We start from the raw sequence: 103,214 nt of genomic DNA on the forward strand, positions 1-103,214 counted from the left end.
CAAGTTATTAATAATTTTGCAAATAACTTATTAAAATCAATAATAATAGGTTTTTTTATAACATTGATTATTCAAAGCAGCAGCATGGTCACTGTAATCGCAGTAACAATGGCAGGAGCAGAGCTTTTAACTCTTAAAAGCGCAGCAGGTATAATTATAGGTTCCAACATTGGAACTACTATTGCTGTGCAGCTTTATGCCTTTAATCTGTTTAAAATAGCCCCTTATTTAGTTTTTATTGGTTCTGTATTACATTTTCAAAATTACAATATTAAACTAAAATTTATAGGAAATGTACTCTTAGGATTTGGGTTAGTATTCTTTGGTCTTAAGATAATGGAGCTGGCTACAACACCTCTTAAAAAAAATTCTAACTTTGAGTTTATCAGTGCTAATCTCTCAAATCCTTTCTGGGGAATTCTTGCTGGAATAATCACTGCGTTAATTCTCCAATCAAGCAATGTAGGTATAGCAACATTACAAGTTTTAGTTTCCTCTCAATTAATGACCTTACCTCAAGCATTACCAATAATATATGGTTTAAATATTGGAACTTGCTCAGAGGCTATCATATTGAGCTTTGCCACTAACAAAGAAGGGAAAAAAATAGCTCTCTTTAACATTTTTTTAAATATAGTGAGCACTATACTCTTTTTACCTTTTACAAATTTCTTCGCAGAGTTTTTAAAACTCGTCTCCCCCTACAATCCTTCAAGGCAGGTGGCAAACGCCCACACATTTTTTAATCTTTTTTCTGCACTTTTGATAATTCCTTTTCTTAAGCAACTTTTTATTTTGATAGATAAACTAGTAGATAAATAAAAAATTCAATTAATAGGAATCCTAATATTAAAGTTATTTCCAAGGTGGTAACAATGAACAAAAGATTAGAAGTTAGCGATTTATTGTTTTTAATGATAATTTTTGAGATTGGAACATCAGTACTATTTTGTTTGGGAATTGAAGCAAAACAAGATTGTTGGCTTTCTATTTTAATCGCAATGCTTATTTCTCTGCCAATTATATTTATGTACGTCTCCTCCTTTGAAAAATCACAAAAAAATCTTTCACAGTTACTTGAGTTTGTTTATGGGAAATATATAGGTAAAACTTTATCTCTAATTTATGCTCTGTACTTTTTATATATTGCTTCGAGAAACGTAAGAGATTATGTAGAACTCAGTGTAAATACAATATATTCTCGAACACCTACGTATATTTTTTCTTCTTTTATGCTTATATTGGTAATGTATTACATCTTGTTTGATATATGTGTACTTGCCCGCGTTGCTAAAATTTTGCTCCCTCTTATTTTAGCTATTATGGCTTTTCAAACAACTATGATAATGATGGGAGATAATTTTAGTTTTTTAAGGCTTTTACCAATTTTAGAAAATGGAATTGTTCCCGCAATCAAAGCAGCAATTCCTCTGATTGTGACTTTTCCCTTTGGTGAACTTATTGTTTTTACTACAGTTTTTAATAAAGTAAAACAAAAGGAAAAATTAAAAAAGATAATACTGATAACCACTGTTTTTACTGGTCTCCTATTGTCCTTTAACAATATCATTATAATTTCCTCTTTAGGAGCAGATGAAGCTTCAAGAGAAAAATTCCCATTGTATCAAGTTATAAGATTAATAAATTTGGGAAATTTAAAAAACCTAGACACTTTGTATGTATTTATAATGATTATAGGGGTATTTTTTAAGATTAGTGTATTTACTTATGGGGGACTTACCATGATAAAAAATGCGTTGGAATTAAAAAGTTATAAATACCTGCTTTTCCCTGTTTTGTCGATGATTTTTGCTGCTTCTTCTATAATTGCCGACAGTTATCAAACCCACATACTTATAGGTCTTAAATTTACTCCTTTTTACATACATATACCTCTACAAATAATTTTACCTATGATTACATTTCTATTTTTAAACATAAAAGAAAAGAAAAAGCTTTAAAAGCCTTCTCTCAGTTTGTTGACAAAATTAAAAAATTTTCAAAGGAGATATTTTGCATCGTCGTTCCGGTGTTCCAAAGCGACAAAACTAAACTCGACCTTCGGGTTCCGGCAGGTTACCGGGCACATTCGACATCCTTGTCTTAGTGCCCGCCTCCGCCATCCTTGGCTTCGGCCCTGCCTCCGCCCTCGGTCTTGCTAAGTTTTGTTATCGCTTTGTAACAAGTCGCATCGATTGCAAAATATCTCCTTTATGAAAGTTTGTCTACAGTCTGAGAAAAAGCTTTAAAAGCCTTCTCTTTTATTCACTTATTTTATACATATTCCAAGGTATTTTATCTATAAGACGATTTCTATAAATAGAATCTGCTCCCATAAATATATATCTTAAATTGTGCACCTGTGGTATTTTTACTTCAACCCACATTTTATTTCCATTGATTATAGGTTTTGCTGCTATGACATCTGTCAAAGAATTTTCTGCCCTTTTATACTGATATAATTTTCCATTTACAATTCCTAAATCAATACGTTTTATATCATTTTGATCTTTATAAAATAGCCTCATTTCAACATGGTAAATTACTTTTTTAGATATTGGCCTTGCCGATTCTAAGCCGATGTACAATTTATTGTCGTAATAAAAAGCTCCTAGTTGCGCTAAAGCTGCACTTCTGTATATTTCTTCATTTAACATGCCCCCCGTATACACTTTTAAAAGTGCATGCTGTAAAGTTCTGCTTTGTAAATCTGGCTTTGAATCAACTACTGGAATAGTGATGACAGGTTTTGTAGCAAATAATTCGGTTTTTCTTACAAAAGCCATTAAAAATGGTTCCATAACATCTATTTGGGTTCTATATTGCTTTATAGCCACTTGTTTCAAATCTATTTCTTTTGGAGTTAAGTCAAAAGATTGCCATTCTGTGTTGCTATCCTTCATATCTACAGGAGGTAACATAGGTCTATTTTTCTCCGCCATCCATGGCACTGGCCATTGTGGATGATGGACTAAAAACATATGCTCACGCACATTTATATTCATAGCGGTAATAGTGTATCTCACAAAATTGCTTACTGCCCAATGGTCAGGATGTATATCATCTGCTAAAGGATAATATATATCAGTAGGTTTAAAATCTTTAATTATTTCCGTAAGTTCATTAACTAAATTTTGCCCTGTATATGGAATACCCGGCTTATAAACTGTGTCATAGGGAGCGTAGGCTACATTAGTTCCTCCACTAACTCTTGGATGGTTATTATCCCAATACTGACTCCACAAAAACCTGGTACTCCCATCAGCAAACCCTAAAAAAATTAAATCTTGTCGCGGTAGTCCCAAAACTCTCATAGCTGCAATACTTTCTTGTTGTCTCGCAAGTCCAAAACGATAAAAATCTTTAGGAGTAGGATTTGTTTTACCAGAAAATGACATTGCGGCTTTTTTGTAACTCTCTCCACTTGTGACAATTACTACTTTGATTGGTCTTTTAAGTTCTATAGCTCTTTGAATAATTCCTGCCATTCCTAAAGTCTCATCATCAGGATGAGGAACTATAATGAGGATTCTTTGCCCAGGGTCATCAAAAGTTGGCAGGGTTCCTTTTTCTGTGAAGTTTGCAATAGCCATTTCCCAATTCATTATATAGGATATTCCTACTAATAAAGCAATAAACAAAGAAAAGTAAACAGTTCGTTTATTTATCATGCTACTCTGCCTCCATTCCTGCTACTATTGTACTATACATTTATGAACAAATTATTACATGATAATTAATTTTTAATTAATAATATCAAATTTTGAAAAATATTTTGTTGTGATACAATCATACTATGAAGAAAAAATAAAAAAGGGGAAGGATGAATATGCTTGTTGATTTTCACTGTGATACTCTTTATCGTTTAATGGACAAGAAAATAGATTTCGCTGAAAGGTCAAAAGAAGGTCATGTGGATTTGCAAAGGATGAAAGAAGGCAAAGTTCACTTACAGGTTTTTGCTGTATTTGTAGATCCAAAACAGATGAGAAAAAATGCTTCCACAATGGCTTTAAAGATGATTGATAAAATGCATGAAGTAATCGAAAAAACAAAGGAATTTAGATTAATATTAAAAGGAGAAGATATAGACAAAGCAAAAGAAGAAGGAAAAATTGGAGCATTACTTTCTATAGAAGGCGGCGAAGCTTTAGAAGGTGAAACTTCTCTTCTTAGGATGTTTTACAAATTAGGGGTAAGAGCTCTCACTTTAACTTGGAGTTTGAGAAACGATCTAGGAGACGGAGTAGACGGTGTTAAAGAAGCGGGGCTTACCTCTTTTGGCAGAGAAGTTGTAAAAGAAATGAATCGCCTAGGAATGATTGTAGATGTATCTCATCTTAATGAAAAAGGATTTTGGGATGTACTAGAACTTAGTGAGAAACCAATTATAGCTTCTCATTCTAATGCTAAAACCCTATGCTCTCACAGAAGAAATTTGACAGATGAGCAAATAAAAGCGATAGCTCAAAAAGGCGGTGTAATTGGAATAAATTTTGCTCCACAATTTTTAAGAGATGAAGGTCAAGCTACATTAGAAGATGTTTTAAATCATATAGATTATATATGCGAATTAGTAGGAGAAGATTATGTAGGTTTTGGTTCTGACTTTGATGGGATTAGCAGTACACCAGAAGGTTTAGAAGATATATCACACTTTCCTAAAATTGTAGAAGGCTTAATAAAAAGAGGATATACTGAAGAACAAATTGCTAAAATTACTCACAAAAATTTTGAAAATCTCATAAAGAAAATTTTGATATAAAAACAAAAAGAGCCCTGGAATATTCCAAGGGCTTGCATATGTTAAAGGGGGAGTCATTGTTTTGACCAAGTATACATTATACAGTCCTTTTTCAAAAAAATCAAGACCTCAATAAAAATTTTTTGAGGGATAGGGGGTATTTTTAAGGGAGTTCATCTTAATATTATAATCAAATTTGTAAATTTTAAAATTAAAATCTCGTTAATTTTGTTAAATTTTTATTAAATTTTTGTTAATTATGACACTGCGATGAGAGATTTGTTATTGAATATAGTATACAAAAAATTTATAATAAAAGTAGAAATGAAACATAGGGGGTAAAGTCATGGATATTGAAATAATAAGAAAAACTGATCCAGAAATTGCAGACGCAATTGAAAAGGAGCTTATAAGGCAGAGAAATAAAATAGAGCTCATAGCTTCTGAAAATTTTGTAAGTAGAGCCGTAATGGAAGCAATGGGGTCCCCTCTTACTAATAAATACGCAGAAGGGTATCCAAATAAAAGGTATTACGGCGGTTGCGAATATGTGGATATAGCTGAAGAGTTAGCAAGAGAAAGGCTCAAAAAACTTTTTGGTGCTGAACACGCAAATGTACAACCTCATTCAGGAGCACAGGCAAACATGGCAGCTTACTTTGCTCTTATAAATCCAGGAGATACTGTGCTAGGAATGGATTTAGCCCATGGAGGGCACCTCACTCATGGAAGCAAAGTCAATTTTTCAGGCCAACTCTATAATTTCGTATCTTACAGAGTAAGAGAAGATACAGGATATATAGATTATGATGAAGTAGAAAAACTTGCGAAAAAGCATAAACCCAAATTGATTGTTGCAGGTGCTAGCGCTTACCCAAGGATAATTGATTTTAAGAAATTTAGAGAAATTGCAGACAAGATTGGAGCTTACCTCATGGTAGACATGGCTCATATAGCTGGTCTTGTAGCAGCAGGTCTTCATCCTAATCCTGTTCCTTATGCAGATGTCGTTACGACTACCACCCATAAGACTTTAAGAGGCCCAAGAGGAGGAGCTATTCTTTGCAAAGAAAAATACGCTAAAGCAATAGACAAAGCACTTTTCCCGGGAACGCAAGGTGGCCCTTTAATGCATATAATAGCAGCAAAAGCCGTTTGTTTTAAAGAAGCTCTTACCGATGAATTCAAAGAATATCAAAAAAGAATTATCGAAAATGCAAAAGCTTTAGCAAATGCATTAATGGAAAGAGGAATAAATTTAGTGTCAGGTGGAACTGATAACCACTTGATGTTGTTGGATTTAAGAAATACAGGAATAACAGGCAAAGAGTTAGAAACAAGATTAGATGAAGTAAACATAACTTGCAACAAAAATGCTATACCTTTTGACCCATTAGGGCCAAATATAACTTCTGGTGTGAGACTGGGAACTCCAGCTGTTACTACAAGAGGTATGAAACCTGAAGACATGGTGGAAATAGCGGACATTATAGTCAATGTAATAAGGGATGAAAACTATAAAGAAAAAGCGAAAGAAAGAGTAGCAAATCTGCTCAAAAAATACCCTCTTTATGAGGACCTCATATAAAGAAGATAGGGAAAGTCTTTTACTGGCTTTCCCTATCTTCTTCTCTCTTTATGTTCTTCTTTAAACTCCTTTGGCTTATAATACCTTCTGCCAAGCTCACTGTATACATCCTCAAGTTTTATCCCTTTGTTAACTAACAAAACTATTAAATGATAAAGTAAATCTGAAACCTCATACACTATCTCTTCTTTGGAGTCATTTTTGGAAGCTATCACTACCTCCGTAGTTTCTTCGCCAATTTTCTTTAAAATCTTATCTAGGCCTTTTTCAAATAAATAGTTTGTATAAGACCCTTCTACCGGGTTTGTCTTTCTATCTTTTACCCGTTCATATAGCTTTTTAAGTATTTCCATGTCATAATTTTCAATTTCACCTAAAAAGCTTCTATAAAAACAGCTTACATTTCCTGTATGGCATGCCGGCCCTTTTGGATCCACCTCAATTAGCAAAGCGTCTTCATCGCAGTCATAAAATATGTTTTTTATCTTTTGGGTATTACCTGAAGTTTCCCCTTTATGCCAAATTTCCTTTCTACTTCTGCTAAAAAAATAAGTTTCTCCCTTTTCCAAGCTTAATTTTAAACTTTCCTCATTCATATAAGCCAACATTAATACTTGTTTTGTGTTGTAGTCTTGCACAATCGCAGGAATAAGTCCTTTTTCATCAAACTTTAATTTCTCTATATCAATCATTCTCTACATCCTTTCGATAAATTTAAATTCTCACTGGTATGCCCTCTTCTTTTAAATATTTTTTAACTTCTTTTATTTCCAACTCCCTGTAATGAAACACAGAAGCCGCTAACGCAGCATCAGCTTTGCCTTCAGTAAAAACCTCTTTAAAATGCTCTTTCTTTCCTGCACCTCCAGAAGCTATAACAGGAATATTTACAGCCTCGCTTATCCTCCTTGTAAGTTCTATATCATACCCATCTTTAGTACCGTCTTTGTCCATGCTTGTAAGAAGTATTTCTCCTGCTCCTAAAGACTCTACTTTTTTAGCCCACTCAACAGCATCAAGTCCTGTGTTTACCCTTCCGCCATTTATATACACATCAAAGCCCGAGCCATCACTTCGCCTCTTGGCATCAATTGCTACAACCACACATTGGCTTCCAAAACGCACAGCGGCCTGACGAATAAGGGCTGGTTGTTTCACAGCTTGAGTATTTATTGAAACCTTATCAGCCCCTGCTCTTAGAATATCTTTTATATCGTCAAGGTCTGAAATCCCACCACCAACAGTTAAAGGAATAAATACTTTTTCAGAAGTCCTTTTTACAACTTCTATCATTATTTTTCGTTTTTCATAAGAAGCAGTAATGTCCAAAAATACAAGCTCATCTGCTCCTAATTCATTGTACTCTGATGCTATCTGGACAGGGTCTCCCGCATCTTTTAAATTTAAAAAGTTAACTCCTTTTACTACCCTTCCGTCTTTCACATCTAAACAAGGAATTATTCTTTTTGCAAGCATTTATATTACCTCCAAAGCACTTTTAAAGTTTATTTTTCCACTATATAAGGCTTTTCCAATTATCGCACCATATGCTCCCATCTCTTTAAGCTTTTTTAAATCCTCCATCGAGGATATTCCCCCTGATGCTATCACTTGAACAGATGTTTTTAAAATATTTTCTAAAGCTTTAAAATTTGGTCCGTTAAGAGTTCCATCTTTAGAAATATCAGTGAAAATTATCGTCTTTACTCCTATTTCTTTCATTTTTTTTGCTAACTCAATATCTTTTATTTTAGTCTTTTCAAGCCATCCACTTACGGCAACTTCTCCATTCTTTGAATCTATACCTACTATCGTTCTTCCTCCATAATTGGAAAGGGAATAAAGAAGAAGGTCTTCGTCATATATTGCCGCCGAACCTAAAATTACATACTTAACACCTGCAGAAAAAAGATAATCGATAGTTTCTCTATTTCTTATTCCTCCACCTACTTCTATCTCGGCTTTACAGTTTTTTATAATCTGTTCAATGACATTACCATTTACCAAATGACCTTGTTTTGCACCATCTAAATCTACCACATGAATTCTCTTTGCTCCTAATTCCTGCCACATTTTAGCTACGTCAACGGGATTTTCATAATAAACCTCTTTGGTATTAAAATCTCCTTTTGTAAGCCTTACACATTTTCCTTCCATAATATCAATTGCAGGTATTAAAATCATTTTGCCATCTCTCCAAAATTCTTTAAGATTTTAAGTCCCACTTTTCCGCTCTTCTCAGGATGGAATTGACAAGAAAAAACATTGTCTTTAATTATAACTGCAGGAATCTGAACACCATAATCAGTCACTGCATACACATATTTCTCCTCATTGTTGGCTATATAATAAGAATGGACAAAATACGCATAATCTCCATTCTCCACTCCTTTAAGAAGTGGAGTTTCTCTTTTTATTTCAAGACTATTCCATCCCATGTGAGGAATTTTATTATGCTTTGGAAGTTCTATTACTTGCCCTTTAAAAATCTTAAAGCCCTCAGTTTCTTCTATCTCAAAACCCTTTTCAAATAAAAGCTGCATCCCCAAACATATCCCAAGAAACAACTTACCTTTGTCGATTTGTCTTTTTATCTCTTCAAACATGCCTGTTTTAATGAGAGTATCCATCGCATCAGGAAAAGCTCCCACTCCAGGAAGAACTAATGCATGAGCCTCTTTTACCGAAGCTACATCTTTTATAATTTTTGCCTCATAGCCTACGTATTTAAATGCTTTTTCTACACTTCTTAAATTTCCCATTCCATAGTCAATAATCCCTATCAATTTTTCACCGCCTCACTTAAATTACGTGTAAAGTATATGCAATATCCCTTAAACTGTATCTTTATAAAATCCCTTTAGTAGAAGGTATCCCTTCTACCCTTTCATCTATCTTTAGCGCTTTTTCAAGAGCCCTCCCTAGTGCTTTAAAAGTTGCCTCTATAATGTGATGACTATTACTGCCATGCAAAAGCTCCACATGCAGTGTAATGCCAAAGTTGTAAGCAAAGGCTCTCAAAAATTCCTCCACATTTTCCGTTTCAAAATTTCCAACTCTTTCAGCTTTTAAAGGCAAATCACAGTATAAAAAAGGCCTTCCACTTATATCTACAGAAACTCTCACTAAGGCTTCGTCCATGGGTACATAAAAAGTACTAAACCTCTTAATAGATTTTTTATCGCCGGCAGCCTTTAAAAAAGCATTGCCCAATACAATACCTACGTCTTCAACAGTGTGATGAGTGTCTACCTCTAAATCTCCTTTTGCCACCACTTTTAAATCAAAAAGTCCATGCCTGGCAAATAAAGAAAGCATGTGGTCAAAAAAACCTATTCCTGTAGCTATGTCATAATTTCCTTTTCCGTCAATATTAAGTTCAACGTATATATCCGTCTCTCTAGTTTTTCTTTTAACTTCCGCCTTCCTCATAGCAATAACTCCTTTAACCTATTTATTAAATAATCATTAGCTTCTCGGCTACTTACTGTTATCCTTAAAGCTCCTTCAAGCCCTTCTACCTTTGAAAAATCCCTCACCAAAATTCCTCTTTCTAAAAGTCCCTTGTACACATAATCTGCATCTTTAAATTTTACCAATATAAAATTCGTTTTTGAGGGATAAACTTTAACGCAAGGAATTTTGCCTAGCTCTTTTATAAGACGCTCTCTTTCTTCTAAAATGTAGTTAATTCTTTCTTTTAAAACATCTGTCCTTAAAACCTTCAAAGCTATTACTTGAGATAAAGAATTAATATTATAAGGTGATTTCACAAGGTTTAAATACTTTAAAATATTCTCGTTAGCTACAGCATATCCCACTCTCAAACCGGCAAGTCCAAAAGCCTTAGATAAGGTTCTTAAAACAATCAAGTTTTCAAATTTATTTATAGAATCTACAATTGTATTACCATAAAACTCAAAATAAGCTTCGTCAACAACTACAATTCCATTGCTCTTTTGTATTATTTTAATTATATCTTCTCTTTCTATAACACTTCCTGTTGGATTATTAGGGTTACACAAAAACATTAATTTAGGCCGATATTTTTCTATAACTTCCGTGAAACTCCCCATATCATAAGTATAATCTTCTTCTAATTTTACAGGTATTTCAACGGCTCCTGCAATTTTGCTGTATACACTGTACATAGCAAAAGAAGGATAAGGATATGCTACCACATCACCTTTGTTTATGAAAGCCAGCATAATAAGGTGGATTATCTCATCCGAGCCATTTCCCACAAATATGTTTGTAGGCACTACTTTTAAATATCGTGCCAATTCTTCTTTTAACTTTTCTGCAGTAGGGTCTGGATATACATTTACTTGAGAAGATTTTACAATCTCTTGAATATTTTTTATCACTTCTTCAGGAAGTTCAAAAGGCACTTCATTTGCATCCATCTTATATCTGTAGGGAATACTGTGCACTTCATAATTTTTAAATCCTTTAATTTCTTCTCTCACCAAATTCTCAATCATTTTAAAACCTCACTTTTATAGAATTAGCATGAGCGGTAAGCCCTTCTGAATTTGCTAAAGTGATTACATCCTCTTTTGCCTCTCTCAAAGAATCTTTAGAATAATAGAGAATATTCATCTTTTTGATAAAGTCCGTCACAGAAAGAGGCGAGAAAAACCTTGCTGTTCCACTAGTAGGAAGCACATGGTTAGGGCCAGCAAGGTAATCCCCTAAGGGTTCTGGAGAATATTCTCCCACAAAGACTGCTCCTGCATTCTTGATTTCACCAATTATTTCAAAGGCATTGGAAATGTTAAGTTCTAAATGCTCTGGAGCTATGTCGTTTGCAATACCAATTGCTTCTTGTAAATCATTTACAACAATTATCGCACCAAAATTTTTTAAAGACTTTTCAATTATTTCTTTCCTTCCAAGATATTCCATTTGCCTTTCAATTTCTGTTTTTACTTGTTGCGCAACCTTCAAAGATGTGGTTACAAGTATTGAAGATGCCATTATGTCGTGTTCTGCCTGTGACAACAGGTCCGCCGCCACATATTTAGGATTAGCAGCTTCGTCAGCTATTACCAAAACTTCACTGGGGCCTGCCACCATATCAATATCCACATGTCCGTAAAGGGCTCTTTTAGCCATTGCGACAAAAATATTTCCCGGGCCAACTATTTTATCCACCTTAGGTATTGACTCTGTACTAAAGGCCAAGGCTGCAACAGCCTGTGCGCCTCCAACTCTATATATTTCATTTATACCTATCCTGTCTGCAGCCACCAATACGTAAGGGTTTATACCCTTTTTGCTAGCTGGTGAAACCATCACTATCCTTTCAACCCCTGCAACTTTAGCAGGTATTCCATTCATCAAAACTGAAGAAGGATATGCAGCAGTTCCCCCTGGAACATAAATGCCAACTTGAGAAAGGGGCCTTATTATTTGTCCATAAATTATTCCCTCTTTAAAATCCATCCATGTAGACTGTTTTTGCTTTTCATGAAATTCTGTTATGTTTTTGATAGCTTTGTCAATCGCTTTTAAAAATTCCTCTCCTACTTCTTTATAAGCATTTTTTATTTCCTCTTTCGTAACTTTTACAGTACTTTTGTCAAGATTTATTCCGTCAAACATGTAAGTATACTCAAACAAAGCTTTATCTTTTCTCTCTCTTACGTTTGAAATTATTTCTTCCACTTTTTTTGCTATTTCTCTATTCTCTAATTTACTTCTGTTGTGAAGCTTTTGTAAAATACCATCGTCAATTCCCTTTCGAAAATCAAATATCTCAATCATTTTAAACCTCCTTAAAAGTTTCCACAACCTCTTTTAATTTTATAATTATCTCTTTTATTCTCTGGCTTTTAGTTTTAAGACTGGCTTTATTCACTATCAATCTCGCACTGGAAGGAAAAATTTCTTCAATGACTATAAGACCATTTTCTCTTAAAGTATTACCTGTCTCTACAATGTCTACAATTACCTCTGACAGCCCCACAATAGGAGCAAGCTCCACAGAACCATTCAGCTTAATTATTTCTACATTTTCCCCCTTTTGCCTGAAAAATTCTTCTGCAATGTTGGGAAACTTTGTTGCAACTCTTTTATTAGTAAGAAAACTGCCATTTGCCTCTTTAGGCCCCGCAACCACCATTTTACAAAAACCAAATTTTAAATCTAAAACTTCATAGCAATCTTTTTTTTGTTCTAAGAGAATGTCTTTTCCACAAATCCCTAAATCAGCTGCCCCGTGCTCTACATATGTGGGCACATCTATTGGCTTTACCAACATAAACTTCATTAAATTTTTATAGTCATTAACCACAAGCTTTCGAGAAATATCTTTTAAAATATTCTCAGCAATTCCTGCCTTTTCAAACAAAGTTATAGCACTATCTGCCATTCTGCCTTTTGGCAGTGCAATAGAAATATTTTCCATGTTATTCCCCCATATCTATAATTTCGTCAAAGCTATTTTCATCAACATGTTTCGCTTTTTCATAGCTATACATCTCTACAATTTTTCCCTCACCTCTTAACAAAGTGGCTTTCTTGTAAGCATTACTTCTTAAGTTTTCCTTGTATTTTATTAAAACTCTCCAGGATTTATCAATAATATCTTTTTTCTGTTTTTGAAGTGCTAACATTGACCTTTCCACACTTATAGCAAAACCTGTCGCTGGAATGTGCTCTCCAAAAATCCCTAAAAGACCATCATACCTTCCTCCGGTACATATAGCATAACCAATTCCTTTAACAAAACACCTGAATATGATACCAGTATAATAATTAAGATTTTGCACCATTCCTAAGTCAAAACTTATATACTCTTCCATACCAAAATCTTTTAATATTCTATATACTCTTTCAAGGTAATCTATCGTTTCACCCAGTTTAGGAGTATCGTAAAGCTCTTTTGCTCTTTTAAGCACTTCTTCGCCACCAAATAAAAGAGGAAGTTCACTTAAAAACTTTGCTTTTTTGCCCCTAATTCCTTTATCATTTATGAATTCTTCTATCGCAGATTGATTTTTCTGTTGCAAAAACTCTCTTAAAAGGTTTATTTCTTCATTTTGTAACTCTAAATCTTCTACTGCTCTTTTAAAAAATTCTACCTGTCCCACGTCCACTTTAAAGTCCTCTATTCCAATACTCTTTAAAGCCTCTATCGCAACTGTTATTATCTCTGCATCAGATTCTTCATGATTTGTACCTATAAGTTCAATCCCTGCCTGAGTAAACTCTCTCATTTTTCCTACCTGTGGGTCATCATAGCGATAGACATTAGCGACATAGCATAACTTAAGTGGGAAACTACCTTTTAACTTCGTAGAGACAATTCTCGCTATTTGAGTAGTTACATCTGGCCTTAAAGCTAATATATTTCCCTTTTTATCGAAAAACCTGTACAAATTGTTTTCATCAAACAAAACAGAAAAATTATCGCTATATTCAAAAGTAGGAGGCATTATCTCTTGATAGCCAAATTTTATAAAAACCTCTCTAAACTTTTCTTCTATTTTGCGCTTAACTCTATATTCTTCCGGCAAAAAATCTTGTACACCATCAGGCAAATATATCATTAAAACACCCCACAATTTACTCTGTCTTTGTAACGTGATAAAGTAATAAACTGTACTTCTTTTATTGTATCCTAATTTTCAATGTATGTCAAGCATAGACAAATAGGCAGAAACGTACTGAATATTATCCTGCTTGCATTGTAAATCCACGCGCAAAATCAAAAAGTGAAATTTTACATTATTTGAAGAAGACTTAAGGTGTTGTGGTATAATTAAATGTAAAAGGAGTTAAATGGTTAAATGTGAGTAATGTATTTGCTGTTAGATGAAAAAGGTGTGGATGTTTTGGCAATTTACATAAGAGAAATAAAAGCTTTTAATCTAATTTGAAAGAAGGTGTTAAATATGCCGTTGCCAAAAGAAAATAAAATATATACTTATGCAGATTATATAGCGTGGCCAGAAAATGAAAGAATAGAACTGATTGATAGCCAAATTTACTTGATGACTTCCCCTTCAAGAACTCATCAAAGGATCTTGGGACAGCTTTTTTACCAATTTTTTGATTATCTCAAAGATAAATCGTGTGAAGTATATATGGCACCTTTTGATGTAAAGTTTCCTGACGGAAATGAGAAGGACGAGAAAGATATAAAGACTATAGTTCAGCCTGATATAGTTGTTGTGTGTGATGAATCCAAGCTTGATGAGAAGGGATGTACAGGAGCTCCTGATTTGATAATCGAAATTATTTCGCCTTCAACAGCACAGAAAGATAAACTCCACAAGTTTAACTTGTATGAAAAGTATGGTGTGAAAGAATATTGGATAGTAGAACCCGAAAACAAAATCCTAAGTGTGTTTATTTTACAGGATAATGAAAGATATGGACGACCTGACATATATACACAAGATGATAAAGTTAAAGTTTCTATTTTTGAAGATCTTGTGATTGATTTAAAAACAGTACTAATATGAATAGAAACTGATTATAAACTTTTTTATTGGCAAAAAGAGGTGTTTTTTATGAGAGAAGCTACTGAATTATTAAGGTATTCCTTAGAAGATGAGCTAAAGAGGATAACAAATATTATTATTGAAAAGTGCAATTAAAGCTTAGTATAAATCTAAGGCAGAAACTGTAAGTTTCTGCCTTTCTATATTTTACTTAATAAGTTTATTAAGAGTATCTTGCAGATTTTTTATGTCTTTCAAAGTTACATATTGCCCTATGCAATGTCCATTAACAAGCACATATTTATTTTCTGCATTTCTTTTAGCAAAGCTTATTTTTTCTACTTTGTCCTTGCCATACACATCAAAAGCAAAAGATGTTTCTCCTTGTGAAATATTTTTTCCCTTATCTAATCCACTAATTTGAAGTAATACTATTCCGTCTAAGAGATTATCCACATCATCAGCTTTAATAGCTTTCCCATCAATTTGCCAGTTATCTTTTTCACCTTTTTGTATTTGATACTCTTTTCCATCTTGGTAGAAAACTAATTTAGTTATTTCATTCTTTGGAATAGACACTACAAATTTTTCCATATATTTATATAAATAATCATCTGTCAAAAAGAAATTCTCTAATGAAGAAGCATTGACTCTGTAAATTTTGCCTCCATCAGTTTTTACATAATAACCCTCTTGGTAATTTTCTTTTACAGGAGATTTATTTCCTATAAAAAGTGAATAGTTTTTTTCATTTTTCAAAGATACTTTTATCGCATAAGAAGGTTTGTCAAGACCATAAGTGGATAAATCACCTTCTAACGTTCTATCAAAAGTGAGAGATGTCAAGCTGTCTAATAATTCATCAACATAAATGCTGTCTGCTTTGTAGTCAATAGGTTCTTTTATAAACCATGTATCGCCTTCTTTTTTAAAATCAATTAAAGTTTTTCCTTCTTTTTCTATTTTTAAAGAATTTACATCGTTATTTCTGAAGGTAAAAATTTTGTTATCCTCTTTAACAGGTTTATTGGTTTTACTTTCATAAAAATAATAGCCAAAAAGAACAGCGAATACTACCAGCAAAACAATAGTGGTTTTAAAAATCTTCATAATGTTTTCCTCCTATACCACATGTATCCTCCAATTATCCACATCACCAGTGGAATAATTACAACTGTGGTATAAAAGAGTATAGCAGCTTGTTTTCCGGTTAGGAAAATCTGATTAAACTCAAGGGATTTGGGACGTATAGAAATCTGTGTTGTCTTATCCGCTAACCAGTTAGCACTATTCATTAAAAAGTCTCTATTAGCTTCCAATGTAATTATTTTATCAGTAAACATCATGCTACTTCCAATAGCTACAATCTTCATCCCTGTCTTTGAATCGGATATAGCTAAGCCTAAGCTTAAAGGACCTTTGATATCACCTTTTTGAAAATTAGCATCTTTTGAGTTAAAATCGGTTTTACCCCACGCTTTATCACTGGTTGAAAGCAATTGCTCTATAGTTATATTTTCTGCTGGTTTATCAGGATAAGAAATACTTCTTGACATTGGCATTACAACGTACAAGTTTGATAAATCCAATTTATTAGTTATAGTATGAAATTTGTACTGAGGAACTGGAGAAAGTGGATCCATAAAATAATTTCTTCCTGGATCTACTACAACGTCATTATCAAATTTTACACCCCAAGTAGACAAAAGCTCATTTACAGATTTTTGAGTCAAAGGTCCATATTCTGCCCCCATTGCAATGATTGCTTTTCCGCCTTTGTCAAAGTATTCTTTTAAAGCAGCCATTTCCTTGTCCGAAAAGTCTCTTCTTGGGTTAACAATAACTAATAAGTCTGTATTTTTTGGTATTCCTCCTGCCTGTCCTATATTTAAATCTTCTACATTATATCCTTCTCCTCTCAAAGCGTTTTTAAAAGTCACCAGATAGTCAATGCTGTTTAATTCATCATGTCCTTGAAGAATATACGCATTTAACTTTTTAGGCTGTGTAACATCAATTATAGCCTGTGTAAATTGTTCTTCTCCATTAAAAGTAGCAGTATTAGGCTGGCTACCCATGCCAAAAATATCATAAGAATTTACTATCTGTCTTTTTTCATTAGCACCACTTCCTGCAATAAAAAGCACTGTGTCATAATCCGTAATTCCATATCTTTGAGCAATTGCCGGCTCTTTATCTGGGTCTACAAAATGGACAATTATTCTCTTTGAAACATTTCTGTATTGATCTAACAAACTTTTTACCATGTCTCTTGAAGTAGTACCCTCTTTGAAAAATGCATAAACTGTAACATCTGTTTTGAGATTTTTTAATACTTGTTTTGTTTGGTCAGAAAGGGTATATTGCTTATTTTTTGTCAGATCCCACTTTATAGGTTTTTGAGCCACAATAACATTTGCTAATATCAGAATAGCCAACAAAAGTGCAGTCATTACAAAAGCATTAGTCCCATATTTTAGCCTTGTTCTATTCATTCTTTAATCCTCCTAACTCCAACGTCTTTTATCTACAACACGGATTGTTAAGAAAATAAAGAATATAACTACACTTATGAAAAAGACTACATCACTTAAATTCACTAATCCATTTAGAAAATTATTCAACCTATCAAAAAAAGACAGATTCTGAAAAATAGTTTTTGCTTTTCCACTAAACACGTCTCCTAGCCAACTAATCAACCAAAGCACAAGAATTAAAGCAAATCCAATTACTCCAGCTATCATTTGATTTTCTGTAAGTGAAGAAGCAAAAAGCCCTATTGATATAAAAGTTGCTCCTATTAGAAACACTCCAATATAACCTGCTATGATAGAACCCATATCTGGTGAAGAATACAATTTAAGATAAATGGGGTATAAAAAAGTTATTACAAGTGCTACTAAATACACAAACATTGCGGAAAAAAATTTGCCAATAATAATATCAGTAACTGTAACAGGTGACGTAAGTAAAAGTTGATCTGTACCTGTCTTCATGTCCTCTGAGATAAGCCTCATTGTCAAAATAGGACTTATAAACATAAAAACAGTGACCATACTGCTTAATATTGGACTCAATACAGCATAATGGGTAGATAACACAAATGTTGAAAAAAAGTATCCAGATATCAAAAGATAAAACCCTAACAGCACATAGGCAAGGGGCGAAAAGAAATAACCTTTAAGCTCCCTCTTTAATATTTCCCACATTTTCATCGTAGCTTTCCTCCTCTGTTGTAAGTTCTAAAAATACTTCTTCAAGACTGTAACTTAGCATTTTAAGTTCTAATATTGGAAAGGCTTTTTTAGCAAAAGCAAAAAACATATCTTTTCGAATATCTTTATCAGCAGAAGATTCCACTGTCAACTTTATCGTATTATCTGAATCAACTTCTGCTTCTACATTAGTTACTCCTTCAATCTCTTTTACACTGTTTACTACTTCTTCATAAGGCCCTTCCACTTTTATAAAATATCTCCTTGAATTTTGCAATGTAGTTGATAAATTCTCTGTCTTATCTATTGCAACAATTTTCCCTCTATTTATTATAATAACTCTGTCACATACCATACTAACTTCTGGCAATATATGAGTGCTTAAAATTATTGTATGCTTTTTCCCTAACTCTTTTATAATATCTCTTATTTCTTTAATTTGCTTAGGATCAAGACCTACTGTCGGCTCATCTAATACCAAAACATCAGGGTCTCCTATGATTGCTTGTGCAAGTCCAACCCTTTGTTTATAACCTTTGGACAAGTTTTTTATAAGCCTTTTTCTCACATCAGTCAAACCAACTTCATGTATAATTCGTTCAACATCTTCTCTTCTCTTTTTTGGAGGAACACCTTTTATACCTCCCACAAAATGGAGATATGCCTCTACAGTCATATCTAAATACAAAGGAGGTACCTCTGGTAAATAACCAATATGTTTCTTTGCCTCTATGGGCTGTTCAACAATATCATATCCTGCAATTTTTATAGTACCGCTGGTAGGGGGCATATATCCTGTTATCATTTTCATAGTGGTAGTTTTACCGGCACCATTGGGCCCTAAAAAACCAACTATTTCTCCCTTATCGACAGAAAAGCTTATGTTATCTACTGCTTTACGAGTACCATAAACTTTTGTGACGTTTTTTAGCTCTATCATCATGGTTGTCTCAACCCTCCATTTTACATAGTGTGGAAATTGTATCATAAAATTATTAAAAATTTGTGTACAAATTGTTAAGCATTAGTTAAGATTGTAACTTAAAGTAAAATGGTAATAAGAAACGAAGACAATAGTTGTCAGAGCTTTAGTTTGTTGACAAAGTCAAAAATTTTTTAAAGTAGATATTTTGCATCGTCGCTCCAGTGTTCCAAAGCGACAAAACTAAGCTTTACCTTCGGATTCCGGCAGGGTACCGGGCACAATCGACGTCCTGTCTCAGGTGCCCGCCTCCGCCATCCTTGGCTTCGGCCCTGCCTCCACCCTCGGTCTCGCTAAGTTTTGTTACCGCTTTGTAACAAGTCGCTCCTTATGCAAAATATCTACTTCACGAAAATTTGTCTACAAATTGAAACTATGACAAAGTCGTCATAGCTTCTTATTATCCCATTACCACTAAAACCTGATGACTATTTCCCTTCTTTGTTAAATCAATAGTATTATCTGTGACAAGCTTTCCATCTATATATACTTCTTTTACACCTTTGTTAACACCATTGGGATTTCTCACATCTATTAGATATTTCGTATTTTTATAGTTATATTCTATCACATATTTATCCCAATTTTTTGGTATACAAGGGTCTATTATAAGTTTTTCTCCGTATTTTTTCAGACCCAAGAGGTTCTCAATTGCTATTCTGTACATCCAACCTGCTGCGCCAGTATACCACGTCCAACCTCCTCTTCCTACATGAGGTTCTACTGCATACACATCTGCAGCCATGACATAGGGCTCTACTTTGTACTTCATACACTCAATAGGGGTCCTGGTGTGATTTATAGGATTTATCATGTTGTAAAGTTGCCATGCCCTATCTCCTTCTCCTAGCTCTAAAAATGCGAGTATTACCCATGCTGCCGCATGAGTGTATTGACCTCCATTTTCTCTAACTCCTGGAACATATCCTTTTATATAACCTGGATTTAATTCGCCACTATCAAAAGGAGGGGTCAAAAGCTTTATTATCCCTTCTTCTTCGTTGACCAAATAATTTGCAACGGCCTTCATTGCCTCTTTTACTCTTACTTCTTTTCCCGCTTTAGATATAACAGACCAAGATTGTGATATAGAGTCAATTTTGCATTCTGAATTGTCTACAGAGCCTAAAGGTGTCCCATCGTCAAAGTAAGCCCTTCTGTACCAACTTCCGTCCCATGCATTTTCTTCTATAGCTTTTATTAATTTGTCAGCTACTTCCTTATACTTTTTTGAATGTTCTTCATCCTTTTTAGTTTGACATATGTGCGAAAACTTCTGAAGAATAGTGTACAAAAACCATCCTAACCATACACTTTCTCCCTTTCCTTTGTTTCCTACCTTATTCATTCCGTCATTCCAGTCGCCAGACCCCATCAAAGGCAAACTATGTTCTCCAAATTTTAATGAATAGTCTATAGCTTTTATGCAATGTTCATATACTGTGCCTTTTGTTTCAGATATGCGAGGTGTTGAATATCTTTCTTCCTCTTCATCTTTTAAAGGTAGATCTTCTAAATAATTTACTTCTATGTCCAGTATAGACCAATCTCCTGTCTTTTCTATATAGTCAGCTGTAACATATGGAAGCCATAACAAGTCATCAGAAAACTTTGTCCTTATGCCTTTGTTTAGTACAGGATGCCACCAATGTTGCACATCTCCTTCAACAAACTGATGCTGGCAAGCGTTGACTATTTGATTTTTTGTAAATTCTGGCTCTAGATATACCATATTCATAGCATCCTGCAATTGGTCTCTAAAACCATAAGCTCCTCCCGATTGATAAAAAGCTGACCTTGCCCACAATCTACACGCAATTGTTTGATAAGGTAGCCATCCATTTACAAGTAAATCCATTGACCTGTCAGGAGTTTTAATCTGTATCCTTCTTAGAAGCTCTTGCCAAAATTCTTGGACTCTTCGCAATTCATTCTGACAATTTTCAACATTTGTATACTTTGAAATCAACCTTTTTACTTCTTCTTCGTTTTTACCATGTCCTAATAAGATTGTAAATTGCTTTTCTTCTTTAGCTTTTACTTCTACATGAAATTGTATTGCAGCACAGGGGTCTAATGATGTTCCTGTAGAATTTGAGAGAGTCTCATATTCCAATGCTTGGGGTGAAGTTAAACTTGAAGCAACTCCTATAAACTCTGCCCTGTCGCCTGTAAATGAATTTATCTTTTCTGAAGCTGACAAAAATGCTAATCTGTTAGCAAAATCTTCATTGTACACATTTTTAATCATTAATGCTCCTATTTTTTCATCGTACTTTGTAAATAGATACGGAAAAGTAATCTCATCAGTTACTCCTAAAACTGGCCTTATATAATAAGTTACTGTAAGTTTCCTGTTTTCATTTCCCAAATTTTTGATGGTAACTAAATTTATTTTCATCGAATCTTCCTTTGCTACAAATATCTTTAAGTGTTGGCTTAAACCACAGCATATTGTTTCAAATGAAGTATACCCAAAACCATGTTTTATATAATGAACTTTTGCTTTACCAGCAGGTAAAGGAATAATTGACCATTTGTCCCCTGTTTCTTCATCTATCAAATAAATTACCTCACCATGGGGGTCTAAAACAGGGTCATTGTACCATGGAGTCAATTTGTACTCACGGCTATTTTCTGCCCAAGTATACCCTGCTCCTGTTTCTGACACCTGAAAGCCAAAAGAAGGGTTGGAAATCACATTTATCCAAGGAGCAGGAGTACTTTTGCCTTCCCACTTTATAATATACTCTTTGCCATCATAGCTAAATCCTCCAAAACCATTGTAATAATCTAATGGTAATTCCTCTAATTTGATTTCTTCAAAATTTTGTACTTTTTTGACCCGATTTTTAAGTTTTGGAGCGTTTTTTGTCTCTTTAATCATTATCTGGTCGTAAATAGATTCATTTCCTCCTTCAAACTTAAGGGCAACAACAGTATTTAAAAGATATACATCTTCCTCTTTTAAATTATTTTGCTGTAACAAATATACGCCTCCATATTTGCCAAAAATGTCATAAGAAAAGGTAGAATTAATTAATTCTTTTATCTTATCATGTAAGGGTTGTAGATAACCGCTTTTATCTTTATTTAATATCACAAGGTCAATATTTATCCCTTTCATTTTCCAATATTCATAAGCTTTTAAAAACCACTTTATCATTTCTATTTCTTCCATCTTTTCTATCTCTACTAACACAATTGGTAAATCTCCTGAAATCCCATATGCCCACAGACCAGATTGACCTTTTACATTTTTCAAAATCATCTCTTCTCTAAGCTTACGCTGAGGACTCACAAATAAAATGTGAGCCAACATTCTTTGCAAAAGTCCTAATTCTCTGGGTTTTAAATTAAGATAATCTAATTCTACCCTACTTCTTGTCCACGACATTTCAAAAGCTCTTTCTACTACATTTTCCTCTTTGTATTTTGCAGCAATTTTTACGGCTTCTTCTTTAGTTTCAGTTATTGCAGAAATATATACTACTTTTGCTACTTCCCCTGGCATTACTTTTACTCTTTTCCTTAAACTTACAATAGGATCAAGAACTGCTCCTTCCGTATTGGAAAGTGGCTGATCAGCTTCTAAAGCAATTGGTTTTTTTAAATTTCTCCCTCTTCCTATAAATTTTGCTCTATCAGTTTCAAACTGAGTGCCTCCCACAATTTCTCCACTTAAAACTGCTACCTTGTGCACAGCCCATAGTTTATTTTCCCCTTGTTCTCTAGGCCTTCTGCAGACTAAAATTGCATCTTCTTCCTTTAAAAATTCTGTTTTTACAAAAAGTTTATTAAAAGCAGGATGTGCCACATCTGTTGGCAAATCTATTAAGCTTATTTCTCCAAAACTTGTAATTTCTAATATTCTCGGATGTTTACTATGATTTTTTAAAGTCAATCGCCTTATCTCCACATCGTCTTCTGGTGAAACGACTATCTCTAAGTGAGTATCTATATTCCCAACTCTTTTAAAGTATTCTGCTTTATCAGCAGAAAAAACAACCCTGTAATTCTGACCTTTTTCATAAAAAGGAGCGTAAGTGGCAGACCATACAGTATTAGAGTTTATATTTTGAACAAATATGAAAGTACCAAAATCTTGCGCCAAGTCTTTCCTCCATCTTGTCAAGAAAATACCTCTGTTATTTTTACTGTATCCTGTCCCTTTTTCTGTAAGCATTACAAAGTATCTTCCACTTGACAAAATATGGACTTCTGGCAACCAAGTTTTTGATTCTCCTAAAACCCTTACAAAGTCTCCATCTTCTTTGCGAACTTTTTGAATTTTTCTTGCTTCTTCTCTTTCTTCCCTCGTTATATCCAAATACATTGGCATTTTTTCTTGTAATAATATTTGAGCAGCTTTTATACTTGGGTCTTTATGAAATCTTTTTTGCATTATATTGTTATTTATGAAATTGTCTAAAGCCACAAAAGCCATACCTTGGTGATGAGCCATAAAGCTTTTGACTATCGCACTTTTTTTACCAAAAGGAACTCTTTCTGGTGTATAATCTATCGCTTCATAAAAACCGTATTTTCCTTCAGCTCCTTCTTTTTTTAGGAACCTTATGTTTTGTAGCACCCCTTCTACATCTACTCCAATAGCCAGCAAAGACCCATAAGGAGCTACTACTTTGTCGTGGGATAATCCCCTTTTAAGACCTAGACTTGGGACTCCAAAAGCTTTGTACTGATAATTCAAATTTATGTCAAAAGCGTAAAATCCGGACTCCGATATACCCCATGGAATTCCTAATTCTTTAGCATAATTTTTTTGTACTCTTACAGCAAAGGCATATGTTTCATCCAATAAAGTATTTTGGTAATTTTTCATTATTAAAAGTGGCATAAAGTACTCAAACATCGTTCCAGACCAAGATACCAAGCCTTTATAATGATTTTCAATGGCAAGCATCCGGCCCAATTTAAACCAATGTTTTTTATCAATTTCTCTTTTTGCAATAGCAATAAAACTTGCTTGCCTTGCTTCCGAAGCCAACAAATCATAATAAGACTTTGTAAGTTTTTCCTCTTCAACATTGTACCCTATTGAGAATAACTGTCTTTTTTCATCATACAAATGTCTGAATTCTGTTTTTTCTACCAAATTTTCAATTGTACTCTTTATATTTTCAATCTCTGCCTCCAAGTTTTTAATTTTCTCCAGAGCCTGGGCAACTTTATCTTTTTGACTTTTTAACAAAGCTTTCTCCTTTTCTGCAGCCTTTTTAAAAGCTTCTTCTATTTCTAATAAATAGTTTTTATAGACTTTTTCCAATTCTTTTGGAGATGAATGTTCTTCAAAAACCTCCTTATATCTTTTAAAAATCTCTTGCTCTTTTTGTTTTTCATCAAATTCTGTCCATACTAAGAATTCTTTCGTCTCCCTTTTTAAAGCCCCAATTATGTTCTTTAATCTTTCAATATTTTCTAACTCATCTTGTGTACTTGAAAGTTTCTCACTAATTTTATCCAAGAGTAGTTCACAATCAGAAGGCACTAAAGTTGTTTTATTTAAAATGTTTCTAAAAATATCTTCCGTAATTCCTTCTACATTCAACATTTTGATAGTATCTTTTAAGCCTTTTGCCAATTCAATATCTATAAGAGGTTTATTTAAAAATTCACCTATTGCTTCCTTTACCGTAATCAAATAACCTACTAAATTTCCGCTATCGACAGTAGACACATAATAGGGCCTTAAAGGCTCTAAAGTCCTTGTATTGTACCAATTGTACAAATGTCCATTCCATTTTTCCATTTTTTCAATTGTAGTAAGGGTTTTTTTGATTCTTTCTACCATCTCAGTTGTGGTTATATAACCTAAATCTCTTGCTCCAATTACTGAAACCAGGTAAAGTCCTATGTTTGTAGGTGATGTTCTCTCCGCAATCCCATTAGGCGGATCTTCTTGAAAATTATCCGGTGGCAGATAGTTCTGGCTTTCTGTCACAAAGTCTTCAAAAAATCTCCAGGTTTTTCTCGCAATTAGTCGCAATTCCTCTATTTCATCTTGTGACACAGTTTTTTCTTTTGAAATTATTGGCTGGCTTATATAAAAAGCAATGTAGGGAGAAATTGCCCAAAAGGAAAAAAGCACTATTGCCCCAATTAAATCTTGGGGTTTAAAATATATAACTAATGCAACTAATGCTAAGCCCTCTACTAAAACTATCCACATTCTTTTAAAAAAACTTGCAAAGTCATTTTTTAGTCGCTTCTCCATGTCAGCAGCCGTAACCCATTCCAATAAATTCTTTCGAGTTATATACAGTCTCGTCAGTGTTCTAACTATTGCATCTACCATCATATAAGCTTGATAGAGTAAAAATATAAAATTAAGTAATGATTGATAAAAAGCAGCTTCTATTCCTGTTATCACGGCTTTATGTCTTTTTCCCCAATAGTGTCTAAACTGGCCTTTAAAAATAGTGTCAACTAAAGCAGGTAGAATGGGGAAGAATACAGTTAAAATCGCAACCCCTAACCATAAAAAACTGCTTCCAGGTAAAATGCTAAATCCCAAAAATATCATCAACATTAATGCAAATGAAACAACACTTCTTCTCATGTTATCCATAATTTTCCATTTAGTAATTAAAGAAAGTGGGTTTTTTATAATTTCTCCTCTTCTATTTTTTATTTTGGATTTCAAGTAAGGCAATAACTGCCAATCCCCTCTTACCCATCTGTGTAGTCTCATGATATAAGAATTGTATTTAGCAGGATAGCCATCAATTAATTCTATATCGCTAACAAGGCCCGTTCGCACAAAGGACCCTTCTAAAAGGTCATGACTTAAAATAGAATTATCCGGTATAGTATCTCTTAAAAGTTCTCTAAATACATCTACATCGTATATTCCTTTACCTGTATATATGCCTTCTCCGAACAAATCCTGATAAACATCTGATACTGCTGTAGTATATGGATCTATACCTCCTTCTCCTCCAAAAATGCGAGAAAATAAAGTTGCATTTACACTTTCTATATCAATGCCTATTCTAGGTTGCAATAGTCCATATCCCTCTACTACTACACCATAATCTCTGTCAATCACTGCTTTGTTTAAGGGATGCAACATAGTACCTACAAGTTTTTTAGCAGTATCAATAGGCAAATTCGTATCTGCATCCAAAGTTATTACGTATTTTATATTTAGTTTGGAAACATCTCCACTAACTACATAGAAACTCGTATCCTCCTTCCCTCTTAAAAGTTCATTAAATTCAATAAGAGCACCTCTTTTTCTTTCCCAGCCCATCCAGCTTTTTTGCATTTCGTTGTATTTTCTTTTTCTATGAAAATAGTAAAATATCTTTTCGCCGTTTTTAGAATATTTGTCATTTAACTCTTCAATTTGTTCTAAAGCACACTTTACAATCTTTTCATCCTCCGGCATAACTTCAAAAGGAGCATCTTTAAAATCCCCTAATAAGCCAAAATACAAATTTTTTTCTCTATTGGCGTGATAATACACCTCAAGATTTTCAATCAGCTCTTTTGTCCTTTTTTCATCTGGCAAAAGAGAAGAAATCACTACCATTGTTTTGGCATCTTCAGGAATACCTTCTTTTAATTCAATCTTTGGCAATACCACTGGCTTAAAAATATGCAGTAAAATCCAATTTACTAATTGAACTGACATTTCACTAAAAGGTATTAGAAGAATTACACCAGAGATAAGTAATAATCCCCATTTATTGGAAAAATTTGCTATATATTTTAAAGCAAAAAACTCCCCCACCAATAGGAAGGTTGAAATTAAACCTATATACAAAGTCTCTGGAGATTTTTTAGCAATTTTTGCCCAGCTTATTGTCCTTTTTGATTTGTTACTCAGCTTGTTTTCAAGAATACTTCTTCCTTTGCCTACAAGGTAAAATCCTACATGGTTTATATACCCTAGTTTTCCATCTTGTTCTGTCACTTCTTTTGCACATTCAATTGCCTTTTTAGCAACATAAGTTTCTGAAGTATTATAATATTTAGCTATTTTTTCTATTTCATGTCTGTAATAATCTCTTGATTCAAAATCCATCTTAGGATATGTACCATCCGGGTCTTGCCTCAAAACTTGCTCTACGGAACTCAAACTTTCAAAAATTTGTGCCCAATCGAGAGAGGAAACAGTTTTTAAACTGGTAATAGCATTGCCTATAGAAATTTGCCTTTTTGCCTGTATTTGATGAGCCTTTTCAGCTACATCGTTAATGCTAGTGTCATATTCCATCAAAATCTTTTCTATAGATTGTATAATGTGAGCAGAATTACTCCCTTCTTTTCTAAGTCTACTTACTAAATGCTCAATAAATTGAAGAGGAAATCTATCCGCAACATTGATGTTTTCCCTTATAAGCTTTTTTACTTCTTCATACTTCATTTCTTTTTCCAAAAGCAATGTGAGTATCTTTTCTGCTTTTTCTCTTTGGTGACGAGTTTCTACAATTTTCTCGCAAATCTTTTTTATTTTCTCCACCAAAGCAATACGTATCATAAGGCTTAATGCCCACAGCTCAGAGCTGGAAAGCAAAGCCTTTGTCTGATAAGCCTTTATAAAATTAATTATGGCTTTTTCATCAATTTTCCCATCAGTGTGAAGAACTAGCTCAAAGGCTATAGCATATATTCTTGGGTAACCCTTGAATAAGCCATTTTTAATCCCTGGAAGTCCTGAATAATAACTTTTTGACAAACTTCTTCTTATTTCCTTAACTTGCTCTTCAATTATATAAAAGTTATCTAACAACCACTCCTCTTCTTGAGAAATATAGACATCCTCTTCTTTTAAAATGCTGTTCAAATTTCTGTAAACATTCTTTATGTAATTGTAGTTTTTATTCATCCGCGGAATTAGCAAATAGGATAATTTAGTTCTCTTCATTATGTTGTGATTCTGCGCTATTTCTGCTGCATGCTTTTCCATTTCTTCCGAATTTAAAATGATATCGTCAAAATCTCCTATAGAATCTTCCTTACCCCATGTAGGCTTTTTTGAAAAATGTACAACAAACGCAGCTATTAAAATCAAGATAGCTCCTATCAACACATACTCCATAGTATGTCAACTCCCTCACTGCAATTTAGTGCTAAAAATATTATTCCCTCAAGTTTGAAATTTTAAAGCATAAAAAAATAAAAGCCCGTAATATTTAGGCTTTTATTACCACCATAATAGTATTAGAGGTAATGCTTGAAATTTCTTGTTGCGAATATAATAAACACCTAATCAATTCATTCACCCCATGCCTCTATATCTCTAAGCCACTTAGGATAATAATTTTTAACTACCCCTTTTGCAATTCTGCCCCATCCCGCAGGAAACCCTTCTATAGTAAAAAAAATCCAGCCGTCTTCTAAGTCCAATTCAAAAGTTTCACCTTTTAAATATTTTTCCTTTTGTTCTCTTTCAAGTTCCAAAAGTCTTTTAGCTTGGAAAGTTTTAATCCCCATTGCCAACCAATGAGAAGGCTCAAACCTGTTTTTCTTAAGCACTCCTAACTGCCAACCGTATCTGTATACCTTTATATTATTCAAATCCGGTAAACCCTCTGGTACATGATAAACAGAATCATTATGCACTTCAATATTTAGATTATCTAAGTCTAAATTAAGATATTTATCAGCAAAATCGTAAAATAGTTGTAATTCTTTTTGCTTTCTTCTGCCTTTTGTTTTTTTAAATCTAGAGTCTGGCTCTTCTTCCTCTTTTTTTCTCAGTTTCGCAATAAAGTGACCTTCTCCTCTCACCTTATGTGGCCATAATCTCATGCATTTTTTTAAATCTTCAGGGCCTTCAACCCATTCGGGATGCCCTATGTCAAAGAATTTGCTAATCTCACTTTCTTCAATTTCAAATTCAGGATGTTCTTCTAAAAATTTTTTTATAACTCCTTCATCCTCTTCAGGAGCAAAAGTACAGGTAGAATAAACCAAAATGCCTCCCTTTTTTAATAAAGGAGCTACACTTCGCAAAATATTTCTCTGTGTAATAGAACAACTTATGACATTATTTAAAGACCAAATCTTCCTTGCTGTAGGGTCTTTTCTAAACATTCCCTCTCCCGAACAAGGAGCATCTACCAAAATTTTATCAAAATATCCTTCAAATGCGGTAGCCAACTTTTCAGGAGTTTCATTTGTTATGACAATATTTCTTATTCCCATTCTCTCTACATTTTCCACCAGTGCTTTTATTCTCTTTTTATCTATTTCATTAGCAACAATTATTCCTTCATCGCCAATTTTCGTAGCTATGTGGGTGGTTTTACCTCCTGGCGCTGCACTTACATCGAGAATCTTTTCCCCCGGTTTAGGGTCTAACACCTCCACAACTGCCATCGCTGTCGGTTCTTGAATATAGTAAAGTCCTAAAATATGGTACAAATGGTTGCCCGCCTTTTCTTCTTTATCATAATAAAACCCAGTTGGGCACCAAGGAATTGGGGTTATCTCAAAAGGAACAATTTTTTTAAACTCTTCTACACCGATTTTTAATGTATTCACTCTTAAGCCTTTTTGAGGCTTTTTGTCATATTCCTTTAAAAAATCTTCATACTCTTCTTTAAGTAATTGCTCCATTCTCTTCAAAAACTCTTTTTTTACTGTAATTTTCATCTTATTACTACCCCTATCTTATTGATTGAATAATATATTGACAACTAATCTTTTAGATTACTAATAACTTTCCCATTATTTTCAGCTGATAATAATATTTTATCCAAAATAACCTGGTCTTTGTAGGCTTCCTCAAAAGTGGGTGTCTCACTAAATACAATTTTATCCTTTACTATATTTGTAAAAAAATTTATAAGGCTTGCCATGTGTAAATCTACCATCCATCCAAGAGAATACTTTTCTGTAGGATATATTGACTCCACATACTCGCTAAATTTGCTTTTTTTATCGTAATCGCCAATTATTTGGACATTCTCTTGCTTTTTATATAATACAGCATAACGAGGATGTTTTGTAGATATTTTTATTGAGCCCTTTGTACCGTATATTTCAAATCGAGTCTCCTCCTCAAGGTCAGGAGATATCCTTGAGGCTTCGATGCTTCCCCATCCTCCATTTTCCATTTCCACTTCTACATTTGTCCAGTCATCTACATCTACTTCCTCATAAATTTCAGAATTTTGGGATACAGGCCTTTTTATAAAATATGTCTTAGAATTTACTCTTAAAGACTTTATTTCTCCCATCATAAATCTCACTGCATCCACAAGGTGTATCCCCATGTCAACTATTGCTCCACCACCAGAAGTAGCTTTTTTCATTTTCCATGACATAGGCCTTTTAGGGTCCATATAGCCCGAATGAAGCATCAACGCCTTAAAATTTAAAATTTCACCTATCTCTCCATTTTTTATCATGTCTTTTGCCTGGTTCACAGCAGGCATAAACCTATACATTAAAGCTGTTTGATGTATTATCCTTTTTTCTTTTGCCTTTTCCATTATTTCATAGGCTTCTTTGCCGTTAACTCCTATTGGCTTCTCAAGATATAATGGAATACCTTTTTCTATCACTTTCATCGCCTGTTCATAATGAAGGTAATTAGGGGTACATATGTCAACAGCATCAAGGTCGCCCTTTTCCAGCATTTCTTCAATACTTTTTACACCTTTTTCAAAAAAGTGTGGTATATCTTCTATGTTATTTTTGTACACAGGTCCAAGTCTCACTTCAAAAGGAAGATTTTTAAATATTAAAGGCATTGAAAAACAAGCTATAGAATGGATTGTCCCAATAAAGCCAAGCCCTACAAAACCAAGCTTTATTTCTTTTTTTGACATCAAAATCACCTCTTTTTAAAATTCCGATATATTAATTATAACATTAATAAAGCATAAAAAAGAACAACCCCCTTTTAAAAGGGACTGTTCTTTTACAATTATACACAAACCATTTCTTTATTGTATGTTTCTTCTATAAAATCCGAAATAATAGGTCCAATCTTATCTATATCCACCAAAAAAGAGTCATGACCTTGCATTGAAGATATTTCTTCAAATTTGCCACGTCCTCCTGAAGCATTAAGTTTTTTAATGAAATCCCTCATGTACTTAGAAGGAAAAATCATATCTGTATCTATCCCTATCATGAGTATTTCCGCTTTAATCCTTTTAAGTGCCATCTTCAAAGAACCATAAGGCTTCGTAATGTCATGTTCATTCATAGCCCATAAAATATATAAATATGAATTTGCATCAAACCTGTTTATAAAAGACAAACCATGATAGTTGAGGTAATTTTCCACTTCAAAATTGTTTTCATCTCTTAACCTATCAAATCTATAGTCAAATAAATCACCACTTTTGTAGGTTATCATTCCTAGCATTCTGGCAGTGCTCAATCCTTTATCAGGTTTATGGGGCTTATCGTAGTAATCACCACCGTAAAAATGTGGGTCATTTAGTATGCATTGTATTCCTACATGATTATACGCAATATTAAGAGGAGTAAGCTTATAATCAGCAGCTATGACAATAGATTTATCCACTAAATCCGGGTATGTCACTGCCCACTCTAAAGCCTGCATTCCTCCCATAGACCCTCCAATACCGACTTTTATTCGGTCTATGCCAAGATAATCTAGAAGAAGTTTCTGCACTCTCACCATGTCTCTTATATTAATTTTTGGAAACCTTAAACCGTAAGGTTTCCCTGTTTTAGGGTCTATAGAAGAAGGTCCTGTCGTTCCATAACAACTGCCAAGAAAGTTAGAGCATATGACAAAATACTTATCTGTATCAATATACTTGCCCGGACCAATTAAAGGGTCCCACCAGCCAATATTTTTTTTCCCAGGATGTACACCTGCTGCATGGGCACTGCCACTTAAAGCGTGTTCCACAAGTATCACATTATTTTTTTCTTTATTTAATTTCCCATAAGTTTCATAAACAATAGTAAGTTCATCAAAGCTATATCCACTTTCTGTAGTGAATATATTTTTCCCTTTTAGTGTAACCTTTTTTTCCTCAACTATCATTTACATCAACCTTTCCTTATCTATTTTTGCGATGCATAAAGGGCATTATCAAGGTCTTCTAATATATCTTCTATATCCTCAAGCCCTACAGAAAGTCTTATCATATCCTCCGTAACACCAGAAGCTAACTGTTCTTCTTTTGATAACTGCTGATGGGTCGTGCTGGCTGGATGTATAACCAAAGACTTTGCATCCCCTATATTAGCAAGATGAGTAAATAATTTTAAACTCTCTATAAATTTAATGCCTGCTTTTAATCCACCTTTTATGCCAAAAGTCAAAACTCCTCCTTGCCCTCTTGTCAAATACTTTTGTGCCAAAGCATAATAGGGACTTGATTTAAGTCCTGGATAATTTACCCACGAAACGTAGGGATGAGAAGCTAAAAACTCTGCAACTTTTAAAGCATTTTGACTGTGCCTTTCCATCCTAAGAGATAAAGTCTCTAATCCTTGTGCGAATAAAAATGCATTAAATGGACTCAAAGCAGTACCCAAATCCCTTAAAAGCTGCACCCTCGCTTTTACAATATAAGCTGCTTCACCTACATCTTTTACATACCTTATACCATGATAACTTGGATCTGGTTCTGTAAGTTCTGGAAACTTTCCATTGTCCCAATTAAATTTTCCAGAATCTACTATAACTCCACCTATAGAAGTCCCATGACCACCTATAAATTTAGTCGCCGAATGTACCACTATATCAGCCCCAAACTCGATAGGCCGTGCAAGGTAAGGAGTTGCAAAAGTATTATCTACAATGAGAGGAATTCCTGCAGTGTGGGCAATTTCTGCTATTTTTTCAATGTCAGCCACGTCAATTTTTGGATTGCCAATAGTCTCAACGTACAAAGCTTTTGTCTTATCTATTATTTGACTTTTAAAGTTTTCAGGATTGCTGGGGTCCACAAACTTAAAATTTATACCAAACTTTTTCAAAGTAGTCGCAAAAAGGTTATAAGTCCCTCCATAAAGATTGGTAGAAGATACAATCTCGTCTCCTACTCCTGCGATATTAGTAACTGCCAGCGTTATAGCTGCTTGACCTGAAGATACAGCAAGGGCACCTACCCCACCTTCTAATGCAGCTATTCTCTTTTCAAAAACGTCAACTGTGGGGTTCATCATTCGAGTATATATATACCCTTCTTCTTTTAAGGCAAAGAGGTCTGCAGCGTGCTTAGTACTTTTAAAAGCAAAGGAAGAAGTTTGATATATAGGAAGAGCTACAGCTCCCGTAGTTGGGTCAGACTCCCATCCTTCATGAATTGCCAAAGTTGAAAAACCATATTTTTTAGACATACTTATAACTCCTTTCACAAAATTTTTTAAATCACTTCTACAAAATCCTCAAATTTACTTACTTCTTCTGTTATATCCTCTTGCAAAACTTTAAAAATAGTTTTTATCTCGGTTATTTTTTCTAATTTTTCTGTAAATGTCTCAACACTTTTCTTCATTTTAACAATAGCTGTAAATGTGCCGTTTTCATAGGAAGATTCCACAATTGATACTTTTTGTTCTTTTAAAAACTTTAAAACTTTTTTCAAACTTAAAATATTTTCTTTATGAGTTTCAAGCCTTATATAAAAAGTATCTGTAAAACTTCCCTGACGAATTGGAAGAAAGTCTATCCTCTTATTATCTTTGATATCATAGTTTAACAATATATCAATTAAATCTGCCACTACAGCATCCCCTGTAGGAAGTTCTCCAGCACCTTTTCCTACAAAAACATATTCACCAAAACTATCCCCTCTAAGTATGATAGCATTATTTACGTCGTTTATCCTTGACAAAATATTATTTTCTTCGACTAAAACTGGTTCCACTCCTGCAAAGATGCCATCTTTGACTTTTTTGCCCCAGGCAAATAATTTTATTTTATATCCCCACTTATTGATGTAATTTAAATCTTGAGTCGTGATTTCGTCTATTCCTTTTCTGGTTATAGAATTTACTGGCACGTTTATATTGAACACTTTCCTCATTAATATAGCAAGTTTATAAAGGGCATCAAAGCCTTTTACGTCATAATCGGGATTTGCTTCTGCATATCCTAATTGCTGGGCTTCTTTAAGTGCTTCTTTATAACTTCTGCCTTCAGTAGTCATTTTAGTGAGAATATAATTAGTAGTGCCATTTATTATACCGCCTACAAAATCTATTTCATCTGTAATTTTTAATCTATCAATTTGATGCAGTATAGGTATAGCCCCACCTACACTTGCCTCACATTTTAGAAATACTCTATTCTTTTCTGCTATTTCATTTAATTCTTCTCCATGCTTAGCTATCAATTCTTTATTTGCAGTGATTACATGCTTCCCTGAAGCCAAAGCCTCCTTCACATATTCGTAAGCTGGAGAAATGCCTCCTATTGCTTCAATGATTATTTTTATCTCTTTATCTTTCAAAATTTCTTCAGCATTTTGGGTAAGTAGTCCCTCTACTTTCACTTTCCTTGGCTTATTGAGATTTTTCACCAGTATCTTCTTTATCTCAGGATAAACCCCTGTGCTCTCCCTTATATGACCTCCTCTTGAAGTTATCAATTTATATACTCCTGTTCCTACTGTACCAAGTCCTAATAATCCGATTTTTATTTTCATGTCACACCTCCAAATAAATTTTTAGGCCCTCTTCTCAATGAGAAGAGGGCCTAATAATCCGCCACTCCTCTCATCTCTCAGGTTAGACACCCTAACCTGCAGGATTTGGCACCAGACGCATATAAATGCCGGTTGCCGGGTTTCATCGGGCCAGTCCCTCCACCACTCTTGATAAGAGGTTTGTGTGTAATATTTATATTCAATTTTACATGTTGTAATCTATGTTATCACTTTGAAACTGTAAAGTCAAGAACTTTTTTTGTACTCTTTCTTAAATTTTTTCTAAATTTTAATATACGCCGATTTTTTTTAGTGGTATAATAATATTCTAGAATATTTATACCCTATCGATTATAAAAATTTAATATTTGCCACATGGGGTGCCGGCATAAGCGGCTGAGAAAAAGGTGTTGCCTTTTAACCCATTGAACCTGTTAGGTTAGTACCTGCGTAGGGATGTGGTCATCCACCATGGCTATAATCCCCATGGTTTATTTATTTTTTAAGGAGGTTTTTATTATGACACAATTGGAATACGCCCTTTCAGGCATTGTCACAAAAGAGATGAAAACAGTCGCAGAGTATGAAGGAGTAGACGAAGAATTTATTTTAGAAGGAGTTAAAAAAGGAGAAATAGTAATACCATCAAACATTAACCACAAAAACCTCATTCCCAAAGGGATAGGAAGGGGTTTATCGACAAAAATAAATGCCAATATAGGAACCTCTGATGCATACACTGAAATTGACAAAGAAATTGAAAAATTAAATGTTGCTGTAAAAGCTGGAGCAGATGCGGTAATGGATTTAAGCACAGGAGGTGACATTAACCAATCTCGTAGAAAAATACTTGAAAATTCCCCTGTCCCTGTAGGAACTGTCCCCATGTATCAAGCAGCTGTAGAATCTATATCCAAATACGGTAGCATTGTAGCTATGCCTGAAGAATTCATTTTTGAAGTTATAGAAGAACAAGCAAAAGACGGGGTTGATTTTATTACAGTCCACTGTGGTCTAACATTTGAATCATTGAAAAAGCTTAAAGACAACGGCCGAGTGATGGATATAGTAAGCCGCGGTGGCTCCTTTACAATTGCTTGGATGCTCCATAACAACAAAGAAAATCCTTTGTATAAACATTTTGATAGACTCCTTGATATTGCTAAAAAATATGACATAACTCTAAGCTTAGGAGATGGACTGCGTCCAGGTTGTCTTGAAGATGCTACAGACGCAGCACAAATTCAAGAACTTATAATCCTTGGCGAATTGGTAAAGAAATCTCGAGAGGCAGGAGTTCAAGTTATGGTAGAAGGACCTGGGCATGTGCCAATTGACCAAATTGAAGCAAATGTAAAACTTCAAAAACAACTTTGTCACAACGCTCCTTTTTATGTGCTTGGTCCTATTGTGACTGATATAGCTCCTGGTTATGACCACATAACTTCTGCAATCGGAGGAGCAATTGCAGCAGCTTCTGGTGCTGATTTCCTTTGCTATGTTACACCCGCTGAACATCTCGGACTTCCAGACAAAGAAGATGTCAAAGAAGGCGTTATTGCAGCAAAAATAGCTGCCCATGCCGCAGATATCGCAAAAGGCGTAAAAGGTGCTAAAGAAAAAGATTTAACTATGGCTAAAGCCAGAAAAGCCTTAAACTGGAATGAGCAAATAAAGCTTTCTATAGACCCTGATAAAGCTTTTAAATATCGCGTCAATAAAAACATATCTACAGCCAAAACTTGCAGTATGTGCGGAAAATTCTGCGCTATGAAAATTGTCAGTGAGTACCTTGGAACTTCAGCTACGACCTGTTAATATCCTTTTGCCTTCCCCTTGATTTTCTTTACTAATTTCTGCTATAATAAAGGAAAATATCAAGGGGGTATTTTTTATGGAAAAGTGGCAATGCACAGTATGTGGGTACATCTATGATCCAGAAGAAGGAGACCCATCACAAGGAATTGAACCAGGAACTCCTTTTGAAGAATTGCCTGACGATTGGGTTTGTCCTGACTGCGGGGTAGGAAAAGATATGTTTGAAAAAATATGAGAGAGCGATTGCTCTCTTTTTTTATTGATTTTTAATAAGATTCATATTATTATAGTTGTATGAAATCACTATACTCAAACAAAGATATAATTAAACTGTGGAGGGCGTGTAAATTTAATGAGTGAAGGTTTTAGGAGGTTAACTCCTGAAGAAGCTTTAGAAATTATAAAAAAACAACAGCGAGGAAAATTAAAAATATTCTTAGGATATGCTCCTGGTGTTGGAAAAACTTATGCAATGCTCAATGAAGGCAACAGGCGTCTTAAAAGAGGTCAAGATGTAGTAATAGGTTATGTGGAAACTCATGGAAGAAAAGAGACAGAAGCCCAAATAGGAAATTTAGAAATAATCCCTCGAAAAAAAATTGAATACCACGGCATGATATTAGAAGAAATGGATACCGACGCCATAATTGCTCGTAAACCAGAAGTAGTTTTGATAGATGAATTAGCGCATACAAATGCACCTGGCTCTAAACACAAAAAAAGATATGAAGATGTAGAAGAAATTTTAAGTCATGGAATAAATGTAATTACAACACTTAACATCCAACATTTAGAAAGTTTAAATGACGTTATTCAACAAATCACAGGTGTTGCTGTAAGAGAAACAATCCCTGACAGCATAGTCGATAACGCAGATGAAATTGTTGCTGTAGATTTGACTCCTGATGCTTTGCTTAATCGATTAAAAAGAGGAGATATTTATCCAGTAAGCAAGGTCAATGAGTGTCTATCTAACTTTTTTAGAAAAGGAAATTTAAATGCTTTAAGAGAGTTAATGCTAAGACTTACCGCCGAAGAAGTAGATATAGAATTAGAAGAATATATGAAAGAGCATGGAATAACTGATACATGGGAAACAAATGAAAAAATAATGGTGTGCATAACACCAAACCCACTATCTAAAAAGCTTATAAGAAGGGGTGCAAGGAGAGCAAGAAGATTCAAATGTGATTGGGTAGTAGTATATGTAAACTGTACACATTTTCTTGCACCTAAACTTACTGAAAAAGATAAAGAAGTTTTAGAAAGCCATTTTATGTTAGCAAAACAATTAGGGGCAGAAGTCTACACATTGACAGGAAAAAGCGTGTCTGATGAACTTTTAAAATTTGCAAAGCAAATGCACATTACACAAATAATAATAGGGCATTCTCAAAGGTCAAGACTACAAACCTTTTTTAGAGGTTCTACTGTTATAAAGTTAATTAAAAAAGCAAAAAATATAGAAATTCACGTAATACCTTATAAATAACTTCTTCATTACTAAAAGGAGCAGTGAAAAATGGAAAACAAATTTAGAATCTCACTCATAACTTTTTTGTTAATTTTAGCCATAACTATGACAATGGTATTAGTGTTTAACCAACCTCCCTATATACCGCTTTTTATAAGCTATATAATAACCTTTGCTATTGTTTTGATAAACGGTTTTTCGCCTCAAGAACTTATCAATATGTCAATTAAAGGAATTAAAAAAGGTATAAATGTGATGATTATACTCCTTTTGATAGGAGCCCTCGTTGCCTTGTGGAAACAAAATGGAACCCTTCCTGCTCTTATTTACTACGCCTCCCACTTTTTAAAACCACAAGCTTTTTTGTTGGTGTCTTTTATCACAACCTCTATTATCTCAATGATTTTAGGTACAGCCGTAGGAACCGCTAGTACTATTGGAATAGTAATAATGGGACTAGCCCATGGCTTTGGCTATTCTCTTCCAATAGTTGCTGGTGCAGTAATATCCGGTTCTTTTATAGGAGATAGGACTTCTCCCCTTGCAGGAAATGTTATTCTTCTGTCAGATATGGCAGAAATTGGACAATACAATGTACTTAAATCTCTTTTTAAAACTGCGATTCCTACTTTTGTATTAACTGGTTTATTATACTATCTTTTAAGTCTTCACATTAATATTTCTTCGCCTTACACTTTTGACAATCTTGCAGCTATAATTTTGAAAAATTATAAAATAAACTTTTTCTTGTTTTTAGCTCCTATAATGATTATAACTTTGGCTTTTTTCAGGATTTCTACAAAGATAAATCTTTCAATTGCTGTCCTTCTCTCCTACTTTGTCTCTTTACTAAATGGTTATAACCCTACAGATTCTTTAAAAGTCATTATGTTGGGAAATATCTCTAATATTCCAGAATTTAAATCTATCTTTTCAGGAGGAGGTATGATTTCCATCTTCCCAATGATAGGAGTAGTAACCTTTGCTACCGCTCTTTCTGGAATATTAGAAGGAACAGGAATTATAAAAGCAGTTTTTAGAAAAGCCCAAAAAATTAAAAACCCTAAAATTGCCTATTTGGTCACAATGTTATTAAGCACTTTAATGGCAGTAATAACTTGTAATCAAGCTCTTTCTGTAATTTTACCTTCCCGCATAATGCTGGAGGTCTTTAAAAGTCTTAACGTAAAAAATGATATGATGGTAAGAGCAATAGCAGATTCAGGCATGATACTTGCCGGAATAATACCTTGGAACTTAGCAGCAATGCTTCCTTCTGCAGTTTTAGGAGTAAAAGTAATTGATTACCTTCCCTATGCTTATTTAAATCTATTATTCCCTATATTATCAATACTTACCGTGTTTATAGAAAGTAATAAGCAATATAGCAATGCTACAACAGAAGAATTTTGAAGAGTGTTAAAGCTAAGACTTTTTCATTCCGATTCTATTTGTAAAAAAAAGAATAAAATCCTGCTTTTTATGTTAAAAGAAGCAATATGACAAAACTTTATCAATTCTTATTGCAAAAAGTAAAAAAATATATCAATATTATAATAGATAGCGCATTCATCTTAAAAACTCGGAGGGAGACATTATGGATGTAATTGAATTAGCTGCTCATTTGATGGCATTATCAGCGAGAACAGCACCTAAAGCAACTGGAAAAGACTTTATAGAAACAAAAGTAATTACAGGTGAAGACCTCATAAGGTTAAAAGAGGATATGATAAAATATGGTGAAGAATCCGGAAAGAAAAATTTTGACAGGGATGCTAAAAACGTCGCTAACTCCAGTGCAGTACTTTTAATTTCATTAAGTAAACCAGAAAAAGTTGGACTAAATTGTGGCGCCTGCGGTTATAATCTTTGCACTAGTCTAAGGGATTTTAGAGAAGGTACAGAATTCGCAGGTCCTATATGTGCATGGAGACTCATCGATTTAGGAATAGCAGTGGGATCTGCAGTTAAAACCGCCAGTCTTTTGAATGTGGATAACCGAGTTATGTATAGAATAGGTGTAAGTGCAAGAAGGCTAAAATTAATTGAAGGAGAAATTGTTATAGGCATTCCTCTTTCTGCGACAGGTAAAAACATATATTTTGACAGATAAAAATGCCAGGACTAACCTGGCGTTTCAGTTTGTCGACAAAGAACCAAAAATTATTTAAAGTATATATTTTACATCGTTGCTCCGAAGTTCCAAAGCGACAAAGCTAAAGCACGACTTTCGGATTACGGCGTGGTACCGGGCACATTCGACGTCCTGTCTCAAGTGCCCGCCTCCGCCCTCCTTGGCTTCGGCCCCTCCTCCATCCTCAGTCTTGCTAAGCTTTGTTAGCACTTTGTCACAAGTCGCAACTTATGTAAAATATCTACTTTGCGAAAGTTTGTCATCAGTCTGAAACGTCAGAACTAACCTGGCGTTTTTTAAAATGACTTAGCCGTTTTTACAATGTCCTCCGCTGTCAAACCATAATGTCTTAAAAGCTCTTTAGGTGAACCGGATTGTCCAAATTCATCTCTTATCCCAATTCTCTTTATTTTCACTGGATATTCCTCTGAAAGAACCTCTGCTACTGCCGAACCAAGCCCGCCTATTATGCTGTGCTCTTCTGCTGTTATAACTTTGCCCGTCTTTTTAGCTACTTCTACTATTAAATCTTTGTCTATCGGCTTTATGGTGTGGATGTTCACCACTGTCGCATCTATTCCCTCTTCCTTTAGTTTATCTGCTGCTTCAATCGCTATGGCTACCATTATCCCTGTCGCTATTATCGCTACGTCTTTTCCTTCTCTTATTACTTCACCTTTCCCTAATTCAAATTTGTAGTTTTGATCGTGTATATCTGGTACTGCCATCCTCCCTAGCCTTATGTATACTGGCCCATAGTGATCTGCCGCCGCAAATATGGCCTGTCTCGTCTCTTCTGCATCCGCCGGGTTTATTACCACCATCCCAGGTATTCCTCTCATAAGGGATATATCCTCTATTGATTGGTGGGTCGCTCCGTCTTCTCCTACTGTTATGCCAGCATGGGTAGCTGCTATTTTTACGTTTAAGTGCGGATAACCTATGGAGTTTCTTACTTGTTCGTATGCTCTTCCTGTTGCAAATATGGCAAAGGTACTGGCAAAAGGAATTTTCCCACAGGTAGCAAGTCCTGCTGCTGTTACCATCATGTCTTGCTCTGATATTCCCATGTTAAAGAATCTATCTGGATATACTTTTTGAAAATCTGCTGTTTTTGTAGATTTTGATAAGTCTGCGTCTAATACTACTATATTTTTGTTTTTTGCGCCTAATTCTACTAAGGCTTTCCCATAGGCTTCTCTTGTCGCTGTAGCCATTTATACTTCACTCCCTTCAAGTTCTTGTATAGCTTTTTGTCTTTGTTCTTCGTTAGGCGCACTGCCATGCCATCCTACTTGATTTTCCATGAAGGATACGCCTTTCCCTTTTATTGTATGAGCTATTATCAATGTAGGTCTTCCTTTTGTAGCTTTTGCTTCTTCTATGGCCCTGTCTATTTGGTCAAAGTCGTGGCCGTCTATTTCTATTACGTGCCATCCAAAAGCTTTAAATTTTTCATTTACTGGTTCTATGTTTTTTACTTCTCTGTTTGGACCATCTATTTGTAAGCCGTTAAAGTCAAGTATTGCTGTTAAGTTGTCCAATTTGTAATGGGCTGCTGTCATAGCTGCTTCCCATATTTGCCCTTCCTGCAATTCTCCATCTCCTAATATTACATAAACTCTATAATCCTTTTTATCTAGCTTCCCTGCTAATGCCATACCATTCGCAGCAGAGAGCCCTTGCCCTAATGACCCTGTGGTCATATCAAGTCCCGGTGTGGATTTCATATCGGGATGCCCTTGAAGTATTGAGCCAAGCTTTCTTAAAGTTTTTAACTCTTCTTTTGGGAAAAACCCTTTTTCAGCTAATACAGCATACAAGGCAGGAGCTGCATGACCTTTTGATAAAACGAGTCTATCCCTATCTTCCCATTTGGGATTGTCAGGCTTTACATTCATTTTGTCAAAATAGAGTAGCGTTAAAATATCTGTACAGGATAATGACCCCCCAGGATGGCCAGATCCTGCTTCTGCTAACATGTTTATGATGTCTATTCTCACTTCTTTTGCCTTTTGTTTTAAAAATTCTTTGTTCATACTAATACCTCCATTTTACATGTTTTTAAATCCTTCTCCTAAAACTTCATGGGCTGTTGATAATATCACGAAAGCGTTGGGGTCTATTCTTTTCACAAGGCTTCTTAAAGTTGTAACTTCTCTACGAGTTACAACACACAATAAAACATTTTTGTCCTTTTTTGAATAACCCCCTCTTCCTTTTAGTTCTGTTACCCCCCTTTCCATCTCCTCCAATATTGACTTACTAATTTCCTCATACTTATCAGAAATAATTATAGCAATTCTCTCATCGCCACTACCTTCTTGCATGAGGTCAATAACTTTGATGGAAATAAATTCAGTAGCTAATGCGTAAAGGGCAAGTTCCGGACTAAAAACTATGCCTGCTAAAGTTATTATTACAAAGTCTATTATAAGCAATATTCTACCCACACTTAAAAAGTGTATGTATTTATGCAAGGTCATAGCAGCCATGTCTGTTCCACCAGTTGTTGCTCCATATTTTATCACAATGCCTAACCCTACACCCATTATTATACCACCATATACTGCTGCTAACATAGTATCATGGGTAAGTGGTTTTAAAAAAGCCAATGCATCAATAGAAACACCTAATAAAATAGTTGAATAAAGTGTTTTAGCTCCAAAACCTGTTCCTAAAGCTTTAGTCGAAATGATAAAAAGCGGAATATTTATTGCCAATGTAACTGCTCCAATTGGCCATCCAAACAAATGTTGTAGAACAACTGCAAGTCCACTTACTCCACCAGGAGCAATTTTGTTAGGTGCCAAGAATAGGTCAAGGGACAAACTAACAAGTAATGTGCCTATCGTAACCCAGAAAAAGTCTATTATTATTTTCTTAAGTGAAACTTTCATAATACATCCCCTTATCGCATGTCAACTTTCCCTTTGTGTAACAAAACTTTCAGAGCAAATTTAGGAAGTGCCATCATCCTTTTATATCTCCAAGGTTCTTTAATTAACCTGTATAGCCACTCTAAGCCTAATTTTCTATATAAATAAGGAGCCCTTTTAGCCTTTCCAGCTATTACATCAAAACTTCCTCCTACCCCCATTGCTATCTTTACTTTTAATTTGTTTCTGTTTTTATATATCCATTTCTCTTGTTTAGGAGCACCTAAAGCCACAAAAAGAACTTCTGCACCCTTATTATTTATCTCTTCTATGATTTTATTTTCTTCCTCATCAGTAAAATAGCCATGATGAGTTCCTACTATTTTCACACTCGGATATAATTTTTCTAAATTGACACGAGCTTGTTCTGCAATTTGAGGAGCTGATCCTAATAGATAAATTTTTATATTTCTAGAAGATATATCCTTTATAAATTCCATCATAAGGTCAAAACCTGCTACTCTCTCAGACAGCGGATTTTTAAAAACTTTTGAAGCAAAAACAATACCACTTCCATCTGGGACATTTAAATCAGTATTATTTAATATTTCCATATATTCTTTATCTTTCTGTGCCATCATTACAATTTCCGCATTAGGTGTTGCAACAATGTGCAGTCTGTCTTCTTGCAAAAAATTTTTTAAAATCTCTACAGCTTGTTTCATCGTCACTCGATCTATTGGTACCCCAAATATATCCAATCTTTCCATCTTCACACCTCAAATTTATTATGTTCGAATAATATGTCAAAATTCTTTTTTGCTCTTTCTTTTAGTTCATCTAAACGCTTAGACATATTATTTATATACTCTTCTTTTTGCTGTAAAATTGAATTTACTTTTTTTAGAATATTTTCGGCAGTAAAAGAATTAATATCTCCTGCACTGCTTTCACCAACAGATTTTAGAAAACCCTCCACCTTAGGGTCATAAGATATACCAACAAATGGAACTAAGGATATAAACGCAAAGATTAAAGAATGCAGTCTTACACCTATCAATAAGCTACTACCTTTAATAATATTCAAAATCTCTTCTATCTCGTATTCCCCAGTTAAAATTTCATAAGGCGTTTTCATATAAGTAGCAACCCTATCGCTCTCTTCTATATCTTCGTGATAAAAAGGAAGAAAAACAATCTTATATCCATAATCCTGGGCAATTAAATCTGCAGCCCTTGCCAACTCAACCCTTGATAATTCAGAATTTTCCCATTCTCTTGTACAAATCAAAACATATTCTGAGGAATTTAAATCAATTCCTTCTTTTTCGCGGACTTTATCAAAAACTTTTTTGTCATCACTACAAGGAAAGTTTAGCACAAGATCTGCTGCTACCACTATATGTTTTCTGACATTTAGCTGTTTCAAATATTCTTTTGATAATTCATCTCTTACAGCTATCCCATCAATTTTATTTAAAATTTTTGCAGTAAGCCATCTGTTAAATTTTTTATCAACTGGACCAATGCCTTGTCCTATAACATATACTTTTTTTCTAAGAAATTTCCCTATAAGCATTATTCCGAGATAATACCACAAACTCTTACTACTGGTCTTATCTTGTATAAGACTACCACCGCCACTTAACAATGCATCTGCCTGCTTTAGCGCTTTGTATATTTTTTTAAAAGAGTTTCTATTTACTGCTTTTACCTGGTACTTTTTGTTAGTTTCATCAGGTTTATTAGAAAGAACTGTTATATCAGTTAATCCTCTTTCTTTTAAACCTTCTACCAGACATTTTAGAACAGCTTCATCCCCAATATTATCAAATCCGTAATAGCCGGATATGACTGTTTTCATATCAATACTCCCTTTTTATATTTTTTAAGACCTTGTCCACTATAAATACAACAACCATACCAATTAAAGCTCCCAATATCCATGCAATAACTGTACGCTCTATCGCAATCGTAAGCACACTTTCAATATGACTAAATGTATTGACAATCGACAATATGCCTATCGAAGCAAATATCCCCATAATAAATGTCCACGCTTTTGAGCGTTTAAAAGCAGCATAAATTCCCAATATAATAGCAGGGTCTCCTATTAAAAACTCCTTCGTCCGAGGTCTTGCTACAAGAGTATGCTCAAGAAAATCTCTAAATTTAAGCTCTAATTCTGTCGGCTTAACAATAGGTTCATTTCCCGTCCTTGAAATGTATATAATTCCAATAATCCCTGCTATAACAATAGCCACCAAATGCCATACTTTTATGTCTATGTTTAAAAATTCCTTTACTCTCCCTATAAACGTCTTCCAGTCATTAGCATTGTATATCTTTATAATATAGTACAAAACATAAAACACTAAAGGTAGTACAAAAGAAAATTTTACACCCCTAAAGTAGTCAATTTTTAACATATATTTACTATCAGCCATTATAGCTGCTATACTAAGAGCTCCCACAAAAGCAATCAATAATGAATTGATAAATATTTTTAAAGAGGTATATGTAAAACTGAGATTTTCCCTTTTGTGCAATATTTCTCTCGTTTTGTCTATAAAATATCCTATGCCAAGAGAAGGAAAAATTATAGAAGAAGCTAATGCTACTACTTTGACCCCTAAATCGTTAAATCTACTTGCCAACACTAAAAAAGTCAGTATAGCGCCTAATAATCCTAATAAAATTAACACATATTCTCCAATTCCTAACATCTGTAAAAGCAACAAGCCACCAGCAATAACTCCTAAACTTATGAGTATTTCCGTAAGCGTTGACTGATGAAGCTCCAAAAGAGGCTTAGCAACACCAACATTTAATCCAGCTTTTTTTATGTATTTTGTCATATCTTCAATCATAGATTGATTTTGTTGTATGTTGTAAGCAGCACTTTTGGAATTATCTATTTTTGCTCTCATATAAATAATTCTCACATTTCGCTCTATTATTCCTCTGTACCATTTATTTACTATTTCAGAAGTATCGTATTTTTGAGTTTCTGCTTCTGAAACTCCAAAGACTTTTATCCCCCTATAATCATCGAACTTAGCAAATTTATTCATTCCATCTTGAAGTTTTTTCCCCATAGGCACATCTATAATTCCTACGTTTATGCCATTTTTCTTAAATAAAGAAGCAGCATAAGATATTTTTTCTGGATTTCCTAAGACATCAGTACCATTAAAAATTACAGTTTTTACATCAAATTTCTTCAATATATCAACATAGTCTTTTATATCTTTATCCTTTATCCCAGTAAAATTCTCAATTCGCGGTATCACATCAAAGCCTAAAGACTTTACCATTTCTAAATCGCTTTCATCAAATCCCAACCCCTTTGTTATAAAAACATCTTTGGGTTTATTGATAACAAAGGCATAGCTACCTCTCTTTTCAAGCACTTTTAATTCGTCTTCAGGTATTCTTCTCGTTAAAGCCTCTTTAAGAAAATTGAATATCTTTACATCTTTTGTTGTAACAACTATGTAGTTTCCATACTGCTCCCTTTCCTTATCTGTAAGACTCTTTAAGTAGTCTTCCAATGCTACATTCCCTAAGTTTGAAGACAACAAATAAAGATTTCCTACGTCTTTTAAAAGGCTCAAAGAAATTTTACCAGACTGTTGAAGGCTTTCAAGAGTAACCTCATTTACAGCAACACCTATAAGACCAGCTGATTTCATATCAGAAAGCACAGAAGTCAAGTCTCTGCCTGTTGCAGAAGCAAGGTATTTGAAGCTTTTTAAATCTCCTACAATTTCTACTGTATCATAGTTGTTTTCTACTCTTATTCTGTTTATGTCTACGAAAATAGATACTACTAAAGAAATAGCAATAAATATTACAAGTATTTTCTTTAGCTTCAAATTAATCTCTCCTTTATATTTGCTTTTGTAACATATCGATATTTAAAAGGGTAACTACTCATATTATATCACAAAAATTTCTTTAGAGCATGAAAAAACAGCGCAAAGCGCTGTTAATTTTTTGTATATTTACCCATCACAGCTATGTATGTGTGTTTTGTCGCTTTTATACCTCTGCCATCACAGCGTGGGAAAAGCAAAAGGTGATTAGCAGGTATAATATCATTATTTTTTAAATTTGTACCTGCAGTAAGGTCCGCTACTCCATCAGTTTTTGTAACAATTACTGCTGAATTTGCAATTCTGACTATCGCTTGTGTGCCACCCTCCATAGTTAAAACTTCGCCAGCATTTAATTCAATTACTTCATAGCTTGCTCCTGCATTTACCTCTTTTAGCTTATCATCAACATAAGCTTTTACCTGATTATACTGCGAATCAACATAGCTTTTACTGACAAGAGGGTCTTGCTGACTTCCTGGTTCAGGATTTTGATCAGCATACCCTACACTCAAAGCCACTAAAATCACAACAAACGCCAATATAAGCGCATAAACTTTTTTCATTTGTTCTTCCTCCTATAATTCCCTCTTCCATTTCTATTTTATAAAAAAACAAATGCTGTTTCAACAAAAAAATAAGAACTTATCCTAAAAGATAAGTCCTTAAAAATCAATCAGCCCTAAACTTATTTGCAAAGCTTCATTGACTTTCTCCATCATTTCCTGATCAAAATGGCCAATTTTTTCTCTTAAACGTTTTTTGTCAATAGTCCTGATTTGTTCTAACAATACTACAGAATCTTTGTTAAGGCCATATTCTGCCCCATTTATTTCAACATGAGTGGGCAATTTGGCTTTGTTGATCTGAGATGTAATTGCCGCTACTATTACTGTTGGACTATATTTATTACCAATATCATTTTGAACTATAAGTACAGGCCGAATTCCGCCCTGTTCAGAGCCTATTACAGGGCTTAAATCGGCATAAAAAATGTCTCCCCTCTTTATCACCATAGTCAATCACACTTTTTCAATTTCATTTCATATCCTGTAAAACATTCGTTTTCTGCGGTTAGGCCCATTTCCGCAAGTTCACTGTTAATTGCTGCCATCTCAAGATATCCCTTTTTCATGCTCTCACGTATTTGAATTTTTTTCTTCTCGCGTATATATAATTTCATCGCTTCTCTTATAAATTCACTGCGATTCCTGTTTTCCATAGCGGCAAGGACATCAACTTCTTCTAATAAACTTTGCGGCAAGCTTACAAGTATTCGCTTTGTTTCGCCCACTTTTAGGACCTCCTTACGCACTTATATAATTTATTATATATTACTATATATAATGATGTCAATGATTTGTAAATTTTATACTATAAAAGTCAAATTTTTAAATAATTTTTTACCTCAATTACCTCTCCTTTGTAAATATATATTCGAGGTACCCTTCTAGATATTCCACAATATACTTCATAAGGTATAGTATTTAATTTTTTAGCAATCTCCTCTGCTGCTATTTTTTCTCCATCTTGGTTTCCAAAAATAGTTACATCATCCCCTACTTCTACTCCTTCTATATCGGTGATATCTATCATCGTTTGGTCCATACAAATTCTCCCAATTACAGGAGCATATTTTCCTTTTACTAAGACATGATGATTATTAGAGAGTAATCTATTAAAGCCATCAGCGTACCCTACAGGCAATGTAGCAATTTTGCTTTTTCTTTTAGTAATAAAAGTCCTTCCATAACTAATGGAAGTACCTTCAGGTACTTCTTTTATATACACTATTTTAGTTTTAAGCCCCATAGTCTGTCTTAAATCCAATGGTCTTTCAACTTTTTCTGAAGGGTAACTACCGTATAGAATTATTCCTGGCCTTACCATGTCTAAATAAGTATATTTAAGGTCAATAATTGCTCCACTGTTAGCTATATGCTTTAAAGGAATGTTTATCCCTTTTTGCTTTAAGCTTTCTAACAATTTCTTGAACATATCAAACTGTTTTTCAGCGTATGTTTTATCTTTTTCATCAGAAGTAGCAAAATGACTAAATATGCCTTCTACCTCTACCCCTTCCATTCCCATCATTTTTTCTATCTCTTTTTCAGCTACATTTAAATCTGTATATCCTATCCGTCCCATCCCTGTATCAATTTTTACATGAACTTTAGCCTTCTTACCCACATTTAAGGCAATTCTTTCTAACTCTTTAACATAGTTTATATCAAAAACAGTTTGAGTTATATTGTGCACAATTAATTCTTTGACCTGAGTTAAAGGCGTATATCCAAAAACGAGTATGGGAATATTAATTCCGCATTCCCTTAATTCTAACGCTTCTTCTATTGTAGCTACTCCCAAATAAGAAATCCCATTTTCTATTAAAACCTTTGCCACTTGACAAGCTCCATGACCATAAGCATTGGCTTTCACTACCCCCATTATTTTTGCTTTCTTGCTCACCCATCGCTTTACTTCACTCAAATTATGCACTATATTATCCAAATATATTTCTGCTCTTGTTGGCCTTATATTGTCAAACATTAAAAATCCCCCTTGTTTTTCACCTCAAGGATTTTATCACTTTAAGTATCTCCTCTTCATTCAAATCCCCGGTTACTGTAATTTTTACTTGCATACCATTTACCATCGTAGTATACTCCTTTTCCCCATTGTCTTTTTCTTTATAATACACTCCTTCACTCAAAAGAACTCCCTTTTCATTAACTATTTTGTTTTGGTCAACCACAGTTTCAAAAATTTCTATCAAATTCTTACCCGAAGTATACACAAAAGTAACTCCATTATTTTCATTAACATTCACTAATACATTTAAAAGTTTAAAGCCTTGTGGTAAATACACAGGCATTACAGGATTTATGCCACAATATTTATAAACCTCTTTTGCATCTATTTCTATTACTGTAGAATTTAAAAGATTCCCCGCTAACGTCATTACGCTATCCTTAGTAAATAACTTGTCATTTATCTCAGGATTATATTTAAAATCCTTATAAATAATTTTTGAAAAAATTTCATTATTGATATCAAAAATTGTCAATTCTTTAGGTGCCAAATCCTCTTTAGAAAAAGCCATTTGTTCTTTGTACATGAAAATATTTTTATCCAAAATGGGAACTGTTATTAAATAAAATTTATCCATCTCTCTTTTTTCTACTTCTCCAGCTGAATTAATATAGTTTTTTATAAAAGAAGTAATCATCGAATACAAAGGAATCTCTTCTGTATTTTCTGCTACAAAAACTTGATTCACCTTTGCAAAATACACATAACTTCTTTTGCCGTCATATACAATAATTTTATCCGGACTCCCACTTTCTTTTAAAACTTCTAATCGAAATTTACCTTTTTTGTAAAATTGCACAACTGCAAATTTGTTATCTATCTTGTTGTTATAAAGCTCTACAATTGCTGTGACAGTATAACTTTCTAATTTATCTAATTGTTCTTTAATAGAAATAAAAGGATCTTTAACTTTTTTTGTTTTTACTCCACACCCTGAAAGAAGAAAAATAAGCACAAAAACAATTACAAAAAAGCTCTTTTTCAAGAACTCTCACCCTCTTATAAACCACATTTAAGAGCCTCTGGAATGTCCTCAAGGATATCCATCGCTGTCATTCCATACTCTTCCACATATTCTTTAGCAATATCTCCTGCCTTCCCATGATAAAACACCCCATAAATTGCCGCTTTTTCTTCGCTAAATCCTTGAGCCAAAAAAGCCGCAATCATCCCTGTTAGAACGTCTCCACTGCCAGCAGTTGCCATCCCGGGATTGCCTGTGCTATTTATATATATGCTTCCTTCTTTTGTCGCTATTACAGTTTTAGCACCTTTAAGTACAAGTGTCACTTTGTACCTATCAATAAAAGTTTTTGCTACTTCAAAAAGATTATTCTTAATCTCATCAATCGTGAGGCCTGTCAATCTTGACATTTCCCCATAATGGGGAGTTAGAATAATTTTTTTACCTTGTATAACTTCCAATCTTCCTACCAAAGCATTGAGAGCATCAGCATCTAAAACTACAGGCTTATCCGTATTTTTTACAATGTCATATACCAATTGTGGAATATCTCTATCATGAGTCAGCCCTGGTCCTATAGCAATAGCATCACTTTCCTCTATTAACTTAAGTACACTGCTTAAAGCATCGTAGGATAAAATACCATTTTTCTCAGCTAATCCATAGGTTATAACCTCATAAAGTCCTCCTTGAATTACAGATTGCACACTTTGTGGAACCACTAATTTCACCAATCCGCAACCTGCCTTAATAGCGCTTTTAGCACACAAATATGCGGCCCCTGTCATATTTTTTGAACCAGCTATAATCAAAGCTTTACCATAATCACCTTTATGAGTATTTCCATGACGTTTTGGAAGCTTTACATCCTCTGAAGTCACAAGGTTATAATTATAACCTACCTCTGCTGCTAACCGGTAAGGAATCCCTATTTCAGCAACACGAACTTCTCCTGCATAATCGGCACCCGGATACACTAATAAGCCTGGCTTTAGAAATTGCATGGTAACTGTTTTAGTAGCCCTAACAGCGCATCCTTCTACTTTACCTGTATCAGCATTTAATCCAGAAGGAACATCGACAGATACCACAATTTTATTGGCTTGGTTTATCATTTCTATAATCTCTTTTGTTATGCCGCTTATTTCTCCTTTAAGCCCAATTCCGTAAATTGCGTCCACAATCACATCGCTGTCTTTAATAGTTTTTTCTAAAAATTTCAGATGTTCTCTTTGAATAATTTCCGCTACATAAATTCCCATATTTATGATTGCATCTAAATTTACTTTTGCATCCCCTGAAATAGCACCTAAACTTGTAGTTAAAAATACTTTTACATCGATTCCCCAATTATAAAGATTTCTAGCTACTACATAACCATCTCCACCATTATTCCCCTTCCCCGATATAACTATTACAGAGTTTAAATTCCCCTCCTCTAAAATCTTTTTTACCTCTAGCGCTGTTTCTCTTCCCGCATTCTCCATTAAACCTATAGAAGGAATTCCTATTTTTTCTATAGCTATTTTTTCAACTTCTCTCATCTGTTTTGATGTCAGCACTATCACTTTTTTCACCTCCAATAGCAATAGCACAGCTTATAGCATAGGTCTTTGTATGAGAAATAGACAGCTTTATATCCTTTATTCCCTTTTTGTCTGCAATATTTTTAGCCTTCCCCTTTAAAATTACGGCAGGGGCTCCTTTTTCATTGTGACATATTTCAATATCTTTCCAGCTAAAACCGCTGATACCTGTTCCTAAGACTTTTGAGATGCTTTCTTTTGCTGAAAAAAAACCTGCTATATGAGGTAATTTCATCCTTTTACTCTTAAAATACTCTATCTCTCTTTGAGTAAATAACCGTTCCAAAAATTTAGAATTTGCATCAAAAGCTTTTTTTATCCTTTCAACTTCTACAATATCCGTTCCCACAAACAGTTCCATATATGTAGTTCCTCCAATTATCCTAATTACATTATATTATTTCTCTATTAATTCACAAAATCCTTCAAAAAAATAAAAGAAGGCATGACACCTTCTTAAATAGCAACCTTACACAATTTAGCTTGTCTATCATAGTCACTTATATAATCTTCACACATATCGTCAATTACTTCATACAGATGAACAGGCGATACTGTCATTTCTTTAAAGAATTGTGCTAGCTTGTCCACTTTTTCAAAGTAAGGGCTTATATTTATCACTTTTTCTTCTATTATTTCAATTTTCTCCTTTTCTCCATCAAAAATTTCTTGAAGAATTTTGATCCCATACGACGGCAATTTTACTTCCTCCTTTCCGTTAAAAACACTTATTTCTGACATGACCACTGTGTAGTGAGTAGTTATGTTTCTCCTTGCTTCCTCCCTTGTCGATATGTACTCGCTCACTTTCCTGTAATACATTTTACTATCCCCTCCAATTTATTTTTTAAGATTAATTATTAACTTACAATACATATTAATATATTCTATTTTTTTCTAAAAAATCCTTTATTTTTTTGAAAATTTTTTATCGACAGAAAAGACACTTTTTTTACTTTAGCAAACATTTAACAAGTCTATGTAAAACTATTTGGTGTTTTTGCAATATCGAAAATTGTAAATTATTCTATCTATGTTTAATATTAGAACTATAATTGTCGAAAAAAATTTATAAAAACTTTCTATCAGGAAAATTTCAGAAAATACGAAAACTCTTTTTTAAAGTTTTAATATCTCCTTTATTTTATCCATATATTTTTTCCCTGACCTTTCACCATGTAAAATCATGCTTAAATATGGCTCGCTGGTACCTATCAATCGCGACAATTCTTTTTGTGTCATATTCAGTTCTGCCAATCTGTCATTCACTAACTTTCCAAAATCTGTAAGTCTTCTTTTTTTCATCAAAGCACCCCCCCTATTTTTCCTACAAGCAAAAGTTAGCATATTTATTCAGTAGGAATAATAAAATATTTGTGTTAAAATAGATAATGATTAAAAATTAACTATTTTAAATATATATCTGAATTACGAAAATGTCAATACTAATATCGTAATTCAGAAAAACAAAGGAGGAGTGTTATGGATACAGTCGGCGAACGTATAAAATATGCTCGTAAAAAAAATAATTTAACTATAACAGCTTTGAGCAAACTCACAGGTTTATCTGTTGGAAATTTAAGTGACCTTGAAAATAACAAATCAATGCCTTCTTCCAATGCTTTGATAAAGTTAAAAAACGCCCTTAATGTTTCAATAGATTGGCTTCTTACTGGACAACAAATAGAATATATAAAAGAAGAAGAGGAAAAATACTTGTCGAGAGAAGAGTTTGAAAGCATCAGTGAAAAGGATAAAATAATTTTTAAAGCCTTTGAAACATTGCCTGAGGAAAGAAAGAGAGATATAGAAGGGTATATAAAAGTGAGTTTGAATACCACTGATTTAGAAAAGTTCATTAAAAAAGAAAAGAAAGTATAATTTTAACCATTATGATTAATAATTAATCATAATGACAAAAGATTACGGCTGCATTTTGCAGCCGTAATCTTTACTCACCCATGAACATTTTCATATCATCTTCTACGTTTGTAATACCACCAATGCCAAATTTGTCAACTAATACTTTTGTGACATTTGGCGATAAGAAAGCAGGAAGCGTAGGCCCTAAATGAATATTTTTTACTCCAAGGTATAAAAGTGCCAAAAGCACTATAACAGCCTTTTGTTCATACCATGCAATGTTATAAGAAATAGGAAGCTCGTTTATGTCACTTAAGCTAAAGACTTCTTTAAGCTTCATGGCTATTACAGCTAATGAGTAAGAGTCATTGCACTGTCCTGCGTCTAAAACTCTCGGAATTCCGTTTATGTCTCCAAGGTTTAACTTGTTGTACCTGTATTTTGCACAGCCTGCAGTTAAAATGACTGTATCTTTAGGAAGAGCTTTAGCAAATTCGGTATAATAGGTTCTGCTCTTCATTCTGCCGTCACAGCCTGCCATTACGAAAAATCTCTTTATAGCTCCTGTCTTTACCGCTTCTACAATTTTATCCGCCAGCTCTAAAACTTGGTTGTGAGCAAAACCTCCAATTATTTCCCCTCTTTCAATCTCCACAGGTGGCTTGCATCTCTTTGCATGTTCAATTATTTCTGAAAAGTCCTTCTTTCCGTCTGGACCTTCTGGAATGTATTTTACTCCCTCAAAGCCTACAACACCTGTAGTATAAACTCTATCCTTGTAGGAATCCTTTGGAGGTACAAGGCAGTTTGTAGTCATTAAAATTGGTCCGTTAAATAGCTCGAACTCCTTATCCTGCTGCCACCATGCATTTCCATAGTTACCAACAAAATGTGTATATTTCTTAAAAGCTGGATAATAATGAGCAGGAAGCATTTCTCCATGTGTATAAACATCTACCCCTGTACCAGCAGTTTGCTCCAACAATTGCTCTAAGTCTTTCAAATCATGACCGCTTATCAATATTCCAGGATTATTTCTCACACCAATATTAACTTTTGTTATCTCAGGATGGCCATAAGTCGAAGTATTTGCTTTGTCAAGGAGCGCCATTGTATCAACGCCATATTTTCCTGTTTCCATAGCCAGAGCCACATAATCATCTGCAGTTAAGCTGTCATCTAAAACTTTAGCTAAAGCTTTCTCCATAAACCTAAATATATTATCATCTTTGTATCCCAGCTGATATGCGTGATATGCATAAGCCGCCATACCTTTTACACCATAAGTGATAAGCTCTCTCAAAGACCTTATATCTTCATCTTTTGTAGATAAAACTCCTACTTCGGCTGCTATTGCTTCTATATCTTCATCTGTATCATAAACCCAGTTTATTGCCTCACAGGATTCGTCTACTTCAACTCCTGCCTTTTTAAGGTCTTCTTTTATTTCTTCTCTTAATGCAACAGCTTCTTTTATTTTGTTAATAAAGAAGTTTCTGTCAAAATTAACGTTAGTTATTGTGGAAAATAATCCCTCAAAAAGGAATTTGTCCGTCTTCTCTTTATTTACTCCTGCCTCTCTTGCTTTTAAATTTAAAAACGATATGCCTTTCAATGTAAAAATCAGCAAATCCTGAAGATTTGCAACATCGTCTGTCTTACCGCATACGCCTCGTACTGTACACCCTATGCCTTTTGAAGCTTCTTGACATTGATAACAAAACATACTCATTTTGCTTCCTCCTTTTTAAGTTCTCGTTCATAGATTATGATAAGCCAAAAACTCAAAAGAATCTGTGATAAAAATCACAAAATAAAAACTCCAAATGAGCATATTCATTTGGAGTCACACATTTATTGTATCCATTTCTATATTTTCTATATAAGCATCTGTATTTTCTTCAATATAGTCTACAACCTCTTGAACTATTTTATTTGTTAAAACAGCATCACTCCCACACACTGAAAAACCTATGACAATTGATTTGTGCAAATTTTGGTTTTCTATTTCGCATATAGAAACATTATAATGACTTTTTACTTTACCTACAATACTTCTTACAATCATTCTTTTTTCTTTTAAAGAATGAACCCAATTTGCACGTAAATATATTTTACAATAAGATACAATCATATATATCCCCTTACATAAGTTTTTCCAGAAAATTTTTACAATATAATTATACCTTACATTATAAACTGTTTCAATAAAATCACACCTTCTCTATCTAATGCGTACTATAAATAGAGGTTAGATAGAGAGGAGTGTGAACATATGAAATGGCTAATTATTCTTGGTTTCGCAATATCATCAAGCATAGATAATTTTGGAGTAGGCATTTCCTATGGTATACGAAATATACGAATAAGCCTTTTTTGTAATACAATTATCGCAGTAATCGCTTTTTTATTTAGCATATCTGGAATTGCCTTTGGCAAATGGTTAAATTCAATACTTCCAGGGTCACTCCCTATTTTTGTAGGAGCTTTTTTGCTGTTTATAATCGGACTTAGAATTATTTTGCTGGCCGTACCTCGTAAGTCACTTAACAAAGATATACAACAATCAAAAGCTGATTCTATAAAAGGTATTTTAGAAAATCCTGAAATTGCAGATTTGGACAAATCGGGAGAAATCAATTTGTTTGAAGCAATTCTTTTAGGAATAGCCCTTTCAGCAAACGCCCTTACCAATGGCTTAGGTGCAGGTCTTTTAGGCCTCTCCCCTTTTGCTATATCCTTAACTACATCAATTGGGAGCTTTATTTCTGTATGGGGAGGAGTAAAATTAGGAAAAAGAGTTGCAGAAATACGAATAGGTTCTTTCACCATTGGGCAATTTGGCACAGTGATAAGTGGCGTTATTTTGCTCTTTATAGCATTTAACGCTTTGCTGTAAAAAGATATAACAATTGACAAATCTTTTGAATATAATATAGTGTACCAAAAACTCCGAGGTGATTTTATGGAAGCAATGGATAGCATACTAAGAACTTGCCTCCCCCAAATAGGAGCACCAGCCCCAGATTTCAAAGCTAATAGCACTTTTGGCCCTATAAAATTATCCGATTATAGAGGTAAATGGATTGTACTATTTTCACATCCAGGAGATTTTACGCCTGTTTGCACTACTGAATTTATAGCTTTTACACAAGTTTATACCAGTTTTGTAGAGAGAAATGTACAATTGATAGGATTAAGTGTAGACAGCAATCCTTCCCATTTAGCTTGGGTACAAAATATATACAAAAATACTGGTATAGAAATTCCTTTCCCTATAATAGAAGATAAAGATATGAAAATAGCAAAATTGTACGGAATGATATCCCCCGCAGAAAGTTCTACAAGTACTATTAGAGCTGTATTTGTAATTGATGACAAACAGATACTTCGCCTTATACTGTATTATCCTCTCGAAATGGGTAGAAACATCCAAGAAATAATACGAATTATTGATGCACTGCAAACAGTAGATAAATACAAGGTTTTAGCACCCGCCAACTGGTATCCGGGTATGCCTGTCATTGTTCCACCTCCAAAAACTTATGCCGAACTTAAAGAAAGAGTTAAAAACATTGAAGGATATAATTGTACTGACTGGTATTTATGTTATAAAAAAGTTTAAGCCGGAATTTTCCGGCTTAAACTTTTACCTGCTTTGGAAATCGTAAACCATCTTTGATATTTGCCTTATTACAGTATATGCATAAGAATCATCTGACCCATCTACATTGTTTGCCAAGACCGTCAAGATATAAGGCTTTGTGGGATGAAAAACTATTGCAGTGTCATTTACAACATTTGAAAGGTTGCCTATTTTGTGTGCTACTTCTATTTCATCAGGTATTGGATATGATATTCTATCGTTGTATATGGTATTTTTGAGATAATACATCAATTCTCCAGCTGTATCCGGATGAGCCTTCACATAATTTAAGAGATTTTCCATATACATTCTCATATCTCTTGGGGAAGTAACATTGCTGTTATAAGGTATTACATTTGCTCCCAAGCTTTCCATGAATTTTATATAGTTATCCCGCCCTACAACTCTCATAATCATATTTGATGCTATATTATCACTCTCTTCAATCGAACGTCTTGAAAGCTCTCTTATAGTATAATAACTTCCAACAGGGTCTGCCTGTATAGAACCAGCACCCCCTTCATAGTCAGCTTGAGTGTATTGCACTTTCATATTAGGGTCTATTTTTCCATCGGTTATAAGAGTATAAAGGTAAAAGTTAAGAGGTACTTTATAAGTGCTTGCCGCAATAAACGAATCATAACCGTTTATTTCAAAAGTTTGCCCTGTATTTAAGTCAATAAAGTAAACTCCGTATTTACCAGGATATTCAGATATTAATGCCTGAATGTTATTTTTAAGTTCTTGATAATTTGTAGCATTGTTCAATTGCTGCGGCACTTCAACAGGCGGATGAGGAATTAAAATCTTTTGCCCAACATATAAACTATCCCCATCATTTAATCCATTTGCATCCATTATATTTTGGACATTCGTTCCATGGCGCTTTGCTATAAAGTATAAGTTGTCACCTGGTTTGACAGAGTAAACTATCGGGTCAGCCCAGGAAACAGTTTCAAGAGCAGCATATGTCTTAGGACCTACAATTCCATCTGGCACAAGATTCTTGCACCTTTGAAAGTCTAAAACTCCATTTAATGTCATTTTACCAAATATGCCATCAACAGTACCTGTATCAAATCCCGCTTTATTTAACATAGCTTGTAATTCTTCTACATCAGTTCCATACGCCCCGCTATATAAAAGCCTTGACCCAAAAGTGAATTTTGGAAGATTTCTTGCATACGAAAATATAGGTATCAATACAACAATAGCAATAATAAGAATCCATGAAAGTATCTTTTTTATATTCTTCAATTTTATCCCCCCATTCAACTCCATATTATACTGTATATAACATCATATTTCAATAAATATATATATCCATATATACCAATTTACAAATATGATTTTATAAATAAAAAGTTTCTTAATGGGGATATTAATTATGAGGTGATTTAAATATGCGCTCGATGTGGAAAGGAGCTATAAGTTTTGGCCTTGTAAGTATCCCCATAAAACTGTATACCGCTACAGAAGACCATGCCATACATTTTAGGCAACTTCACAAAGAATGTAAATCCCCCATAAAATATGAAAAAATATGTCCTGTATGTAATAGATCCGTTTCAGATGAGGAAATAGTGCAAGGGTATGAATACGAACCAGGTAAATTTGTCATTATAGATGATGAAGATTTGGAAAGGATACCTATGCCAACAGTTAAAACCATTGATATAGTAGATTTTACCGATATAGGACAAATAGACCCCATATATTATGACAAAACATATTTCATTGTACCTGAAGATATTGGTACAAAGCCTTATGTACTTTTAAGAGATTCTATGAAAGAAACAAACCGAGTTGCAATAGCGAAAGTGGTAATTAGGTCAAAGCAAAATCTCGCATGCATACGAGTGTATGATGAAAAATACATGGTCATGGAAACAATGCATTTCCCTGATGAAATAAAAAACGCAAACCAGCTTCCTCCCTTAAGAGAAGTAAGCTTACAGGAAAATGAAATAAAAATGGCCAAACAACTTATTGATACTTTGACCTCCGATTTTAAACCCGAAAAATATGATGATAGCTACAGAAAAGCGTTAATTGAAATGATTGAGTCAAAGATACAGGACAAAGATGTAGAAATTCCCCAAAAAGCACCTGAAGCCGATAATGTTCTTGATTTAGTAAGTGCATTAAAAGCGAGTATTGAATCTGTAAAGAATGAAGAAAAAGCAAAAAAAGGACGCAAAAGAAAAGGCGCATAAAAGGAAGATTGAATATGTCTATGATAGAAGAAAAAATATCACCTATGCTGGCATCCAGTAGTGACCCTTTTGATAGCCCCGAATGGATATATGAAGTCAAATGGGATGGTTCAAGGACTATTGCTTTTATTTCAAATAAAACAAGACTTCAAGATAGAAGGCTTGTTGATATAACCCATCAGTTCCCAGATTTAGCATTACTTCATAAGCAAATAAAAGCAAAAGAAGCAATACTTGACGGTGAACTTGTAGTTTTAAAAAACGGCAAGCCCAGTTACAAAAGCATTATGTCGAGAAAGCATCAACAAAATTTAGTAAAAATAAATCTTTTAAGCAAGATAATACCCGTAATTTTCATAACATGGGATATATTATATTTAAACGGCAAATCTCTTGTAGAATTGCCACTTATAGAGAGAAAAGATATCCTTAGAAAAACAGTTAAAGAAAACGAGATCATAAAAATATCAGATTTTATATTTGAACATGGAAAAATGCTTTTTGAAGAGACAGGGAAAAAAGGACTTGAAGGAATTGTTGCCAAAAAAGCAGATTCAAAATATTTAATAGGAAAAAGGAGTAAACTCTGGCTTAAGTCAAAACATTTTATTGTAATAAATGCTGTTATTATAGGGTACAGAACTGACAAAACAGCCCTCATACTGGGGCTTTACGATGAGGAGAATAATTTAATAAACATAGGAAGTTGTGAATCAGGCTTATCCCAGAAGGAATTAAAAGCATTCTATGAAGTTGCCAAGGAGATAAAAGCCCCAGATAATTATTATAACTTTAAAGAAAAAAATGTGCAGTGGTTAAAACCCTTGCTAACATGTAAAGTGAGATTTATGGAATGGTCTGAAAACATGAAGATGAGGGCACCTTCTTTTATTCAATTTGAGTATAACGTAAAACCAGAAGAGTGCAGGTTTGAATAAACTCACTTCAAACACTTAATATACACTCTTCTTCTCCTTGGACCATCAAACTCACAAAAGTAAATACCCTGCCAAGTTCCCAAAAGGGGTTTTCCATTTTCAATAATTAAAGTTACTGAACTTCCCATAAGAGACGCCTTTATATGCGCATCAGAATTGCCTTCCATGTGTTTAAAACGCATATTAGGAACTATTTTTTCTAAGGCTGCCATTATATCTTCTCTTACAGTTGGATCCGCATTTTCGTTTATTGTAATTCCCGCTGTTGTATGGGGCACAAAGATAACACAAGCCCCATCAACAACGCCAGATTTTTTAATTTCTTGCATTACCATATCAGTAATATCCACCATAACTTCCCTTGTCGGTGTATTTATCTCCAAAACAACCATAACGACTCCTCCATTTTTTGTTTTCTGGATTTGCTTTTTATAATAGCAAATTGTTTAATAGCATGTCAACATGCCTTTAATATTATTAGTTCATTAACTCACAATTATTTTTAACTTATTTAAAATTCCATTCCCTTATAAAATATTAGAGATAACAAAAAAGGCTGAAAAGGAACTTTCATTGTCCTTTTCAACCCTTTTAATATCCCTTTATTCTACTGTAACTGATTTTGCAAGGTTACGCGGTTTATCCACATCGCAGCCCTTTTCAACTGCCATATAATAGGCTAAAAGTTGCAAAGGCACAACTGTCAATACTGGAGTAAGCTCTTTAAGCGTTTCAGGTATATATATTACTTTATCTACAACGTCCTCCAGCTGAAGATTGCCTTGTTTTGCAAAGGCGACTAAAAAACCGCCTCTTGCTTTTACTTCTTTTATATTGCTGAGCATCTTTTCAAAAAGGTCATCTTGTGTTGCAAGAGCTATCACAAGTGTTCCCTCTTCTACAAGGGCCAAAGTACCGTGTTTTAATTCACCAGCCGGATAAGCCTCTGAATGGATATAGGATATTTCTTTGAGTTTTAAAGAACCCTCCATAGCAACGGCATAGTCCAGTCCTCTTCCAATGTAAAAAACGTCTTTCGCGTTGTAATGTTCATAAGCAAATTTTTGAATTGTCTCTTTGTTGTCAAGAAGGTGCTGAACTTTTTCTGGGAGCTTTTTTAATTCTGTGCAAAGTTCCATAACCTTTGTTTTAGTTATTGTCCCTCTTTTTATTGCAAGGTCCATAGCTACAAGATAGAGAGCTATAAGTTGCGTAGTATAAGCTTTGGTGGAAGCAACAGCTATTTCAGGACCTGCCCATGTGTATAGTACATCATCTGCTTCTCTGGAGACAGAACTTCCGACCACGTTTGTAATGGCTATAACTCTTGACCCTTTTTTCTTAGCTTCTTTTAATGCAGCAATGGTATCTGCTGTTTCCCCTGACTGGCTTATTACAATTGTAAGAGTTCTTTCATTCACTATGGGGTTTCTATATCTAAATTCTGAAGCGACATCTACTTCAACAGGTATTCTCGCAAGATTTTCTATGACGTATTTCCCAACAACACCCGCATGATAAGCTGTTCCACACGCCACAATAAAAATTTTATCTATCTTTTCAAGGTCTTCTTTTGTAATTTTCACATCATCTAAAACTATTTCTGAATCATCAATTATTCTGCCTCTTAATGTATCTTTTATAGCGCTTGGCTGCTCGTGAATTTCTTTTATCATGAAATGTTCATAACCGCCCTTTTCAGCCGCCTCTACATCCCATTTTACTTCAAAAAGCGATTTTTCTACTTGCCTTCCAAACATGTCTATAAACTCTGCGCTGTCTTTTTTAATTATGGCAATCTCATGATCATCAAGGAAATATACACTTCTTGTATGTTTTAATATAGCTGGGATATCAGATGCAATAAAGTTTTCACCATTGCCTATTCCAACTATAAGAGGTGCTTCTTTTCTTGCAGCTACAATCATATCGGGATTGTTTTTGCACAAAACGCCTAAGGCATAAGAACCTTCAATTCTGTCTAAAACTTTTTTCACAGCCTCTACTATATCGCCATTGTAATAATACTCCAGCAAATTTGCTACAACTTCTGTATCAGTCTCAGACTTAAAAGTATAGCCTTCTTCCAATAGCCATTTTTTAAGTGGCAGGTAGTTTTCAATTATGCCATTGTGGACTACTGCAATTAGCCCTGATTGGGATAAATGAGGATGAGAGTTTGTATCAGATGGTTCACCATGCGTAGCCCACCTTGTGTGTCCTATGCCTATTGTCCCTTCCATATTATCTTTTTCAACAAGTTCTTTTAGGACGTTTAATCTTCCTTTCGCTTTCTTTATATTTATATTGCCGTCATTTAAAATGGCAATTCCTGCCGAATCATAGCCCCGATACTCCAATTTTGTCAAACCTTCTAAAAGTATTGGCGTCGCCTGTTTATCGCCAATATATCCTACAATTCCACACATACTCGGTCTCCTCTCACTTTTGTAATAAAGATTCCTCCCTGCCCAGACTGCTCTATGCCACAGTCGCCTGTGGTTTTACCAGTCCTTTATCGGTCGCAGAAAACCGCAGGGCACCCGCCGATAGCTCGATAAACCCTGTCCTCGTCAGCTTAAAGTATACACTTTAAGCCCAGGCGCTTTTTAATCTTTAATCACTTACCTTCTTTTACTCTTCTTCAATAGGCATCCCCCCTTTCAAATAATACCTTTCGCACTTTTATTTAATTTAATTTTCTTTCTATTAATTCAGCAAGTTCTTTTGCCATTTGACTAATTTTATCATAATCTTTTCCTTCTACCATAACTCTCACAAGAGGCTCAGTACCCGAGGGTCTTATAAGTACTCGTCCTTCTCCTCTCATTTCTCTTTCTAAATTTTCAATTTCCCTCTTAATTTCTTCATCCTCTAAATAGGCATTTTTTAACTCATTTTTTACTTTTGCGTTTATAAGGACTTGTGGGTAAGTAACCATACAGGCAGCTAATTCTGACAATTTTTTACCACTCTCTTTTAAAATAGAACAAAGTTTTAAAGCAGTAATTTCTCCATCTCCAGTAGTATTGTCATCAAGGAAAATAATATGGCCCGATTGTTCGCCACCAATAGAATATCCACCTTTTATCATTTCTTCCAAAACATATCTATCCCCTACTTTTGTCCTTATGAGATTAATCCCTTGCTCTTTAAGTGCAATCTCAAAACCTATATTGCTCATAACTGTTGCCACAACTGTGTTATTTTTTAACCCACCTTTTTTCTTTAAGTCTATAGCACATATTGCCATTATATGGTCTCCATCAACAATATTGCCTTTTTCATCAACTGCAATAAGCCTGTCAGCATCGCCGTCAAAGGCTAAACCTATATCTGCACCGTTTTTTACGACAAGTTCTTGCAACTTCTCGGGATGCGTAGACCCGCAATTGACATTTATTTTTTCGCCTAGAGGCTCTGCTCCATACAATATAACCTCTGCACCCAATTCCTTAAACAAAATTGGCGCCACTGTGCTGCTAGCTCCATAAGCACAATCAATTACAATTTTTATTCCTTTTAAATTCCCATCAATTGTAGATTTTAAGAATTCTATGTAGTCTCTATGAGAATTTGTGTATTCTTTCCTGGTACCTACTCCCGTACCAATAGGAGAAGGCAACTCAATTTTTTCTTTCATTATATTTTCTATTCTATCTTCTACTTCATCTGGCAATTTATATCCATCTTTATCAAAAAATTTTATCCCATTGTACTCTACGGGATTGTGAGATGCTGATATCATAATTCCAGCATCTGCTTGGTACAATCTCGTAAGGTAAGCTACTGCAGGAGTAGGAATTATTCCGACGCTTATAACCTCTGCCCCTACAGAGGTAAGGCCTGCAGTTAAGGCACATTCCAACATGTCACCAGATATACGACTGTCTTTACCAACCACAACCTTAGGCCTATGAGTTCCGTGGGTCAACACATAGGCCCCTGCTCTTCCCAATTCAAAAGCAAGTTGTGGAGTCAAGTCATAATTGGCTATACCTCTAACACCATCTGTACCAAACAACCTTGCCATTTTCTATCTCCTCTCAATAAATCATACGATAATATTTTATCACAGTGAAAACTATATTTCAATTTACACTATTTTCACAGTCCGCGTCAAGATTTTGTAGGGGACTCATTTAGTTGACATTTTTCCTCGCCTATTATTCCAACATTGCTAATATATTTTTCATAACTTTGTCTCTCAATTCAACGATTTCCATCTTTATATCAATATTCAGATTTGGGTAAATTGGTTCCCCTATTTTTACTTCAATTTTTCCCTTAAATTTGGGAAAATATTTGCCAAAAGGTAGTATTTCTCTTGTGCCTTTTATAGCCACTGGTACAATGGGCCTTTCCGATTTATATGCTAGATACATAGCTCCTTCATACATTTTTTCTACTTTGCCAGTTGGTGATATTCCTCCTTCTGGAAATAATCCTATAGAATTTCCTTCCTTTAGTCTAAATAACGCCTGTTTTATGGCATTTATATCAGGAGAATTTTTCTTTATAGGAATTGCTTTGTCAATTTTTAGGAAATATTTTAAAAAGCGGTTTTTATAAAGTTCAGAACTTGCTAAAAATATAACGGGTCTTTTTACAGAACAGGCTACCACAACTGGATCTAGCAAACTTTGATGGTTTGCAACAAAAATACAAGCTCCCTCAGGCAAGTGTTTTTCATATTTCACTTCAAGGGAATAAAATATCTTAAGAATCGATATTGCAATAAAGCGTAAAATTCTATATAGCAAAAATAATACCTCCCTTCCTTTTATGGCAACTTTATAAAGTCAGTGCTATAAAATATATTCGTCATAATATTTGACAATCCTTTTTTATAATTTTAATAAAAAAGGGAGGGAGCCATTTACCCCTCCTCAGTTTATCTCAAGTCCTTTTTTAAATGCATTTATATTTAATTCAACAAATTTTTGTGGCACGTTATTTTTTATTACCTCTTCCCAATCAATGTCTTGTAGTCCTAAATATTTAACAAGTACTCCCAAAAGAACTATATTTTGCGTTTTTACATTCCCAAGGCCTTCTGCTATCTTATCTGCATCTACTGCAATTGTCTTTACGCTTTTTGATATTTCCTCAATCAAGTTTTTTGGATATTCTTCTTTGCCTATGAGCACAGAAAGTGGAGGTATTTCTACTGTATTTAGAATGACAACACCATCTTTTTTAAGGTAATTTAGCCATCGCACGGCTTCCATTTTTTCAAAGGCTACGATAACATCAGCAGCCCCAACTTCAATGACTGGAGAATAAACTTTTTCTCCAAACCTTATTTGAGTATTGACACTTCCTCCTCTTTGAGACATGCCGTGGACTTCTGACATTTTTACATCATAACCACTTTTTAATAGTCCTTCCGCCAAAACATTACTGGCTAGAATAGTGCCTTGCCCTCCTACCCCTACCATTAATATACTCTTTACTTCTTGCACTTTATTTCACCTCACCTTTTCTATAGCATCGAAAGGACATACCTGCATACAAACTGTACATCCGGTACACTGGTCAGGGTCTATGCTAAATATTCCATCTTTTTTGCTTATAGCAGGACAACCTATCCTTAGACACAAACCACATTTTTTGCATTTATCTTGGTCTATTCTACACTCTCCCTGAGGTCTCGGAGGAATCAAAGCACAAGGTCCCTTTGCTACAATTACCATTGTATCGTCAGTATTCATAGCTTCATCAACAGCATTTTCAACTTCTTTTAAGTTAAAAGGATCAACTATTCTTACTCTTTTTACTCCTATTGCTTCACTTAATTTCGCTATATCTATTTCTGGAGACTCTTCTCCCATCAAAGTTTTCCCAGTTCCAGGATTGTGCTGATGCCCCGTCATAGCTGTTATACGGTTGTCAAGAATTATTGGCACAGCATTTCCTTTATTGTAGACTATATCAATTAAACCCGTTATTCCTGAATGGAAGAAAGTTGAGTCACCTATTACACTAAAAATCTTTTGTTTCCTTCCATTGTGTTCATTGGCCTTTTGGAATCCATGAGATCCAGAAATACTTGCTCCCATGCAAACACAGGTATCCATAGCTTCCAGTGGAGGAGCTGCCCCTAAAGTATAACATCCAATGTCACCTAAAACCGGAACTTTCTTTTTCTTCAATACGTAGAAAACCCCCCTATGAGGACATCCTGCACAAAGCATAGGAGGTCTACCTGGCACTTTTGTATCAACTGATATATGCTCTAATTCGTGGCCTTTTATTGCTTTTCTTATTATACCGGGATTTAATTCCCCAACTATTGGCAATATCTCTTTGCCTATCACCTTTATTCCTAAGCTTTTTACATGTTCTTCGATGTAAGGTTCCAGTTCCTCTACAACGTACAGTTTTTTAACTCCTTCTGCGAATTTTTTTATGAGTTCTGAAGGTAAAGGATATGTCATTCCTAATTTTAAAATTGAAACTTCATCCCCAAAAACTTCTTTTGCATAAAGATAGCTTATGCCACTGGTAATTATGCCAATTTCTCTATTATTCCATTCTATTCTATTAATGTAAATTTCTTCTGATAATTGTCTTAAAGCCTTTAACCTTTCCTCTACAACTACATGCCTTTTTTGTGCATTAGCAGGCACCATTACATATTTAGGAATATCTTTTTTATAGGGTTTCATCTCTCCATTTTGTCTTTCACCTAATTCTACTACTCCTTTGCCATGACTTACCCTTGTTGTAAGCCTTAACAAAACAGGAGTATCATACTTTTCGCTGATATCCAATGCGTATCCTACAAAGTCTTTACATTCTTGGCTATCTGAAGGTTCTAACATGGGTATTTTAGCAAATTTTGCATAATACCTATTGTCTTGTTCATTTTGAGAGGAATGCATTCCGGGGTCATCCGCCGTAACAATTACACATCCACCATTAACACCCGTATAAGCAAAAGTAAAAAGTGGGTCCGCTGCCACATTAAGGCCAACATGTTTCATTGCCGCAAGGCTTCTAGCTCCAGCGATAGAAGCACCAATTGCTGCTTCAACAGCAACTTTTTCATTTGGAGCCCATTCCGAATATATTTCTTTGTACTTAGCTATATTCTCTAATATCTCTGTGCTTGGTGTACCAGGGTATGCAGCAGCAAAAGTGATGCCATACTCATAAGCACCACGGGCTACTGCTTCATCTCCCATCATTATTTTTTTCATTCAACTTTCCCCCCATTTAATTTATCTTTATCAAAAAGATACTACACAGGCAAAAGCTATAGAATTAAACTTGTCTTCGTGGGAATCAGCTCTTGATACTAAGACAATTGGCGCTTTTGCTCCTACCACAATTCCTGCACTTCTTGCCTTCGCAAAGTAAGTAAAACTTTTACCTAAAGCATTTCCAACTTCTATAAAAGGTACTAATAATATATCTGCATCTCCTGCAACCTCACTTTTTACTCCTTTGTGAATTGCTGCCTCTTTGCTTATGGCAAGGTCAAATGCTAAAGGCCCATCTACTATTCCTTCAATCTCACCTCTTTGGTTCATTTCCTTTAATTTAGCAGCTTCAACAGTGGAAGGCATTTTAGGGTTTACTGCTTCTACCGCCGACAAACAGGCTACTTTAGGATTTTCTATTTCTATAGCTTTTGCCACTTTAATAGCATTTTTTAAAATTTGCACTTTCTCTTCTAAAGTGGGACTTATATTCATTCCTCCATCAGTCAAAAGCAATAACTTGTGATAGTTGGGAATTTCATAAACCATTACATGACTGAGGAGCCCTTCTCCTCTAATGCCGTATTCGCTGTCAAGAACGGCCTTTAAAAGAGTAGCAGTAGGAACAAGACCTTTCATCACAAAAGATGCTCTACCCTCTTTAACTTCTAAAACTGCCCTTTTACATTTCTCTGTTTCCTCCACTTCGTTAATTATTTCATAGTCGTCAATATTAATATTCGTTTCTTTAGCTAATGCCTCTATCTTTTCTTTTGAACCAACTAATACAGGCTGCCCTATTCCTTCTTTTTTCGCGGCTTCACAAGCTAAAAGCACTTCACTGTCTTCTGCTCCCGCTACAGTAAATCTTTTATTAAGTCCTTTTGCTTTTCTTACAATCTCACTTAAATTTTTCAAATTAGCACCTCCTGTAGAAAAATAGCCTCCGAAGAGTTACTTCAGTTTGTTGGCAAAGTCAAAAATTTTTAAATAGGATATTTTGCATCGTCACTCCGATGTTCCAAAGCGACAAAACATAAGCTTCTCCTTCAGGCTCCGGCAGGGTACCGGGCACATTAGACGTCCTTGTCTTAGTGCCCGCCTCCGCCATCCGTGGCTTCGGCCCTGCCTCCACCCTCGGTCTTGCTAAGTTTCCCGGCACTCAAGTAAGTATGCTTGTTATTTCTATTTTTGCTTTATAAACTTCCTTACTTGAGTGCCGGGCCGCTTTGTCACAAGTCGCACCGATTGCAAAATATCCTATTTTCGAAAGTTTGTTTACAATCTGAAATAACCTCCGAAGAGGTTATTTTTTAGTTGTAATGAGACTTTTTACCAATTCTACTCCCTTATTTAAGGCTTTTTCATTTATAGGTATCAAATGTTCTTTACCTTTGCCAAAGACCTCAGGCAGAGCTTTTAGTACTGTTTCCAATTTTACAACTTTAGTGGCTTCTATGAAAGCTCCTAACATCACCATGTTAGCAATTTTTAAATTGCCTAACTTACTGGCAATATCGTTGGCAGGTATTTCATACACTTCTATGTCTTTTCTCTCTGCTTTTCTGTCTACTAATGAAGTATTTATGAATAATTTACCACCTGGTATTACATAAGATTCGTATTTGTCTAAAGAAGGCCTATTCATTACAATTACAGAAGTAGCCTCTGTAATAACCGGAGAGCCTACCTCTTCATCTGATACAGTAACATTGCAATAGGCTGTTCCTCCTCTCATTTCAGGACCATAAGAAGGAGTCCAAGATACATTTTTTCCCTCAAACATTCCTGCATAGGTAATTATAAGCCCCATTGACAAAACTCCTTGACCACCAAAGCCTGCAAAGATTATTCTTTCTTCCATAATTACTTAACCTCCTCCAAGGTGTTTTTATACACACCCAAAGGGTAATAAGGTTCCATATGATCTTTTATCCAATTTAATGCCTCTATTGGTGTCATACCCCAGTTAGTAGGACAACTAGATAGAACTTCCACCATTGCAAATCCTTTCTTTTGTATTTGAGCCAAAAATGCGTTTTTTATAGCTTTTTTAGCCTGCATTACATGTTTTACATCATAAACAGCAACCCTCTCAATATAAGCTGCTCCCTCCAAGGTTGAGAGCATTTCGCTCATTTTAATAGGATAACCATTTATCTCTGGTTTTCTTCCATAAGGGGTTGTCAAAGTTTCTTGCCCGATTAGAGTTGTTGGAGCCATTTGTCCTCCTGTCATTCCATAGTTAGCATTGTTGACAAAAATAACTGTTATATTTTCTCCCCTTGCCGCCGCATGAACAATCTCTGCCGTTCCAATAGCTGCTAAGTCTCCATCTCCTTGATAAGTAAACACAATTTTATCAGGATGAACTCTCTTTATACCTGTAGCAACTGCTGGAGCCCTTCCATGAGCAGCCTCTTGCATATCGCAATTAAAATACTCATATGCAAATACAGCACATCCTACAGGAGCAACTCCTATTGCTTTATCTAAAACATCTAATTCTTCCATAACTTCAGCTACCAGCCTATGGATTATACCGTGGGTACAACCGGGACAATAATGGAAAGGCGTATCTGTTAATCCCTTTGTTTTTTGAAATACAACAGCCATTATTTAACACCTCCTGCTATTTTCTTAATTTGTTCTAGCATCACAGCTGGTTCTGGTATCATACCACCCGGCCTTCCATAGAAATAAACCGGCTTTTTGAATTGTACTGCAAGTTTTACATCTTCTACCATTTGCCCCATGCTCATTTCTACAGTCAAATAAGCTTTTGCCGTATCAATTGTCTGTTCAAAAGGCTCTTTCGGAAAAGGCCACAAAGAAATAGGTCTTATTAACCCTACCTTATACCCTTCTCTTCTTGCAATATTCATCACATTCTTTGCTACGCGGGCAATAGTACCATAAGCAACTAAAATAACATCCGCATCTTCGCAATTTATCATTTCATATCTAACTTCATTCTTTTCGGCCTTTGCATATTTTTCAAACAATTGATAATTATATTTCTCTAATACAGGTGGATCGATATATAAAGAGTTTATTATATTTCTATGCTCTCTATTTCCTCTGCCTGTAGTAGCCCATGTTTTTTCTGGAATATCTCTCTTTCTTTTTTGAATATTTTCAAAATCTACAGGTTCCATCATCTGCCCTAACATCCCATCTCCCAATATAACAACCGGGTTCCTATATTCATCTGCAATATCAAAAGCTTCTTGAACTAAATCTGCCATTTCTTGGATTGTAGAAGGAGCAAGGACAATCAATCTATAATCTCCATGGCCCCCTCCTTTTGTAGATTGAAAGTAATCTCCTTGAGCTCCTTGAATATCTCCTAATCCTGGGCCACCCCTCATTATATTCACAATTACACAAGGTACTTGAGCACCTGCAAGATATGATATACCTTCTTGCATAAGACTCAAACCAGGGCTGCTGGTGGAAGTCATAACACGAGCTCCTGCTCCACCTGCTCCATATACCATATTTATAGCAGAAACCTCACTCTCTGCTTGTAAAAATACGCCACCTACCTCTGGCATTCTCTTTGCCATGTAAGCTGTAACCTCATTTTGAGGTGTTATAGGATAACCAAAATAATGTCTACACCCAGCTTGAATAGCTGCTTCCGCTAACGCCTCATTACCTTTCATTAATACCTTAGCCATCTTACTCCCCTCCATTTATTTTATAACTGTTATAACTGTATCAGGACACATCATAGCGCAAAATGCACAACCTATACATTTGTCCATATTCTCAGGCTTAACAGTAGCAGGATGATATCCTTTCACATTTATTTTACTTAAATCCATTTCAATAATCTTTTTAGGACAGGCATTGACACACAACTCGCAACCTTTACATAAATCTTCATTAAAAATAACTTTTGCCACATAAATTCCTCCTCTCATATTTTATCCCATGGAGTTTTCATATAAAGGTCAATTGGAAATATTGGATATCCTAAGTCAGGAACTTGGTTGAGTAATTCTCTTTTCAAAGTAACCATCTTAATGGGTATTCCTGTAATTTTCGAAACTTCCTCCACCACTTTTTGACCTTTTAAAATATCCTCTACTGTTGTTTCATAAGACAAATGGGTATTGTTTACCAAATGAGTCACTTTAATTTTAGCTGCTTCTTCAATCGATTTAAGATAATCAATTACTGATTTTACATCTTTTGTAAGGGGCCTATTTACATTAATTACAAATAACACTTCTGCCTCCTGGTCTTTTATTATGTGATGATATTGGCCTAAGGGAATAGCTCCTACATCATCTCCTCCTACGTCAAAAACCGCATACTTTTCTTTGCTGTATAAGGCCCCGTAAATGTTACGAGAAATAGCAGGTACATCTGCATTCATATATTTCTCTTCTACTCCTGTTACTCGTATTCTCCACTTATCAAAAAGTTCTTTTCTTACTTCTCTCGACCTAAAATATGGATTCACAATATCTAAATCGACTATTTCTACCTCTTTTCCTGATTCTCTTATAAACCTAGCATAATTTATCGCAATCTCCGTCTTACCTGTACCGTAATGCCCTACTACAATTGTCAATCTTTTAAAATCCATTATTTATCATCCCTTTAACTATACATTTTAGCTTTTTCTTCACCGCTAAGCACCCGATATGCCCCCTGCGCCAAAGCTAACATCTCATCCTCACCTGGATATACATAAACAGGAGCTATAAATTTTACTCTTTCACTTATCCTTTTTACAAAATCCTCGTTATACGCTATTCCACCTGTAATTCCTATTGCATCTACATGGCCTTTTAAAACCACTGCCATAGCCCCTATTTCTTTTGCAGTTTGATATGCCATAGCATCTAATATCAATTCTGCTTTTTTATCTCCTTCTTCAATTTTTTTATAAACTTCTCTTACATCGTTAGTGCCTAAATGTGCTACTATTCCCCCTTGTCCTATTAACTTCTTTTTCATCTCCTGATAGGCGTATTTACCACTATAACATAACTTTACTAAGTCAAGTACAGGAAGTCCTCCCGCTCTTTCTGGAGAAAAAGGCCCTTCCCCATTTAAAGCATCATTTACATCTACTACCCTGCCGTGTTTATGAGCCCCAATAGATATACCGCCACCTAAATGAACAATAATTAAATTCGCTTCTTCATATTTTTTATTTAAATCAGCAGCTAAACGGCGAGCAATTGCTTTTTGATTTAAAGCATGGAATATACTAGATTTTTCAATCTCAGGCATTCCTGTTATTCTTGCTATATTCTCTAATTCATCTACTACTACAGGGTCTACTATATAAGCTTCAATATTGTGTTCTTTAGCTAAAGTATAAGCAATTATACCCCCTAAATTGGAAGCATGTTCTCCTCTTTCAGCCTTCTTTAAATCCTCTATCATTTTTTCATTTACAATATAAGTACCACTTTCTATTGGCTTTAAAAGTCCGCCTCTCCCTACTATTGCATCAATTTCTGAAAGAGAAATGCCTTTTTCTTTTAACATATTTAAAATCGCTTGAGTCCTAAATTCAAACTGGTCAATAATACTTTTATACTTACTAAGCTCTTCCGTATTGTGCCTTAAAGTCTCAGTAAAAACAGGCTCTTTGTCTCTAAACACGGCAACTTTTGTAGATGTAGACCCGGGATTTATTACAAGAATCAAAAACAAAACAATCCCCTCCGTCTACTTCCTCAATTTATATTATATTACATTTTGTTTTTACATTAAAATTTTTTCAAAAATTTATTAATGTTATTTCCAAATTTTAAGGAAAGAGCAGGAAAATCCTGCCCCCATTTAAATATAATTGTCTTTTACGGCAGCAATAGTTTTTATCCTCTCTTCCGCAACTCTATCAGCTGCAACATATGTTGGAATATTCTCTTCCTTGGACTTCTGTATCACCTTTTTCACTGTGTCAAATATCATTGAAACCTTTCTCATAGCCCTATCTCTGTTATAGCCAGAAGGATTGAGCTCATCAGCTACATTTATAACCCCACCAGCATTTATAATGTAATCAGGCACATATAGTATGCCTTTCTCTTGCAATATATCTCCATGCCTCTCTTCTTTTAGCTGGTTATTAGCTGAACCTGCTACTATTTTACATTTAAGTTGTGGAATTGTTTCATCGTTTATTATCGCTCCTAAGGCACAAGGTGCAAATATATCACATTCTACCCCGTATATCTCATCTGGCTTTACATATTCAGCTTTGAATTCTTCCACTGCTCTTTTTACATTGTCCTCAAATATATCTGTTATAATTAACTTTGCCCCTGCTTCATATAGATAATTTGCTAGGCTGTATCCTACATTTCCTACTCCTTGTATTGCAATTCTCATGCCTTTAAGATCTGAGGTACCAAAAACTTCTTCGCTTGCTGCTTGTATTCCTCTAAATACGCCATAAGCTGTAAAAGGTGATGGGTCACCACTAGTTTCTGCAAGGCCTGCAACGTATTTTGTCTCATAACGTATATATTCCATATCTTTTAAATTAGTTCCAACATCTTCTGCTGTTATATATCTTCCTTTTAGAGACTCTATATACCTTCCAAGACTTCTAAACAATGCTTCTGATTTATCTTTCCTCGGGTTCCCTATTACAACTGTTTTACCACCACCTAAGTTTAAACCAGCAGCAGCATTTTTGTAAGTCATTCCTCTCGCAAGCCTTAATGCATCATTTATTGCATCATCTTCTGAGTCATAAGTCCACATCCTACATCCGCCTAAAGCAGGACCTAAAGTCGTGTCATGAATTGCAATTATCGCCTTAAGACCTGAAGTCTTGTCATGGCATAAAATCACATTTTCATAATCTTTAGTTTCCATTATTTCAAATATTTTCATAAAATATCTCCTCCTATTTAATAATCAACTTTAATAATCAAACATTAGAAGCAAGAGATGCCAACATTATAGAATTAAATTTAGCTTCACTGGAGTCTGCCCTTGAAGTCAAGACAATCGGCCTTTTTGCTCCCATTATTATACCCGCTATCCTTCTTTCTGCTATATATGTTATAGCTTTATACAGCATATTGCCAGCTTCAATATCTGGAACTAAAAGTATATCAGCATTACCTGCCACGGGACTTATTATCCCTTTATGCCGCGCTGCTTCTACTGATAAAGCATTATCAAGAGCCAGCGGCCCATCTATTATAGCCCCTTTGATTTGACCTCTTTCACTCATTTTTGAAAGTATTGCTGCATCTAAGGTAGCTTGCATATCAGGATTAACAGTTTCAACAGCTCCTAAAACTGCAACCCTTGGAGCATCAATTCCAATTTGCCTCGCAACGTCTACTGCATTTAAAATTATGTCTATTTTCACTTTCAAGTCAGGGGCAATATTCATTGCTGCATCTGTCAAAAGGATAAGCCTGTTATAAGGAGATTCAAAAACAGCCACATGGCTTAAAGTTCTTCCAGTGCGAAGACCAATTTCCTTATCTAAAACAACCCTTAATATCTCTGCCGTCTGTACAAGGCCTTTCATCAATATATCAGCTTTGTCCTCGCTTACAAGCTTTACAGCTTCGCGACAAGCTTCTAAGTTACTTTTTGTGTCTATTATTTCGTGATACTTTAAAGGCATTGATATTGAAGATGCTATCCTTTCTATTTTTTCTTTATCACCAACTAATATGGCTTTTACTATTCCTCTTTCATGAGCTTCTTTAATCGCTTCTAATACATCTTCATCTGCCGCTTGAGCTACTGCTATAGTTTTGGGAGGCAAGTCTTTTACGTAATTATACATTTCTTCAAATGTTCTCATATCTTACACCTCATCAGCTATAAATCTTGGGCTTTTCAATGTTTCTTAAAACTCTTAATGCACCATCTCTTAAAGCTTCCATTTCATCTCCCCCTGGATAAAGAGTTATAGGTGCAATAAAGCTAGTCATATCAATGATTATCTCTATTAATCGTTTAGAATAAGCAAGTCCACCAGTTAAAATTATTGATTTCACATCCCCCTTTAATACTGCCGCCATTCTGCCAATTTCCTTTGCAATTTGATAAGCCATAGCTTCAAAAACTAATTTAGCTTTTTTATCACCATTTTGTATCCGTCTCTCTACTTCTCTCGCATCATTTGTCCCAAGATGTGCTATCATCCCACCCATACCCACAATTTTTTTCTTCATCTCATCAAAACTGTATTTACCTGAATAACAAAGGTCAACAACTTTCATCGATGGCAGGCTGCCTGTCCTCTCAGGAGAAAAAGGCCCCATTTGATTTGCATTGTTTACATCTACAATTTTCCCTTCTTTAATTGCTGCTACAGAAATACCTCCCCCCATGTGAGCTACAACAAGATTTAACTCCTCTTCCTTAACACTATTTTCCATTGCATATCGATGAACACACGCTTTTATGTTTAAAGCATGAGATTGACTTTTTCTTGGAAGCTCAGGAAGGCCAGAAATCCTTGCAACATCTTCCATTTCATCAACAGCTACAGGATCTAATGTATAAACAGGAATATTATGTTTATCTCCTATAGCTCTTCCAATTAGTCCACCGAGATTTGAAGCATGTTCACCTCCAACTCCCCTTCTCAAATCCTCAAGCATAATATCGTTTACAAAATAAGTACCACTTTGAACTGGTTTAATAAGTCCTCCTCTTACCACAATTGCAGATATTTCTTTCAAGTTTATGTTGTTTCGCTCTATCCAATCATTTATAGCATTTAACCTTAAGTCAAATTGCTCAATGATACTCTTATATCTTTTAAGCGCTTCAATATCGTGGACAATCTCCGTTTTTACAATTTCTTTTTCCTCTTCATACAATGCTACTTTAGTAGAAGTAGAACCCGGATTGATAACTAAAACTTTCAACAGGTTCACCTGCCCTTCTTAATACATAATATGAAGTTCTATTACAATTTTTGAGTGTTATTAAAAATTTTTTAACCTTACAATATTTTAATTCTACATATTTATCAAAAATCCTTCTCTTAAATTAAAATTTTTTTATAAAGACTTTATATTTTGTGGAATTGATAGATTTTTAGCAAAATTAACAGGCGGGAATTACCCGCCTATTGAATATTAACAGTTACTTTTTCAGGTTTAATCCTAATTATTTGCAAATTCAAGTTAGTATTTATATTTACAGTTAAAGAATGATCACCCATTGGCAGATTGGTTACATCTATATATGCGTTAAAATCGGAAGCTGTAGCTCCATTAACTACACTTTCTGGGCCAGATATAGTAATGACTAAATCTGGATTTTGAATTACAACATTTTTGTTGTCTGCTCCTTTTATATCTATATTGCTTATAGTAATCTCTTTAGTCGCTATTTTTTGTATATCCACATATACTTTTGCATTAATATCACTTTTAACAAGTTTCACACCATCTGGCAAATCAAAAGGTACATTTTCAGTGACAGGTTCATTTTTCCCAGAAATATCGATTTGCTTAGTACTTATAGATTTTATCGTATTTAGGACAGTCTCATCACCAGTAATATACACATACTCTGGCAGTACATTTACAGATGCTATCATATATCCTTCCATTGGTTTTCCGAATATTTTAGGAACTACAGGCACACGTATAGATTTATTTACAGGAATATATACTTCCACAAGATTAGGAGTAATAGTAACGCCTTTTACTTCTTTTCCTTCTCTGTCAACAGCAACCACTGGAACAGAGATTTTTACATCCTCTTTTTTATAAGAAACATTGACCCCAGCTATCACATTTTTTATAAGATTAATTTTACTTTCTGGCCCAATCACCAATACTTCTCCCGGCGTGGGGACAGCAGGTTGCATAGCATAGCCATCCATCACATTGCCAATTACTTTTACAGTAACTGGCATTTGCGTTTTTGCAATATTATCTATTTCTACTTTTATTTCTGACGGATTTATTGAAACTAAAGAGACATTTCTAGGTAATCCTTCCACTGTAACAGGAATGACATTTGTCCCGTTAGAATTTACTCTGCTTAGATCTGCAAAAGCTGATATATTCTGAGCTGCTATATTTAAAACATCACTTCGTCTTCCTCTTACTTTTACATTCACTGTATAATTTTTTTCGTCTAAAACAATAAGTCCTTTTTTCTCTAATGTATCGCTATTGGTTAATTTGACAGGCACATTGCTTATTTCATAAGGAATCTCTGGATTCTCTTCTCCCATTACATAAAGCCACAGTAAAAAAGCCAATACTACTGACAGCAGTTTTATTGTAAAATCTTTAGTCAGCATGTTTGTTCCCCCATTTTTTCCATACAGGCTTCTTGTTTTCTTTTACTTCAAAGATGCTGGACAATACCTCTTTCAAAGTTTTTGCATCTAAATGTCTTGAAAGTCTGCCATTTTGTGCAAGAGAAATAGTGCCTGTCTCTTCAGAAACGATTATCGCAACTGCATCAGATATTTCAGTAACACCTATCCCCGCTCTATGGCGTGTTCCCAATTCACTGCTTAGATTTTGGTTGTCTGTTAAAGGCAAAAAACAACCCGCCGCCATAATCCTATCTCCACGAATTATGACAGCTCCATCGTGTAAAGGCGTATTCGGTATAAAGGTATTTATTAAAAGCTCGCTGGAAATCTTAGAATCCATGGCTATACCAGTTTCAATAAGTTCATTAAGGCCTGTCTCCCTTTCTAAAACAATTAAAGCCCCTATTTTTGAGCGAGACAAAAATTGCACCGCATCGCATATCTCTCCCAGCACCTCTGACATATCTTTTTCCTCTTCATTAAAAAAGAAGAAATTTTTACCCAAGAATCCACTCCTACCCAAAGATTCTAATCCACGCCTTAACTCCGGCTGAAAAACAATTAAAAGCGCAATAACCCCTACCGTCATAGCATTTCGCAATATATAATTGACTGTCCTAAGTTGTAGCCATTCACTCACTTTGGTAATCACAATTAAAACGGCAAGCCCTTTAAGCAACTGCTCTGCTCGTGTTTTGTGTATTACCAAAATTAAGCGATATAGGACATAAGCTATTATTAAAATATCTATCACATCGTTAATGCGCATTGTTTTTATGATATCTATAAGTCCATTAAACAAAAAGTTCACCTCTCAAGGCTTTGTGGTAAATTGTGTGTACATATTAATTATACAACAAATTTGAATAAAAAATAATTTAAACTGAATTAAATTTTAATTAAAGTGGAAAAATTATTTTAGCAAAAAATAAGGAGGATGAAAATGAATAAAGATGAAATTATAGAAAAAAATATAAAGGAAAAATTAGAAAAGGAAAGGATGTCTTACGGAGCAGATGTAAATGTCCGATGTATAAATGGTTATGTAACTTTGTATGGAATAGTAGATAACTTATCCGAAAAAAATTATGCTCAAAAAATAGCAGAAAGCGTAGAAGGTGTAAAAAAAGTAGAAAATAATATCACAATTGCAATAGACAGCAAAATAACAGACAAAGATATAAAGCAGGGTGTTTTGAGAAACCTTCAAAACTCCAAATTTCATGAAGAAATAGGAGAATTAGGTGTTGATGTAACCGACGGTACCGTAACTTTATATGGGAAGATTAATAACGCACAGCAAGAAATAGAAAGCATAAGTCAAGCAGCTCAAGCCATGGGTGTCAAAAGTGTAATAAGCAAATTAGAACTTAACAAAGAGCATAAAATAGATGATGTATCTCTCGTAAATTTAGTAGTACAAAAGCTGTCTCGTTATGATTTGAGTTTGCCTGATTTAGTTATTACAGCAAACAACGGGGCAATAACATTAAGTGGATATGTGAATAATTTAAAAGAAAAAGAATTAGTCAATGAAGCAGCTCAAAGCGTAAATGGGGTAAAAAAAGTGATAAATCATATAAAGATTAGAGAGAAGTCATAGAAAGATATGTTATTCTATGACTTCTATTCTTATGTCATTCTTTTCTACTTCTTTTTTCAATGGATTTATCACATCTCCATGAAGTATAACATCCAGAGCAGACCTTAAAGACTTGCCTACTATTATCTCGGTTATATTGTTTTCTTTCGCAAATTCTGCCAGCGTTTTTGAGATTTTTTTACCTACCAAAATAGAAACTCTGCCACCCATTTTTTGTGCTAAATCGAAGAGCTCTAGTAACACTTTGTTTTGTTTTAAATCATTAGAGATGTCGTTATTTTTGTTAACGTATACAACACAAAACTCACCATTAGTTTCTTTTGCTCTTTCAGCACCTCTTTCCACAAGCCTGCGGCAGCTTTTCTGCGGGGTCACGCATACCATGATCCTGCTCTTCACGCCAGGCTCGTAACTTAAAACCATTTTAATAAACCCCTTTCAGGTGCATACTTTCCCTTCCAATATTATTATATGTGAATTCTCTACTTTATGTCAAATTTATTAATAAGCCTTATATTCTTTTTAGATGTAACTGGTTTCTTTTTTTAATCCTTTTATAAATTCTTTTAAATACCTTATATCTTCTTGAGAAGGTGTTTTACCTCCATAAACTGTTTCATTGTATATCCGCGTAACTTCACTGAAACCTATATATCCATTTCCTAAGACTCTTTTTTGATATTCCAAAGGAGTTTCTGTATCTAACATTTTCAAGCCTTTTTTAGCTAAATACTTTACAATTTTTTCATAATAATATATCGTCAAAAACTTATTGTCCAAATTATTAATTTTTTTCTTCCGATCCCACCAATATAAAGAAATTATTGTCACTAAAGTCACTATCAATATTAAGCCAAAACGTAAAATATTAAATCTATTATCACTAAAAGAAGCAATTTCCTGAGAAGTTGTCTTCGTATTATCACTTTGTTGCAGTTTATCGACTGTGCTATGGGAATCTTTACTCCCGTTATCTGGTTGTAATTCCATATCATTTTCTAAATTTAAGTGATTATTATTTGAGAGGGACATCGGAAATTCTAATGAGGGATAATTAGGTGTTGGTTCAAAAGTAATCCAACCGTAGTCATCAAAATATACCTCTACCCACGCGTGAGCATTAGCAGCGGTAATCCTGTATTTGCCATCACTACTAGGTGCTGACGGCATTCTAAATCCCACTACATATCTTGCAGGAATTCCAATTGTCCTGAGCATAATCACCATTGCTGTCGCATAATAAGAACAATATCCTTTTTTTAGATCGAATAAAAAATAGTCAACAAAATCTCTATCCGAAGGAGTAGGAGGAACATCTAAAGAATAGGGGTATTGTCTTAAATATTCTTCCACTGCTTTTACCTTATCATAGAGAGTTTTTTTGTCTTTTGTGATAGAATAAGCTAAATCTTTCACTCTTTCTGGTAGAAGAGTAGCTGGATAAGACAAATATCTTCTTCTTTCTTCACCTTTTAAAGTCTCGTTACCTTTTTGCCTCAGTGAATTTAAATCAATTTGTGGCTTTAAATAAGTAACAACATAAGGCTCTCCAGTACCATGAGAGGTTTTTGCTCTTAAGTTTAAATTATCAACTTCATAATAAAAATCATAGCTTAGTTTATAAGGTTGCCAAGGAGAAAAAAGAAAATCTGACTTAATTTTTAGTGGAATTATTGTAATAGTTTTTACTTCAAAATTTACATTATTACTGAAAGTTGGCGGAATTTTATCGCTGCTTTCTACATACATATACTGTTGTCTAGAATTTTCCCATCTACTAGAAAAATTATCATAAATTAAAGGACTTTTTGAGGAATAAGTATAAGTATCATAGACCATTCCCCTAAGGTAAGTGCTTTCATCGGCTTCTACTTCCATTATTAAAAAATTACTCGGTTTCACATTTCCGCCTAATTCATTGGCAAAAGTAGTAAAAACCGTTTCCCCAAACCAATCATCATTAGTGCCTTCGCCATTTCTCCAATCTCTAGTAAAAGGAAAAGTATCATAAAACCAATTATTCAATGTTTCCCACTTAATAGGTTTAAAGTTTTTCGGCATTAATTGAGCGCTGATAGAGGTAATAGAAGATAGAAAGATTGCAACAATCAAAAAAACTGCAATAGGTGCTTTCGCACTGCCTTTTTTAAAATAGTTCTTCATTCCAATATCTATAAAACAAAGCGTAATATAGACTGTCATATAGAAGTAAGCAGCATCTACATAATTATACCACTGCACAACAAAAAACAATATTCCTGAAAATAAAGTTAAAAACCAACTCCTCATGATAATATTTAATAACGTAATAATCAGTGTTACTATAACAACAGTTATTATAATCATAAAAAATCTATATTTTTCTGTTAAAAGGTCAAAGCCTGGAGGCGAAATTGTATAATTCATATAAATATCCGCCCATTTTATAAAACCATCAATATAAGATACAATGTTCACTAATAAGCTACGATATTTGATAAAAACTATGACATCTATAAGCAAAAGGCCTGTAAGCAAAAATATTATCAGTTGTGGCCTTTTGAGCAAAAAAGCAAAAAATATTACTAATGCTATATCTAATAGTAAAAGATAATAGAAAGGATATGCAAATCTAAAGCCGCCAACAGCAGATAATATAACCACAAGAGACAGAGCAATTGTCATAATGTGTTCATGCAAACTCTTTTTTAGCTCTTTTGACATCTTTCTTCCCCCAGAAAACAACTTCGATATCTAATTTGTTAATTTTATCTTCAATTTCTTTTGGGTCATTAACATAATAAATTATTAATTCTCTATTACTGTTTCTTAAATTCACTAGTTCTCCTAAAATTACATTATTCAAATAAGGAGTTATTAAAATAAGAGTTACATCATAGGGAATACTTTTATATAATCTCAAAAAGTCCTCTAGACTTTTTTCGTAAACTGGAAAATTCCTTAAAGAAACCTCAATAAAATTTTTAAAATCATTAATCCTTCTCCCTTTCACTTGAACCATACCAGTATTGTAATCTATAACACTTACAGGTATGCCGTGCAAAAGGCAAAATTTCGCTATAGATAACATGCACTCCGCACTATTTTCATCCATTATTCCTTGGGTATCCATAGCAAAATGGTTTTTATCTAAATCCCACAAAATATAAACTTCACTCATCGCGGATACTTGAAATTCTTTCACATAGAATTCTCTTTTCTTTGCTGACACCTTCCAATGAATCCTTTTAATACTGTCGCCATAATTGTACTTTCTTAATTGCGATATATTAGTATAATCCTCAAAAGCTTTATTTTCTGCCTCTATATTCCCTAATTGTTGTCTTGCCTTCAATTCCACCTCTATATTATGAACCCTTGGTAGCACTACAAACTTTAATTTAAAATCATATTTCTTTACTACCTTAAAAATTCCAAAAGGATCTTTTATCTCTACTTCAAAAGGTCCAAGAAAATATATTCCTCTTTTTGTAATCACAAATTTTTTTTGTACCTTTTTATTTTTAAAAGGCATAAGATACCATTCTTCTGATTTAACTTTAGCATTTAGTGGAGAATAGTCAATAATTTTGAGATTAAAAACAGGAAAAAAACTATTGTTTATCAAGGTTACTTCATAGGCTATCTCTTCTCCAACAGTAATTTCATTTTTATGAGATATAACATGGATATATATAGAATTCTTTATATGCCTTATATACAGGTAATTCAAAAGGATAAAAAATGCAAATTCATAGACAAGCAAATAAAGTATTTTCCCACCGCTAAAAATGGCAAAGGCAAAAGAAACTATTAGGAGCAATAAAAGGAAAATTTTATTATGCATATCTTTTTATCACCGGCACCTTTGTGGTATCTACAATATTTTTAATAAACATTTTCTCGTCCAATCCTTCAAATCTTTCTTCATTTTTTAAAATGATTCTATGAGATAACACAGGTACCGCTAATTCTTTTACATCATCTGGTAAAACATAATTTCTCCCTTCGCAAAAGGCCTTTGCCTGAGCAGCCCTCATTAAATTTACAGTAGCTCTTGGACTTGCACCTAACCTTATTGCTTTGCTTTTTCTGGTATTAGCAACTAATGTGACAATATAATTTCTGACCAAGTCATCTACATAGACAGACTTTACCTTCATTTGCATTTCCTTTATGTCTTCAGCATCGGCTACTGGAGAAAGAGACTCTAAAGGGTCCTCTTTCTCAAAATTTTTTAAAATCCTCATTTCTTGATATTCATCGGGATAACCTATCTCTATTTTTATCATAAATCTGTCCAATTGAGCTTCTGGCAATCTAAAAGTCCCTTCATATTCAATTGGATTTTGGGTAGCCAATACCATAAAAGGCTTAGGTAAAGAATAAGTAACCCCATCAACAGTTATTTGTCTTTCTTCCATTGCCTCCAAAAGGCTAGATTGAGTCTTAGGAGAAGTTCTGTTGATTTCATCAGCTAAAACTATCTGACTCATTATAGGACCTGCTTTAAATTCAAAGTCATTCTTTAATTGATTGTAAATAGTTATGCCTATAACATCTGAAGGCAACAGGTCCGGTGTAAATTGTATTCGTTTAAATTTAAGATTTACTGATTTAGCCAAAGCCTTAACTAAAGAAGTTTTTCCTACACCGGGAACATCCTCAATTAGGACGTGCCCTTCAGCCAATAAAGCTATTACCACAAGTTCAATAACTTTTCTTTTTCCTATTATTACCTTTTCTATATTCTCTATAATTTTTTCTACAGCAATATTCTCCATTTTTACCCCACCATATATTCAAATTATTTTTAGAATTTCCAGCATATTATTTATGACATAATCCGGTTTTGCTTCCTCTAAGAGATTAAAGGGCAAGATTGTCCATTTAACAGCCGCACTTTTTACTCCAGCATTAGAAGCACATAATATGTCATAAGGACTGTCTCCCACCATTAAAGTCTCTTCTTTATTAGCATTGAGTAGTTCCAAAGCTTTCAAAATTGGATCCGGATTTGGCTTATGTTTTTCTGTGTCCTCCAATGCCACAATTACCTTAAAATATTTTTCCAGGTCAAAAAGCCTTAACCCCCTTATAGCCAATTCTCTCCTCTTAGATGTAACTATACCCATTTTAATTCCATTTTTATACATGAGTTCAAGGGCTTCTTTTACATCTTTTCTTATTCTGGTATATTTATCATGATTAAACTCATTGTATTGTCTATAAGTATCCAGCATTAAATCCCATTTGTCTTGGCTAAATCTTTTTAAAGTTATTGGAAGGGGTTCTCCAAAATAAGGAGTAACGTCTTCCGGTTTTACGGTATATCCTAAATGCTTTTCTATTGTGTATTTAAAAGACTCAATAATAAGTTCATTGCTATCAATAATCGTTCCATCTAAATCGAAAAGTACTGTTTTTATCCCCATATTATCTCCCTTCATAAATTCTCTTCTTCTTTTAGTATACAAAAAAAATCACTTCATAACAAGATATGAAGTGAAAAATTTTGCTATTCTGAAACTTTTTGAAAATAATGTATTAAACCTTTATATATTGCCCAAGCAATTTTATATTGATAATTTTCGTCATTTAAAAGTTTTTCTTCTTCAGGATTTGACATAAAGCCACATTCCACAATAACTGCCGGCATTTTAGCGTTTCGCAAAAGGTAATAACTATTAGAACTTTTAGCCATCCTGTCGTTATTAGGATCTAACGTATTTCTTAACTCTTGTTGAATAAGTTCTGCTAATAGTTTACCTTTTTCAGAGTTATTTTGATAAAATACCTGTGCCCCCTTGTATTTAGATTGACTAAAACTATTTAAATGAATACTAATTAAAACATCTGCTATTACTTCATTTGCTTTTACCACTCTATTTTTTAAATCCTTTGAAAGAGAACTATCTGACAAAGTGTCGTCTTCCCTTGTCATCACTACAATACCACCACTTTCTTCAATAAGTTCTCTTAATTTTTGAGCAATTTCAAGATTTAACTCATCCTCATCTTTTCCATATCTTCCAGGTTTGCCAGGGTCTGGTCCTCCATGTCCTGCATCTATGACAACAACTTTATTCATTATTGGAACAGTTTTAAAAGCAGCTATATAATACCCTTTTTTAAAACTATATAGCCCTACTATTAAACTTACTATTAGTAAAAACATCATCCATCTTTTAAATACCATGTCCCCATCCCCTTATCTTTTAGTAAAAATTATTCATCTAAAAAAGTTTATATGTCACTTAATAATAAAATCCACATATTATGATTAAAGGAAGGGGGTAAAAATATGGTCACTTTAGAATTCACATACGTAGTACAACCAGGAGACACGGTATTTTCAATTGCTAAAAAATTTAACACCTCAGTTGACGCTATAATCACAAGAAACAACATTATAAATCCATCTTTAATATATCCTGGACAAAGGCTTATTATTCCAGTACAAGGAAGTTATTATACTGTCCAGCCTGGAGATACTCTATATCTTATTGCTCAAAAATTTAATGTTCCTTACGAAACTATCATTTATACAAATAATCTCACATACCCTTATACAATATATCCGGGTCAAAAGCTATTCATCCCTGGAGTAAAAATAATCGCACCACAACCACCACTACCTTCACCGCCTCCCGCACAAAAGCCTTGTCCAACTTATTACACAGTACAGCCAGGAGATACTTTATGGACTATAGCACAAAAATTTGGAGTATCATTGGAGGAGCTAATTAAAGCAAACTATTTAATAAATCCAAATATGATATACCCTGGACAAACATTAATAATTCCTTGTCCTACATCGCCACCCATTGAATATCCCACACTAAAGATTGGAGATAAGGGCCCCTTTGTAGTAAACTTGCAAGCAAGACTAAAATCTTTGGGCTTTGACCCTGGTCCTATTGATGGTATCTTTGGAAGAAAAACAGAAGAAGCCGTAAAAGCGTATCAGCAAAGCAGAGGACTTCCAGTAACAGGAATTGTCGATAATGTGACATGGAATGCACTCTTGTTTGGAACTCCTCCTGTTACTACTCCTACACCACCAGGAAAAGTTTATATAGTAAAACCTGGTGACACTTTATGGAATATAGCAAAAACTTTCAATACAACAGTAGACGCTATATTAAAGGCAAATGCAGATATTAAAGACCCTAATTTGATTTATCCCGGTCAGAGAATTATAATTCCTACATCTTCACAGGAAATAGCCTACAACCAAGAAGTACAAGAAATAAATGCAGAACAAGAAGAAAGCAAAGAAGAATAAAGTCAAAAAATAGTCAGGAAAAATCCTGACTATTTTTTGACGCTGTCTATATATTTTTCTGCTACATAAGCTGCTGTTGCACCATCTCCAGCAGCCGTTATAACTTGTCTTAAAGATTTATGCCTTATGTCTCCAGCTGCAAAAACTCCAGGTATATTTGTCCTCATATCATCATCTGTCATGATATATCCATATTCATCAAGTTCCACAATCCCTTTCACTAATTCTGTATTTGGTGAATAGCCAATAGCCACAAAAACTCCTTCTACATCTAAAGTACTTTCTTCACCTGTTTTAACATTTTTAAGTTTGAGTCTTTCTACTCCATACTCTCCTTCTACATCAACTACTACAGTATCCCAAACAAACTCAATTTTTTCATTTGCGAAGGCTTTTTCCTGTTCAATTTTCGTAGCTCTAAGTTCATTTCTTCTATGAATTATATAGACTTTTTTTGCAAATTTAGTAAGGTATAACGCATCTTCTACTGCTGTATTCCCTCCGCCTATAACTGCCACTGTGGCATCTCTGTAAAAAGCTCCGTCACAGGTAGCACAGAAGGAGATACCAGCCCCTATAAATCTATCCTCGTTTGGAACACCTAACTTTTTAGGTGTAGCGCCCATCGCTAAAATAATAGCTTTTGCTTCATAAGTTTTATTAGAAGTCTTAACTTTCTTTACATCCCCTGTAATATCTAGGCTCTCAACATCTTCATTAACAATCTCAAGGCCGTGTTTTCTCACCTGTGCCTCCATCTTAGCAATAAGGTCAGCACCACTTATCTCTTCATAACCGGGGTAATTTTCTAACTGATAAGTATTTACTATTTGCCCTCCCAGATAAGTTTTTTCAATAAGTACCGTTTTAAGCCTTGACCTTGCAGCATACAATCCAGCAGTAAGTCCCGCAGGACCTCCTCCTAAAATAATTAGATCGTACATAATAAAATCACTCCTCCTTTGAAAATAAAATATAATAATGGAAGCAGTAAAAACACTACTTCCATTATTATATCACAAACTTTTTATATTTACATCATCCCAACGGGTTGTCTAAATTTGTTCCTTGCCTCTTGTATATCTTGAGGTGGAGCCGGTTTGACAGGATACCATCCTCTTTGATTTATAGAATTCCAAACTGTCCTTTGATCTTCTAAAGTAGAATTTAAAAGATTGATATATTCTCTTCTTATGCTTTCATTTGCAGACTCGACTGCTGCATGGCTGAACATTTCTATTGCTAATTTGTAATTGCCCAGTACATTCATCATAATATCCTTGTCACTAATTTGCGTACTCCCATACATATTTTTACACTCCTCCTAACTTAAATGTTTTAGCAAAGAATTGAAATTGTTTTGACATCTATCTGCAAGATTTTGGCATAAAGCTTTAAGCTGTGGATCTTGACATCTTGTAGCATAATCGTTTAAAGTTTTTGTCATATTTTGCTGTAATGATAAAATATCATCCAAATAAAGTAATTCTTTGGTTGATAGTTGCATACATATCCTCCTTTTTATCAAATTTCATTTTTAATATGTGCACAAAAACAAAAAATATGCAGAGTTTTTCTGCATATTTTTTATTTTATATACCCTTTCCTTTTTAATTTTTCGATATGTTCTTTAAGTTTTTCTTCAATATTTATATTATACTTTTCTTCCAAGACAAACATCATTGAAACTGCGACTTGAGCAACATCTAAAAGTTCTTCTGAAATTTTTTCCATTATCTCTTTTTCGCTTAAAGTGACATTTTCTCCGTTTAAACCTCTAAATTTTCCTATAGCTTGTGCCAATTCTCCCGCTTCTTCCATTAATTTAAGGGCAGTAGATTCCAGTGAGGGTGTCAAATTATTAAGCTTTGGCAAACTTATTTCTTTAAAGCTGGTTTTCATGATTTCATCTCCATCTTTTAAGCTTTTTTTCGCCTTGCCATAAAGGTTGCTAACTGGGGCGCTACTTCCTTAATCAAATCAAGCATCTTAAAAGAAACATTCCTTATATCCCACTGAGCTTCATTAGTGCATCTTAAATTTGCAAAATGATCAAAAGCCCATAAATCAGCATTCATAAGAACCAAGCGTTTGTGTGCATTTGTTACCACGTAAGGACTTACTTCAGGCAATTTTTCTTTTAATTCTATAAACAATTCCTCTGAAGCCTTTATCGCTTTTATTAAAATTTCGGAAGCCTTTGCTTTTTCGATATTTGGAGGAATAACAAAACCATTTTCAACTGTCGGTTCACCGCAATCAAAGACAATAGTTCTATGCCTTAAAAGCTGATGCCAATTAGCTTCACTTATCTTTAATTGAAATTTAAATCTGACCGATTTAAATGCCTCTATTAAATGGTCAAATTCCCCTATATCTTCAACTGCCTGCTGCAAGATTTTACTTTTCCCCTCTTCGTTTATCTCCTTCACTGTTTTTCTCACCGCTTCAAAACTTTTACCTGAATATGTAAATAAAATATGCATAATTACAATATCTACCGGAGAATATTCACTATCTTTCCCTGTATAGTCTATTAAAATGACATCCTCATCTGAATCTGAAAGCTCATCCTCCTTTACAATACTTGCTAAATTCTTTAATCTATCGTAAACTTTTAATTGATAAACAGTAGGAGTTGTATGTCGTAACATGCTTGGTGCAATTTTTTCCCCTTGTTCTACTATTCTTTCGGCTAATAACTTTGCCTCTTTAGTAGGATGCGCGAAAAGTTTTCTCACTATATCCTGTAAATCTAAGGCATTTAAAGCTACTGCAAAACTTGTCTTGGTAGCTAGAAGAAGTGCATATCTTGCATCTTCAAAGGCAATTTTACTAATCCTATTGTAAAATCTTTCTTCACTTTCCCCCTCTTTTTTCTCTTCCGCTCTGGCTAAATATTCTGTCAAAACTTCTACAAGTTTTTCATAGGCATCATAGGAGTTGTTCCAGACTTTTAAAAACTTTTCTTTCAAATCAGGCTTCCCTTCTAATTCTTTTGGTATCACTACTTTATCTCTTGTAGGCTTTTGATACCTTTGGCTCCACTCTATAAAGGCAGGCCGCCTGTTCATAAGTTCAATATCTCCTGACAAATGCCTTGAGACATCTTCCACGCACAAGTGCATTAAATGCTGCTCAGCAATAGAAGAATGTCCAAATCTTTCAACCCACTTTTCGTGAAATTCTTTCGCCTTTTGTATTGCTTTTTCTAAAGGTATGTTATGTTTGGGGATGTAGTCAGTTATGTTTAAATCTCCATCTGTCAAAGACTCAAGTATATTAAGCCTCCAGCTGGTATCTCTTCTACTTACCTTCGAATTTATAGGTGGAATGATAAACTCCGGCAATGAATGTATAAAATAGACAGGTCCGTATACGTCTGTCACAAAATTTTCTAAAAGCTTCTCCTCTTCAGGAGTCAATTTTCTCATTTTCATGTCAAAAACTCCCTTCAAAATTATAAAACCGACCTTTTCGACATTTTATATTATTATACCATAAACTTTTGCTGTAAAAAACAAAAAACAGTTATCACTGATAACTGTTTTTTACAACTGGTGACCCATCCGCGACTCGAACGCGGGACACCCTGCTTAAAAGGCAGGTGCTCTACCTCCTGAGCTAATGGGTCATATGGTGGAGGGAGATGGATTTGAACCATCGAAGGCGACAGCCAACAGATTTACAGTCTGCCCCCTTTGGCCACTTGGGTATCCCTCCACATTTTTAAAACAATAAAAAGTTTTGCTTGAATCTTTAATAAAAATCACGTAGCTTATTTTATCATATAGAATTCTATTTGTAAAGGGCTTTTATGCAGTTATTTTTGTGTAAAAATATGTAAACAATTTTGGAATTTGATTTATTTTTGTTTTTCTATATAATTAAGATAGTAATCACATAGTTTTTAATACATAGCAACTCAAAAATATTGGAGGAAAAAATATGAAATTTGTTTCATGGAATGTAAATGGCTTACGGGCCTGCTTGCAAAAAGGGTTTATGGATTATTTCAAAAAAGTAAATGCTGATATTTTTTGTATACAAGAAACCAAATTACAGCCCTATCAGACAGACCTTGAAGAACTTAATTTAGAAGGTTATTTCGCTTTTTGGAATTTTGCTGAAAAGAAGGCTTATTCAGGAACTGCTGTATTCACAAAATATAAACCTTTATCCGTTAACTACGGAATAGGCATCCCTCAACATGACAATGAAGGAAGAGTTATAACGTTGGAATATGAAAAATTTTACTTAGTAAATACCTATACTCCTAATTCTCAAAGAGGATTGACAAGACTTTCTTACAGAATGGAATGGGAAGAAGACTTTCGAAATTATTTGCTAAAATTAGATTCTGTAAAACCTATAATTTTATGCGGAGATTTAAATGTAGCCCATAAAGAAATAGATATAAAAAATCCATCTGCTAATAGAAGAAATGCAGGTTTTACAGATGAAGAGAGAGAAAAAATTACAATTCTATTAAGCTCTGGATTCATTGATGCTTTTAGATATTTTTATCCAGATAAAAAAGATACCTATACATGGTGGTCCTATATGCATAACGCAAGAGAAAAAAATATAGGATGGAGAATTGACTATTTTATTGTTTCAGAAAGGTTAAAAGATTATTTAATTGATGCAGAAATTCATTCAGAAATATTAGGAAGTGATCATTGCCCTGTTGTTTTACTCTTAAAAGATGAACTCATAGAAAATTAATAAACCCCAACTGGGGTTTATTAATACTTATCTTTCCTTATACCAAATTCTGCTGATTCTACCCATTCCTCTGCCTTTCTTACATGGTCAATTAGATTCTCAAAAATCTCTTTATGACGATTTTCTTCACTTATTAAAAATTCAAAAAGTCTTTTTTCCAAATCATCATTTGCTTCTTTTAACATTTTTTCATATAATTCTATACTTTCATTTTCTATCTTTAAAGCGAATTGATATATTTCAAGTTGTTCAGGTTTAAATCTTACATTACTTTTAATCTCATCTTTATTTTTAAACACATTAGTAAATTTCTTTATTATTTCACTTTCCTTTAAATCGTATATATTCTTTTTAGCCCAATTTTCAATTATTTCTGCATGTTTTTTCTCATCATTAGCTAAATCTAAAAATAAATTTTCCAATTCATTCCCTTTATTCTTTTGTGCTTGTTCTTTGTAATATTTTTCACCATCTTTCTCCATCTGAATTACAAATTCTACATTTGTCACTTTGAATCACCCTTTCAAAATAATGTCAAAGGGCTTTCATTTTTTATGATGAAAGCCCTATAATTTATTATTCAACCTCTACTTTTTTGCTGTTTTCCCATAGACCATGTATATTGCAATAACTTGTAGCATAAATTATACCTGATTTTTCAACTTTAAACTTTATAGTTATATCAGGCTCTGTAAAAACGCCGTATTCTCCATGGCTATTCATCACATAATTCCCTATTTCAACAGGGAATTTATCCCCTTCTCCATAAAAATAAACCTTCAGCCATTTAATATGGTGCTCTAATGTATTTGGATGAGGAATCTCCTCTCCAATATTAACTCTTAGTTCTACTATTTCTCCTTTTTTTACTTTGTCTTTTATATGTATTACAGGTACATGCTTTTCACCTTTCCAATCTCCACTTTGATATAATTCACCAAATTTACCCATATTAAACCCTCCTAATCATTTTTTATGAAACATTTCCATATTTTCCTGTAGTGTCTCTAAATCTTCCTCATGCTCAATTTCATCTTCTAATATTTCTAATATTAAATGATAAGTTACAGGGTCAACATCTTTCAATTCTGAAAGCATTTTATTATAAACTTCAATAGCACATTGCTCACCTTTAATATTTTGTTCTAACAATACTTTCACATCCGGATTATCTGGCACATCATATCCACAATTGGTCAGTTTATACCAATCTTCTGGCTTTACTACAGGAGTTCCCCCTAATTTGATAATGCGTTCAGCTATTTTTTCTGCGTGTTCTAATTCTTCACCTGCATGTTCTGAAAGTTCAGCTGCTACAGCTCCCCCCATAGGTCCTCTGACAACTTTGGCCCCTATCCAATATTGATAGTATGCTAACCACTCATCAGCAAAAGCTTTATTTAGAGCCTCAATAATTTTGTCTACATCTTTCCCCACTATTTCTCTTCCTTTTGTTCCCACGGAAATCTCCTCCTAAATTTTATTATTTTTAATTTATATTATTTTCACACATATTAGCTAAGTTATCAACTATATTAAAATCTTATTTTGTACTTTAATCCAACATTTTATTTTACTTCGTCTTTAGTTTCATTATACCATAGAATTATTAAAAATCAAAAAAACTTTTATAAATTTTTATTCGACAAAATATTACAAAATAATGATTTCTTTTTGAAAAATAGTTATGATATAATAATATAAAATGTTATTTAATAATAACTTAAGGAGAGGTGAAAAATGGATTACACAATTTTAATTGGTGGGGAAGCTGGACAAGGCATTGACACAACTGCAAATCTTCTAGCAAAGATTTTGAAAAGACACGGCTTTTATGTCTTTTCCAATAGCGATTACATGTCTAGAATTAGAGGTGGACATAATTTCATACAAATAAGATTTTCAGATATTCCTTTACATTCTCATATTTCAAAAAATGATATAATACTTGCGTTAAATAAAGAAACTATTGAAATCCATCGTAAAAACCTTTCTAAAACTGGTGTTATAATATGTGACAAAGATATTCCTTCAGATGGCATAAAAGAAAAAGCGTTGGCACTTCCTCTTTTGGAAACTGCAAAAGAACTAAAAAATCAAAAAATCTTTACAACAGTGGGATTAGGCGCTATTCTTAAATATTTCGATTTAGATTTTTCTATAGGAGAAAAAGCAATAAAAGAAGAGTTTAATAAAGATATAGCAGAACTCAATTTACAGGCCTTAAAAAGAGGCTATGCCCTTATTGATGCAAAAATTTCTTTAAAAGCATCAGAAGATAAAAATATACTAATAAATGGAAATCAATCTGTGGCCTTAGGTGCAATTTCTGCTGGATGTAAATTTTACTGTGGATATCCCATGACCCCTTCTACTGGAATACTCTCCTTTATGTCCTATCACTCTAATGAAATGGGAATAGCAGTAGAGCAAGTGGAAGACGAAATAGCAGCTCTTAATATGGCATTGGGTGCTTCCTATGCTGGTGTTAGAGCTATGACAGGTTCCTCAGGTGGTGGTTTTGCACTAATGGTAGAAGCTCTTAGTCTAGCTGGAATGATTGAAGTCCCTGTGGTAGTTATTGACGTGCAAAGACCTGCACCAGCAACGGGTTTCCCTACTAGGACCGAACAGGCTGATTTGCAATTTGTAATACACGCAGGGCACGGTGAATTTGCAAGAATGGTAATTGCTTTAAGAGATGTAGAAGATGCCTTTTACCAAACGGCAAGAGCTTTTAATATAGCCGAAAAATATCAGATTCCTGTTTTACTTTTAAGTGACCAACACTTAGCAGATAGCTTAAAAACTGTAAAGCCTTTTGATTTTGATAAAATCACCATAGAAAGGCATATATCTGGAGAAGAAGCCATAACAGAGGAAGAGTATAAAAGATACAAAATAACGCAAACAGGTATATCTCCCCGCATATTGCCTGGAAAAATACCTGGACAAATCGTTTTAGTAGATAGCGATGAACATGATGAATGGGGACACATAACAGAAAGCGCTGTTATAAGAAAATCTATGGTAGAAAAAAGACTTAGAAAATTTGAATATTTAAAAAATGAAATACAGGAGCCTTGGTTTATAGGAAAAGAAAATCCTGAAAATTTAGTAATAGGCTGGGGTTCGACTTATGGTGCAATAAAAGAAGCTGTTGAGAATCTGGTTGATGAAGGAATCTCCGTAGGAGCCTTAATATTTGGCGATATATGGCCTTTACCGACACAAAGACTTTTAGAGTTAAGCAAAAACGCTAAAAAAATAATAGATATAGAACAAAATGCTACAGCTCAGCTTGAAAGTTTGATTAGGCAAGAAGCTCTTATAAAAGCAACTCACAAAATTTTAAAATATGATGGCCGTCCTTTTAGTAGTGATGAAGTATACGAAAAAATAAAGGAGGTACTCTCATGAAATGCGAATATAAGCTTTATGACCCCTCTTGGTGCCCTGGCTGTGGAAACTATATGATAAGAACTGCATTAAAACAAGCTTTGGAAGATTTAGAATTAGAACCTCATGAGGTGGTTTTAGTTACAGGGATAGGTCAAGGAGCAAAAATGCCCCACTATATAAAAGTAAATGGATTTAATGGCTTACATGGAAGAGCTTTGCCTCCAGCCATCGGAATAAAGTTAGCAAATAAAAATTTAAAAGTAATTGTAGAATCCGGTGATGGTGATACATATGGAGAAGGTGGCAACCACTTTATACATGCAATAAGAAGAAATATAGATATTGCCCACTTTGTACACGATAACCAAATATATGGCTTGACAAAAGGTCAAGCTTCACCAACAACTGCCAAGGGTCAAAAAACTACTCTGCAATTTGACGGAGTAAAGTTAGAACCTTTAAATCCTCTAGCTTTAGCCTTGACTATGGGAGCAGGATTTGTAGCAAGAGGTTTCTCTGGAGATATCCCCCATCTTGTAAATCTAATGAAAGAGGCAATATTATATAAAGGCTATGCTCTACTGGATATTCTTCAGCCTTGTGTTGTCTGGAATAAAGTTAATACTTTTGCTTGGTATAAAGAAAGAGTATATCATCTACCAGAAGATTACGACTACACAAATAAAGAAGAAGCCCTTAAAAAAGCAATGGAATTTGGAGATAAAATTCCAATAGGTATAATTTACAAAGTCGAAAAGGAAACTTATGAAGAAAAATTTGATTTTATAAAAAACGGTCCTCCTTTAGTGGATGTAGAGCTTAATCCGAAAAATACGGAAAAATTAATTAAAGAATTTGTTTGATTTATATTTCAAAAAATAGGGACAGTTCATATTAATTTTTTACTAGCTGTCCCTGTTTTTATTATTGAGATTTTCTTTATAACAAAATTAATTTAAAACATCTAAGATTGCTATAGTACATTCATTTTTCTTTTTCTAACACCTCTGCTGTCAAATTATATATTTCATCAAAAAACGCTGCTGCTATTCCAAAAGCCACAAAAGCTTCTACTGTTGCTTCAATCAATACTCTTTTCTAAAAAATTTAACTACTTCCATTACTAAAAGAGGTAGAATTGACATTGTAATAATTATATCCCAGTCATAAATATTAATATTCCTAAGTCCAAATATAGTGTTTATTGGGGTCACAATTAAAATAACCTGTAATAAAATTGCCACTATCAAAGCAAAAATCATGTATTTGTTTGTAAATAATCCTACCCTAAAAATAGATTATTATCAGGTGCTCCTTTGGTAATTAATCTAAAGTCCTCTTTATCCATAATATGTATTGTTGACATCATTTTTCTATCTGAATCAAAGGGTATTTCTGCAATTCTTGGAAATTCTTTTTCTATATCGGCTTCTTTTAGGCCTACCACATCATTTAGCAGGTTAACAATCGCAACTTTCGTAGGATCGCCAATCCCTTTTCCTTCCTCATCTATAAAAGCATCAGTACATAATGCAGCATTTTTTAAAAGGAAATAGTCCTCCTGTTTTACTTCATCTTCTTTTACATTCACTTTTCTATCGTTAATATAAAGCTTCACAACTGTCATCTTGTTCTGTGTAAGGGTTCCTGTTTTGTCAGAACAAATAACACTTGTACTGCCAAGCGTTTCTACAGCCGGAAGTTTCCTTATTATCGCATTTTTCTTAATCATCTTTTGTACGCCAAGTGCAAGCGTAACAGTTATAATAGCAGGGAGTCCCTCAGGAATCGCTGCAACAGCAAGGCTTACAGCCGTCATAAACATATCAAATGCTGGTCTTTTTTGAAGTACTCCTATTGCAAATATTATTGCGCTTATGAGTATGGCAGCTGTTCCTAAATATTTGCTCAATTCTTCAAGTTTTAATTGAAGTGGCGTTTTGACATTCCTTTCGTTTTCTATCAAACCGGCTACTTTCCCCATTTCGGTATCCATACCTGTAGCAATTACAATAAATTTACCTCTGCCGTAAGTCACCGTAGTACCCATGTACACTAAATTAACCCTATCTCCTAAAGGTACATTTTCATTTTCTATTACAGTATCAACTTTGTCAACAGGTACTGATTCACCAGTTAATACTGATTCATCTACTTTAAGGTTTTTAGCCTCCACCAATCTTCCATCTGCAGGTATGATATTTCCTGCTTCTATTAATACTACGTCTCCTATTACAAGAGAAGATGCTTCAACTTCCATTACTTTCCCATCTCTTATTACTTTTGCAAGAGGTTGAGACAATTTCTTAAGAGCTTCAAGAGACTTCTCAGCTTTGTTTTCCTGAACTGTTCCTAATAATGCATTTAAAATTACAACAACTAATATTATACTTGCATCTATTGTCTCTCCAAGAAAAAAAGATATAATTGAAGCAATAATAAGAATTAACACCATATAATCTTTAAACTGTTCAAGAAATAATGAAAATATTGATTTCTTTTTCTTTTCTTTTAAAGCATTTTTACCATATTTAAATAACCTTTCATTAGCTTGCTCTTGTGTCAATCCATTTTTATCATCAGTTTCTAATTCTTTTTTTATCTCTTCTACATCCATATTCCAATATCTTTTCATTAGCAGCCCTCCTTTAAAAATTTTTGCAAAATAAAATAGACCTTTACTTTGTAGTATCCCACAAAGTAAAGGTCTCACTCGCATTTTTTGCTCAATCAGCCGGGCAAAGCCGTCATGACGACTGATTGATTCAGAGTTACTCCCCTTTACTCTATCTAATTAATGAACTGGAGCTGGCAGTGGGATTCGAACCCACGACCTGTTAATTACGAATTTATACAAATGTAGTTTATCAGAATTTTTTTGACATGTCAAGAATGTTTGTAAGACTTGATAAATCAAGCATTTAAGATTATTGTTGAAATATAGAAATTATTTAAATCACTTGAGATTTTCTCAGTTCGCACACAAGTTTTAACTTCACCATGTATTTCTATATTCATCTAATACTTGATTTAATAATATTCTTGCTGCTTTGGTGCCACCTTTGCCAACCAGCTCTCGGAAATGGCGATAAATATCCTGTATAAGTCTATTGTGATGGTCAGAAATTAGTAAAGTTCTCTTTGCTTGAACCATGAAAAGAATTCACATAAGCTTTTTTGATTCTGTGGACACACAAAATTAGCAAAAACAAAAAGAAGTTTTAATTAATTAAAAATGTAACTACCTTCTTCAAAATAAACATTGAAAGCAATATTATGAAGATTGACTAAGGATATTTCGTACATCATACATTATAGACAAAATGTTTCTATGTCTTGTTTATTTAAAGCTTTTAATTTATATTTCCGTTTTTTTAGATAGGTTATTTTTCCTATATTTACCAAGTGAAAAATTATAGCGCAAAATAAATATAACTGATAATAATAGATAATCTATGAAAATACCTATATATACTCCATATAACCCCATTCTGAAAACTAATGTCAAAATAAATATAATTCCTAAACTGAAAAGATTAAGTGCAACAGAACTTAAAAATACCCACATCTCATCATTAATCCCTTGTAAACTGTATTTGTATACAGTGGCTGGTAAATTAAATACATTTGCAATTATTCCAATAACTATATACGAAGATGACATCTTTATCAAATTTACATCATCAGTTATAATATATGGTACTTTATTTCTAAATATAATAACTACTATCGCTATAAATAGCGAAAATAAAAATGATATTATTATGCATAATTTAGGAATATCATTTATCTCAAACAAATCAGATGCTCCTTTACCTTTGCCCACCAAAGTCAAAGATGCAGAAGAATATGCGTACATTGGCATAAGTGCAAAATTAATTATTTGAAATATCAATGTATATGCCGATAATTCTAAAATTCCCAAACGTCCTAATATTGAATTTATACCTATGGTAATTACGGTGGATTCTAAAAATTCCTGTCCCATAAGAGGCAAAGCTGTAATATGCAGTTTTTTTATATTTTTAAAATTTGTGTTATATAATTTAAGTGGTTTGTCTATTCTCACTACAAAAATATAAATTAACACATTTAGAGATAGTGATAAAACAGAGGCTATAGCTGCTCCTGTCACTCCCATTTGAGGAAAACCACATTTCCCAAAAATTAAAACATAACTAAACATAATATTTAGAATACTGGAAATAGTATTTCCATAGAAAATATATTTAGTCTTATTCTTAACTTTTAAATAGGCAGAAAACATAAAAAGAATCATATTTAATCCGACAGAAAGGCTAAATATATTTAAGTAATCCAAAGCTTCTTTTAATACTCTTCCTTTAATTCCAAATAAATGTTGTAATATATGTGTGCCAAATAAGATCGATATAAGAAAAAACAGTATTCCAATAAAAATGCTCACATACATACCTAAAGAAAACAAATTTAAAAACTCGTTTTCATCATTTCTTCCTAAACTTTGTGCTCCATGTATATTAAATGCTATAGCAATCATTCCTAATACACCAGTTACACTATACAATGTATTATCTATTAATCCCACTGCTCCATATGCATCCAATGATATTCTTCCTATCATGGCTTGGCCAACAAGGCCCATCAAAATGCCTGAGACCATATTCACCATTAACGGGAATGCAATGTTGTTGATGCTCTTTATTTTGTTTTTATTTCTCGTTAACCTAATATTAATATTGCTAATCATTATAAAACCATTCCCTACCAAAATTTTCACTTAATGCTCAAAGACGGCAAGCAATATTTTAATGGTTTTATTAAGCAAAAATTTGTTTGCAAGTTCTGTAATTCTAAGGATGATTCTGCCTGCCCTATAAAGCATCCTAAATATTTTAATGGCAAAAAGCATAGAGGCTGTACTAAGTATGCTATTATATCTTCTGATTATAGGTCTTCTATTAATAGAGAGTCCCTATATTTTTATGGCTGTCCACAAATTAAGAATTGAATCAGAAAAATAAATTTAGTTTTAAGGCCCTAGATTTTGAAAAAGCTTATGTCAAAAATATTAATTCTGTAAGCAACATTAATACTTTTGGCCATATTACTTTGCTTACTGTTGATATTGTAACTATTAAGCTAGGTAAATTTGATGAGTTTAAATCTCTTAGTAGTCTGATGCAATCAGCTTAATTTCCACTGAATCTAATTCATACCACTTTTTAATATTTAATTTCTACAGGATATTTATACTTTTTTTGCCACTTCTTTTTTATTTTTTCCTTACTACTTCCTTTGTATTAGATTGTAAGTTTTGATTACTATATATTTGTATGTCATACATATTTTTGTCTTCGTGCGTAATTATTATTTTATTTAATTTAGCACATTCCTAAGTTTTAATAATTAATTATCAAGGAAATAAATTCCACCGCGAGATATCAACTCTAATTTGATTTAGTATTTGATTAGCGGGTAAATGCTCCAGTATTCCATGTAACCCTTCATATTTTCACTCATTTTCGTCGCCCATTTCAGATAGATGGTAAATAATTTCACATTTAACCCTCTTTCCCTTACTTCTTCTACCAACTTTCGAGGGTACTTTCTTCTTTGTTTTGCGAGTGAATCATCTTTTTTAGCTGAACAGTGAGTGACATATATCCTTTTGCTTACCATATTATTCCTAGGGTGACAGTGACATTCCACTTGGCGCCTGCTGGTAGGCAACATGATCATGTTTATTCCACAGTTTCTTGACTTTTTAACCACTTACAGTATTTTTCCGATAACAGATCGCATCCTTTTAAGAGATGGTTAAGATACTTTTTGCTTGGTTTCAGTCCTTCCCTCACTTTGTCTGGTTTAGCTATATAGGTTATAGTTTCTATTTCTCTTCCGTCGTCTAGTTTAACTCTTACTTTTATTCTATTATAATGGTCTGGATACCCTTCGTACCTATCGAGCTTTTCTATATCTGAATCCTGAATTGTATAAAGGATACCTTCAACAACACTTTTCTCATCCTCTACTATATTTGCATATCCTTCTTTAGAATTTCTAGAAGCAATCTTATTAAATTCTAATCTCCATTCTTCCAAAATTGCATGTTCCCGGTTTGAAAAATTAACTCCCCTCTCTCTCATCCGTTCGGGATTCATATTTGATCCATAGGCAAAGTATTTCATATCTTATCACCTATTTTTGTCATTTTAATAACCCACATCCTTTCGCTTTGTTCAAGCATAAATTATAATGAAAGTATGCTTTTGAGCGATATTTTTGACATAATTCTCTAAAGCATGGAGGAGGAAGTGGAATTATTTCTTCCACTCATTGGACTCAAGTCCGCATTTTAACATGTGTAGAATATCTTCTCAAGCACAAATTGGATCTATGTCAATATAGTAGACACAAAAACTCGAAATTTTTATGCTGACTTTTTAATTAAATCCTCAAATTGTTGCAAAGTCTATACCCTATACTACTATGTAGTCTCTTTCTATTATACCAAGATTCAATATACTCAAATATGGCAAGTCTGGCAGTATCAAAATCATGGTAAGTAGCTAAATTTACTTCTTCTTTTTTTAAAGAACCATGAAAAGATTCTATACATGCATTATCATAAGGGCATCCTTTGTGACTAAATGAGTGTTTTATGTTGCCTTTAGATAATATATATTCTTGAAATTTGGCGCTTGTATACTGCGAACCTAAATCACTATGGAGTATAAGCTCCTCCTGTGGGTTTTGAGCATTATAAGCATTTTCTACAGCACGAATAGCAAGCTCTGTATCCATCGTTTTAGAAAATGCATAGCCAATGACTTTCTTGGTATAAAGATCTATTACTGTCGCAAGGTAACACCATTTGTCCTTAACAGTATAAATATATGTTATATCAGTAACCCACTTTTGATTAATTGTAGTGGTAGAAAAATCCCTGTTTAAAATGTTTTCTTTTTCTTCTACTCTATTGTTAGAACTGTAAGGTTTAAACTTTTTGATAATTATAGATTTTATACCTAATTTATTCATAAGTCTTTGGACTCTTTTAAGACTTATATCATAGCCTTTATTTACAAGCATTTTGTGAATTTTGGGAGCTCATTGAAACCTTTAAAACTTCACACATTAATTTAACATCATGATATTTTTTATTTTCATCATTAAACTCAAATATAGAGCTTACTCCTTTGCGAATATGGCCATGGCTTTTTTAATATTTCATTCTCCTCTTCAAGCCTTGCCATCTTCTTTAACATAGCCTGATATTCTGCTACTGTAATTGTTGTGCCTTTGTTGTCTATATTTATTGGTTTTGCTTTTTTTAACCAACCTGATATTGTGGATTTTGAAATGCCATATTCGCTTGAAAGCACTGCTAGGCTTTTACCATGGTTATACAACTCTACTATAGTATTCTTGAATTCATCATTGTATTTCCTTTGTTCTCTTGGCATTTTGTAGACACTTCATCTCTTTATATTTTTATTTTATCTTGGTAGAGTTAAAGTGTCTACAATAATATACTAACACCAAAAAGGGTATCGACACAATGTCGATACCCTTAAAATACGCATAAATGCTGGAGCTGGCAGTGGGATTCGAACCCACGACCTGTTGATTACGAATCAACTGCTCTGCCACTGAGCTACGCCAGCAATAGCTAAAACCTCCATAAAAAAAATTATGGTGCCTCGAAGTGGAATCGAACCACTGACACAGGGATTTTCAGTCCCTTGCTCTACCTACTGAGCTATCGAGGCATAACATAATGGCGACCCAAAAGGGACTTGAACCCTCGACCTCCAGCGTGACAGGCTGGCGCTCTAACCAACTGAGCTATTGGGCCGCATTACTATTTAATTTTTTAAATGGTGGGCCTTCAGGGATTTGAACCCCGGACCAATCGGTTATGAGCCGACCGCTCTGCCAGCTGAGCTAAAGGCCCATATTTGGTGACCCCGACGGGATTCGAACCCATGTTGCCGCCGTGAAAGGGCGGTGTCTTAACCACTTGACCACGGGGCCACAATTTGGCTCCTCAGGTAGGACTCGAACCTACAGCCTACCGGTTAACAGCCGGTTGCTCCACCATTGAGCTACTGAGGAATATTTTTAATTCCGGCAG

The 103,214-nt window shown here is 34.1% G+C and carries 93 protein-coding genes, 8 tRNA genes, 6 pseudogenes and 2 riboswitches (1 of these 109 cut by a window edge); of the genes and pseudogenes, 22 read left to right on the forward strand and 85 right to left on the reverse strand.

Annotated elements, in window-relative coordinates:
* Window positions 1-822, forward strand: the 3' portion of a protein-coding gene (locus BUB32_RS05200; protein WP_072968046.1) for a Na/Pi cotransporter family protein. Its footprint begins 105 nt before the window's first position; 822 of the gene's 927 nt are visible here — the last part of the coding sequence; the start codon falls outside the window, past its left edge; its stop codon occupies window positions 820-822.
* 53 nt (window positions 823-875) lie between these two features.
* Window positions 876-1,961: a GerAB/ArcD/ProY family transporter gene (locus tag BUB32_RS05205; protein WP_072968048.1), complete on the forward strand. Its 1,086-nt coding sequence runs from the start codon at window positions 876-878 to the stop codon at window positions 1,959-1,961.
* Window positions 1,962-2,261: 300 nt separating this feature from the next.
* On the opposite strand, the gene BUB32_RS05215 is transcribed toward BUB32_RS05205, so the two are convergent.
* Window positions 2,262-3,671, reverse strand: a complete 1,410-nt coding sequence (locus BUB32_RS05215) for a PIG-L deacetylase family protein (protein ID WP_072968049.1) — start codon at window positions 3,669-3,671, stop codon at window positions 2,262-2,264.
* Between the two features lie 158 nt (window positions 3,672-3,829).
* Between BUB32_RS05215 and BUB32_RS05220 the strand changes: the two genes are divergently transcribed.
* Entirely contained in the window at window positions 3,830-4,765 is a 936-nt protein-coding gene (locus BUB32_RS05220; RefSeq protein ID WP_072968050.1) for a dipeptidase, read from the forward strand.
* A gap of 325 nt (window positions 4,766-5,090) precedes the next feature.
* Window positions 5,091-6,332: a serine hydroxymethyltransferase gene (locus BUB32_RS05225; RefSeq protein WP_072968052.1), complete on the forward strand. Its 1,242-nt coding sequence runs from the start codon at window positions 5,091-5,093 to the stop codon at window positions 6,330-6,332.
* A gap of 32 nt (window positions 6,333-6,364) precedes the next feature.
* On the opposite strand, the gene hisIE is transcribed toward BUB32_RS05225, so the two are convergent.
* The 9 genes from hisIE to hisZ form a co-directional block, all read right to left on the reverse strand.
* Window positions 6,365-7,024, reverse strand: coding sequence for a bifunctional phosphoribosyl-AMP cyclohydrolase/phosphoribosyl-ATP diphosphatase HisIE (gene hisIE, locus BUB32_RS05230; RefSeq protein ID WP_072968062.1), 660 nt, complete (start codon window positions 7,022-7,024; stop codon window positions 6,365-6,367).
* A gap of 22 nt (window positions 7,025-7,046) precedes the next feature.
* The gene (gene hisF / locus BUB32_RS05235) at window positions 7,047-7,808 is read right to left on the reverse strand and encodes an imidazole glycerol phosphate synthase subunit HisF (RefSeq protein ID WP_072968064.1); all 762 of its coding nucleotides are present in this window, start codon (window positions 7,806-7,808) and stop codon (window positions 7,047-7,049) included.
* Entirely contained in the window at window positions 7,809-8,516 is a 708-nt protein-coding gene (gene hisA / locus BUB32_RS05240) for a 1-(5-phosphoribosyl)-5-[(5-phosphoribosylamino)methylideneamino]imidazole-4-carboxamide isomerase (RefSeq protein WP_072968074.1), read from the reverse strand.
* Window positions 8,513-9,118, reverse strand: coding sequence for an imidazole glycerol phosphate synthase subunit HisH (gene hisH, locus BUB32_RS05245; protein WP_072968076.1), 606 nt, complete (start codon window positions 9,116-9,118; stop codon window positions 8,513-8,515). The genes hisA and hisH overlap by 4 nt, the downstream gene beginning before the upstream one ends.
* A 61-nt stretch (window positions 9,119-9,179) precedes the next feature.
* The gene (gene hisB, locus BUB32_RS05250; RefSeq protein ID WP_072968078.1) at window positions 9,180-9,764 is read right to left on the reverse strand and encodes an imidazoleglycerol-phosphate dehydratase HisB; all 585 of its coding nucleotides are present in this window, start codon (window positions 9,762-9,764) and stop codon (window positions 9,180-9,182) included.
* Entirely contained in the window at window positions 9,761-10,816 is a 1,056-nt protein-coding gene (gene hisC, locus BUB32_RS05255) for a histidinol-phosphate transaminase (RefSeq protein ID WP_072968080.1), read from the reverse strand. Before hisC ends, hisB begins: the two co-directional genes overlap by 4 nt.
* A gap of 1 nt (window position 10,817) precedes the next feature.
* Window positions 10,818-12,101 (reverse strand): histidinol dehydrogenase, encoded by a 1,284-nt coding sequence (gene hisD / locus BUB32_RS05260; RefSeq protein ID WP_072968082.1) that lies wholly within the window; start codon window positions 12,099-12,101, stop codon window positions 10,818-10,820.
* A gap of 1 nt (window position 12,102) precedes the next feature.
* Complete coding sequence (gene hisG, locus BUB32_RS05265; protein ID WP_072968084.1) at window positions 12,103-12,744, reverse strand: ATP phosphoribosyltransferase; 642 nt, start codon at window positions 12,742-12,744, stop codon at window positions 12,103-12,105.
* Between the two features lies 1 nt (window position 12,745).
* Window positions 12,746-13,888: an ATP phosphoribosyltransferase regulatory subunit gene (hisZ, locus tag BUB32_RS05270; protein ID WP_072968086.1), complete on the reverse strand. Its 1,143-nt coding sequence runs from the start codon at window positions 13,886-13,888 to the stop codon at window positions 12,746-12,748.
* Window positions 13,889-14,233: 345 nt separating this feature from the next.
* Here hisZ and BUB32_RS05275 point away from each other — a divergent pair, with 345 nt between their 5' ends.
* Both BUB32_RS05275 and BUB32_RS13270 read left to right on the forward strand, forming a co-directional pair.
* Window positions 14,234-14,806 (forward strand): Uma2 family endonuclease, encoded by a 573-nt coding sequence (locus tag BUB32_RS05275; RefSeq protein ID WP_072968089.1) that lies wholly within the window; start codon window positions 14,234-14,236, stop codon window positions 14,804-14,806.
* 48 nt (window positions 14,807-14,854) lie between these two features.
* A pseudogene (locus tag BUB32_RS13270) lies at window positions 14,855-14,938 on the forward strand (nucleotidyltransferase domain-containing protein); the annotation flags it as partial.
* A 54-nt stretch (window positions 14,939-14,992) separates the two neighbouring features.
* Here BUB32_RS13270 and BUB32_RS05280 read toward each other — a convergent pair.
* The 10 genes from BUB32_RS05280 to BUB32_RS05325 form a co-directional block, all read right to left on the reverse strand.
* Complete coding sequence (locus BUB32_RS05280) at window positions 14,993-15,895, reverse strand: DUF4340 domain-containing protein (RefSeq protein WP_072968091.1); 903 nt, start codon at window positions 15,893-15,895, stop codon at window positions 14,993-14,995.
* Window positions 15,892-17,280: a GldG family protein gene (locus BUB32_RS05285; RefSeq protein ID WP_072968093.1), complete on the reverse strand. Its 1,389-nt coding sequence runs from the start codon at window positions 17,278-17,280 to the stop codon at window positions 15,892-15,894. Before BUB32_RS05285 ends, BUB32_RS05280 begins: the two co-directional genes overlap by 4 nt.
* Window positions 17,281-17,292: 12 nt before the next feature.
* Window positions 17,293-18,000 (reverse strand): ABC transporter permease, encoded by a 708-nt coding sequence (locus tag BUB32_RS05290; RefSeq protein WP_072968094.1) that lies wholly within the window; start codon window positions 17,998-18,000, stop codon window positions 17,293-17,295.
* Window positions 17,966-18,943 carry an ABC transporter ATP-binding protein gene (locus BUB32_RS05295; RefSeq protein ID WP_072968096.1) on the reverse strand — a complete coding sequence of 326 codons (978 nt, stop codon included), beginning with the start codon at window positions 18,941-18,943 and terminating at the stop codon, window positions 17,966-17,968. The genes BUB32_RS05290 and BUB32_RS05295 overlap by 35 nt, the downstream gene beginning before the upstream one ends.
* Before the next feature lie 439 nt (window positions 18,944-19,382).
* Window positions 19,383-28,049, reverse strand: coding sequence for a GH36-type glycosyl hydrolase domain-containing protein (locus tag BUB32_RS05300; RefSeq protein ID WP_072968098.1), 8,667 nt, complete (start codon window positions 28,047-28,049; stop codon window positions 19,383-19,385).
* Between the two features lie 176 nt (window positions 28,050-28,225).
* Window positions 28,226-29,608: an RsmF rRNA methyltransferase first C-terminal domain-containing protein gene (locus tag BUB32_RS05305; RefSeq protein WP_072968099.1), complete on the reverse strand. Its 1,383-nt coding sequence runs from the start codon at window positions 29,606-29,608 to the stop codon at window positions 28,226-28,228.
* A 44-nt stretch (window positions 29,609-29,652) separates the two neighbouring features.
* A complete protein-coding gene (locus BUB32_RS05310) occupies window positions 29,653-30,789 on the reverse strand; it encodes a Gfo/Idh/MocA family protein (protein ID WP_072968101.1) in 1,137 nt (378 codons plus the stop codon).
* A 98-nt stretch (window positions 30,790-30,887) separates the two neighbouring features.
* Window positions 30,888-31,988 (reverse strand): homoserine O-acetyltransferase MetX, encoded by a 1,101-nt coding sequence (gene metX, locus BUB32_RS05315; protein ID WP_072968104.1) that lies wholly within the window; start codon window positions 31,986-31,988, stop codon window positions 30,888-30,890.
* Between the two features lie 20 nt (window positions 31,989-32,008).
* Complete coding sequence (locus BUB32_RS05320; protein WP_072968105.1) at window positions 32,009-33,292, reverse strand: homocysteine synthase; 1,284 nt, start codon at window positions 33,290-33,292, stop codon at window positions 32,009-32,011.
* A 26-nt stretch (window positions 33,293-33,318) separates the two neighbouring features.
* A complete protein-coding gene (locus BUB32_RS05325) occupies window positions 33,319-34,602 on the reverse strand; it encodes a homoserine dehydrogenase (protein ID WP_072968107.1) in 1,284 nt (427 codons plus the stop codon).
* 67 nt (window positions 34,603-34,669) lie between these two features.
* Window positions 34,670-34,780, reverse strand: a riboswitch (SAM riboswitch).
* 188 nt (window positions 34,781-34,968) lie between these two features.
* A riboswitch (TPP riboswitch) is annotated at window positions 34,969-35,076 on the forward strand.
* A 45-nt stretch (window positions 35,077-35,121) separates the two neighbouring features.
* Between BUB32_RS05325 and thiC the strand changes: the two genes are divergently transcribed.
* From thiC to BUB32_RS05350, 5 genes are all read left to right on the forward strand, one after another.
* Window positions 35,122-36,420 carry a phosphomethylpyrimidine synthase ThiC gene (gene thiC / locus BUB32_RS05330; RefSeq protein ID WP_072968109.1) on the forward strand — a complete coding sequence of 433 codons (1,299 nt, stop codon included), beginning with the start codon at window positions 35,122-35,124 and terminating at the stop codon, window positions 36,418-36,420.
* 76 nt (window positions 36,421-36,496) lie between these two features.
* Window positions 36,497-36,655, forward strand: a complete 159-nt coding sequence (rd, locus tag BUB32_RS05335) for a rubredoxin (RefSeq protein ID WP_042833773.1) — start codon at window positions 36,497-36,499, stop codon at window positions 36,653-36,655.
* A 117-nt stretch (window positions 36,656-36,772) separates the two neighbouring features.
* On the forward strand, window positions 36,773-37,912 hold the full coding sequence (locus BUB32_RS05340; protein WP_072968111.1) for a universal stress protein: 1,140 nt from the start codon (window positions 36,773-36,775) through the stop codon (window positions 37,910-37,912).
* Window positions 37,913-37,942: 30 nt separating this feature from the next.
* Window positions 37,943-39,307, forward strand: coding sequence for a Na+/H+ antiporter NhaC family protein (locus BUB32_RS05345; RefSeq protein WP_072968113.1), 1,365 nt, complete (start codon window positions 37,943-37,945; stop codon window positions 39,305-39,307).
* A 184-nt stretch (window positions 39,308-39,491) separates the two neighbouring features.
* The gene (locus BUB32_RS05350) at window positions 39,492-40,007 is read left to right on the forward strand and encodes a ferredoxin domain-containing protein (RefSeq protein ID WP_072968115.1); all 516 of its coding nucleotides are present in this window, start codon (window positions 39,492-39,494) and stop codon (window positions 40,005-40,007) included.
* A gap of 317 nt (window positions 40,008-40,324) precedes the next feature.
* Here the strand turns inward: BUB32_RS05350 and BUB32_RS05355 are convergent, their stop codons facing one another.
* The 15 genes from BUB32_RS05355 to BUB32_RS05425 all read right to left on the reverse strand — a co-directional run bounded on the left by BUB32_RS05355 (window position 40,325) and on the right by BUB32_RS05425 (window position 53,232).
* Window positions 40,325-41,245: a transketolase family protein gene (locus tag BUB32_RS05355; protein ID WP_072968117.1), complete on the reverse strand. Its 921-nt coding sequence runs from the start codon at window positions 41,243-41,245 to the stop codon at window positions 40,325-40,327.
* Window positions 41,246-42,067 (reverse strand): transketolase, encoded by an 822-nt coding sequence (locus tag BUB32_RS05360; protein ID WP_072968119.1) that lies wholly within the window; start codon window positions 42,065-42,067, stop codon window positions 41,246-41,248. It lies immediately after the preceding gene.
* Window positions 42,068-42,082: 15 nt separating this feature from the next.
* A complete protein-coding gene (locus BUB32_RS05365; protein ID WP_042833779.1) occupies window positions 42,083-42,928 on the reverse strand; it encodes a YitT family protein in 846 nt (281 codons plus the stop codon).
* An 11-nt stretch (window positions 42,929-42,939) separates the two neighbouring features.
* Window positions 42,940-43,677, reverse strand: coding sequence for a WecB/TagA/CpsF family glycosyltransferase (locus tag BUB32_RS05370; protein WP_072968121.1), 738 nt, complete (start codon window positions 43,675-43,677; stop codon window positions 42,940-42,942).
* A 2-nt stretch (window positions 43,678-43,679) separates the two neighbouring features.
* Complete coding sequence (gene csaB, locus BUB32_RS05375) at window positions 43,680-44,771, reverse strand: polysaccharide pyruvyl transferase CsaB (RefSeq protein ID WP_072968123.1); 1,092 nt, start codon at window positions 44,769-44,771, stop codon at window positions 43,680-43,682.
* A 1-nt stretch (window position 44,772) separates the two neighbouring features.
* Window positions 44,773-46,785, reverse strand: coding sequence for a DUF5693 family protein (locus BUB32_RS05380; RefSeq protein WP_072968125.1), 2,013 nt, complete (start codon window positions 46,783-46,785; stop codon window positions 44,773-44,775).
* Window positions 46,786-46,898: 113 nt separating this feature from the next.
* On the reverse strand, window positions 46,899-47,351 hold the full coding sequence (locus BUB32_RS05385; protein ID WP_072968127.1) for a hypothetical protein: 453 nt from the start codon (window positions 47,349-47,351) through the stop codon (window positions 46,899-46,901).
* A 99-nt stretch (window positions 47,352-47,450) separates the two neighbouring features.
* Entirely contained in the window at window positions 47,451-47,801 is a 351-nt protein-coding gene (locus BUB32_RS05390) for a type II toxin-antitoxin system PemK/MazF family toxin (RefSeq protein WP_072968129.1), read from the reverse strand.
* A 2-nt stretch (window positions 47,802-47,803) separates the two neighbouring features.
* A complete protein-coding gene (locus BUB32_RS05395; RefSeq protein ID WP_003867471.1) occupies window positions 47,804-48,079 on the reverse strand; it encodes a CopG family ribbon-helix-helix protein in 276 nt (91 codons plus the stop codon).
* A gap of 89 nt (window positions 48,080-48,168) precedes the next feature.
* Window positions 48,169-49,335 carry an alanine racemase gene (gene alr / locus BUB32_RS05400; protein WP_072968131.1) on the reverse strand — a complete coding sequence of 389 codons (1,167 nt, stop codon included), beginning with the start codon at window positions 49,333-49,335 and terminating at the stop codon, window positions 48,169-48,171.
* Window positions 49,336-49,354: 19 nt separating this feature from the next.
* Window positions 49,355-50,362 (reverse strand): LolA family protein, encoded by a 1,008-nt coding sequence (locus tag BUB32_RS05405; protein ID WP_072968133.1) that lies wholly within the window; start codon window positions 50,360-50,362, stop codon window positions 49,355-49,357.
* A gap of 14 nt (window positions 50,363-50,376) precedes the next feature.
* Window positions 50,377-51,909 (reverse strand): bifunctional ADP-dependent NAD(P)H-hydrate dehydratase/NAD(P)H-hydrate epimerase, encoded by a 1,533-nt coding sequence (locus BUB32_RS05410; protein WP_072968135.1) that lies wholly within the window; start codon window positions 51,907-51,909, stop codon window positions 50,377-50,379.
* The gene (gene acpS, locus BUB32_RS05415; protein ID WP_072968137.1) at window positions 51,872-52,288 is read right to left on the reverse strand and encodes a holo-ACP synthase; all 417 of its coding nucleotides are present in this window, start codon (window positions 52,286-52,288) and stop codon (window positions 51,872-51,874) included. Before acpS ends, BUB32_RS05410 begins: the two co-directional genes overlap by 38 nt.
* A 95-nt stretch (window positions 52,289-52,383) precedes the next feature.
* Complete coding sequence (locus BUB32_RS05420; protein ID WP_072968139.1) at window positions 52,384-52,749, reverse strand: DUF6514 family protein; 366 nt, start codon at window positions 52,747-52,749, stop codon at window positions 52,384-52,386.
* 297 nt (window positions 52,750-53,046) lie between these two features.
* Entirely contained in the window at window positions 53,047-53,232 is a 186-nt protein-coding gene (locus BUB32_RS05425; protein ID WP_042833791.1) for a helix-turn-helix domain-containing protein, read from the reverse strand.
* A gap of 177 nt (window positions 53,233-53,409) precedes the next feature.
* On the opposite strand from BUB32_RS05425, the gene BUB32_RS05430 reads away from it, so the two are divergent.
* Entirely contained in the window at window positions 53,410-53,808 is a 399-nt protein-coding gene (locus BUB32_RS05430) for a helix-turn-helix domain-containing protein (protein ID WP_072968141.1), read from the forward strand.
* Between the two features lie 70 nt (window positions 53,809-53,878).
* Here BUB32_RS05430 and hcp read toward each other — a convergent pair whose 3' ends face one another.
* Together hcp and BUB32_RS05440 are read right to left on the reverse strand one after the other, a co-directional pair.
* Entirely contained in the window at window positions 53,879-55,522 is a 1,644-nt protein-coding gene (gene hcp / locus BUB32_RS05435; RefSeq protein WP_072968143.1) for a hydroxylamine reductase, read from the reverse strand.
* Between the two features lie 114 nt (window positions 55,523-55,636).
* A complete protein-coding gene (locus BUB32_RS05440) occupies window positions 55,637-55,924 on the reverse strand; it encodes a DUF503 domain-containing protein (RefSeq protein WP_072968146.1) in 288 nt (95 codons plus the stop codon).
* A gap of 138 nt (window positions 55,925-56,062) precedes the next feature.
* Here BUB32_RS05440 and ytaF point away from each other — a divergent pair.
* Together ytaF and BUB32_RS05450 are read left to right on the forward strand one after the other, a co-directional pair.
* A pseudogene (ytaF, locus tag BUB32_RS05445) lies at window positions 56,063-56,689 on the forward strand (sporulation membrane protein YtaF); the annotation flags it as partial.
* Window positions 56,690-56,755: 66 nt separating this feature from the next.
* Window positions 56,756-57,415, forward strand: coding sequence for a peroxiredoxin (locus BUB32_RS05450; RefSeq protein WP_072968148.1), 660 nt, complete (start codon window positions 56,756-56,758; stop codon window positions 57,413-57,415).
* 24 nt (window positions 57,416-57,439) lie between these two features.
* Here the strand turns inward: BUB32_RS05450 and BUB32_RS05455 are convergent, their stop codons facing one another.
* On the reverse strand, window positions 57,440-58,717 hold the full coding sequence (locus BUB32_RS05455; protein WP_072968150.1) for a serine hydrolase: 1,278 nt from the start codon (window positions 58,715-58,717) through the stop codon (window positions 57,440-57,442).
* A gap of 122 nt (window positions 58,718-58,839) precedes the next feature.
* On the opposite strand from BUB32_RS05455, the gene ku reads away from it, so the two are divergent.
* Window positions 58,840-59,652: a non-homologous end joining protein Ku gene (ku, locus tag BUB32_RS05460; RefSeq protein WP_072968152.1), complete on the forward strand. Its 813-nt coding sequence runs from the start codon at window positions 58,840-58,842 to the stop codon at window positions 59,650-59,652.
* A gap of 14 nt (window positions 59,653-59,666) precedes the next feature.
* On the forward strand, window positions 59,667-60,590 hold the full coding sequence (gene ligD, locus BUB32_RS05465) for a non-homologous end-joining DNA ligase (protein ID WP_072968154.1): 924 nt from the start codon (window positions 59,667-59,669) through the stop codon (window positions 60,588-60,590).
* Window positions 60,591-60,592: 2 nt separating this feature from the next.
* Here the strand turns inward: ligD and BUB32_RS05470 are convergent, their stop codons facing one another.
* From BUB32_RS05470 to cdaA, 18 genes are all read right to left on the reverse strand, one after another.
* Window positions 60,593-60,982, reverse strand: coding sequence for a secondary thiamine-phosphate synthase enzyme YjbQ (locus BUB32_RS05470; protein ID WP_072968156.1), 390 nt, complete (start codon window positions 60,980-60,982; stop codon window positions 60,593-60,595).
* 210 nt (window positions 60,983-61,192) lie between these two features.
* Complete coding sequence (glmS, locus tag BUB32_RS05475) at window positions 61,193-63,019, reverse strand: glutamine--fructose-6-phosphate transaminase (isomerizing) (RefSeq protein ID WP_072968157.1); 1,827 nt, start codon at window positions 63,017-63,019, stop codon at window positions 61,193-61,195.
* 260 nt (window positions 63,020-63,279) lie between these two features.
* Window positions 63,280-64,623 (reverse strand): phosphoglucosamine mutase, encoded by a 1,344-nt coding sequence (gene glmM / locus BUB32_RS05480; RefSeq protein WP_072968158.1) that lies wholly within the window; start codon window positions 64,621-64,623, stop codon window positions 63,280-63,282.
* A 133-nt stretch (window positions 64,624-64,756) separates the two neighbouring features.
* Complete coding sequence (locus BUB32_RS05485; RefSeq protein ID WP_072968159.1) at window positions 64,757-65,353, reverse strand: lysophospholipid acyltransferase family protein; 597 nt, start codon at window positions 65,351-65,353, stop codon at window positions 64,757-64,759.
* 126 nt (window positions 65,354-65,479) lie between these two features.
* Complete coding sequence (locus tag BUB32_RS05490) at window positions 65,480-66,055, reverse strand: indolepyruvate oxidoreductase subunit beta (protein ID WP_072968160.1); 576 nt, start codon at window positions 66,053-66,055, stop codon at window positions 65,480-65,482.
* Window positions 66,056-66,061: 6 nt separating this feature from the next.
* Complete coding sequence (gene iorA, locus BUB32_RS05495; RefSeq protein ID WP_072968161.1) at window positions 66,062-67,795, reverse strand: indolepyruvate ferredoxin oxidoreductase subunit alpha; 1,734 nt, start codon at window positions 67,793-67,795, stop codon at window positions 66,062-66,064.
* 30 nt (window positions 67,796-67,825) lie between these two features.
* Complete coding sequence (locus BUB32_RS05500) at window positions 67,826-68,716, reverse strand: bifunctional enoyl-CoA hydratase/phosphate acetyltransferase (protein WP_072968162.1); 891 nt, start codon at window positions 68,714-68,716, stop codon at window positions 67,826-67,828.
* Between the two features lie 388 nt (window positions 68,717-69,104).
* Complete coding sequence (locus BUB32_RS05510) at window positions 69,105-69,662, reverse strand: 2-oxoacid:acceptor oxidoreductase family protein (protein WP_072968164.1); 558 nt, start codon at window positions 69,660-69,662, stop codon at window positions 69,105-69,107.
* A 2-nt stretch (window positions 69,663-69,664) separates the two neighbouring features.
* Entirely contained in the window at window positions 69,665-70,414 is a 750-nt protein-coding gene (locus tag BUB32_RS05515; RefSeq protein ID WP_072968165.1) for a thiamine pyrophosphate-dependent enzyme, read from the reverse strand.
* Window positions 70,414-71,481, reverse strand: coding sequence for a 3-methyl-2-oxobutanoate dehydrogenase subunit VorB (locus tag BUB32_RS05520; RefSeq protein ID WP_072968166.1), 1,068 nt, complete (start codon window positions 71,479-71,481; stop codon window positions 70,414-70,416). The genes BUB32_RS05515 and BUB32_RS05520 overlap by 1 nt, the downstream gene beginning before the upstream one ends.
* A 15-nt stretch (window positions 71,482-71,496) precedes the next feature.
* A complete protein-coding gene (locus BUB32_RS05525; protein WP_012995861.1) occupies window positions 71,497-71,709 on the reverse strand; it encodes a 4Fe-4S binding protein in 213 nt (70 codons plus the stop codon).
* 14 nt (window positions 71,710-71,723) lie between these two features.
* A complete protein-coding gene (locus tag BUB32_RS05530) occupies window positions 71,724-72,398 on the reverse strand; it encodes a P-loop NTPase family protein (protein WP_072968168.1) in 675 nt (224 codons plus the stop codon).
* A gap of 14 nt (window positions 72,399-72,412) precedes the next feature.
* Complete coding sequence (gene buk / locus BUB32_RS05535) at window positions 72,413-73,486, reverse strand: butyrate kinase (RefSeq protein ID WP_200773855.1); 1,074 nt, start codon at window positions 73,484-73,486, stop codon at window positions 72,413-72,415.
* A gap of 123 nt (window positions 73,487-73,609) precedes the next feature.
* The gene (locus BUB32_RS05540; protein ID WP_072968173.1) at window positions 73,610-74,671 is read right to left on the reverse strand and encodes a Glu/Leu/Phe/Val family dehydrogenase; all 1,062 of its coding nucleotides are present in this window, start codon (window positions 74,669-74,671) and stop codon (window positions 73,610-73,612) included.
* Between the two features lie 37 nt (window positions 74,672-74,708).
* Window positions 74,709-75,605, reverse strand: coding sequence for a phosphate butyryltransferase (gene ptb / locus BUB32_RS05545; protein WP_072968175.1), 897 nt, complete (start codon window positions 75,603-75,605; stop codon window positions 74,709-74,711).
* Window positions 75,606-75,618: 13 nt separating this feature from the next.
* Window positions 75,619-76,683, reverse strand: a complete 1,065-nt coding sequence (buk, locus tag BUB32_RS05550) for a butyrate kinase (protein ID WP_200773856.1) — start codon at window positions 76,681-76,683, stop codon at window positions 75,619-75,621.
* A 200-nt stretch (window positions 76,684-76,883) separates the two neighbouring features.
* Window positions 76,884-78,074, reverse strand: coding sequence for a CdaR family protein (locus BUB32_RS05555; RefSeq protein WP_072968179.1), 1,191 nt, complete (start codon window positions 78,072-78,074; stop codon window positions 76,884-76,886).
* Window positions 78,064-78,897: a diadenylate cyclase CdaA gene (gene cdaA / locus BUB32_RS05560; protein WP_072968181.1), complete on the reverse strand. Its 834-nt coding sequence runs from the start codon at window positions 78,895-78,897 to the stop codon at window positions 78,064-78,066. Before cdaA ends, BUB32_RS05555 begins: the two co-directional genes overlap by 11 nt.
* A gap of 141 nt (window positions 78,898-79,038) precedes the next feature.
* On the opposite strand from cdaA, the gene BUB32_RS05565 reads away from it, so the two are divergent.
* Complete coding sequence (locus BUB32_RS05565; RefSeq protein WP_072968183.1) at window positions 79,039-79,698, forward strand: BON domain-containing protein; 660 nt, start codon at window positions 79,039-79,041, stop codon at window positions 79,696-79,698.
* 9 nt (window positions 79,699-79,707) lie between these two features.
* Here BUB32_RS05565 and BUB32_RS05570 read toward each other — a convergent pair whose 3' ends face one another.
* The 6 genes from BUB32_RS05570 to cwlD all read right to left on the reverse strand — a co-directional run bounded on the left by BUB32_RS05570 (window position 79,708) and on the right by cwlD (window position 85,876).
* Window positions 79,708-80,121 carry a universal stress protein gene (locus tag BUB32_RS05570; RefSeq protein WP_072968186.1) on the reverse strand — a complete coding sequence of 138 codons (414 nt, stop codon included), beginning with the start codon at window positions 80,119-80,121 and terminating at the stop codon, window positions 79,708-79,710.
* 99 nt (window positions 80,122-80,220) lie between these two features.
* Window positions 80,221-82,401, reverse strand: coding sequence for a DUF4129 domain-containing transglutaminase family protein (locus BUB32_RS05575; protein ID WP_072968188.1), 2,181 nt, complete (start codon window positions 82,399-82,401; stop codon window positions 80,221-80,223).
* On the reverse strand, window positions 82,370-83,524 hold the full coding sequence (locus tag BUB32_RS05580; protein WP_072968190.1) for a DUF58 domain-containing protein: 1,155 nt from the start codon (window positions 83,522-83,524) through the stop codon (window positions 82,370-82,372). Before BUB32_RS05580 ends, BUB32_RS05575 begins: the two co-directional genes overlap by 32 nt.
* Complete coding sequence (locus tag BUB32_RS05585) at window positions 83,517-84,461, reverse strand: AAA family ATPase (protein WP_042833821.1); 945 nt, start codon at window positions 84,459-84,461, stop codon at window positions 83,517-83,519. Before BUB32_RS05585 ends, BUB32_RS05580 begins: the two co-directional genes overlap by 8 nt.
* 18 nt (window positions 84,462-84,479) lie before the next feature.
* Window positions 84,480-85,112, reverse strand: coding sequence for a pyrophosphatase PpaX (gene ppaX / locus BUB32_RS05590; protein ID WP_042834007.1), 633 nt, complete (start codon window positions 85,110-85,112; stop codon window positions 84,480-84,482).
* Between the two features lie 83 nt (window positions 85,113-85,195).
* The gene (gene cwlD, locus BUB32_RS05595; RefSeq protein WP_072968193.1) at window positions 85,196-85,876 is read right to left on the reverse strand and encodes an N-acetylmuramoyl-L-alanine amidase CwlD; all 681 of its coding nucleotides are present in this window, start codon (window positions 85,874-85,876) and stop codon (window positions 85,196-85,198) included.
* Between the two features lie 105 nt (window positions 85,877-85,981).
* On the opposite strand from cwlD, the gene BUB32_RS05600 reads away from it, so the two are divergent.
* Window positions 85,982-86,965, forward strand: coding sequence for a LysM peptidoglycan-binding domain-containing protein (locus tag BUB32_RS05600; protein WP_072968195.1), 984 nt, complete (start codon window positions 85,982-85,984; stop codon window positions 86,963-86,965).
* Between the two features lie 29 nt (window positions 86,966-86,994).
* Here BUB32_RS05600 and trxB read toward each other — a convergent pair whose 3' ends face one another.
* The 7 genes from trxB to BUB32_RS05635 form a co-directional block, all read right to left on the reverse strand.
* Complete coding sequence (gene trxB, locus BUB32_RS05605) at window positions 86,995-87,942, reverse strand: thioredoxin-disulfide reductase (protein WP_268807549.1); 948 nt, start codon at window positions 87,940-87,942, stop codon at window positions 86,995-86,997.
* Window positions 87,943-87,998: 56 nt separating this feature from the next.
* Entirely contained in the window at window positions 87,999-88,274 is a 276-nt protein-coding gene (locus tag BUB32_RS05610) for a spore coat protein (protein WP_072968199.1), read from the reverse strand.
* 15 nt (window positions 88,275-88,289) lie between these two features.
* Window positions 88,290-88,472 carry a spore coat protein gene (locus BUB32_RS05615; RefSeq protein ID WP_072968201.1) on the reverse strand — a complete coding sequence of 61 codons (183 nt, stop codon included), beginning with the start codon at window positions 88,470-88,472 and terminating at the stop codon, window positions 88,290-88,292.
* An 80-nt stretch (window positions 88,473-88,552) separates the two neighbouring features.
* Entirely contained in the window at window positions 88,553-88,867 is a 315-nt protein-coding gene (locus tag BUB32_RS05620) for a MazG-like family protein (protein ID WP_003868493.1), read from the reverse strand.
* A 17-nt stretch (window positions 88,868-88,884) separates the two neighbouring features.
* The gene (locus BUB32_RS05625) at window positions 88,885-90,405 is read right to left on the reverse strand and encodes an FAD-dependent thymidylate synthase (RefSeq protein WP_072968203.1); all 1,521 of its coding nucleotides are present in this window, start codon (window positions 90,403-90,405) and stop codon (window positions 88,885-88,887) included.
* 118 nt (window positions 90,406-90,523) lie between these two features.
* Window positions 90,524-90,599 (reverse strand) — tRNA-Lys (locus tag BUB32_RS05630).
* 3 nt (window positions 90,600-90,602) lie between these two features.
* A tRNA-Tyr gene (locus BUB32_RS05635) sits at window positions 90,603-90,688 on the reverse strand.
* A gap of 225 nt (window positions 90,689-90,913) precedes the next feature.
* Between BUB32_RS05635 and BUB32_RS05640 the strand changes: the two genes are divergently transcribed.
* Window positions 90,914-91,693, forward strand: coding sequence for an exodeoxyribonuclease III (locus BUB32_RS05640; RefSeq protein ID WP_072968205.1), 780 nt, complete (start codon window positions 90,914-90,916; stop codon window positions 91,691-91,693).
* A gap of 20 nt (window positions 91,694-91,713) precedes the next feature.
* On the opposite strand, the gene BUB32_RS05645 is transcribed toward BUB32_RS05640, so the two are convergent.
* The 3 genes from BUB32_RS05645 to BUB32_RS05655 form a co-directional block, all read right to left on the reverse strand.
* On the reverse strand, window positions 91,714-92,202 hold the full coding sequence (locus BUB32_RS05645) for a ferritin-like domain-containing protein (protein WP_143152791.1): 489 nt from the start codon (window positions 92,200-92,202) through the stop codon (window positions 91,714-91,716).
* A gap of 67 nt (window positions 92,203-92,269) precedes the next feature.
* The gene (locus BUB32_RS05650; protein ID WP_072968207.1) at window positions 92,270-92,644 is read right to left on the reverse strand and encodes a class II SORL domain-containing protein; all 375 of its coding nucleotides are present in this window, start codon (window positions 92,642-92,644) and stop codon (window positions 92,270-92,272) included.
* A gap of 15 nt (window positions 92,645-92,659) precedes the next feature.
* Entirely contained in the window at window positions 92,660-93,154 is a 495-nt protein-coding gene (locus BUB32_RS05655) for a ferritin-like domain-containing protein (RefSeq protein ID WP_072968209.1), read from the reverse strand.
* A gap of 279 nt (window positions 93,155-93,433) precedes the next feature.
* Here BUB32_RS05655 and BUB32_RS05660 point away from each other — a divergent pair, with 279 nt between their 5' ends.
* Both BUB32_RS05660 and BUB32_RS05665 read left to right on the forward strand, forming a co-directional pair.
* Entirely contained in the window at window positions 93,434-95,113 is a 1,680-nt protein-coding gene (locus tag BUB32_RS05660) for a 2-oxoacid:acceptor oxidoreductase subunit alpha (RefSeq protein ID WP_072968211.1), read from the forward strand.
* Window positions 95,110-95,958, forward strand: coding sequence for a 2-oxoacid:ferredoxin oxidoreductase subunit beta (locus BUB32_RS05665; RefSeq protein WP_072968213.1), 849 nt, complete (start codon window positions 95,110-95,112; stop codon window positions 95,956-95,958). The genes BUB32_RS05660 and BUB32_RS05665 overlap by 4 nt, the downstream gene beginning before the upstream one ends.
* A 121-nt stretch (window positions 95,959-96,079) precedes the next feature.
* Here the strand turns inward: BUB32_RS05665 and BUB32_RS13340 are convergent.
* The 5 genes and pseudogenes from BUB32_RS13340 to BUB32_RS05680 form a co-directional block, all read right to left on the reverse strand.
* Window positions 96,080-96,175, reverse strand: a pseudogene (locus BUB32_RS13340) (hydroxyethylthiazole kinase); the annotation flags it as partial.
* Between the two features lie 5 nt (window positions 96,176-96,180).
* Window positions 96,181-96,357, reverse strand: a complete 177-nt coding sequence (locus tag BUB32_RS13345; protein ID WP_084726984.1) for a cation transporting ATPase C-terminal domain-containing protein — start codon at window positions 96,355-96,357, stop codon at window positions 96,181-96,183.
* 32 nt (window positions 96,358-96,389) lie between these two features.
* Window positions 96,390-97,730: pseudogene (locus BUB32_RS05675) on the reverse strand (cation-translocating P-type ATPase); the annotation flags it as partial.
* A 360-nt stretch (window positions 97,731-98,090) separates the two neighbouring features.
* Window positions 98,091-98,249, reverse strand: a complete 159-nt coding sequence (locus BUB32_RS12950; protein ID WP_200773854.1) for a hypothetical protein — start codon at window positions 98,247-98,249, stop codon at window positions 98,091-98,093.
* A 204-nt stretch (window positions 98,250-98,453) separates the two neighbouring features.
* On the reverse strand, window positions 98,454-99,824 hold the full coding sequence (locus BUB32_RS05680; protein ID WP_072968226.1) for an MATE family efflux transporter: 1,371 nt from the start codon (window positions 99,822-99,824) through the stop codon (window positions 98,454-98,456).
* A 33-nt stretch (window positions 99,825-99,857) separates the two neighbouring features.
* Here BUB32_RS05680 and BUB32_RS05685 point away from each other — a divergent pair.
* Window positions 99,858-100,270: pseudogene (locus tag BUB32_RS05685) on the forward strand (transposase); the annotation flags it as partial.
* A gap of 548 nt (window positions 100,271-100,818) precedes the next feature.
* On the opposite strand, the gene BUB32_RS05690 reads toward BUB32_RS05685, so the two are convergent.
* From BUB32_RS05690 to BUB32_RS05730, 8 genes and pseudogenes are all read right to left on the reverse strand, one after another.
* Window positions 100,819-101,265 carry a gamma-glutamylcyclotransferase family protein gene (locus BUB32_RS05690; RefSeq protein WP_072968214.1) on the reverse strand — a complete coding sequence of 149 codons (447 nt, stop codon included), beginning with the start codon at window positions 101,263-101,265 and terminating at the stop codon, window positions 100,819-100,821.
* Between the two features lie 242 nt (window positions 101,266-101,507).
* Window positions 101,508-102,543, reverse strand: a pseudogene (locus tag BUB32_RS05695) (IS3 family transposase).
* Window positions 102,544-102,669: 126 nt separating this feature from the next.
* Window positions 102,670-102,744 (reverse strand) — tRNA-Thr (locus BUB32_RS05705).
* Between the two features lie 29 nt (window positions 102,745-102,773).
* Window positions 102,774-102,849: transfer RNA gene (locus BUB32_RS05710), tRNA-Phe, on the reverse strand.
* 9 nt (window positions 102,850-102,858) lie between these two features.
* Window positions 102,859-102,935 (reverse strand) — tRNA-Asp (locus tag BUB32_RS05715).
* Window positions 102,936-102,958: 23 nt separating this feature from the next.
* Window positions 102,959-103,034: transfer RNA gene (locus BUB32_RS05720), tRNA-Ile, on the reverse strand.
* Window positions 103,035-103,039: 5 nt separating this feature from the next.
* Window positions 103,040-103,114 (reverse strand) — tRNA-Glu (locus BUB32_RS05725).
* A 6-nt stretch (window positions 103,115-103,120) separates the two neighbouring features.
* Window positions 103,121-103,195, reverse strand: a tRNA-Asn gene (locus BUB32_RS05730).
* Window positions 103,196-103,214: the final 19 nt, after the last annotated feature.

Origin of the sequence: Thermoanaerobacter uzonensis DSM 18761, assembly GCF_900129115.1 — a bacterium.
In the GTDB taxonomy this organism is placed as follows: Bacteria; Bacillota; Thermoanaerobacteria; order Thermoanaerobacterales; family Thermoanaerobacteraceae; genus Thermoanaerobacter; species Thermoanaerobacter uzonensis.

What these genes read in the sequence shown, in the direction of transcription:
- BUB32_RS05205 (WP_072968048.1), top strand. Translation starts at nt 876, where the DNA reads ATGAACAAAAGATTAGAAGTTAGCGATTTATTGTTTTTAATGATAATT.
- BUB32_RS05215 (WP_072968049.1), bottom strand. Translation starts at nt 3,671, where the DNA reads ATGATAAATAAACGAACTGTTTACTTTTCTTTGTTTATTGCTTTATTA.
- BUB32_RS05220 (WP_072968050.1), top strand. Translation starts at nt 3,830, where the DNA reads ATGCTTGTTGATTTTCACTGTGATACTCTTTATCGTTTAATGGACAAG.
- BUB32_RS05225 (WP_072968052.1), top strand. Translation starts at nt 5,091, where the DNA reads ATGGATATTGAAATAATAAGAAAAACTGATCCAGAAATTGCAGACGCA.
- hisIE (WP_072968062.1), bottom strand. Translation starts at nt 7,024, where the DNA reads ATGATTGATATAGAGAAATTAAAGTTTGATGAAAAAGGACTTATTCCT.
- hisF (WP_072968064.1), bottom strand. Translation starts at nt 7,808, where the DNA reads ATGCTTGCAAAAAGAATAATTCCTTGTTTAGATGTGAAAGACGGAAGG.
- hisA (WP_072968074.1), bottom strand. Translation starts at nt 8,516, where the DNA reads ATGATTTTAATACCTGCAATTGATATTATGGAAGGAAAATGTGTAAGG.
- hisB (WP_072968078.1), bottom strand. Translation starts at nt 9,764, where the DNA reads ATGAGGAAGGCGGAAGTTAAAAGAAAAACTAGAGAGACGGATATATAC.
- hisC (WP_072968080.1), bottom strand. Translation starts at nt 10,816, where the DNA reads ATGATTGAGAATTTGGTGAGAGAAGAAATTAAAGGATTTAAAAATTAT.
- hisD (WP_072968082.1), bottom strand. Translation starts at nt 12,101, where the DNA reads ATGATTGAGATATTTGATTTTCGAAAGGGAATTGACGATGGTATTTTA.
- hisG (WP_072968084.1), bottom strand. Translation starts at nt 12,744, where the DNA reads ATGGAAAATATTTCTATTGCACTGCCAAAAGGCAGAATGGCAGATAGT.
- hisZ (WP_072968086.1), bottom strand. Translation starts at nt 13,888, where the DNA reads ATGATATATTTGCCTGATGGTGTACAAGATTTTTTGCCGGAAGAATAT.
- BUB32_RS05275 (WP_072968089.1), top strand. Translation starts at nt 14,234, where the DNA reads ATGCCGTTGCCAAAAGAAAATAAAATATATACTTATGCAGATTATATA.
- BUB32_RS05280 (WP_072968091.1), bottom strand. Translation starts at nt 15,895, where the DNA reads ATGAAGATTTTTAAAACCACTATTGTTTTGCTGGTAGTATTCGCTGTT.
- BUB32_RS05285 (WP_072968093.1), bottom strand. Translation starts at nt 17,280, where the DNA reads ATGAATAGAACAAGGCTAAAATATGGGACTAATGCTTTTGTAATGACT.
- BUB32_RS05290 (WP_072968094.1), bottom strand. Translation starts at nt 18,000, where the DNA reads ATGAAAATGTGGGAAATATTAAAGAGGGAGCTTAAAGGTTATTTCTTT.
- BUB32_RS05295 (WP_072968096.1), bottom strand. Translation starts at nt 18,943, where the DNA reads ATGATGATAGAGCTAAAAAACGTCACAAAAGTTTATGGTACTCGTAAA.
- BUB32_RS05300 (WP_072968098.1), bottom strand. Translation starts at nt 28,049, where the DNA reads ATGGAGTATGTGTTGATAGGAGCTATCTTGATTTTAATAGCTGCGTTT.
- BUB32_RS05305 (WP_072968099.1), bottom strand. Translation starts at nt 29,608, where the DNA reads ATGAAAATTACAGTAAAAAAAGAGTTTTTGAAGAGAATGGAGCAATTA.
- BUB32_RS05310 (WP_072968101.1), bottom strand. Translation starts at nt 30,789, where the DNA reads ATGTCAAAAAAAGAAATAAAGCTTGGTTTTGTAGGGCTTGGCTTTATT.
- metX (WP_072968104.1), bottom strand. Translation starts at nt 31,988, where the DNA reads ATGATAGTTGAGGAAAAAAAGGTTACACTAAAAGGGAAAAATATATTC.
- BUB32_RS05320 (WP_072968105.1), bottom strand. Translation starts at nt 33,292, where the DNA reads ATGTCTAAAAAATATGGTTTTTCAACTTTGGCAATTCATGAAGGATGG.
- BUB32_RS05325 (WP_072968107.1), bottom strand. Translation starts at nt 34,602, where the DNA reads ATGAAAATAAAAATCGGATTATTAGGACTTGGTACAGTAGGAACAGGA.
- thiC (WP_072968109.1), top strand. Translation starts at nt 35,122, where the DNA reads ATGACACAATTGGAATACGCCCTTTCAGGCATTGTCACAAAAGAGATG.
- rd (WP_042833773.1), top strand. Translation starts at nt 36,497, where the DNA reads ATGGAAAAGTGGCAATGCACAGTATGTGGGTACATCTATGATCCAGAA.
- BUB32_RS05340 (WP_072968111.1), top strand. Translation starts at nt 36,773, where the DNA reads ATGAGTGAAGGTTTTAGGAGGTTAACTCCTGAAGAAGCTTTAGAAATT.
- BUB32_RS05345 (WP_072968113.1), top strand. Translation starts at nt 37,943, where the DNA reads ATGGAAAACAAATTTAGAATCTCACTCATAACTTTTTTGTTAATTTTA.
- BUB32_RS05350 (WP_072968115.1), top strand. Translation starts at nt 39,492, where the DNA reads ATGGATGTAATTGAATTAGCTGCTCATTTGATGGCATTATCAGCGAGA.
- BUB32_RS05355 (WP_072968117.1), bottom strand. Translation starts at nt 41,245, where the DNA reads ATGGCTACAGCGACAAGAGAAGCCTATGGGAAAGCCTTAGTAGAATTA.
- BUB32_RS05360 (WP_072968119.1), bottom strand. Translation starts at nt 42,067, where the DNA reads ATGAACAAAGAATTTTTAAAACAAAAGGCAAAAGAAGTGAGAATAGAC.
- BUB32_RS05365 (WP_042833779.1), bottom strand. Translation starts at nt 42,928, where the DNA reads ATGAAAGTTTCACTTAAGAAAATAATAATAGACTTTTTCTGGGTTACG.
- BUB32_RS05370 (WP_072968121.1), bottom strand. Translation starts at nt 43,677, where the DNA reads ATGGAAAGATTGGATATATTTGGGGTACCAATAGATCGAGTGACGATG.
- csaB (WP_072968123.1), bottom strand. Translation starts at nt 44,771, where the DNA reads ATGAAAACAGTCATATCCGGCTATTACGGATTTGATAATATTGGGGAT.
- BUB32_RS05385 (WP_072968127.1), bottom strand. Translation starts at nt 47,351, where the DNA reads ATGAAAAAAGTTTATGCGCTTATATTGGCGTTTGTTGTGATTTTAGTG.
- BUB32_RS05390 (WP_072968129.1), bottom strand. Translation starts at nt 47,801, where the DNA reads ATGGTGATAAAGAGGGGAGACATTTTTTATGCCGATTTAAGCCCTGTA.
- alr (WP_072968131.1), bottom strand. Translation starts at nt 49,335, where the DNA reads ATGTTTGACAATATAAGGCCAACAAGAGCAGAAATATATTTGGATAAT.
- acpS (WP_072968137.1), bottom strand. Translation starts at nt 52,288, where the DNA reads ATGGAACTGTTTGTGGGAACGGATATTGTAGAAGTTGAAAGGATAAAA.
- BUB32_RS05420 (WP_072968139.1), bottom strand. Translation starts at nt 52,749, where the DNA reads ATGTATTACAGGAAAGTGAGCGAGTACATATCGACAAGGGAGGAAGCA.
- BUB32_RS05425 (WP_042833791.1), bottom strand. Translation starts at nt 53,232, where the DNA reads ATGAAAAAAAGAAGACTTACAGATTTTGGAAAGTTAGTGAATGACAGA.
- BUB32_RS05430 (WP_072968141.1), top strand. Translation starts at nt 53,410, where the DNA reads ATGGATACAGTCGGCGAACGTATAAAATATGCTCGTAAAAAAAATAAT.
- hcp (WP_072968143.1), bottom strand. Translation starts at nt 55,522, where the DNA reads ATGAGTATGTTTTGTTATCAATGTCAAGAAGCTTCAAAAGGCATAGGG.
- BUB32_RS05440 (WP_072968146.1), bottom strand. Translation starts at nt 55,924, where the DNA reads ATGATTGTATCTTATTGTAAAATATATTTACGTGCAAATTGGGTTCAT.
- BUB32_RS05450 (WP_072968148.1), top strand. Translation starts at nt 56,756, where the DNA reads ATGGAAGCAATGGATAGCATACTAAGAACTTGCCTCCCCCAAATAGGA.
- BUB32_RS05455 (WP_072968150.1), bottom strand. Translation starts at nt 58,717, where the DNA reads ATGGAGTTGAATGGGGGGATAAAATTGAAGAATATAAAAAAGATACTT.
- ku (WP_072968152.1), top strand. Translation starts at nt 58,840, where the DNA reads ATGCGCTCGATGTGGAAAGGAGCTATAAGTTTTGGCCTTGTAAGTATC.
- ligD (WP_072968154.1), top strand. Translation starts at nt 59,667, where the DNA reads ATGTCTATGATAGAAGAAAAAATATCACCTATGCTGGCATCCAGTAGT.
- BUB32_RS05470 (WP_072968156.1), bottom strand. Translation starts at nt 60,982, where the DNA reads ATGGTTGTTTTGGAGATAAATACACCGACAAGGGAAGTTATGGTGGAT.
- glmS (WP_072968157.1), bottom strand. Translation starts at nt 63,019, where the DNA reads ATGTGTGGAATTGTAGGATATATTGGCGATAAACAGGCGACGCCAATA.
- glmM (WP_072968158.1), bottom strand. Translation starts at nt 64,623, where the DNA reads ATGGCAAGGTTGTTTGGTACAGATGGTGTTAGAGGTATAGCCAATTAT.
- iorA (WP_072968161.1), bottom strand. Translation starts at nt 67,795, where the DNA reads ATGAAAAAAATAATGATGGGAGATGAAGCAGTAGCCCGTGGTGCTTAT.
- BUB32_RS05510 (WP_072968164.1), bottom strand. Translation starts at nt 69,662, where the DNA reads ATGGAAGAAAGAATAATCTTTGCAGGCTTTGGTGGTCAAGGAGTTTTG.
- BUB32_RS05515 (WP_072968165.1), bottom strand. Translation starts at nt 70,414, where the DNA reads ATGGCTGTTGTATTTCAAAAAACAAAGGGATTAACAGATACGCCTTTC.
- BUB32_RS05520 (WP_072968166.1), bottom strand. Translation starts at nt 71,481, where the DNA reads ATGGCTAAGGTATTAATGAAAGGTAATGAGGCGTTAGCGGAAGCAGCT.
- BUB32_RS05530 (WP_072968168.1), bottom strand. Translation starts at nt 72,398, where the DNA reads ATGGATTTTAAAAGATTGACAATTGTAGTAGGGCATTACGGTACAGGT.
- BUB32_RS05540 (WP_072968173.1), bottom strand. Translation starts at nt 74,671, where the DNA reads ATGAAAATATTTGAAATAATGGAAACTAAAGATTATGAAAATGTGATT.
- ptb (WP_072968175.1), bottom strand. Translation starts at nt 75,605, where the DNA reads ATGAGAACATTTGAAGAAATGTATAATTACGTAAAAGACTTGCCTCCC.
- BUB32_RS05555 (WP_072968179.1), bottom strand. Translation starts at nt 78,074, where the DNA reads ATGCTGACTAAAGATTTTACAATAAAACTGCTGTCAGTAGTATTGGCT.
- BUB32_RS05565 (WP_072968183.1), top strand. Translation starts at nt 79,039, where the DNA reads ATGAATAAAGATGAAATTATAGAAAAAAATATAAAGGAAAAATTAGAA.
- BUB32_RS05570 (WP_072968186.1), bottom strand. Translation starts at nt 80,121, where the DNA reads ATGGTTTTAAGTTACGAGCCTGGCGTGAAGAGCAGGATCATGGTATGC.
- BUB32_RS05575 (WP_072968188.1), bottom strand. Translation starts at nt 82,401, where the DNA reads ATGTCAAAAGAGCTAAAAAAGAGTTTGCATGAACACATTATGACAATT.
- BUB32_RS05580 (WP_072968190.1), bottom strand. Translation starts at nt 83,524, where the DNA reads ATGCATAATAAAATTTTCCTTTTATTGCTCCTAATAGTTTCTTTTGCC.
- BUB32_RS05585 (WP_042833821.1), bottom strand. Translation starts at nt 84,461, where the DNA reads ATGGAGAATATTGCTGTAGAAAAAATTATAGAGAATATAGAAAAGGTA.
- ppaX (WP_042834007.1), bottom strand. Translation starts at nt 85,112, where the DNA reads ATGGGGATAAAAACAGTACTTTTCGATTTAGATGGAACGATTATTGAT.
- cwlD (WP_072968193.1), bottom strand. Translation starts at nt 85,876, where the DNA reads ATGGTATTTAAAAGATGGATGATGTTTTTACTAATAGTAAGTTTAATA.
- BUB32_RS05600 (WP_072968195.1), top strand. Translation starts at nt 85,982, where the DNA reads ATGGTCACTTTAGAATTCACATACGTAGTACAACCAGGAGACACGGTA.
- BUB32_RS05610 (WP_072968199.1), bottom strand. Translation starts at nt 88,274, where the DNA reads ATGTATGGGAGTACGCAAATTAGTGACAAGGATATTATGATGAATGTA.
- BUB32_RS05615 (WP_072968201.1), bottom strand. Translation starts at nt 88,472, where the DNA reads ATGCAACTATCAACCAAAGAATTACTTTATTTGGATGATATTTTATCA.
- BUB32_RS05620 (WP_003868493.1), bottom strand. Translation starts at nt 88,867, where the DNA reads ATGAAAACCAGCTTTAAAGAAATAAGTTTGCCAAAGCTTAATAATTTG.
- BUB32_RS05625 (WP_072968203.1), bottom strand. Translation starts at nt 90,405, where the DNA reads ATGAAAATGAGAAAATTGACTCCTGAAGAGGAGAAGCTTTTAGAAAAT.
- BUB32_RS05640 (WP_072968205.1), top strand. Translation starts at nt 90,914, where the DNA reads ATGAAATTTGTTTCATGGAATGTAAATGGCTTACGGGCCTGCTTGCAA.
- BUB32_RS05650 (WP_072968207.1), bottom strand. Translation starts at nt 92,644, where the DNA reads ATGGGTAAATTTGGTGAATTATATCAAAGTGGAGATTGGAAAGGTGAA.
- BUB32_RS05660 (WP_072968211.1), top strand. Translation starts at nt 93,434, where the DNA reads ATGGATTACACAATTTTAATTGGTGGGGAAGCTGGACAAGGCATTGAC.
- BUB32_RS05665 (WP_072968213.1), top strand. Translation starts at nt 95,110, where the DNA reads ATGAAATGCGAATATAAGCTTTATGACCCCTCTTGGTGCCCTGGCTGT.
- BUB32_RS13345 (WP_084726984.1), bottom strand. Translation starts at nt 96,357, where the DNA reads ATGATTTTTGCTTTGATAGTGGCAATTTTATTACAGGTTATTTTAATT.
- BUB32_RS12950 (WP_200773854.1), bottom strand. Translation starts at nt 98,249, where the DNA reads ATGGTTCAAGCAAAGAGAACTTTACTAATTTCTGACCATCACAATAGA.
- BUB32_RS05680 (WP_072968226.1), bottom strand. Translation starts at nt 99,824, where the DNA reads ATGATTAGCAATATTAATATTAGGTTAACGAGAAATAAAAACAAAATA.
- BUB32_RS05690 (WP_072968214.1), bottom strand. Translation starts at nt 101,265, where the DNA reads ATGAAATACTTTGCCTATGGATCAAATATGAATCCCGAACGGATGAGA.